General features: G+C 72.0%; 106 protein-coding genes (2 of these 106 cut by a window edge). 42 read left to right on the top strand and 64 right to left on the bottom strand.

The features are described from left to right. Positions 1–175, top strand: partial view of an SIS domain-containing protein gene (locus tag ACLJOU_RS23890; RefSeq protein WP_410570036.1) — the final stretch only. The gene continues 554 nt to the left of window position 1, outside the view; only the last 175 of its 729 coding nucleotides appear in the window; its start codon lies beyond the left edge, outside the window; its stop codon occupies positions 173–175. Positions 176–377: 202 nt separating this feature from the next. On the opposite strand, the gene ACLJOU_RS23885 is transcribed toward ACLJOU_RS23890, so the two are convergent. Together ACLJOU_RS23885 and ACLJOU_RS23880 are read right to left on the bottom strand one after the other, a co-directional pair. Then, a complete protein-coding gene (locus ACLJOU_RS23885) occupies positions 378–2,249 on the bottom strand; it encodes an ABC transporter ATP-binding protein (protein ID WP_410570035.1) in 1,872 nt (623 codons plus the stop codon). A 99-nt stretch (positions 2,250–2,348) separates the two neighbouring features. Further along, positions 2,349–2,780 carry a MarR family winged helix-turn-helix transcriptional regulator gene (locus ACLJOU_RS23880; protein WP_410570033.1) on the bottom strand — a complete coding sequence of 144 codons (432 nt, stop codon included), beginning with the start codon at positions 2,778–2,780 and terminating at the stop codon, positions 2,349–2,351. Positions 2,781–2,851: 71 nt separating this feature from the next. Here ACLJOU_RS23880 and ACLJOU_RS23875 point away from each other — a divergent pair, with 71 nt between their 5' ends. Then, positions 2,852–3,706, top strand: coding sequence for an LLM class flavin-dependent oxidoreductase (locus ACLJOU_RS23875; RefSeq protein WP_410570032.1), 855 nt, complete (start codon positions 2,852–2,854; stop codon positions 3,704–3,706). Between the two features lie 45 nt (positions 3,707–3,751). Beyond that, complete coding sequence (locus ACLJOU_RS23870; protein ID WP_410570030.1) at positions 3,752–5,122, top strand: glycosyltransferase 87 family protein; 1,371 nt, start codon at positions 3,752–3,754, stop codon at positions 5,120–5,122. Here ACLJOU_RS23870 and ACLJOU_RS23865 read toward each other — a convergent pair. From ACLJOU_RS23865 to ACLJOU_RS23845, 5 genes are all read right to left on the bottom strand, one after another. Continuing rightward, the gene (locus ACLJOU_RS23865) at positions 5,109–5,318 is read right to left on the bottom strand and encodes a helix-turn-helix domain-containing protein (protein ID WP_003071237.1); all 210 of its coding nucleotides are present in this window, start codon (positions 5,316–5,318) and stop codon (positions 5,109–5,111) included. The two genes, ACLJOU_RS23870 and ACLJOU_RS23865, sit on opposite strands and share 14 nt — an antisense overlap. A gap of 178 nt (positions 5,319–5,496) precedes the next feature. Then, positions 5,497–7,125, bottom strand: coding sequence for an ABC-F family ATP-binding cassette domain-containing protein (locus tag ACLJOU_RS23860; protein ID WP_410570027.1), 1,629 nt, complete (start codon positions 7,123–7,125; stop codon positions 5,497–5,499). 151 nt (positions 7,126–7,276) lie between these two features. Next, positions 7,277–7,927 (bottom strand): acVLRF1 family peptidyl-tRNA hydrolase, encoded by a 651-nt coding sequence (locus ACLJOU_RS23855; RefSeq protein ID WP_410570025.1) that lies wholly within the window; start codon positions 7,925–7,927, stop codon positions 7,277–7,279. Positions 7,928–8,038: 111 nt separating this feature from the next. Next, positions 8,039–10,954 (bottom strand): S8 family serine peptidase, encoded by a 2,916-nt coding sequence (locus ACLJOU_RS23850; RefSeq protein WP_410570023.1) that lies wholly within the window; start codon positions 10,952–10,954, stop codon positions 8,039–8,041. Between the two features lie 263 nt (positions 10,955–11,217). Continuing rightward, positions 11,218–12,789 (bottom strand): deoxyguanosinetriphosphate triphosphohydrolase family protein, encoded by a 1,572-nt coding sequence (locus tag ACLJOU_RS23845; protein ID WP_410570021.1) that lies wholly within the window; start codon positions 12,787–12,789, stop codon positions 11,218–11,220. A 63-nt stretch (positions 12,790–12,852) separates the two neighbouring features. On the opposite strand from ACLJOU_RS23845, the gene ACLJOU_RS23840 reads away from it, so the two are divergent. Further along, on the top strand, positions 12,853–13,206 hold the full coding sequence (locus ACLJOU_RS23840; protein WP_410570019.1) for a PASTA domain-containing protein: 354 nt from the start codon (positions 12,853–12,855) through the stop codon (positions 13,204–13,206). Positions 13,207–13,413: 207 nt separating this feature from the next. Here the strand turns inward: ACLJOU_RS23840 and ACLJOU_RS23835 are convergent, their stop codons facing one another. Next, on the bottom strand, positions 13,414–14,049 hold the full coding sequence (locus tag ACLJOU_RS23835; protein WP_410570017.1) for an SRPBCC family protein: 636 nt from the start codon (positions 14,047–14,049) through the stop codon (positions 13,414–13,416). Beyond that, complete coding sequence (locus tag ACLJOU_RS23830; RefSeq protein WP_410570015.1) at positions 14,046–14,393, bottom strand: ArsR/SmtB family transcription factor; 348 nt, start codon at positions 14,391–14,393, stop codon at positions 14,046–14,048. The genes ACLJOU_RS23835 and ACLJOU_RS23830 overlap by 4 nt, the downstream gene beginning before the upstream one ends. Before the next feature lie 128 nt (positions 14,394–14,521). Between ACLJOU_RS23830 and ACLJOU_RS23825 the strand changes: the two genes are divergently transcribed. Further along, on the top strand, positions 14,522–16,189 hold the full coding sequence (locus ACLJOU_RS23825) for a GGDEF domain-containing protein (RefSeq protein ID WP_410570013.1): 1,668 nt from the start codon (positions 14,522–14,524) through the stop codon (positions 16,187–16,189). A 35-nt stretch (positions 16,190–16,224) separates the two neighbouring features. Here the strand turns inward: ACLJOU_RS23825 and ACLJOU_RS23820 are convergent, their stop codons facing one another. After that, complete coding sequence (locus ACLJOU_RS23820) at positions 16,225–16,845, bottom strand: TetR/AcrR family transcriptional regulator (RefSeq protein WP_410570012.1); 621 nt, start codon at positions 16,843–16,845, stop codon at positions 16,225–16,227. A 38-nt stretch (positions 16,846–16,883) separates the two neighbouring features. Here ACLJOU_RS23820 and ACLJOU_RS23815 point away from each other — a divergent pair, with 38 nt between their 5' ends. Next, positions 16,884–18,077: a glycosyltransferase gene (locus ACLJOU_RS23815; RefSeq protein WP_410570010.1), complete on the top strand. Its 1,194-nt coding sequence runs from the start codon at positions 16,884–16,886 to the stop codon at positions 18,075–18,077. Here the strand turns inward: ACLJOU_RS23815 and ACLJOU_RS23810 are convergent. From ACLJOU_RS23810 to ACLJOU_RS23795, 4 genes are read right to left on the bottom strand one after another with little or no spacing between them, the layout of a single operon-like run. Then, positions 18,067–19,236: a sulfotransferase family protein gene (locus ACLJOU_RS23810; protein ID WP_410570009.1), complete on the bottom strand. Its 1,170-nt coding sequence runs from the start codon at positions 19,234–19,236 to the stop codon at positions 18,067–18,069. The two genes, ACLJOU_RS23815 and ACLJOU_RS23810, sit on opposite strands and share 11 nt — an antisense overlap. Before the next feature lie 8 nt (positions 19,237–19,244). After that, entirely contained in the window at positions 19,245–20,033 is a 789-nt protein-coding gene (locus tag ACLJOU_RS23805; RefSeq protein WP_410570008.1) for an SDR family oxidoreductase, read from the bottom strand. Next, positions 20,030–21,220, bottom strand: coding sequence for a hypothetical protein (locus tag ACLJOU_RS23800; protein WP_410570006.1), 1,191 nt, complete (start codon positions 21,218–21,220; stop codon positions 20,030–20,032). Before ACLJOU_RS23800 ends, ACLJOU_RS23805 begins: the two co-directional genes overlap by 4 nt. Further along, positions 21,217–21,696 carry a nuclear transport factor 2 family protein gene (locus ACLJOU_RS23795; protein WP_410570005.1) on the bottom strand — a complete coding sequence of 160 codons (480 nt, stop codon included), beginning with the start codon at positions 21,694–21,696 and terminating at the stop codon, positions 21,217–21,219. Before ACLJOU_RS23795 ends, ACLJOU_RS23800 begins: the two co-directional genes overlap by 4 nt. 39 nt (positions 21,697–21,735) lie before the next feature. On the opposite strand from ACLJOU_RS23795, the gene cysD reads away from it, so the two are divergent. Genes cysD through ACLJOU_RS23780 form a run of 3 tightly spaced genes read left to right on the top strand, consistent with a single transcriptional unit; the run spans position 21,736 to position 24,884 of the window. Beyond that, complete coding sequence (gene cysD, locus ACLJOU_RS23790; RefSeq protein ID WP_410570292.1) at positions 21,736–22,668, top strand: sulfate adenylyltransferase subunit CysD; 933 nt, start codon at positions 21,736–21,738, stop codon at positions 22,666–22,668. Then, positions 22,668–24,479, top strand: a complete 1,812-nt coding sequence (gene cysC, locus ACLJOU_RS23785; RefSeq protein WP_410570004.1) for an adenylyl-sulfate kinase — start codon at positions 22,668–22,670, stop codon at positions 24,477–24,479. The genes cysD and cysC overlap by 1 nt, the downstream gene beginning before the upstream one ends. 33 nt (positions 24,480–24,512) lie before the next feature. Then, positions 24,513–24,884, top strand: a complete 372-nt coding sequence (locus ACLJOU_RS23780) for a VOC family protein (protein ID WP_410570002.1) — start codon at positions 24,513–24,515, stop codon at positions 24,882–24,884. Between the two features lie 3 nt (positions 24,885–24,887). Here ACLJOU_RS23780 and ACLJOU_RS23775 read toward each other — a convergent pair whose 3' ends face one another. Genes ACLJOU_RS23775 through ACLJOU_RS23760 form a run of 4 tightly spaced genes read right to left on the bottom strand, consistent with a single transcriptional unit; the run spans position 24,888 to position 28,005 of the window. Beyond that, complete coding sequence (locus ACLJOU_RS23775; protein ID WP_410570000.1) at positions 24,888–25,592, bottom strand: class I SAM-dependent methyltransferase; 705 nt, start codon at positions 25,590–25,592, stop codon at positions 24,888–24,890. 19 nt (positions 25,593–25,611) lie between these two features. After that, positions 25,612–26,265: a response regulator gene (locus ACLJOU_RS23770; protein WP_410569998.1), complete on the bottom strand. Its 654-nt coding sequence runs from the start codon at positions 26,263–26,265 to the stop codon at positions 25,612–25,614. Next, positions 26,262–27,488 (bottom strand): sensor histidine kinase, encoded by a 1,227-nt coding sequence (locus tag ACLJOU_RS23765; protein WP_410569996.1) that lies wholly within the window; start codon positions 27,486–27,488, stop codon positions 26,262–26,264. The genes ACLJOU_RS23770 and ACLJOU_RS23765 overlap by 4 nt, the downstream gene beginning before the upstream one ends. 52 nt (positions 27,489–27,540) lie before the next feature. Next, complete coding sequence (locus ACLJOU_RS23760; RefSeq protein WP_410569994.1) at positions 27,541–28,005, bottom strand: Lrp/AsnC family transcriptional regulator; 465 nt, start codon at positions 28,003–28,005, stop codon at positions 27,541–27,543. 110 nt (positions 28,006–28,115) lie between these two features. Here ACLJOU_RS23760 and ACLJOU_RS23755 point away from each other — a divergent pair, with 110 nt between their 5' ends. Beyond that, positions 28,116–29,048: a DMT family transporter gene (locus ACLJOU_RS23755; RefSeq protein WP_410569993.1), complete on the top strand. Its 933-nt coding sequence runs from the start codon at positions 28,116–28,118 to the stop codon at positions 29,046–29,048. On the opposite strand, the gene ACLJOU_RS23750 is transcribed toward ACLJOU_RS23755, so the two are convergent. Further along, on the bottom strand, positions 29,042–29,581 hold the full coding sequence (locus ACLJOU_RS23750; protein ID WP_410569992.1) for a snapalysin family zinc-dependent metalloprotease: 540 nt from the start codon (positions 29,579–29,581) through the stop codon (positions 29,042–29,044). The genes ACLJOU_RS23755 and ACLJOU_RS23750 overlap by 7 nt on opposite strands. Positions 29,582–29,764: 183 nt before the next feature. Between ACLJOU_RS23750 and ACLJOU_RS23745 the strand changes: the two genes are divergently transcribed. Continuing rightward, positions 29,765–31,711 (top strand): ABC1 kinase family protein, encoded by a 1,947-nt coding sequence (locus ACLJOU_RS23745; RefSeq protein WP_410569990.1) that lies wholly within the window; start codon positions 29,765–29,767, stop codon positions 31,709–31,711. Positions 31,712–31,770: 59 nt separating this feature from the next. Here the strand turns inward: ACLJOU_RS23745 and ACLJOU_RS23740 are convergent, their stop codons facing one another. After that, positions 31,771–32,103, bottom strand: coding sequence for a YnfA family protein (locus tag ACLJOU_RS23740; protein WP_410569988.1), 333 nt, complete (start codon positions 32,101–32,103; stop codon positions 31,771–31,773). Between the two features lie 17 nt (positions 32,104–32,120). Here ACLJOU_RS23740 and ACLJOU_RS23735 point away from each other — a divergent pair, with 17 nt between their 5' ends. After that, on the top strand, positions 32,121–32,918 hold the full coding sequence (locus ACLJOU_RS23735) for a DUF4184 family protein (RefSeq protein WP_410569987.1): 798 nt from the start codon (positions 32,121–32,123) through the stop codon (positions 32,916–32,918). On the opposite strand, the gene ACLJOU_RS23730 is transcribed toward ACLJOU_RS23735, so the two are convergent. Genes ACLJOU_RS23730 through ACLJOU_RS23700 form a run of 7 tightly spaced genes read right to left on the bottom strand, consistent with a single transcriptional unit; the run spans position 32,908 to position 39,333 of the window. Next, entirely contained in the window at positions 32,908–33,303 is a 396-nt protein-coding gene (locus tag ACLJOU_RS23730; RefSeq protein WP_410569985.1) for a metal-sulfur cluster assembly factor, read from the bottom strand. The two genes, ACLJOU_RS23735 and ACLJOU_RS23730, sit on opposite strands and share 11 nt — an antisense overlap. Next, on the bottom strand, positions 33,300–33,749 hold the full coding sequence (gene sufU / locus ACLJOU_RS23725) for a Fe-S cluster assembly sulfur transfer protein SufU (protein ID WP_410569983.1): 450 nt from the start codon (positions 33,747–33,749) through the stop codon (positions 33,300–33,302). The genes ACLJOU_RS23730 and sufU overlap by 4 nt, the downstream gene beginning before the upstream one ends. Next, positions 33,746–35,074, bottom strand: coding sequence for a cysteine desulfurase (locus tag ACLJOU_RS23720; RefSeq protein WP_410569981.1), 1,329 nt, complete (start codon positions 35,072–35,074; stop codon positions 33,746–33,748). The genes sufU and ACLJOU_RS23720 overlap by 4 nt, the downstream gene beginning before the upstream one ends. Before the next feature lie 38 nt (positions 35,075–35,112). Further along, the gene (gene sufC / locus ACLJOU_RS23715; protein WP_378190717.1) at positions 35,113–35,883 is read right to left on the bottom strand and encodes a Fe-S cluster assembly ATPase SufC; all 771 of its coding nucleotides are present in this window, start codon (positions 35,881–35,883) and stop codon (positions 35,113–35,115) included. A gap of 29 nt (positions 35,884–35,912) precedes the next feature. Further along, positions 35,913–37,085: a Fe-S cluster assembly protein SufD gene (gene sufD / locus ACLJOU_RS23710; RefSeq protein WP_410569980.1), complete on the bottom strand. Its 1,173-nt coding sequence runs from the start codon at positions 37,083–37,085 to the stop codon at positions 35,913–35,915. A gap of 2 nt (positions 37,086–37,087) precedes the next feature. Beyond that, positions 37,088–38,536, bottom strand: a complete 1,449-nt coding sequence (sufB, locus tag ACLJOU_RS23705) for a Fe-S cluster assembly protein SufB (RefSeq protein WP_410569978.1) — start codon at positions 38,534–38,536, stop codon at positions 37,088–37,090. Further along, positions 38,533–39,333: a helix-turn-helix transcriptional regulator gene (locus ACLJOU_RS23700; RefSeq protein ID WP_410570290.1), complete on the bottom strand. Its 801-nt coding sequence runs from the start codon at positions 39,331–39,333 to the stop codon at positions 38,533–38,535. The genes sufB and ACLJOU_RS23700 overlap by 4 nt, the downstream gene beginning before the upstream one ends. Before the next feature lie 139 nt (positions 39,334–39,472). Here ACLJOU_RS23700 and mptB point away from each other — a divergent pair, with 139 nt between their 5' ends. Genes mptB through ACLJOU_RS23685 form a run of 3 tightly spaced genes read left to right on the top strand, consistent with a single transcriptional unit; the run spans position 39,473 to position 42,837 of the window. Continuing rightward, positions 39,473–41,125, top strand: a complete 1,653-nt coding sequence (gene mptB / locus ACLJOU_RS23695) for a polyprenol phosphomannose-dependent alpha 1,6 mannosyltransferase MptB (protein WP_410570289.1) — start codon at positions 39,473–39,475, stop codon at positions 41,123–41,125. 6 nt (positions 41,126–41,131) lie between these two features. Then, on the top strand, positions 41,132–42,058 hold the full coding sequence (locus tag ACLJOU_RS23690; RefSeq protein WP_410569977.1) for an ABC transporter ATP-binding protein: 927 nt from the start codon (positions 41,132–41,134) through the stop codon (positions 42,056–42,058). After that, positions 42,055–42,837, top strand: coding sequence for an ABC transporter permease (locus ACLJOU_RS23685; RefSeq protein ID WP_410569975.1), 783 nt, complete (start codon positions 42,055–42,057; stop codon positions 42,835–42,837). Before ACLJOU_RS23690 ends, ACLJOU_RS23685 begins: the two co-directional genes overlap by 4 nt. Here ACLJOU_RS23685 and ACLJOU_RS23680 read toward each other — a convergent pair. After that, positions 42,830–43,744, bottom strand: coding sequence for a hypothetical protein (locus ACLJOU_RS23680; RefSeq protein WP_410569974.1), 915 nt, complete (start codon positions 43,742–43,744; stop codon positions 42,830–42,832). The genes ACLJOU_RS23685 and ACLJOU_RS23680 overlap by 8 nt on opposite strands. Before the next feature lie 113 nt (positions 43,745–43,857). Between ACLJOU_RS23680 and ACLJOU_RS23675 the strand changes: the two genes are divergently transcribed. The 4 genes from ACLJOU_RS23675 (at position 43,858) to ACLJOU_RS23660 (ending at position 46,546) form a co-directional block, all read left to right on the top strand. Next, positions 43,858–44,148, top strand: a complete 291-nt coding sequence (locus ACLJOU_RS23675) for a hypothetical protein (RefSeq protein WP_410569972.1) — start codon at positions 43,858–43,860, stop codon at positions 44,146–44,148. A 113-nt stretch (positions 44,149–44,261) separates the two neighbouring features. Next, the gene (locus ACLJOU_RS23670; protein ID WP_410569971.1) at positions 44,262–45,227 is read left to right on the top strand and encodes a COX15/CtaA family protein; all 966 of its coding nucleotides are present in this window, start codon (positions 44,262–44,264) and stop codon (positions 45,225–45,227) included. A 63-nt stretch (positions 45,228–45,290) separates the two neighbouring features. Continuing rightward, on the top strand, positions 45,291–46,220 hold the full coding sequence (locus ACLJOU_RS23665; protein WP_410569969.1) for an acyl-CoA desaturase: 930 nt from the start codon (positions 45,291–45,293) through the stop codon (positions 46,218–46,220). Positions 46,221–46,345: 125 nt separating this feature from the next. Further along, positions 46,346–46,546 (top strand): hypothetical protein, encoded by a 201-nt coding sequence (locus ACLJOU_RS23660; protein WP_410569968.1) that lies wholly within the window; start codon positions 46,346–46,348, stop codon positions 46,544–46,546. A 411-nt stretch (positions 46,547–46,957) separates the two neighbouring features. Here ACLJOU_RS23660 and ACLJOU_RS23655 read toward each other — a convergent pair whose 3' ends face one another. Both ACLJOU_RS23655 and ACLJOU_RS23650 read right to left on the bottom strand, forming a co-directional pair. Continuing rightward, a complete protein-coding gene (locus ACLJOU_RS23655; protein ID WP_410569966.1) occupies positions 46,958–47,818 on the bottom strand; it encodes a RimK family alpha-L-glutamate ligase in 861 nt (286 codons plus the stop codon). Next, a complete protein-coding gene (locus tag ACLJOU_RS23650; RefSeq protein ID WP_410569964.1) occupies positions 47,815–48,129 on the bottom strand; it encodes a hypothetical protein in 315 nt (104 codons plus the stop codon). Before ACLJOU_RS23650 ends, ACLJOU_RS23655 begins: the two co-directional genes overlap by 4 nt. Before the next feature lie 79 nt (positions 48,130–48,208). Here ACLJOU_RS23650 and ACLJOU_RS23645 point away from each other — a divergent pair, with 79 nt between their 5' ends. Then, positions 48,209–49,177, top strand: coding sequence for a quinone oxidoreductase family protein (locus tag ACLJOU_RS23645; RefSeq protein ID WP_410569963.1), 969 nt, complete (start codon positions 48,209–48,211; stop codon positions 49,175–49,177). Between the two features lie 97 nt (positions 49,178–49,274). Here the strand turns inward: ACLJOU_RS23645 and ACLJOU_RS23640 are convergent, their stop codons facing one another. From ACLJOU_RS23640 to ACLJOU_RS23620, 5 genes are all read right to left on the bottom strand, one after another. After that, positions 49,275–49,835, bottom strand: coding sequence for an FKBP-type peptidyl-prolyl cis-trans isomerase (locus ACLJOU_RS23640; protein WP_410569962.1), 561 nt, complete (start codon positions 49,833–49,835; stop codon positions 49,275–49,277). Between the two features lie 10 nt (positions 49,836–49,845). Further along, complete coding sequence (locus ACLJOU_RS23635) at positions 49,846–52,083, bottom strand: HelD family protein (protein ID WP_410569960.1); 2,238 nt, start codon at positions 52,081–52,083, stop codon at positions 49,846–49,848. A gap of 61 nt (positions 52,084–52,144) precedes the next feature. Continuing rightward, a complete protein-coding gene (locus ACLJOU_RS23630; RefSeq protein ID WP_410569958.1) occupies positions 52,145–52,747 on the bottom strand; it encodes a hypothetical protein in 603 nt (200 codons plus the stop codon). A gap of 8 nt (positions 52,748–52,755) precedes the next feature. Next, positions 52,756–53,166, bottom strand: coding sequence for a hypothetical protein (locus ACLJOU_RS23625; protein ID WP_410569956.1), 411 nt, complete (start codon positions 53,164–53,166; stop codon positions 52,756–52,758). A gap of 77 nt (positions 53,167–53,243) precedes the next feature. After that, positions 53,244–54,224, bottom strand: a complete 981-nt coding sequence (locus tag ACLJOU_RS23620; RefSeq protein WP_410569954.1) for a heme o synthase — start codon at positions 54,222–54,224, stop codon at positions 53,244–53,246. 295 nt (positions 54,225–54,519) lie between these two features. On the opposite strand from ACLJOU_RS23620, the gene tkt reads away from it, so the two are divergent. From tkt to pgl, 6 genes are read left to right on the top strand one after another with little or no spacing between them, the layout of a single operon-like run. After that, a complete protein-coding gene (gene tkt / locus ACLJOU_RS23615) occupies positions 54,520–56,622 on the top strand; it encodes a transketolase (RefSeq protein ID WP_410569953.1) in 2,103 nt (700 codons plus the stop codon). Positions 56,623–56,636: 14 nt separating this feature from the next. Further along, the gene (tal, locus tag ACLJOU_RS23610) at positions 56,637–57,749 is read left to right on the top strand and encodes a transaldolase (RefSeq protein ID WP_410569952.1); all 1,113 of its coding nucleotides are present in this window, start codon (positions 56,637–56,639) and stop codon (positions 57,747–57,749) included. Between the two features lie 8 nt (positions 57,750–57,757). Then, the gene (locus ACLJOU_RS23605; protein ID WP_410569951.1) at positions 57,758–59,374 is read left to right on the top strand and encodes a glucose-6-phosphate isomerase; all 1,617 of its coding nucleotides are present in this window, start codon (positions 57,758–57,760) and stop codon (positions 59,372–59,374) included. Between the two features lie 2 nt (positions 59,375–59,376). Next, entirely contained in the window at positions 59,377–60,900 is a 1,524-nt protein-coding gene (zwf, locus tag ACLJOU_RS23600; RefSeq protein ID WP_410569950.1) for a glucose-6-phosphate dehydrogenase, read from the top strand. Then, entirely contained in the window at positions 60,897–61,904 is a 1,008-nt protein-coding gene (gene opcA / locus ACLJOU_RS23595) for a glucose-6-phosphate dehydrogenase assembly protein OpcA (RefSeq protein ID WP_410569948.1), read from the top strand. Before zwf ends, opcA begins: the two co-directional genes overlap by 4 nt. After that, complete coding sequence (pgl, locus tag ACLJOU_RS23590; protein WP_410569946.1) at positions 61,901–62,680, top strand: 6-phosphogluconolactonase; 780 nt, start codon at positions 61,901–61,903, stop codon at positions 62,678–62,680. Before opcA ends, pgl begins: the two co-directional genes overlap by 4 nt. Positions 62,681–63,167: 487 nt before the next feature. On the opposite strand, the gene ACLJOU_RS23585 is transcribed toward pgl, so the two are convergent. Then, the gene (locus ACLJOU_RS23585) at positions 63,168–63,731 is read right to left on the bottom strand and encodes a TetR/AcrR family transcriptional regulator (RefSeq protein WP_410569945.1); all 564 of its coding nucleotides are present in this window, start codon (positions 63,729–63,731) and stop codon (positions 63,168–63,170) included. Positions 63,732–63,801: 70 nt separating this feature from the next. Between ACLJOU_RS23585 and ACLJOU_RS23580 the strand changes: the two genes are divergently transcribed. Both ACLJOU_RS23580 and ACLJOU_RS23575 read left to right on the top strand, forming a co-directional pair. Next, a complete protein-coding gene (locus ACLJOU_RS23580) occupies positions 63,802–64,893 on the top strand; it encodes an FAD-dependent oxidoreductase (protein WP_410569944.1) in 1,092 nt (363 codons plus the stop codon). Between the two features lie 290 nt (positions 64,894–65,183). Next, on the top strand, positions 65,184–66,383 hold the full coding sequence (locus ACLJOU_RS23575) for a sensor histidine kinase (RefSeq protein WP_410569942.1): 1,200 nt from the start codon (positions 65,184–65,186) through the stop codon (positions 66,381–66,383). 461 nt (positions 66,384–66,844) lie between these two features. On the opposite strand, the gene ACLJOU_RS23570 is transcribed toward ACLJOU_RS23575, so the two are convergent. The 7 genes from ACLJOU_RS23570 to ACLJOU_RS23540 all read right to left on the bottom strand — a co-directional run bounded on the left by ACLJOU_RS23570 (position 66,845) and on the right by ACLJOU_RS23540 (position 72,731). After that, entirely contained in the window at positions 66,845–67,189 is a 345-nt protein-coding gene (locus tag ACLJOU_RS23570) for an RNA polymerase-binding protein RbpA (RefSeq protein WP_043788280.1), read from the bottom strand. A gap of 107 nt (positions 67,190–67,296) precedes the next feature. Beyond that, positions 67,297–67,527 carry a preprotein translocase subunit SecG gene (gene secG, locus ACLJOU_RS23565; protein WP_410569940.1) on the bottom strand — a complete coding sequence of 77 codons (231 nt, stop codon included), beginning with the start codon at positions 67,525–67,527 and terminating at the stop codon, positions 67,297–67,299. A gap of 130 nt (positions 67,528–67,657) precedes the next feature. Continuing rightward, positions 67,658–68,443: a triose-phosphate isomerase gene (tpiA, locus tag ACLJOU_RS23560; RefSeq protein ID WP_410569938.1), complete on the bottom strand. Its 786-nt coding sequence runs from the start codon at positions 68,441–68,443 to the stop codon at positions 67,658–67,660. Further along, the gene (locus ACLJOU_RS23555) at positions 68,443–69,657 is read right to left on the bottom strand and encodes a phosphoglycerate kinase (protein WP_410569936.1); all 1,215 of its coding nucleotides are present in this window, start codon (positions 69,655–69,657) and stop codon (positions 68,443–68,445) included. The genes tpiA and ACLJOU_RS23555 overlap by 1 nt, the downstream gene beginning before the upstream one ends. 5 nt (positions 69,658–69,662) lie before the next feature. Beyond that, positions 69,663–70,667, bottom strand: coding sequence for a type I glyceraldehyde-3-phosphate dehydrogenase (gene gap / locus ACLJOU_RS23550; RefSeq protein WP_410569935.1), 1,005 nt, complete (start codon positions 70,665–70,667; stop codon positions 69,663–69,665). A gap of 395 nt (positions 70,668–71,062) precedes the next feature. Continuing rightward, positions 71,063–72,244, bottom strand: coding sequence for a winged helix DNA-binding domain-containing protein (locus ACLJOU_RS23545; RefSeq protein WP_410569934.1), 1,182 nt, complete (start codon positions 72,242–72,244; stop codon positions 71,063–71,065). Between the two features lie 142 nt (positions 72,245–72,386). After that, complete coding sequence (locus ACLJOU_RS23540) at positions 72,387–72,731, bottom strand: ArsR/SmtB family transcription factor (RefSeq protein WP_410569932.1); 345 nt, start codon at positions 72,729–72,731, stop codon at positions 72,387–72,389. Between the two features lie 35 nt (positions 72,732–72,766). Between ACLJOU_RS23540 and ACLJOU_RS23535 the strand changes: the two genes are divergently transcribed. After that, positions 72,767–73,249, top strand: a complete 483-nt coding sequence (locus tag ACLJOU_RS23535; protein WP_410569930.1) for a YybH family protein — start codon at positions 72,767–72,769, stop codon at positions 73,247–73,249. Here ACLJOU_RS23535 and ACLJOU_RS23530 read toward each other — a convergent pair. Genes ACLJOU_RS23530 through ACLJOU_RS23515 form a run of 4 tightly spaced genes read right to left on the bottom strand, consistent with a single transcriptional unit; the run spans position 73,246 to position 80,829 of the window. Continuing rightward, the gene (locus tag ACLJOU_RS23530) at positions 73,246–74,031 is read right to left on the bottom strand and encodes a TIGR03620 family F420-dependent LLM class oxidoreductase (protein ID WP_410569929.1); all 786 of its coding nucleotides are present in this window, start codon (positions 74,029–74,031) and stop codon (positions 73,246–73,248) included. The two genes, ACLJOU_RS23535 and ACLJOU_RS23530, sit on opposite strands and share 4 nt — an antisense overlap. A gap of 38 nt (positions 74,032–74,069) precedes the next feature. Further along, on the bottom strand, positions 74,070–78,539 hold the full coding sequence (locus tag ACLJOU_RS23525; protein ID WP_410569927.1) for a hypothetical protein: 4,470 nt from the start codon (positions 78,537–78,539) through the stop codon (positions 74,070–74,072). Between the two features lie 11 nt (positions 78,540–78,550). After that, positions 78,551–79,351, bottom strand: coding sequence for a hypothetical protein (locus ACLJOU_RS23520; protein ID WP_410569925.1), 801 nt, complete (start codon positions 79,349–79,351; stop codon positions 78,551–78,553). Further along, entirely contained in the window at positions 79,351–80,829 is a 1,479-nt protein-coding gene (locus ACLJOU_RS23515; RefSeq protein WP_410569923.1) for a hypothetical protein, read from the bottom strand. The genes ACLJOU_RS23520 and ACLJOU_RS23515 overlap by 1 nt, the downstream gene beginning before the upstream one ends. Positions 80,830–80,947: 118 nt before the next feature. Between ACLJOU_RS23515 and ACLJOU_RS23510 the strand changes: the two genes are divergently transcribed. The 3 genes from ACLJOU_RS23510 (at position 80,948) to ACLJOU_RS23500 (ending at position 85,000) form a co-directional block, all read left to right on the top strand. After that, positions 80,948–81,385, top strand: coding sequence for a PPOX class F420-dependent oxidoreductase (locus ACLJOU_RS23510; RefSeq protein ID WP_410569922.1), 438 nt, complete (start codon positions 80,948–80,950; stop codon positions 81,383–81,385). A gap of 38 nt (positions 81,386–81,423) precedes the next feature. Beyond that, a complete protein-coding gene (locus ACLJOU_RS23505; RefSeq protein ID WP_410569921.1) occupies positions 81,424–82,245 on the top strand; it encodes a coproporphyrinogen III oxidase in 822 nt (273 codons plus the stop codon). Positions 82,246–82,444: 199 nt separating this feature from the next. After that, entirely contained in the window at positions 82,445–85,000 is a 2,556-nt protein-coding gene (locus ACLJOU_RS23500; RefSeq protein ID WP_410569919.1) for a PQQ-dependent sugar dehydrogenase, read from the top strand. An 83-nt stretch (positions 85,001–85,083) separates the two neighbouring features. On the opposite strand, the gene ACLJOU_RS23495 is transcribed toward ACLJOU_RS23500, so the two are convergent. Continuing rightward, positions 85,084–85,452: a hypothetical protein gene (locus ACLJOU_RS23495; RefSeq protein ID WP_410569917.1), complete on the bottom strand. Its 369-nt coding sequence runs from the start codon at positions 85,450–85,452 to the stop codon at positions 85,084–85,086. A gap of 154 nt (positions 85,453–85,606) precedes the next feature. Beyond that, positions 85,607–86,215, bottom strand: a complete 609-nt coding sequence (locus ACLJOU_RS23490) for a TetR/AcrR family transcriptional regulator (RefSeq protein ID WP_410569916.1) — start codon at positions 86,213–86,215, stop codon at positions 85,607–85,609. Between the two features lie 70 nt (positions 86,216–86,285). Here ACLJOU_RS23490 and ACLJOU_RS23485 point away from each other — a divergent pair, with 70 nt between their 5' ends. Both ACLJOU_RS23485 and ACLJOU_RS23480 read left to right on the top strand, forming a co-directional pair. Further along, entirely contained in the window at positions 86,286–87,146 is an 861-nt protein-coding gene (locus ACLJOU_RS23485) for a sterol desaturase family protein (protein ID WP_410569914.1), read from the top strand. 120 nt (positions 87,147–87,266) lie between these two features. Then, on the top strand, positions 87,267–88,226 hold the full coding sequence (locus tag ACLJOU_RS23480) for a glucosyl-3-phosphoglycerate synthase (RefSeq protein ID WP_410569912.1): 960 nt from the start codon (positions 87,267–87,269) through the stop codon (positions 88,224–88,226). A gap of 238 nt (positions 88,227–88,464) precedes the next feature. Here ACLJOU_RS23480 and whiA read toward each other — a convergent pair whose 3' ends face one another. The 4 genes from whiA to uvrC are packed head-to-tail and all read right to left on the bottom strand — an operon-like array spanning position 88,465 to position 93,300. Next, positions 88,465–89,457: a DNA-binding protein WhiA gene (gene whiA, locus ACLJOU_RS23475; RefSeq protein ID WP_043788299.1), complete on the bottom strand. Its 993-nt coding sequence runs from the start codon at positions 89,455–89,457 to the stop codon at positions 88,465–88,467. After that, positions 89,457–90,443 (bottom strand): gluconeogenesis factor YvcK family protein, encoded by a 987-nt coding sequence (locus ACLJOU_RS23470; RefSeq protein WP_410570287.1) that lies wholly within the window; start codon positions 90,441–90,443, stop codon positions 89,457–89,459. Before ACLJOU_RS23470 ends, whiA begins: the two co-directional genes overlap by 1 nt. A gap of 1 nt (position 90,444) precedes the next feature. After that, a complete protein-coding gene (gene rapZ / locus ACLJOU_RS23465; RefSeq protein WP_176178290.1) occupies positions 90,445–91,302 on the bottom strand; it encodes an RNase adapter RapZ in 858 nt (285 codons plus the stop codon). A gap of 42 nt (positions 91,303–91,344) precedes the next feature. Beyond that, positions 91,345–93,300: an excinuclease ABC subunit UvrC gene (gene uvrC / locus ACLJOU_RS23460; RefSeq protein ID WP_410569910.1), complete on the bottom strand. Its 1,956-nt coding sequence runs from the start codon at positions 93,298–93,300 to the stop codon at positions 91,345–91,347. Between the two features lie 189 nt (positions 93,301–93,489). Between uvrC and ACLJOU_RS23455 the strand changes: the two genes are divergently transcribed. Next, positions 93,490–94,212 carry a S1 family peptidase gene (locus tag ACLJOU_RS23455; protein WP_410569908.1) on the top strand — a complete coding sequence of 241 codons (723 nt, stop codon included), beginning with the start codon at positions 93,490–93,492 and terminating at the stop codon, positions 94,210–94,212. A gap of 65 nt (positions 94,213–94,277) precedes the next feature. After that, positions 94,278–95,054: an exodeoxyribonuclease III gene (locus tag ACLJOU_RS23450; protein ID WP_410569906.1), complete on the top strand. Its 777-nt coding sequence runs from the start codon at positions 94,278–94,280 to the stop codon at positions 95,052–95,054. A gap of 10 nt (positions 95,055–95,064) precedes the next feature. Here the strand turns inward: ACLJOU_RS23450 and ACLJOU_RS23445 are convergent, their stop codons facing one another. From ACLJOU_RS23445 to rpe, 5 genes are all read right to left on the bottom strand, one after another. After that, entirely contained in the window at positions 95,065–95,505 is a 441-nt protein-coding gene (locus tag ACLJOU_RS23445) for a PH domain-containing protein (RefSeq protein ID WP_410569905.1), read from the bottom strand. Continuing rightward, entirely contained in the window at positions 95,502–96,008 is a 507-nt protein-coding gene (gene ribH, locus ACLJOU_RS23440; RefSeq protein WP_410569903.1) for a 6,7-dimethyl-8-ribityllumazine synthase, read from the bottom strand. Before ribH ends, ACLJOU_RS23445 begins: the two co-directional genes overlap by 4 nt. Further along, entirely contained in the window at positions 96,005–97,333 is a 1,329-nt protein-coding gene (locus tag ACLJOU_RS23435; protein ID WP_410569902.1) for a bifunctional 3,4-dihydroxy-2-butanone-4-phosphate synthase/GTP cyclohydrolase II, read from the bottom strand. The genes ribH and ACLJOU_RS23435 overlap by 4 nt, the downstream gene beginning before the upstream one ends. Then, positions 97,330–97,974: a riboflavin synthase gene (locus tag ACLJOU_RS23430; RefSeq protein WP_410569900.1), complete on the bottom strand. Its 645-nt coding sequence runs from the start codon at positions 97,972–97,974 to the stop codon at positions 97,330–97,332. Before ACLJOU_RS23430 ends, ACLJOU_RS23435 begins: the two co-directional genes overlap by 4 nt. A gap of 87 nt (positions 97,975–98,061) precedes the next feature. Beyond that, complete coding sequence (gene rpe / locus ACLJOU_RS23425) at positions 98,062–98,733, bottom strand: ribulose-phosphate 3-epimerase (protein WP_410570285.1); 672 nt, start codon at positions 98,731–98,733, stop codon at positions 98,062–98,064. A gap of 122 nt (positions 98,734–98,855) precedes the next feature. On the opposite strand from rpe, the gene ACLJOU_RS23420 reads away from it, so the two are divergent. The 4 genes from ACLJOU_RS23420 (at position 98,856) to ACLJOU_RS23405 (ending at position 103,463) form a co-directional block, all read left to right on the top strand. After that, entirely contained in the window at positions 98,856–100,055 is a 1,200-nt protein-coding gene (locus ACLJOU_RS23420; RefSeq protein WP_410569899.1) for a sensor histidine kinase, read from the top strand. Then, a complete protein-coding gene (locus ACLJOU_RS23415) occupies positions 100,052–100,711 on the top strand; it encodes a response regulator (RefSeq protein WP_410569897.1) in 660 nt (219 codons plus the stop codon). Before ACLJOU_RS23420 ends, ACLJOU_RS23415 begins: the two co-directional genes overlap by 4 nt. A 157-nt stretch (positions 100,712–100,868) precedes the next feature. Further along, positions 100,869–102,263: an alkaline phosphatase gene (phoA, locus tag ACLJOU_RS23410; RefSeq protein ID WP_410569895.1), complete on the top strand. Its 1,395-nt coding sequence runs from the start codon at positions 100,869–100,871 to the stop codon at positions 102,261–102,263. Between the two features lie 102 nt (positions 102,264–102,365). After that, positions 102,366–103,463: a serine hydrolase domain-containing protein gene (locus tag ACLJOU_RS23405; RefSeq protein WP_410569894.1), complete on the top strand. Its 1,098-nt coding sequence runs from the start codon at positions 102,366–102,368 to the stop codon at positions 103,461–103,463. Positions 103,464–103,732: 269 nt separating this feature from the next. Here ACLJOU_RS23405 and ACLJOU_RS23400 read toward each other — a convergent pair whose 3' ends face one another. The 4 genes from ACLJOU_RS23400 to ggt all read right to left on the bottom strand — a co-directional run bounded on the left by ACLJOU_RS23400 (position 103,733) and on the right by ggt (position 109,154). Beyond that, positions 103,733–104,230, bottom strand: a complete 498-nt coding sequence (locus tag ACLJOU_RS23400) for a flavoprotein (RefSeq protein WP_410569892.1) — start codon at positions 104,228–104,230, stop codon at positions 103,733–103,735. Beyond that, positions 104,227–105,651, bottom strand: a complete 1,425-nt coding sequence (locus tag ACLJOU_RS23395) for an RsmB/NOP family class I SAM-dependent RNA methyltransferase (RefSeq protein WP_410569891.1) — start codon at positions 105,649–105,651, stop codon at positions 104,227–104,229. The genes ACLJOU_RS23400 and ACLJOU_RS23395 overlap by 4 nt, the downstream gene beginning before the upstream one ends. Then, entirely contained in the window at positions 105,648–106,574 is a 927-nt protein-coding gene (gene fmt / locus ACLJOU_RS23390) for a methionyl-tRNA formyltransferase (protein ID WP_410569889.1), read from the bottom strand. The genes ACLJOU_RS23395 and fmt overlap by 4 nt, the downstream gene beginning before the upstream one ends. 783 nt (positions 106,575–107,357) lie before the next feature. Then, a complete protein-coding gene (gene ggt, locus ACLJOU_RS23385) occupies positions 107,358–109,154 on the bottom strand; it encodes a gamma-glutamyltransferase (protein ID WP_410569888.1) in 1,797 nt (598 codons plus the stop codon). Positions 109,155–109,358: 204 nt separating this feature from the next. Here ggt and ACLJOU_RS23380 point away from each other — a divergent pair, with 204 nt between their 5' ends. Next, positions 109,359–110,159: a lysozyme gene (locus ACLJOU_RS23380; RefSeq protein WP_410569887.1), complete on the top strand. Its 801-nt coding sequence runs from the start codon at positions 109,359–109,361 to the stop codon at positions 110,157–110,159. Here ACLJOU_RS23380 and ACLJOU_RS23375 read toward each other — a convergent pair. Next, entirely contained in the window at positions 110,069–110,479 is a 411-nt protein-coding gene (locus tag ACLJOU_RS23375) for a hypothetical protein (protein ID WP_410569886.1), read from the bottom strand. The two genes, ACLJOU_RS23380 and ACLJOU_RS23375, sit on opposite strands and share 91 nt — an antisense overlap. Positions 110,480–110,858: 379 nt before the next feature. Between ACLJOU_RS23375 and ACLJOU_RS23370 the strand changes: the two genes are divergently transcribed. Then, positions 110,859–112,211 (top strand): hypothetical protein, encoded by a 1,353-nt coding sequence (locus ACLJOU_RS23370; RefSeq protein WP_410569885.1) that lies wholly within the window; start codon positions 110,859–110,861, stop codon positions 112,209–112,211. Between the two features lie 265 nt (positions 112,212–112,476). On the opposite strand, the gene ACLJOU_RS23365 is transcribed toward ACLJOU_RS23370, so the two are convergent. Next, on the bottom strand, positions 112,477–113,945 hold the 3' portion of the coding sequence (locus tag ACLJOU_RS23365) for a primosomal protein N' (RefSeq protein WP_410569884.1). Its footprint extends 622 nt past the window's final position; the window shows 1,469 of its 2,091 coding nt (coding positions 623–2,091); its start codon lies beyond the right edge, outside the window — the gene reads right to left on this strand; it ends in the stop codon at positions 112,477–112,479.

The following is a 113,945-nucleotide window of genomic DNA, read 5'->3' as shown; positions in this document are numbered from 1 at the left end:
GTCCACTGTGGTCAACGCGTTCCTCTGGAACCTCGTGCTGGCCCAGGTCTACGACCGCGGGACCGCCGAAGGTCTCGACGTCCCGCTGTGGCGAAGCTCCAATGTGGAGGGTGGCGACGAGGCCAACGCCGCACTGCTGGCGAAGTACGGGGAAATCGTCCCCCGCCTGCGGTAGTCCGCCGGAAAGCACTGGCGTCCGAGCGGGCGCGCGCGACCTTCGATGAGAACGCAGCCACGGTCAACACGCGTGATCCAGAAGTCAACACGCGTGATTGGAGGGTCGACACGCGTGATTGGGGGGTCGACACGGCGCCGATATCGTGTCGACCCTTCAATCACGTGAGTTGGCTCGGCAATCACGCGTGCTGACCGTTCGATCACGCGATGGCGGGTTCCTCGTCGGCGAACTGGGTGGCGTGGAGGGTCGCGTAGCGGCCACCCGCGGCGAGGAGCTCTTCGTGGGTGCCGCGCTCGACGATCTCGCCGTGTTCCAGGACCAGGATCTGGTCGGCCGCGCGGACCGTCGACAACCGGTGGGCGATGACCAGGGCCGTGCGGCCCGCGAGGGCGTGGGTCAGGGCCTCGCCGACCGCCGCCTCGGACTCCGAGTCGAGGTGGGCGGTTGCCTCGTCGAGGATGACGACCTTGGGCTGGGCCAGCAGGAGACGCGCGATCGTGAGCCGCTGCCGCTCGCCGCCGGAGAGGCGGTAGCCGCGCTCGCCGACCGTCGTGTCGAGGCCGTCGGGCAGCGAATGCACCAGCTCACCCAGCCGGGCCCGCTCCAGGGCTTCCCAGATCTCGTCGTCGGTGACCTCCGGGCGCGCGTACGCCAGGTTGGCGCGGATCGTGTCGTGGAAGAGGTGGCCGTCCTGCGTGACGACGCCGACGGTTTCCCGCAGCGAAGCGAAAGTCAGGTCCCGGACGTCCACATCGGACAGCCGCACCGACCCGGCGTCGACGTCGTAGAGCCGCGGCAGCAGCGACGCGATCGTCGACTTCCCCGCGCCCGACGACCCGACCAGCGCGACCATCTGCCCGGGCTCGGCCCGGAACGAGATGCCGTGCAGCACCTCCTCGCCCCCGCGGTGGTCGAGCGTGGTGACGTCCTCCAGCGACGCGAGCGAGTACCTGTCCGCCGCCGGGTACCCGAAGCGGACGTCGGAGAACTCGACCGAAACCCCGCCCGCGGGAGTCAGCGAACGCGCGGCGGGCTTCTCCTCGATCATCGGCTTGAGGTCCAGGACCTCGAAGACCCGCTCGAACGACACCAGGGCCGTCATGACGTCGACCCGGACGTTGGCCAGCGCGGTCAGCGGCGCGTACAGCCGGGTCAGCAGCAGCGCCAGCGCGACGACCGTGCCCGGCGCGAGCCTGCCGGTCAGCGCCAGGTACCCGCCCAGGCCGTACACGAGCGCCTGCGCCAGCGCCGAAACCAGGGTCAGGCTGGTCATGAACCAGCGGGTCAGCATCGCGGTCCGGACGCCGATGTCCCGCACCCGCCCGGCCCGTACCCCGAAGTCGTCCGCCTCCTGCACCGGACGGCCGAACAGCTTCACCAGCGTCGCGCCCGGCGCCGAGAACCGCTCGGTCATCTGCGTGGTCATGCCGGCGTTGAGGTTCGCGGCCTCCCGCTGCAGCCCGGCCATCCGGCGGCCGAGCCGGCGCGCCGGGATGACGAAGATCGGCAGCAGCACCAGCGCGATCAGCGTGACCTGCCACGACAGCGTGAGCATGACGGCCAGCGAGAGCGCCAGCTGGATGACGTTGGTGACCAGCCCGGACAGCGTCGCGGTGAACGTCCGCTGCGCGCCGATGACGTCGTTGTTGAGCCGCGAGACGAGCGCACCGGTGCGGGTGCGGGTGAAGAACGCGATCGGCATGCGCTGCACGTGTTCGAAGACCGCACGCCGCAGGTCGTAGATGATGCCCTCGCCGATGCGCGCGGACTGCCACCGCTCGATCAGCCCGAACCCGGCGTCGGCGATCGCCAGCGCGCCGATCACGACCGCGAGCCAGACGACGACCTTGACGTCGTGGCCGCCGACGATCGCGTCGACCACCTTGCCCGCCAGCACGGGTGTCGTCACGGCGAGGACGGCCGAGACGACGGTGAGCACGAGGAAGGCCAGCAGGCGCCGCCAGTGCGGCCGCGCGAAGCGGGCGACGCGCTTCAGCGTGCCGCGGGTGAGCGCCTTCGGCGCGTCGCCGGCGCGCATCGCCGAGCTCCACAGCCCCCACATGTTGTCCACGGGAAACCCCCAGGGTGTCGAAACCTCTAGCTTAGCCGAGGTTTTCGCCGGATATGACCTGGACAACGCCCTCGCTGTCCGTTTGCTTCCCGATGCCGTTCACCCGCCGCGAACGACCTGGTGCAGGGCGGCACGCAGCCGCTCGGCGTCCTCGGCGGAGAGCGGTTCCAGCAGGAGCCCCTCGGCCTGCCGCGTGACTTCCTCCCCCGCCTCGCGGACGCGCTCCCCTTCCGGGGTCAGCACCACGAGGCGCTTGCGGCGATCCCCCGGCGCGACCTCCCGCCGGACCAGCCCCTTGGCCTCCAGTTCGTCGACGAGGGCCACCATCGTCGTCCGGTCGATGCCGAGCCGCGCCGCGCCGTCCTGCTGCGACCGCGCCGGCCCGTCACCGAAGAGGACGAGCAGCGCGAGCTGGCGCCCGGTGATACCGAGCGGGGCGTACAGCGGCTCGGCCAGCTCGGCGAGCCGCAGCTGCGCGTGCTTGAGCAGGTAGCCGAGCCGCTGGGTCACGGCGAGGGGCGCGCTGGACATGGATCGACTCTACACCTATGCTGATCGTCAGTCTTACTGATGATTTTTATAACTGATGATCAGGAGTTCCCGTGACCACGATCGGTCTCAAGCCACCGCAGCAGCACCTCGGCGTCACCGAACTGCGCGAGATCTGGGCGATCGCCGACGACGCCGGTTTCGACGGCTGCTGGGTCTTCGACCACCTCGCCCCGATGGGCCCCGACCGCACCGGCGACGTCTTCGACGGCTGGAGCCTGCTGGCCGCGATGGCCGAAGCGACGAAGCGCGTGCGGATCGGCTGCCTGGTCTCGGGCAACACCAACCGGCACCCGGGCACCTTCGCCAAGATCGCCGCGACCGTCGACCACCTCTCCGGCGGCCGCCTCGACGTCGGCCTCGGCGCCGGCGGCGACACGATGACCGACACGATGATGGGCACGCCCACGCCGTCCGCGGCGGAACGCGTCGCCAGACTGGCCGAGACCTGCGAAATCCTCCGTCTGCTGTGGACGGAGCCGGTGACCTCGTACGACGGCCGCCACTACACCCTGACCGGCGCCATCAGCGACCCGAAGCCCGTCCAACGGCCGAAACCCCCGCTGTGGCTGGGCAGCAGCGGGGAAAAGCGCGGCCTGCGGGTCGTCGCCGAGCACGCCGACGTCTGGCTGAACGCGGCCTTGCTCGGCACGGAAATCGCCGAACTGCAACGGCTTTCGCGCGTGCTGGACGCGCATTGCGCCGCCGTGGGCCGTGCTCCGGCGTCGATCCGCCGGGCCGTCCAGTTCCGGCTCCCGTCCGATGCGGACAGCGCCCTGCGCCTCACGCAGGGCTACGTCGACGCCGGGTTCACCGAACTGGTCCTGATGCCCACCGGCCGCGAAGACGTCGTCGCGGCGTCCGAAGCGGCCGCGAAGCTGCTTCCCCGCCTGCGCGACGTCGGCTGAGACGTCGGCTGAACCGGGCAGCAGTCCCCTCGGTAGCCTGGCGACGTGGGAACGGAGGTGGGCCAGGCGCCCGCATGGCGGCGTGCGGCCCGGCTCTTCACGGCGCCGTCACGCACTTCCGAGGCCGCCCCGCTGCGCTGGGACCTGGGGTTCTACCTGGCCTGCCTGGCTTTCGCGCTGCCGACGGCCCTGGTGTCCGAGTTCTACGGCTACCGCGTCTGGGGCAACTTCGCGACGGTGGCGTACGGCTTCGGCGCGGTGCACAGCGGATACCTGCTGCTGTCCGCACGCCGCGGCCGTACGCCGCGTGGCGCAGCCGGTTCACGCTGGTGCGGCATCGCCGCGGTCGCCCTGTTGGGGATGATCCTCCCGTTGGCCCTCCTCGTGATCCGCCGCCTGACCGGGGTGGACTGGCTGATCACGCCGGTCTCGTGGGCCGCGCAGCCCGAGGTCTGGGTGATCGAGCGGTCCGCGGATCTGCTGCTGCACCACGGAACGCCGTACGTCGACGTCACCGCGCTCGGCCGCGCGCCCGTGGTAAACGATTACACACCGTACGGTCCGGTCATGGCGGTGTTCGGCCTGCCGCGGGCGCTGTTCGGCGGCACGCCGCTGACCGACGCGCTCACCGACGCCCGCTGGATGTTCGCGCTGGCCGCCTGCGCGTGCGTGCTGGGCACGCTGAAGCTGCTGAAGTGGCCCCGGGTGCCGGTCGGTGCCGCCCAGCTCGCGCTGGCCTGCCCGCTCACCGCGCTCACCTGGGCCGTGGCCGGCCCGGACCTGGCGATCGTCGGCCTGCTGGTGCTCAGCTGCGCGCTCGCGGCCACCGGGCGCACCGCCTGGTCGGGCCTGGTGCTGGCCCTGGTCGTCAGCGCGAAGCTCATCGTCGCGCCCGCGGCCGCGGTACTGGCGGTGCTCGTGCTGGTGCGCCGCGGCGGTGTTCGCTCCAAAGCAGGCCCCGACTGGGCGGCACTGGGCCGGTTCGCGGCGGCACTGCTGGCGACGACGGCCGCCCTGCACCTGCCGGTGTACCTGGTCGATCCGGCGGCGTTCGTCGAGCACGTCTTCCGGTTCCCGCTCGGGATGGGCGTCGTGCGGTCGCCCGCGGCCAGTCCGCTGCCGGGCCACCTGATCGCCGGGACCGGGCCGGTCGGTCAGGTCGCGGCGTTCGTGCTCGTCGGCGCCGCGGCCGTGGCCATGGTGGTCTGGCTGGTGCGCCGGCCCCCCGCGAACGGCTCCGGCGCGCTGCTGCGCACCGCCGTCGGACTCGGCGCGTTGATCCTGCTCACCCCGGCCACCCGGTACGGCTACCTGGTGTACCCGCTGGTCCTGCTCGGGGCCCACCTGGCGTTCCGCGCGGCCGAAGTTCCCGCTGCGCCCCCCGCGCAGCAGTCCGCGACTTCTACTTCTTCTTGACCCGGGTGGCCCCGCCGCGCCCCCGCAGCTGGACCCCGGACTCCGACAGCACCCGGTGGACGAACCCGTAGGACCGCCCCGTCGACTCCGCGAGCGCCCGGATGCTCGAGCCCTTCTCGTATTTCTTCTTCAGGTCAGCGGCCAGCTTGTCGCGCGTGTTGCCGGTGATCCGCGCGCCTTTCTTGAGATCAGCCACGTCGATCGCCTTCCCGCCGAGAGTGTTCTGGGCCACATATCGGCCCCTGCCGGGGCAATGATCGAACACTGAGCGCCGGAATGCCAGACGACAGCCGGGAAACAGCCGAAATTGCGATCACATTGGGCCATTCCAGTGCTCTGCGGTCAGCGATCTTGCACCCGAATGGACGCACGCCTCACGCGAGCTGGACAAGCTCGAGGTAGTCCGCCGACCAATGGTCCTCGGTGCCGTCGGGCAGCAGGATGACCCGTTCGGGCTCCAGCGCCTCGACCGCGCCCGGATCGTGGGTCACCAGGACGACGGCGCCGGAGAAGCTGCGCAGGGCGTCCAGGACCTGGGCGCGGCTGGCCGGGTCCAGGTTGTTGGTCGGCTCGTCGAGCAGCAACACGTTGGCAGCACTGGAGACCAGGCCCGCCAGGGCGAGCCGGGTCTTCTCGCCGCCGGAAAGCGTGCCGGCGGCCTGGTCGAGTTGTTCGCCGGTGAAGAGGAAGGAGCCGAGCAGGTTCCGCAACTCCTGCGCGCCGGTGTCCGGAGCGAGATGTCGGATGTTTTCCCACACCGACGCTTCATGATCAAGAGTTTCGTGTTCCTGAGCGTAATAGCCCAAGCGCAATCCGTGACCCGGAACGACGGATCCGGTGTCCGGGGTTTCCATTCCGCCGAGCAACCGGAGCAAAGTCGTCTTTCCCGCGCCGTTCAGCCCGAGTACGACAACCTTCGAACCGCGGTCGATGGCGAGATCGACGCCGGTGAAGATTTCCAGTGAGCCGTAGGACTTCGAGAGCCCTTCGGCGGTGAGCGGCGTGCGGCCACAGGGCGCGGGCTCGGGGAACTTGATCCGGGCGACCTTGTCGGCGTGCCGCGTGTCCTCGAGCGAGGACAGCATCTGCTCGGCGCGGCGGGCCATGTTCTTGGCCGCCACCGCCTTCGTCGCCTTCGCCCCGAGCTTGGCGGCCTGCTGCTGCAGCGCCGAGGCCTTCTTCTCGGCGTTGGCGCGTTCGCGGCGGCGGCGCTTCTCGTCGGTGGCGCGCGCGTCGAGGTAGCGCTGCCAGCCCATGTTGTACAGGTCCAGCTCGCCGCGGGTGGCGTCGAGGAACCACACCTTGTTGACCACGTCGGCCAGCAGCTCGACGTCGTGGCTGATCACGACCAGGCCGCCGTCGTGCTGCTTGAGGAACCCGCGCAGCCAGTTGATGGAGTCGGCGTCGAGGTGGTTGGTCGGCTCGTCGAGCAGCAGGATCGTCTCGGACTTGCCGCCGGCGCCCGCCTCGGCCGCGGCGAACAGGATCCGCGCCAGCTCGACGCGGCGGCGCTGCCCGCCGGAGAGGGTCTGCAGCGTCTGCGCGAGGACGCGGTCGGCCAGGCCCAGGTTGGAGCAGATCCGCGCCGCTTCGCTCTCGGCCGCGTACCCGCCGAGGGAGGCGAAGCGCTCTTCGAGCCGGGCGTAGCGGTTGATGGCCTTGTCGCGCGCGGCTTCGTCGACGAGCTCGGCCATCGAGGCCTGCGCCTTCTCCATGTCGCGCATCAGCTTGTCCAGACCGCGCGCGGACAGCACGCGGTCCTTCGCCGTGACGGACAGATCGCCTTCGCGCGGGTCCTGTGGCAGGTAGCCGAGCTCGCCGGTGCGGCGGACCTCACCGGCGTGCGGCTCGCCTTCGCCGGCGAGGACCTTCAGCGAGGTGGTCTTCCCCGCGCCGTTGCGGCCGACGAGACCGATGCGGTCACCGGGTTGGATGCGGAGCGTGACGCCGTTGAGCAGGATGCGCGAGCCGGCGCGCAGCTCGAGGCCGGTGGCCGTGATCAAGGGAAACTCCCGTGGCAGGGGTGTACGGAGGACAGCGCTTGAAGAGGACAGCGTCGGGCGGCCGCTCGGGCCGCGGCGTCACTCCAGCTGGATATCCACGGAGCCCAGTGTACGGGGCGGTGTCGACGGGATTTTCCGGACGTGTGCGGTCTCACCCGTCGCGCCGCGTGACCTGCACCGACAGCGCCCGCACGGCGGCGTCTTCGAGCACGGCGTAGCTCGGCTCGCCGACGTCGAGCACCCGCGGTTCGGCCCGGGCGAACAGCGGCGCCAGCCGGCGGTCCTCGCCCAGCTCGCCGAGGGCGCGCCGGTCACCGCCGAGCACGACGGCGTCCACTTCGGACAGCCGCGGCACGAGCACTTCGAAGACGTCCTTGGCCGCGTCCTGGAGCGCGTGCCGGGCCTGCCCCGCGCGACGCCGGGCGAAGCGCTGCTGCGACCAGCCGCCCGCGGCGGACCGGCCCTGCACGAGGTGCCGGTCGGTGCGCGAGACCTCGATCCGGCCGTCCCGCGCGATGCCGACGCTGTGCCCGCCCCTCCGCACCACCACGAGCGCGACGCGCCGCGGCACCAGCGCGTGGGCGACCAGCCCGGCCACGGACGGTTCTCCGAGTGGCCCGAACGGGACCGCGGCGGTCGCGGAGGTGCCGTCGGCGGTGGTCACGCGGACCTCGTCCCCGGTGCCCGAGGTGGTCGTGATCCCGCCGTGCCGCTCGGCGAACCGCTCGAACCAGCCCGCCAGGCGCTCGGGCGGCACCTCGACCGCGCGCCCACCACCCGCGACTTCCCTCGGCTTCGCCACGACCCCACGCTACGGCCCCGAGCGCCCCAATGTGGCCTTCGGTGCGTCAGACGCACCCAAGGCGGCCTTCGGTGCGTCACACGCACCGAAGGCCGCCTTGGGGCGCTTGAACTACAGCGGGTGCACCGGGCCGTTGTTCGTCACGCCCCGCACGTTCGACGGCGCTCCGGCCGCCGGGGGCTGCACGAACCCGTTGATGTGCAGGGCGACCGAGCGGATGAAGCCGGTGTCGCCGCCGGCCGCGTCCACCACGCCGAACGTCCACGTGCCGTCGGCGGCCGCGCCGGCGAGGTTGCCGGTCAGGGCCTGCGCCGGCCGCCAGGTGCCGGTGAACGGCGCGTTGGCCGAGGTGACCGTGCTGAACGCGGTCGCCGCGTCGTCGGCGAAGACGACCTGGCACAGGTTCTTGCCCGAACCGCCGTTGCGCTGGAACACCGTCGCCTTCGCCCCCGACGGCGCGGTCAGCGTGCCGACGAGGTCACCGACGTACGAGTGGTTCAGGCCCACCGTCGTCGACGCCGGGTCGGTGCTGCACGTGGTGCCGTCCACGGAGAACGTCACCCTGGACGCGCGGCCGACCCCGCTGACCGGGATGGTCACCGACGCCCCGACCGGGCTGTTGTCCGGGATCGCCACCGGCGCGCCGGTGTAGGCGAAGTCCTGCGCGACCGGCGACGGGGTGCCCACCGGCAGCGAGAACGTCGACGTCGTCGGCGAGTGCGAGCCGGCGAAGGTGACGCGGGCGTTCAGCACCACCGGCACGCCGAGCTGCTGGCTCGCCGGGACGGTGATGGTGAAGTCGTTGACGCCGGTCTGTCCCGGGCTGATGGTGCCGTAGGACTTGGCCCGCGGCGCCACCGTGACCCCCGGGGTCGGGCTGGTCAGCACGACACTGGTCGACACCGCGGTGCCGTCGCCGTCGTTGGTCACCGGCAGCGTCACCTTGGCGGTGTCGCCCGGGTCGAGCGCCGAGCCGCCGTCGGCCGGGGTGACCGTCGGCTGCTTGGCCACCGCGAGGGGCTGCGGGCTGGCGCCGGTGTAGGCCAGCACCTTGTCCGCGAGGATGACGCCGGCGCCGGTGAAGTTGTCCCGGCCCGGGGTCTCGATGTCGACCGCGGTGTTGATCAGCGCTTCGCGCACCTCCGCGGGCGGCAGGCCGGGGTTGCCGGACAGCACGAGCGCGGCGATGGCGGCCGCGTGCGGGGCGGCGGCCGAGGTGCCGAAGAACGGGTTGAACCCGGTCACGCTGGTCTGCACGCCGTCGGCCGCGGTGATCTCCGGCTTGTTCCGGACCTCACCACCGGTCGAGGAGACGTTGCCCGGGGTGATCGGCGTGCCGTTCGCCTCGTAGAACACGCGGCGCGGACCGTCGGAGGTGAACCGCTCGGCCTTGGTGGCGCCGCTGAACGAGCCGGGGTACGGACCCGCCGGGTTGGCCGGGCCGCCCGGCTCCAGGGCCCGGCCGAACGCCTTGGCCGCCGGGGCGGCCGCGACGCTGAAGGCGTCCCGCGCGGCCGAGTGGCCGACCGTCACGCCCGGGGTGTTGTACGCCTTGAGCCCGTCCGCGGAGTCGGAGAAGCGGCCGCGCAGCGCGGAAAGCGACAGGTAGCGGTTCTGGCCGGAGAACTTCACGACCGCCAGGCGCAGCCCGGTGCCGCCGAACGTGGGCGTCTGCAGGATCTCGTAGGGGTCCTGCGTGCCGTCCTGGACGTTCTGGCTGAAGCTGACCACGGCACCCGCGGAGTTGAGCAGGTAGAGGTCGTAGTCGTTGGCGGACGCGCCGAGCGGGTCCGACCAGTGCAGCGTCACCGGCACACCGGCCGAGGACGCGTTCGAGATCGGCTCGTAGATCTGGTTGCCCGCCGCGCCGGCGAAGTTGTGCGCGGTGCCGGCGAACTTGCCGACAGACTTGCCGGAGTCGGCGAAGTCGCCCTCCCAGTGCGCGGCGGTGCCGCTGGCGACGTTGCCTTCGTTGCCCGCGGAGGAGAAGTAGAGCGCGCCGTCGGCGGTCACGTCGTTCACGGCCTGGGCGATGATCCAGTCCTGGAACGGCGATTCCTTGAAGTAGATGACGTCGTCGACGATGACGTCGCAGTGCGACTCGAAGCGCAGCTTGCGGATGTTGTCCGCGAAGCTGGCGTCGGAGTTGAACGCCGAGGCGAAGCCGAGCGCGGCGCGGGGCGCGAGGTCGTGGATGATCTCGAGCATCGCGGTGCCCTCGTCGCCGTCGCCCTCCTGGCCGGCGATGACATCGACGTCCGGCGGGAGTTCGCCCTTGGCCTGGGAAGCGGCCAGGGAGTCGACGCCGTCGGACAGGGCGCACGCCTTCACGCCGACGCCGGTGACGCCGAACTGCTGGCGGGCGAGGTCGGCGTTGTGCGCGCGGTCGCCTTCGCTGACCAGTGGTGCGGCCGCGGCGGCGCTGCGCCGCGATTTGGCGCTGAGAACCTTCTGCAGCTCGCCGGCGATGCGGTCGGCCTTCTGCTGCTTGGTTTCGGCCGGGCTCTGCTCCTTGCCCGTCGTCGCCGGGGCGGCCAGTTCACGGGCGGTCATCGCCTGGTCGGCCTGTTCGACGCGCTTGACGTCACCGCGCGCGGCGATCTCGCTCACCTTGCCGACCGGGAGCTCGGCGCGGACGCTGCCGTACCGGTCGGACACCGCGCGGATGCCCGCCCCGGCCTTGGTGAGCCCGGCGAGCAGGTCCGGCGAGACCTTGCTCGCGCGGATGTCGACGACGACGGTGCCGCCGGCGCTCACGCCGGACTGCAGCGCGTTCAGCTGCTTCCCCAGTCCCTTTTCGGCGACCAGCAGCTTGCTGTCTACTTTGGACTCGGTGGCGGTGCGGCCCGCCTTCACCGCCTGCAGGGCGGCGATCTGCTGTTGCGCGGTCTCGCTGAAGCTGTCCGGTGTGGACGCGGTCGCGGCGCCCGCGGCGGGCGGCGACACGAGGCCGAGGGCGGCGAGCAGTGCCGCGGCCCCGGCGGTCAGGACGGTGGTTCTCGATCTGTTGGAACGGGTACGACGCACGGGCGCCCTCCGATTCTCCAGGCGCGTGCCCCGACTCACGCTGACCGATCGCCGGTGATCACCGGCTGGATCCAGCTAAGTCCCGCGAGTTCTTCGTAAACATCAGCCGTTCGAGTGACAAAGGACGGATAATTTCCCGAATGGGCCGGATGACGTAGGCCGTTCAGCGCAGTGGCGAACCGGTCACCGGACACCTACCGGACAACCGCCCGGCCGCAAGGGGGTCCACGGACCGGGAGTCCACAATCGCCCCCGCCGCCCGCTCAGAGCACGAAGGAATCCGACCACGGCTGCGTGGCCCGTCCGGACAACGCGTCCAGCAGCGTCACCGCCTGCTTGTCCGTCAGCGACGCCACGAAGTCCACCACCGCCCGGCCGCGCGCCAGGCCGCGGACCGCGTCCGCCCCCGTCACCGGTTCACCCGTCGCACCGACCAGCAGCTCCGGCGCCGTGCGCGCCAGCCCCGCGTACTCGGCGCGGGCCAGCTCCACCAGGTCGTGCAGCCGGCGCGGCAGGCGGGAAACCTCGTCGCGGTCGAGCAGCCAGGCGTCGAGCGCGTCGACCAGGCTCGTCACCAAGCCGGCCTGGCCGCGCTGGTGCAGCGCGAGGTCCGGGCGCAGCAGCACGAACCGGCGGTGCACGAACTTCAGCACCTGGACCTCGTGCCACTGGGCGGGCCGCAGCGAGACGTGCCCGGTGCGCGTCGACGGCGCCGGCAGCAGGTACACGCCGTCGACCAGGCGGGCCGTCCAGTTCGCGGAGAACGCCGCCGTCGCCTGCTCCGCCTCGATCGAGCCGTCGAACTCGCCCGCCAGCAAGCCGTCGACCAGCTCGGCGCGCACCCGCGCGACCGCGGCGGCGAACGCGTCGTCGTCGACGATCCAGGCGTCCTTGGCGTGCATGCGGCGGCGGAGGCGTTCCAGCGACCGGCCGGGGCGGCGCAGGTCGGCGTTCAGCGTCTCGTCGTCCAGGGACACGAGTTCGAGCGCGTGCTCGAGCCACTCCCCCAGCTCCGCCGCGACCGGCGCGTGCTGCAGGACGCCGATGCGGTGGAAGTCCTGCAGGTCGTGGATGGCGTAGGCGATGTCGTCGGCGGTGTCCATCACGGACGCTTCGACGGTCTGCTGCCAGCCCTCGACGCGGCCGGCGAAGGCCGCGCGGGCCTGCTCGAAGTCGTCGAGTTCGGTGGCGTAGGCGGAGAACTTCGCCGCGCCGGTGCCGGGCAGGTCGCCGGGCTCGCCCGCGCCGCGGGGCGGCACGGCCAGTTCCGACGGGTGCGGAGCGGGGTGGTGCAGCCGCAGCCACGGGTACTTGAGGACGGCGGCGCGCACCGCGGTGGTCAGGTCGAGCCCGATGGCCGACGGCCCGCGCACGTCGGTCGTGGTGATGATCCGAAACGTCTGCGCGTTGCCCTCGAAGCCGTCGGCGAGGCCGAAGCGGTGCCGGGCGATCCGGTCGAGCGTCTGCTCCCCGAGGTGCCCGAACGGCGGGTGCCCGAGGTCGTGGGCGAGCGCGGCGGCCTCGGCGACGTCCGGGTCGCAGCCGCCGAGCTTGTCGGCGAGGCCGGCGTCGGGCCCGCTGGTGATCCGCTCGGCGATGGCGCGCGCGACCTGCGCGACCTTCAGGCTGTGGGTGAGCCGGTTGTGCAGCAGCCCGGCCCCGCCGGCGCTGACGACCTGCGTGACGCCGCCGAGCCGCGCGAAGAACGGCGACGCGGCGATCCGGTCGCGGTCGATCCGGAACGGGCTGGTCGCCAGGTCGGTGAACCCGCCGACGTTCGCCACGGGATCGCGCCGCGCGGCCCGCGGGTCGGTGTGTTCGCTGCCCTGATCCATGCGCCCGACCTTATCCGCCAGGTTCACCTGAACGGCGGGCAGGCGCGGGGGTACCCCGCAGGCATGTCCCGACGAATGGTGACCGCGGTCGCGGTCCTCGCCTTCGCCCCGGTCGCGTGCGGCGCCCCGGCCGGCAGCCCCGGCACGGCGACCCCCACGAGGACCTCGGCTTCGACCACGACCGCGGCGAAGCTCATCAAGGTCCCGGACGTCTCCGGCATGAACCACCAGGACGCCCAAAACACGATGCAGCGAGCCGGCCTCTACAACCTGCGCGAGGTCGACGGCACCGGCCAGGGCCGCGCGCTGGTGATCGACCGCAACTGGGTCCAGACCGGCCAGAACCCCGCCGCGGGCACCGAAGTCGCCCCCGACACGGTGATCACCCTGACCGCCGTCAAGTACACCGACCGCTGACCCGTGTCGTCCCTTCAATCACACGTGTCGTCCCCCCAATCACACGTGATGGCCCTCCAATCACACGTGATGCCCATTCCGTCACGGATGACGCCCGGCGGCGCCGGCGGCTGTCCGTGCGGCGAGGGGGCACACCCGTGATCGGAGGGGTATCTCGCGTGATTGAAGGGGCATCACTCGTGATTGGGGGGACGACACTGCCGTGGGTCAGGACTCCGGCGGGGTCGTGTACGCCTTCAGGGTGCGGTCGGCCGCTGCGCGGGCCGCGGCCGGGTCCGCACCCGCCGCGACGTCGGCCTCGTACCACGCCTCGCCCGACGCCGTCATGAACCGGATGCCGTCGGGCGACATCATCCAGGACATCGCCGCCTCCGGGTCGACCGCCGTGCCCGGCGCGCGCAGGTGCAGGACCAGGCCGACCAGCGCGCCGTCCCAGCCGATGCCCACCGCGCCCGGGCCGAACTCCTCCCAGCGGTCGTCGATGTGGGCCACGTGCTCCAGCTCGAACCGGGTGCCCTCCCCCTCGGGCGTCAGCCGCACCTCGATCCAGCTGACGTTGCCGCCGAACTCCCAGGTGGCCGCGAAGCTCTTCGGCGGGTCGCAGCGCTCGACCGTGCCGCCCGCGTTGCCCTCCAGGTGGTACTTCCCGCCCACCTCGAGCTCGCCGCTGACCGGCAGGAACCAGCGCGGGATGCGCTCGGGGTTCGTGCAGGCGTCCCACAGGTCGGCGAGGTCGGTGTCGTAGACCTGGCTGATCGTGAGGACGCGGGCCTCCTTCCCCTCGAGCACCCGGTCGCCGAGCGTCCGGCGGACGGCGCTGATCTGGTGGCTGACGTCGATCACGAACCTTCTCCTTGGTTGAGGCGGCGCTCGCGCTTGCCGCGGGCGATTTCGGTGGCCAGCGCGTCCAGCGGCGGCGTCCAGTACCGGCGGAACCGGTCGAGCCAGCCGTCGACGTCACGCAGCGGGGCGTGCCCGACCGCGTACAGCCGCCGGGTCCCGTCCTGACGGACGACGGCGAAGCCGTTCTCCCGCAACACCTTCAGGTGCTGGGAGACGGCCGGCTGCGAGATGCCGAACTCGGCCCGGATCACCTCGGTCACCGCGCCGGCGGCCCGTTCGCCGTCGGCCAGCAGCTCGAGGATCCGGCGGCGGACCGGGTCACCGAGGACGTCGAACGCGTGCACCCGGCCAAGCTACAAGTCGTCACTTATATAAGTCAACGCTGAAACAGGTACGCCGATGGTGGTAACCCTCGGTGAACATCAGACGACATCGGTTCCGCTTCGCCGCGGGAGCCGCGACGATCGGGGCCGTGAAGTCGCCACGCGCGGTCCGCTTCGCCTTCCAGCCGCTGTACAGCCTCCACACCGGCGGCGTGGTGGCGCACGAAGCGCTGGCCAGGCCCGGCCGCGGAACCGTCCCCGAGCTGCTCGCCGAGGCGCGCCGCGAAGGCAGGCTGGCCGAGGCCGACCTCGGGCTCGCGATCGCCGCCGTCCGGCAGGACGCCGAGCACCCGACGTCGCTGCCCCTGCACCTGAACCTCTCGGCCCGCACCCTGGCCGCGCCGCAGGCGATGTACGACGACCTGCTCGAAGAGCTCGGCGACGCCGGCCGCCGCACCCGCGACGTCGTCCTGGAGATCGGCCCGCCGTTCGCGCCGCTGCCCGCGGGCCGCGCGCTCGCCGGGATGCGGGAGCTCACCGAGCTCGGCTTCCGGCTCGCGCTCGACGGCCTGGGCCGCGGCGACCTGCCGCTGGGCCTGCTCGTCGAGGCGCCGATCGACATGGTCAAGCTCGACCGGACGGTCCTGCGCGGGCTGCCGGACGACCCGGCGTCGGCCGCCGTGGTCGAGGCGCTGCTGCACTACACGAACCGCACCGGCACCCGGCTCGTCGCGACCGGCGTGGAGACCGACGCCCAGCTCGACGCCGTCCGCGGCCTCGGCGTCCGGATCGCGCAAGGGCACCTCCTCGCGCCGCCGACCGCGGCCGGGCCCGCGCCGGCGCTGCTGACGCGCGGGCGGCCCGCGGCCGCGGCACCGGCCCCGTGCGTCGGCGACTTCCTCCGCCCGGCGACGACGCTGCCGGAAGCGGCGACCTGCGACGAAGTCCGCGCGGTGCTCGCGGCGGCCGACGCACCGAGCGGCGTGGTCGGCGTCGACGAGCTGAACCGGCCGCGCTGGTCGGTCGACCGGACGCGGTTCCTGGTCGCGGTCACCGGTCCGTACGGGCACGCGCTGCACGCGAAGCGCCCGGCGGCGCGGCTGGCCGACACCCCGCACACGATCGAGGCCCGCGCGGGCGCGATGGAGTTCCTCGAGCTGGTGACCGACGCCGACTGGGGCCGCACCGGCGACGACGTGGTGGTGGTCGACGAACTCGGCCGCTGCCTCGGCGTGGTGCTGGTGACCGAGGTGGTCCGCGGCGTCGCCGAGGCGAAGGTCGAGGCGGCCGCGGCGCTGAACCCGCTGACGCGGCTGCCGGGCAGCGACACGGTCGCCCGTGACGTGGGCCGCCGTATCACGATCGGCGAGCCGTTCGTGGCGGCCTGGCTGGACATCGACGCCTTCAAGGCGGTCAACGACACGGCCGGCTTCGCGGCGGGCGACAACCTGATCCGCGAGCTGGGCGCGGCCCTGACCGACCTCGCCGGCGGCCTGCGCCGGATGCGGGTGAGCCACGTGGGCGGTGACGACTTCCTGGTGGTGTGCGACGTCGACGAGATTGCGACGGTGGCGGCGGCGCTGCTGGACCGCCACTGGTCGGCCGACGGCCTGCCGGTGACGGTGTCGCTGGCGACGCTGGTCTGCGCGAGCGGCGCGATCGGCTCGTACCAGGAGGTTTCGCGGTTGCTGGCGCCGCTGAAGAAGCGCGCGAAGGCGGTCCCGGGGTCGAGCTGGGTGCTGAGCCGCCCGGGTTCGGAGCGGGTGGAAGTGCTGCGCGGCATCGGAACCCGCGGCTTACAGGCCGCCGCGGGCTAGCAGCGCCCCCAAGGCGCTTGGGGCGCGTGGTGCGTTCAGGGCCAGTCGAGCGTCAGCTGCGCCTGGATCGCCGCGGCCGCCCAGGTCACGTACTCCTCGTGCGGCCAGCCGCACACCGTCGTCAGGTGTTCGTACGCCTCGTGGGACGTGATCAACCCGATCGCGTCCGCCAAGCGGCCCACGGAATGTCCCGACGCCAAGCCCGCCGCCGAGAGGCGCTCCGCGATCTCCGCCCGGCGGGCCACCGCCAGTTCCGCGCGGACCGCCGCCACTTCCGCGTCCGCCGCGGCCGCCGTCGTGAACGCCCGCCAGATCGGCAGTGACCCGCGCACCCCCGCCGCCACCCGGGCCACCACCGACGGCAGGTCCGCCGGGCCGGCCGGGCCCGCCAGCGCGGTCAGGTCCACCGCGTCCGGGTCGCCCGCGAAGCCGTCGCGGAACGCCGCCAGCAGCAGCTGCGGCTTGCGGCCCGTCTGCGTCACCGTCTCCAGGCTCACCCCGGCCTCCGCGGCGATCTGCCGCATGCTCGTGCCCGCGTAACCCCGCGTGGCGAACAACTTCCCCGCCGTCGCCACCACGTGCGCCCGCGTCCGGCGCGCGCGGGCTTCGCGCACCGGCGACTCGTACCGGCGCCGCGCTCCTTCGGGTATCGTCATCAATTGGATGGTACAGCGTATCGCTCAAAGGGGGAGTCATGACCCGCGTCCTCGTCTGCGTCCACCCCGCTCGTGGCCACACCGGCCCCACGAAACCGATCGTCGAAGCCCTGGTCACCGCCGGGCACGAGGTCACCGTCGTCACCGGTGCCCGGTACCGGGAGACGTTCGAAAAGCTGGGCGCCACCGTCGACGTCCTGCCCCCGGAAGCCGACTTCGACGAGACCGACCTCGACGGCTCGGTCCCCGGCCGCGCCGGGCTGAGCGGGCTGAAGCTCGCCCGGTTCGAACTGACGCACTTCGTCCGCGCGATGCCCGCCCAGCTCAGCGTGGTCGACCGGCACGAGGCCGACGTCGTCCTGTGCGACCCGCTCTTCATGGCAGGGCTGGCCCTCGTCCTCCGCGAGCACCGGCCCCGAGTTCTGACCCTGGGGTTCCTGCCGTTCCTGCCACCCGTTCCGACCGGCCCGCCCGGGCACCCCGTGCGCGCCGCGCTCCTCGAGACGCTGGCGCCGTGGCTGCTCGCACCCGCCCAGCGAGAGGCCGGCAAGCTGCTGGGCGGCGACCCCGGGATGCCGTTCACGGACTGGCCGCTGCGCAGCGACGGCGTGCTGCAGATGACCTGCCGGGGCTTCGAGTACCCCCGCGCCGGCGTCCCCCTGCACTTCATCGGGCCCACCACGCGGAGCCGCGCCGACGAACACCCGCTGCCCCCGTGGTGGGCCGACCTGGACGGCGGCCGGCCGGTGGTGCACGTGACCCAGGGGACGGTGGCGAACGACGACCTCGGCCGGCTCGTCGAACCCGCCATCGACGCACTGGCCGGCGAAGACGTCCTGGTGGTCGCGACGACGTGCGGGACCCCGGTGCGGCCCGGCCCCCTGCCGGGCAACGTGCGGGTCGCCGACTTCCTGCCGTACGACGAGCTGCTTCCCCGCTGCGCCGCGATGGTCAGCAACGGCGGGTACGGCGGGGTCAACCACGCCCTCCGCTACGGCGTGCCGCTGGTGGTCGTCGGGGCCAGCGAGGACAAGCGCGAGGTCGCCGCCCGGGTGGCCTGGTCCGGGGCCGGGATCGGGCACGCGCGCGCCTCGGCGTCGCCGCGGACGCTGCGGCGAGCCGTCCGCAAGGTGCTGGCGGATCCCCGCTACCGCCACCGCGCCCGGGAACTGGCCGCCGAAATGGCGGCCGGCCCGGCGATGGACGAAGTCGTCGAGCTGATCACCGGCTGAGCGGCTCGTGCGCGGCCAGGTAGCTCGCGAACCGCTCGTCGACCTCCTCGGCCGTCAGGCCGAAGTCCGCCAGGCTGTACCGGTGCACCGGTTTCCGGTCCCCCGTCCGGCTCGTCTCGTGCACCGCCGCCATCGCCGCCCGTGCCTCCGGCGTGAAGTCCAGTCCGAAGTGGTCGTACACAGTGGACACCGTGCCGATCGGGTCCGCCACGAAGTCCTCGTACCGCACGTCGCAGAACTGCGCCGGGTCGTGCCGCGCGCGGGCCCAGCCGAACTCGTCCGCCCCACGCGCCCACAGGTCGAGCTGCCCGCGCCCGATGACTTCGCCGCGGAACTTGGCCGACCAGCCGTCCGCGGCCTGCTCGGCGAGGCTGCACATCGACGCCATGATCGTGCGCGGCGCCCGGTGCGTCTGGATCACCAGCGCGTCCGGGTAGTTCGCCATCAGCGCGTCCAGGGCGAACAGGTGGCTGGGGTTCTTGAGCACCCAGCGCTTGCCCGCGTCCGGCAGCCCGATCAGCTGCAGGTTCCGCTTGTGCCGCGCGTAGGCGTCCGTCCAGTCCTGTTTGGCCAGCCAGCGCGAGTACCGCGGCAGGTGCGCCAGGCACTCGAAGGACACCGAGCGCATCGACTGGCGCAGCAGCTGCCAGCACTCCTCGACCTGGTCGGCCGACATGTGGTGGACGCCCATGAACTCCGGGTGCTCGACGTGGTGACGTTCGTAGCCGGCCTGGATTCCCCGGAAGATCGGGTTCTCCGCCCACGTTTCCCGCGGCGGCCGCGGCTGCGGGACTTCGGCGAGCCACACCTCGAGGCCCTGGTGCGCCGGGTCCTCGGCGAGCAGCCGGTGCAGGGCCGTCGTGCCGGTGCGGGGCAGCCCGGTGACGAAGATCGGCCGCTCGACGCGGACGTCCGCGTACCCCGGATTCTGCTTCCACGACGCCTCGCTCAGCAGCCGCGCGACCAAGGCGCCGCGCAGGAACGCCCGGTGCACCTTGTTGCCGTACGGCGTCAGTTCCGCGTCCGCCTCGTACGACTCCAGCAGCACGCGCAGGCCCTCGAGGTATTCGTCCGAGCCGAAGTCGGCGAGCCCGGTGAGCTTCGCCGCCGAGGCGTGCAGGTCCTCGACGGTGCCCACGTCTTCCCGGCCGGGGAGCATCGAACCTCCTAGTGGTGGTACTCGCCGCCGTTGACGTCGAGGCACTGCCCGGTGATCGCGCGGGCCATCGGCGAGGCGAGGAACACCACGGCGTCGGCGATCTCGTCGGGTTCCGGCAGTTTGCGGAGGTCCGTTGTGGACGCCGTTTCGGCGTAGACCCCTTCGGGGGTGATGCCGCGTTCCTTGGCCAGGTAGGCGAAGTACCACTGGAGGTTCGGGCCCCAGATGTACCCGGGCGCGACGGTGTTGACGCGCACGCCGTCCGGCCCGAGCTCGCTGGCGAGGCTCCGGGCCAGTGACAGCAGCGCCGACTTGGCCATCTTGTAGGCGCCGAACGTCCGCCGCGAGTGCCGCAGCACGGCCGAGTTGACCATCACCAGCGAGCCCTTGCTCTCCTTGAGCGCGGGCAGGAACAGCCGGGTCAGCCGGAGCACGGAGATCGCCGCCGTCTCGAACCCCGCGCGGACCGCGTCGAGGTCCACAGTGGCCAGGTCGGTCAGGGGCGGGACGGCGAAGGCGTTGTGCACCACCGTGTCCACCCGGCCGAACGCCTCGACCGCCGCGCGCACCAGGTTCGCCGCGGAGTCGGCGTCGTCGATGTCGGTGCGGACCGCGACCGCCCGGCGCCCGAGGTCGGTCACCTCCTTCGCCACCTCGGTCAGCCGCGACTCGGTGCGCGCGGCGAGCACGACGTCCGCGCCCGCCTCGGCGCTGCGCACGGCGATCGACCGCCCGAGCCCCGGGCCGATGCCCGAGACCACGACCACCTTGTCCTGCAGCAAACCGGCCACGCTCACCCCAGCATCCGGGCGGCGACGGCGTCCTGCCGGGCCGCGATCCTCGCCGCCCACTGCTCCGGCGTCACGCGCGCGTCGGAGTGGTAGGGCAGCCGATCGGGCAGTTCGTCGGTCTTGACCACCTCGACGACCGGGCCGTCGTCCGGGCCGAGGTCGCGGGCGAGCCGCTGCCAGCGGATCTGGACGTACCCGCGGTCGTGGCCGGTGAGTTCCAGCCAGTTCGCCAGCCCGGGGTCGCGCTCGGCGATGACGAACCGGAGCTTGCCGTCCGGGTCGACGCGGGCCTGGTCGGCGGTGAGGCTCGTCTGGTGGTTGATGTAGTCGAGCGAGACGTACCAGAGGCTGCCGAGCTGGATGCCCTGGTAGGGCGCGTCCGCGCAGCGCGGCACGGTGACGATCATCGCCTCTTCGCCGCTCAGCTCGTAGTGCCCGGCCGAGGAGAACTGCGTGGTGAGCCCGCCGGGTGTCGAGCGCGGCTCGGTCAGCGTGTTCACCGGCAGGTCGTCGTAGAACCACTTCGGGAAGGCCAGGAACGTCTTCAGCCGGCTCAGCAGGATCTTGCCGGTGACGCCGTAGCGCTTGGCCAGCGCGGTCCGGTCCGGCACCGGCGGCGCCTGGCCCGCCGTGTCGACGCACCGGATGCGGATCTCGCCCCGGCGTTCGGTCGCCCAGTCGCTGTATACCTCGCGGACGACGAGCATCGACGAACCTTCGCCGAGGACGAAGTAGTTCGGGCCCGGGTTCTCGCGAGCCGGGCCGAAGCGCAGCTCGAACCGGCCGTCCGGGCCGATCTCGATCGCGCGGTCGTCGAACGCCGCAAGGCTGTCGGGCACCTCGACCGGCGAATAGTCGCCGTTGAGGACCTGGAAGCTCAGGTCGGCGGTGGTCCCGCGGACGCCGGTCACCAGGTACTCGCGGTCGGCGCGGATGTTCGCGTTGAAGTACAGCGTGTCCGGGTTGTCCAGCCCCATCTTCGTGTAGGGCCCGGTGGAGGCGGTGAAGTACGGGAAGTCGCGCTGGTAGGCCCAGGCCATCTGCAGCGACGCCCGGATGCTGCCGGCGAGGTAGTCGTAGCCCTCGAGCAGACCCTGCTCGGTCTGCGCCGGCGGGGCCGCGGCGATCAGCTTCTCGGCCTCGGCGATGGCGTCGGCGAACGGCCGGGTCAACGAGAACTCGTTCTCGATCATGCCGGAACGGCCCAGCGGTTCGCGAGCAGCCGGAAGCCCGGGAGCGCGTCCCAGGACAGCATCGACTCGTAGGTCCGGACGTACCCGATGTGGGACATCCGCCAGGCCCCGTCGGCGTCGCGGCGGTAGGTGTCCTCGTAGAACGCGGCGCCTTCGATGATCACCTTGTGCTCGGGCACGATGACCTTGTCGGTGAACGACCACCGCCCGGTCGCGGTGTCGCCGTCGACCTCGATCTCGGGCTGACCTGCGTGGTGCACCGTGATGATGCCGTTGCCGAGGCTCTCGGTCAGGAAGCCGACGATGGCGTCACGGCCCTCGAACTGCTTCCCGTCGCCGCCCACGGCGTGCGTCCCGTAGTCGGCCGTGGCGTCGGCGGTGAACGTGTCGGCCACCTCGTCCCACAGCTTCAGGTCCACCCCGCGCAGGTAGCGGTACTTCAGCCGCTTGATCTCTTCGAGTACGACCAGGTCCATCTCCCCAGGGTCCCGCACCGCTTGACCGATGACAAGAACATGTTCTACTTTTTTCCGGTGTCCGTGACCTCGTACGAGCTATCGCACCTGGCCGCGCTCGGAGCGGAGGCCGTGCACGTCTTCCGCGAGGTCGCCGCGACCTTCGAGCGCCCGGTCCTGCTCTTCTCCGGCGGCAAGGACTCCGTGGTGATGCTGCACGCCGCCGCGAAGGCGTTCTGGCCCGCGCCGCTGCCGTTCCCCGTGCTGCACGTCGACACCGGCCACAACTTCGACGAGGTGCTGCGGTTTCGCGACGAGACCGCCGCCGCGCTCGGCCTGCGCCTGCTCGTCGCGCGCGTGCAGGACGACATCGACGCCGGCCGCGTCGTCGAGGAGACCGGGCCGCGGGCGAGCCGCAACCGGCTGCAGACGGTGACGCTGCTGCGGGCGATCCGCGAGGGCGGGTTCGACGCCGTGTTCGGCGGCGCCCGCCGGGACGAGGAGAAGGCCCGCGCGAAGGAGCGCGTGTTCAGCTTCCGCGACGAGCACGGCCAGTGGGACCCGCGGGCGCAGCGCCCGGAGCTGTGGAACCTCTACAACGGACGGCACCGGCGCGGCGAGCACATCCGCGTCTTCCCGCTGTCGAACTGGACGGAACTGGACATCTGGCAGTACATCCGCGACGAGCGGATCGCGCTGCCGCCGCTGTACTACGCGCACAGGCGGCCGGTGGTCCAGCGCGACGGCATGCTGCTGGCCGCGACCCGCTTCCTGTCCCTTGTGGACGGCGAGACGCCGTACGAGGCGACCGTGCGGTTCCGGACCGTCGGCGACGCCACCTGCACCGGCTGCGTCGAGTCGTCGGCGGCGACACCGTCCGAAGTTGTCGCCGAGGTGGCCGCCACCCGCGTCACCGAACGCGGCGCGACCCGCGCCGACGACCGGATTTCCGAGGCGGGGATGGAAGACCGCAAGCGGGAGGGATACTTCTGATGCAGCTGCTGCGGGTCGCCACGGCGGGGAGCGTGGACGACGGGAAGTCCACGTTGATCGGCCGGCTGCTGTTCGACTCGAAGGCGATCTTCACCGACCAGCTCGCCGCGGTCGAACGCGCCAGCCGCGACCGCGGCGAGGACTACCCGGACCTCGCGCTGCTCACCGACGGGCTGCGGGCCGAACGCGAGCAGGGCATCACGATCGACGTCGCCCACCGGTACTTTTCCACGCCGAAGCGCAAGTTCATCATCGCGGACACCCCGGGGCACCTGCAGTACACGCGGAACATGGTGACCGGCGCGTCGACGGCCGACCTCGCGCTGGTCCTGGTCGACGCGCGCAAGGGCGTGCTGGAGCAGTCGCGGCGGCACGCGTTCCTCGCGTCGCTGCTCGGGATCGGGCACCTCGTGGTGTGCGTGAACAAGATGGACCTCGTCGGGTGGTCGCAGGAGCGGTTCGACGAGATCCGCGAGGACTTCCGCCGGTTCGCGATGAAACTCGACGTGGCCGACCTGACGTTCGTGCCGGTCTCGGCGCTGCACGGCGACAACGTCGTCCACCGCAGCGCGAGCATGCCGTGGTACGAGGGCACTTCGCTGCTGCACCAGCTCGAGGAGGTGCACGTCGCCTCCGACCGCAACCTGATCGACGCGCGGTTCCCGGTCCAGTACGTCATCCGCCGGTCCGACTTCCGCGGCTACGCGGGCACCATCGCGGGCGGGGTGTTCAAGCCGGGCGACGAGGTCGTGGCGCTGCCGTCGGGCTTCACGTCGAAGGTGCGCGCGGTCTGGGGTCCGGGCGGGCAGCCTCTCGAAGAGGCGTTCACCGGCCAGGCGGTGGCCGTGGAACTGGCCGACGACCTCGACCTCGGCCGCGGCGCCATGCTGTGCCGCCCCGGCAACCGCGCGGAGTCGGCCCGCGAGGTCGACGCCCTGGTCTGCTGGTTCTCCGAACGCGCGGTGCTGACACCCGGCGCGACCTACGCGGTGCGGCACACGACCACCGAGACGCGGGGCACGGTGGAGCGGCTGGAGTACCGCCTGGACGTGACGACCCTGCACCGCGACGAGACGGCGGAAGTGCTGTCCTTGAACGACATCGGCCGGATCCGGCTGCGGACCCGCACCGCGCTGCTGTTCGACCCCTACCGCCGCAACCGCGCCACCGGTGGCTTCCTCCTGGTCGACGAGCACACCGGGGACACCGTCGCGGCGGGCATGATCACCGGCGCGGTCGCCTCCCCGGTGGTCTGGCACACCGCGGCGGTCCGGCGCGAGGACCGCCCGACCCGCGGCGCGACGGTGTGGCTGACCGGGCTTTCGGCGTCGGGCAAGTCGTCGGTGGCGGTGGAACTGGAACGCCGGCTGGTCGCGGCGGGCCGCCCGGCGTACCTGCTCGACGGCGACAACCTGCGCCACGGGCTCAACGCGGGCCTGGGGTTCAGCCCCGAAGACCGGGCGGAGAACGTCCGCCGGGTGGCCGAGGTGGCGCGCCTGTTCGCGGACGCGGGCGTGGTGGCGATCGCGTCGCTGATCAGCCCGTACTCGGCAGACCGGGCCCGGGCGCGGGCGGTGCACGCCGGGCTGCCGTTCGTGGAGGTGTTCGTCGACACGCCCCTGGCGGTGTGCGAGGCCCGCGACCCGAAGGGCATGTACGCGAAGGCGCGGGCCGGGGAGATCACCGGCTTCACCGGCATCGACGCACCGTACGAGCGCCCGTCGGCCCCCGACCTGGTGCTGCGTCCGGCCGACGGCGATCCGGCGGCGATGGCGGCGGCGATCCAGGCGCTGCTGGACGAACTCGGCTGAAAAGCCCTTGCCCGCGCACTTAGGGTGGGCCCCATGACGTCGGTCAGGCAGGTCCAGGTCACCTTCGACTGCGCGGACCCGGAGCGTGTCGCCCGGTTCTGGTGCGAGGTACTCGGCTACGTGCTCGAGGACTCCGGGGTCGCCTGCAGTGACCCCACGGGCGTGGGCCCGCGGCTGTACTTCCAGCGCGTGCCCGAAGGGAAGGTCGTCAAGAACCGGGTGCACCTCGACGTCCGGGTCGGCACGGGCCTCGTCGGTGAAGAGCGGCTGGCCGCGCTCGAAGCCGAGTGCGCCCGGCTGCTGCCGCTCGGCGCGGTCCGCGGACAGCTCCTGCTCGCCGACGAGGAGAACGAATCGTGCCTCAACATGCAGGACGTCGAGGGCAACGAGTTCTGCCTCGACTGAGGTCTACCCGGCTTCCAGGACGAAGAACAGGAAGCTCGGGAAGGTGTCGAGGATTTCGAAGTCGCCGGGGAACAGCTCGCGCGCGGCCGGTACCGGGTGCGGTTCGCTGATGACGGCGATCCGGAAGCCCGCGGCGGTGAAGGCGTCGGTCATCGCGTGCAGCGGCTTGTTCCAGAACGTCATCTGCGCCTTGACGCCCCGGAGTTCGAACTCGTCGGTCCAGGTGTACTGCTCGAAGTAGTCGGGCCGGGGCCCTTCGTGGCGGTGCGTGAGGTTGACCATCATCGGGTGGTTGACCGACGCGATCAGGCGGCCGCCGGGCTTCAGCACGCGCCGCACCTCGGCCAGCGGCGGGTCCCAGTCCCGCAGGTAGTGCAGCACCAGGGACGCCACGACGTCGTCGAACTCGTCGTCGGCGAACGGCAGCGGGTCGGCCAGGTCGGCGACGCGCAGGTCCGCGCCGTCGCCGAGCCGCCGCCGGGCGTGCGCCAGCATCTCGGGGCTCTGGTCGATCCCGGTGACGACGGCGCCCTTGTCCCGCAGCGCCGCGAACAGCGGGCCGGAGCCGCAGCCCGCGTCGAGGATCCGCCGTCCGGCCACGTCACCGGCGAGCGCGAGGGTCGCCGGGCGCTCGTAGTAGGCGTTCATCAGGCTGGTGTCGTTCTCGGCCGTGTACGCCTCGGCGAAGTCGTCGTATGCGGCAGTCATGGGGCCCATGGTGCCCGAATCAGCGCGACGGCGTCACGAACCCCGAGTCGTAGGCGCGGATCACCGCCTGGGTCCGGTCCCGGGCCCCCAGCTTCGCCAGCACGTTGCCCACGTGGGTCTTGACCGTCTGGACACCCACGTACAGCTCGCCCGCGATCTCCACATTGGACAATCCGCCGGCCATCAGCCGCAGCACTTCGCGTTCGCGCTCGGTCAGGCCGGCCGAGGCCAGTGCGTCGCCCGCCGGTGCGGGGGCGTGCTGGGCGGCCAGGCGGCGGATCGCCGCCGGGAACAGCAGGGACTCGCCGGCCACGACGGTGCGGATGGCCGCGACGATCTCTTCCGGCCGGGCGCGCTTGAGCAGGAACCCGCTGGCTCCGGCGACGAGCGCGTCGTAGACGTAGTCGTCGTTTTCGAAGGTGGTCACCACGATCACCTTCGGCGGATCCTCCACAGTGGACATGAGGTGCGTGGTGGCCCGGATCCCGTCCACGGCGGGCATCCGCACGTCCATCAGCACGACGTCCGGACGCAGCCGCGCCACCAGCCCCGGCACCTCGGCGCCATCGGCCGCCTCGCCGGCCACGGCCAGGCCGTCCTCGCTGTCGACGATCGCCCGCAACCCGGCCCGGATCAGCGGCTCGTCGTCCACCAGCAGCACCCGCACGCTCATCGCCCGCTCCCCCACGGCACCCGCACCACGACCTCCCACCGCTCACCGACCGGCCCGGCCGAGAACTCCCCGCCCAGCACCGCCACCCGTTCGGCCATCCCGCGCACGCCGCGCCCGCCCCCGGACCGGCGGGAGCCGCTCCCCAGCGGGTTCGTCACGTGGGCCACCAGCTCGTGCGCGGCGACGCCGACCACGAGCGTCACCGGCACCCTACCGGCGTGGCGCACCGCGTTCGTCAGGCATTCCTGCAGGATCCGGTACACCTCGCGCGACACCACCGGCGGCACGGCAGCCAGGTCGCCGTCGAGGTCGGCGGTGATCTCGGTACCGGCCAGCCGCGTCGTTCCGAGCAGGGCGGGCAGCCCGGCCAGCGTCGGCTGCGGTGCCCGGCCGGCCGCCTCCTCCCGCAGCAGGCCGAGCACGTGGTCGAGGTCGTCGAGCGCGGTGCGCGCCGACTCCTCGATGGCGCCCAGCGCCCGCTCGGTGAAGTCCGGGTCGGTGCGCAGCGTCCGCCGGGCGGCGCCCGCCTGGACCGTCACGACGCTCAGGGCGTGCCCGACGGAGTCGTGCAGCTCCCTGGCCAGCCGGTTGCGCTCGGCGAGCTGCTCGGTCCGCCGCTCGAGCCGGGCGATCCGGTCGGCGGCGGTCGTGCCGAGCAGCGCGACCGCGGCCCGGCGCAGCAGGCCGCCGATCGCGCTCACGGCGTAGCCGAGCAGCACCACGCCGAGCCCGAAGACCACGGGCAGCCACACCGAGCCCCAGCCCTTCGGCACGGTGACGGCGTCGCCTCCGTCGGTCTCGAATAGCTGCCCGGTGAAGACGGCGCTGATCGACAACCCGATCGCGACGGGCGCGGCGAGGCTGAAGAAGCTGACGACGAACCCGGCGCCGACGTGCAGCACGAACATCACCGCGGCGCGCAGCCGGCCCGGGCGGGTGCGGGGCTTCGCGGGCGCGTCCGGCACCGGGTCGTCGAGCAGCTCGCGGACCGCGGCCGCCTCCAGCGCGTGCACCGCGGGCAGGAACGCCGTCGCGGCCACGACGGCCAGGGTGAGCAGCCCGCCGACGACCGCGGCCCGCTCCACCGTGGTGACGAAGGGCAGCAGCGACGGCACGGCGACGGCCGAGAACAGCAGGTACGGCACGCTGATGGCGCCGCCGAGGACCAGGTAGACCCAGCGGCGGTAGGTCGCCTTGCTCGTCAGGGGCCGGAGGATGCGCACCAGCCGATCTTCGCAGCCCGGAGCCCAGGCGCGCCTCCCTCTCGCGGTGGACTCAGCCGTCGCTCTCGGCCGGGATGACCACGGTGCGCCGGAAGTGGTTGAAGATGACCGACGTCCGCACGTCGACGATCTCCCGGCGCTGGGTCAGCCGGTCGAGGACGAACCCGCTCAGCTGGTCGTTGTCGGCGACGGCGATGTGCAGCAGGAAGTCGTCGCTGCCGGACATGACGAAGACCGACAGCACCTCGGGCAGGCCGGTGACGAAGGCCCGGAAGGATTCGATGACGGCCCGGTCGGGTGGCCGCAGCCGCACGGCGACCATCGCCTGCACGGGCCGGCCGATCTTCTTCAGGTCGACGTCGACGGTGTGCCCGCGCACGATCCCGCGCCGGGTCAGGTCCCGCACCCGCTCGAGGCACGTCGACTGCGCGATGTGCAGGCGGCGGGCGAGTTCCTTGTTGGTCTGCTTGGCGTCTTCCTGGAGGAGGGTCAGCAGGGCCGTGTCAAGTTCGTCCATCGGGGCCTGCTTTCGGTTTTAGACTCGAGTTATTCGGCGTTTACTAAGATTTACCGAATCTAGCACGCCATTTTCCGGAGCGGCTCCGGTTGTTGTCTACGTTGGCGCCCATGATCACCGATTCCTCCCGCTCAAGACTTTCCGTGGCCGCCGTCCTGGGCGCGGCCCTGATCTGGAGCAGTTCGTTCGCGGTCACCAAGGTGGCGCTGGCGGAGATCCCGCCGATGACGCTGGGCGCGCTGCGGTTCGTGCTGGCGGCGGCGATCCTGGGGGTGGTGGTGCACGTGGGTCCGGATCGCCGTCGCCTGCCGGCCCCGCGGGAGCGGCTGTTCATCGGCTGGGCGGGCCTGCTCGGGATCACGGCGTACTTCGCGCTGGAGAACGTGGGCGTCGACCTGGCATCGGCTTCGGACGCGACGCTGATCGTCGCCGCGTACCCCATCCTGACGCTGGTTCTGTCGGGCCGCGCGGCGTTTTCCCCGGTCCGGCTGACGGGGATGCTGGTGGCGGGCGCGGGGGTGTGGCTGGTGGTCCGGGACGCCGGTGCCCACTCACTGTGGGGCGACGTGTTCCTGATCGCGGGCGGCGTGGCCTGGGGGGCGTACAACATCCTGGCCCGGCGCGACGGCTCCGGCGCGTCGCCGATCGTGGTGACGTACTACCAGACGCTCGCCGGAGCGGGCGGGTTCGTGCTGCTGTCACTGTCCGAAGTGGACCGGTGGCGGCTGCCGAGCGGGGGAACCGCAGTGCGAATCGCCTTCTTGGCGGGGCTGTGTTCGGTGGCGGCGTTCCTGCTCTACAACCACGGCCTCCGGCGGCTGGAGGCGAGCGTCGCGGTGAACCTGCTGAACATCGTCCCGGTGGCGGGGCTGGGGTGGGCGGTCGTGCTGGCCGGTGAGAAGCTCACGCTGGTGCAGTTGCTCGGCGGCGTGGTCGTCATCGCCGGGGTGACGCTGAGCCTGCGCCGAGCCTCGGCCGGGAACGCCGTTAGCCGGCAACGGGGTGACCTCCGAACCGGAGGCCACCCCGGAACCGATCAGTAAGCAGCCGCGCGGCTCTCGGCCCCGGCCACCAACCCGTTCACCCACAACGACTGCACCTTCGCCGCCTCGGCCGAAGACGGCTTCGCGTTCTTGCACGCCGTTCCCGGGCCGTGGCCCGACATCAGTTCCGTGCACGGTCCGCTGTAGTGGTCCGGCAGCCCGAGGTTGTGCCCCAGCTCGTGGGCCGCGATGCGGGTCGGGTCGTAGCCCTCCGCCACCTGGCTCGTGTCCAGGTAGATCTGGCCCCGGCCGTGGCCGTTCGTGTTCGTGTACGAGCCGCCGCTGTGGATCTCGTGGAACACGATCGTGGCGCTGGAGTCGCGCTTGACCAGCTTCACGTCCGTGACGGCCGCGTTCCAGTTGGCCGCGCCCTGGTCGATCTGGGCCAGGTAGTCCGGTGCGCCCGACGAGCTGTAGTACAGCGTCGTGACCGCGGCCGCCGAGGCGGCGGGGGCGGTGGCCAGCCCCAGGCCCAGCGGGGCCGCGACGGCCGTGGCCAACGCCACGACCCGGCCGATCACGCGTCCGTTCATCGTGTCTCCTTCGTCCGAATCAGGGAGCACTTCACCGTGGTTCGCGCGATCAGGTTAGAAGGCCACCACCACCGCGGCCACGGCCGAAAGTCGTTCCCCCGCGGGAGGGAGACACCTCCCGCCGCCGCGTGAGCCGCCGGCCGCGGGCGGCGTGATCTGCTCGGTCCCGGCGAAAGGGAACCGATGGACATCTTGCTGGGCCTGCTGACCCTCCCCCTGTACGTGCTGGTGCTGTGGCCGCTCGTCGCCGCCTCCCGGCGCGTGCTCGGCGTCCGGATCGGCGCCGTGCGCGCCCTGTGCGCCGCCGCGTTCGGGTGGCTCGTCGCCGGCGGCATCGGGCAGGCCTTCCCCGTTTCCCTGCTGCACAACGGCGGCGCGGCGCTCGGCCTGCTGATCCCGTTGGCGGGCAGCGCCTTCCTCGCGACGCTGATCTTCCTGTTCGGCGCGGAGATGGCGCTGCCGCACGGCATCGGGTTCGGCCGGCTGCGGGGCCGGCTCGCCCGCACCCGCCGGTACGCGCAGATCAGCCGGATCGCGGTCAAGCACGGCCTCGGCCGCTACCTGACCGGCCGCCGCGAACCCGGCCTCGCGCCGGGACGTCACGCCAAGCTCGCCCGGTCCCTGCGCCGTGCGCTGGAGGAGGGCGGGGTGACGTTCGTGAAGCTCGGCCAGCTGCTCTCCACCCGCGCGGACCTGCTGCCCCCGGTGTTCGTCGACGAGCTCGGCCGGCTCCAGGACCAGGTCGCGCCCGCCCGCGCGGACGCCGTGTGGGCCCTGTTGGCCGAAGAACTCGGCGGCTCGCCCGACGACGTCTTCGCCGAGTTCGACCCCGAGCCCCTGGCCGCCGCGTCGGTCGCGCAGGTGTACCGCGCGAAGCTGCGCAGCGGCGAGGACGTCGTGGTCAAGGTCCAGCGGCCGGGCGTGCGGGAACAGGCCGAGCGCGACACGGCCATCCTCCGGCGCGTCGCCGCGGCGCTGGAGGACCGTGCGGACTGGGCGCGCTCACTCGGCGTCGCCGAGCTGGCCGACGGGTTCGCCGGCGCGCTGGCCGAAGAACTCGACTTCACCATCGAAGCCCGCAACATCGCCGCCGTCGCCGCCGCGGGCTCCCCGGACGTCGCGCTCCCGAAAGTCCACAAAGAACTCTCCACCGAGCGTGTGCTGGTGATGTCCCGCCTGGACGGCAAGCCGCTGGCCACGGCGAAGGACGCCCTGCCGCCGGGAGAGCGCAAGCGGCTGGCGCGCTCGCTCCTGCGGTGCCTGCTCGACCAGGTGATGCTCGGCGGCGTCTTCCACGCCGACCCGCACCCGGGCAACCTCATGCTGCTGCGCGACGGCCGCCTGGGCCTGCTCGACTTCGGCTCGGTCGGCCGGCTCGACGCCGGGCTGCGCGGCGGCCTGCAGAACCTGCTGCTCGCCCTGGACCGCGGCGACCCGGCCGGCCTGCGCGACGGGCTCCTCGAGGTCGTCGACCGCACCGGCGAGATCGACGAACAGCGCCTGGAACGCGCGCTCGGCGCCCTGGTCGCCCGCCACTTCGGTCCCGGGCGGACCCCGGACCTCGACCTGTTCACCGGCCTGTTCCGCGTGGTCGCGGACTTCCGGCTCAGCGTGCCACCGCCGGTGGCCGCGGTGTTCCGCGCGCTGGCCACCGTCGAGGGCACCCTGGCGGCGCTCGACCCCGGCTTCGACATCGTCGCCGAGTCCCGCGCCTTCGCCGTCGAACAGGTCGGCGCCGGCCTCCGGCCGGGCCCGCTGGGCCGCACGGCACTCGGCGAGCTGACGGCGCTGCTGCCGGTGCTGCGCCGCATCCCCCGCCGCCTCGACCGCATCGGCGCGGCGATCGAGGAGGGCAGGCTGTCGGTGAACGTCCGCCTGTTCTCCGACGAGCGCGACCGCGAAGTCGTCACCGGCCTGGTCCACGAGGTCCTGCTGGCCTGCACGGGCGCGGCGACCGGCCTGATGGCGGTGCTGCTGCTGACCGGCTCGGGCGGCCCGCGCATCACCGCCGACCTGACGCTGCACCAGGTGTTCGGCTACAACCTGCTGGTGATCAGCGCCCTGGTGGGGCTGCGGCTGCTCTTCGTCGTCTTCCGGCGGTCCGGACGAGCGTCCCGATCAGCCCGGTGAGGCCGCGCGCCGGCGGGAGCACGGGTCCGGTCCGGACGGGCGTTCCGATGAGCGCCGGGTCACCCCGTCCGGGGCGCGTACATGATCACCGCGACCCCCGCCAGGCACAGCAGCGCACCGAGGACGTCGTACCGGTCGGGCCGGTAACCGTCCGCGACCACCCCCCAGCCCAGCGACCCCGCGACGAACACGCCGCCGTACGCGGCGAGGATGCGGCCGAAGTGGGCGTCCGGCTGGAGCGTCGCCACGAAGCCGTACACGCCCAGGGCCACCACTCCGCCGCCGATCCACAGCAGGCCGCGGTGTTCGCGGATGCCCTGCCAGATCAGCCAGGCGCCGCCGATCTCGCACACCGCCGCGGCCAGGAACAGGAGGATCGACCGCAGGAGCACCCCGGGATACTAACTCCGTGCCGTTCACGTTGAGTCATCCCGCCGCCGTGCTGCCGCTGGCGAGGCGGCCGCTGGTGCCCTCGGCGCTCGTCGCGGGGTCGATCGCACCGGACGTCTTCTGGTTCGTCCCGCGGCTGCTGCCCGACGTCGGCCTGAGCAGGACCCACGAGTTCGCGTCGGCCCTCTGGCTCGACCCGCTCATCGCCCTGGTCCTGCTGGCCGGGTTCCACGTGCTGCTGAAGCGGCCGCTGCTGGCGCTGGCGCCCCGGCCGCTGGCCGAACGGCTCCCCCGCCACTTCGGCTGGAGGCGGCCCGGGTGGATCGCGCTGTCGCTCGTCCTCGGCGCGCTCACGCACGTCGGCTGGGACGCCTTCACGCACGAAAGCGGCGGGTTCGCCTTCCTGCGGATCCCGCTCGTCACCGGCGTCGACGTCGGACGGCTGATCCAGCTGGTCAGCACGATCGCCGGCGCCGCCGTGCTCGCCTGGTGGCTCGTCCGCTGGTACCGCCGGGCGCCCACCGAGCCCGCCCCGCCGCCCAGCCGGCACCGCGGGCTCGTGACGGCGTTCCTGGCGGTCGGCGCGCTCACCGGCGCCGCGGTGCAGGTGCTGCCCTTCCTCGCCGGGCACGACCCGATGACCCCCGCGGGCGTCTTCGGCAACGCGACCTACCTGGTCGTCACCGGCGCCGGCAGCGGGTTCCTGGGCGCGCTCGTCCTCCATGCCCTGGCTTGGCACGCGCGGTATAGGTCGTTATACGCGAAACGGGCCACCCCGGAGGGTGACCCGTTCGACGCGGAAGAACTCAGACGGTGAAGCCGAGGGCGCGCAGCTGCTCGCGGCCGTCCTCGGTGATCTTCTCCGGGCCCCACGGCGGCATCCAGACCCAGTTGATCCGGAAGTCCTTGACCAGGCCGCCGGAGGTCAGCGCGGCGTTGGTCTGGTCCTCGATGACGTCGGTCAGCGGGCAGGCCGCGGACGTCAGCGTCATGTCGAGGGTCGCCGTGTTGTCCGGCTCGACGCGGATGTCGTAGACCAGGCCGAGGTCGACGACGTTGATCCCGAGCTCCGGGTCGACGACGTCGCGCATGGCCTCTTCGACGTCCTCGATCTTGGCGAGGTCGAGGTCCTGCTTCGCGGTGCTCTCGGCGTCGAGGTCGGCGGCGGTGCGCCCCTCACGAGTGGCGGTTTCTTCGGTCATGCCTGTCCATCTCCACTGCTCGTCCGGGCGACGGCGTCCTTGAAAGCCATCCAGCCGAGGAGGGCGCACTTCACGCGGGCGGGGTACTTGGCGACGCCCGCGAAGGCGACCCCATCCTCCAGCACGTCCTCGTCCGGCTCGACCTTTCCCTTGCCCTGCATCAGTTCCACGAAGGCGTCCATGGTGGTGAACGCCTCCTCAAGCGTGTGGCCGACGACGAGATCCGTCAAGACCGACGTCGAGGCCTGGCTGATCGAGCAGCCCTGGCCCTCGTAGGAGACGTCGGCGACCTTGCCGTCGTCGACCTTGACCCGCAGCGTCACCTCGTCGCCGCAGGTCGGGTTGACCTGGAACGACTCGGCGTCGAACGGGTCACGCAGACCGCGCCCGTGCGGGTTCTTGTAGTGGTCCAGGATGATCTCCTGGTACATGCTCTCCAGGTTCACTGCGCCACCCCGAAGAACTTCTGCGCCTCGCGGACCCCGGCCACCAGGGCGTCCACTTCGGACAGCTCGTTGTACAGGTAGAACGACGCGCGCACGGTCGCCTGCGCGTTGCAGGCCCGGTGCAGCGGCCACGCGCAGTGGTGGCCGACGCGCACGGCGATGCCCAGGCTGTCGAGCACCTGGCCGGCGTCGTGCGGGTGCACGCCGTCGATCACGAACGACACGGTCGCGCCGCGGTCTTCGAGGTCCGTCGGCCCGATGATCCGGACGCCGGGAATGGCGCCGATGCCCTCGAGGGCGGCCGCGGCGAGTTCCTTCTCGTGCGCCGCGACGCGGTCCATGCCGATCGCCGAGAGGTAGTCGACGGCCGCGCCGAGGCCGATGGCCTGCGACGTCATCGGGACACCCGCTTCGAACCGCTGCGGCGGCGGCGCGAAGGTGGAGCCCTCCATCCGGACCATCTCGATCATCGAGCCGCCGGTCAGGAAGGGCGGCATCGCTTCGAGCAGCTCGGAGCGGCCGTAGAGGACGCCGATGCCGGACGGGCCGAGCATCTTGTGTCCGGAGAACACCGCGAAGTCGACGCCGAGGGCGTGGAAGTCCACCGGGAAGTGCGGCACCGACTGGCAGGCGTCGAGCACGGTGAGCGCGCCGACGGCCTTGGCCTTCCCGACCAGCAGCGGGACCGGGTTGACCGTGCCGAGCACGTTGGACTGGTGCGCGAACGCGACCACCTTCGTGCGCGGCGTGATCAGCTCGTCCACATCGGACAGGTCGAGGCGGCCGTCTTCGGTCACCTTGAACCACTTCAGCGTCGCGCCGGTGCGCTGGCACAGCTGCTGCCACGGCACGAGGTTCGCGTGGTGTTCCATCTCGGTGACGACGACCTCGTCACCCGGGCCGACCACGAACCGCGCCGCCTCGGGACCGGCCGTGGCGGCGTTGCTCATCGAGTACGCGACGAGGTTGATGCCCTCGGTGGCGTTCTTGGTGAACACCAGCTCTTCGGGGTCGGCGCCGACGAACTCGGCGATCTTCGCCCGGGCGGACTCGTAAGCGTCCGTCGCCTCTTCGGACAGCTGGTGCGCGCCGCGGTGCACGGCGGCGTTCGACGTGAACACGTACTCGCGCTCGGCCTCGAACACCGCGGTCGGGCGTTGCGAAGTCGCCCCGGAGTCCAGGTACACCAAGGGTTTCCCGTCACGAACGGTGCGCGACAGGATGGGGAAGTCGGCCCTCAGGGCCGCCACGTCCAGTGGCAGACCCGCCGAAGCGCGCTTCTCAGCTGAGGCGGCATCAGCACTGCTGGCCGAGGTGGTGGTCATCGGGCCGACTCCTCTCAATCTCGGTGTAGGGGACCGGATCAGACCGCGGCGGGCTCGGTCTTGCCGGTGTACTTGACGTACCCGTTCTCTTCGAGCTCGTCCGCCAGTTCCTTGCCGCCCGACTCGACGATCTTGCCGCCGGCGAAGACGTGCACGAAGTCCGGCGTGATGTGCCGCAGGATCCGGGTGTAGTGCGTGATCAGCATGACGCCGACCTCGCTCGAAGCCTTGTACTGGTTGACGCCCTCGGAGACGATCCGCAGCGCGTCGACGTCGAGGCCGGAGTCGGTCTCGTCGAGGATGGCGAACTTCGGCTTGAGCAGCGCCAGCTGCAGGATCTCGTGGCGCTTCTTCTCGCCGCCGGAGAAGCCCTCGTTGACCGAGCGCTCGGCGAACTCCTGCGAGATCTCGAGCTTGCCCATCTCCTCCTTGACCTCCTTGACCCAGTGGCGCAGCTTGGGGGCCTCGCCACGGACCGCGGTGGCCGCGGTGCGGAGGAAGTTGGACATCGACACGCCCGGCACCTCGACCGGGTACTGCATGGCCAGGAACAGGCCGGCCCGCGCGCGCTCGTCCACGCTCATCTCGAGCACGTTCTCGCCGTCGAGCAGCACCTCGCCGGAGGTCACCTGGTACTTGGGGTGACCGGCGATGGCGTAGGACAGGGTGGACTTGCCGGAGCCGTTGGGGCCCATGATCGCGTGCGTTTCACCCGACTTGATCGTCAGGTTGACGCCCTTGAGGATCTCCTTGGCGCCTTCCTCGGTGGTCACCGAGGCGTGCAGGTCCTTGATTTCCAGCGTTGCCATTCTTCGTTTTCCTAAGTCAGAGAGGGCGGTCAGGCGCCAACGGCTTCGAGTTCGGCTTCGATCGCCGCTTCGAGGCGCTCGCGCACCTCGGGGACGTCGATCTTGACCAGGATCTCGTGGAAGAACCCGCGCACGACCAGCCGGCGGGCGGCTTCTTCGGCGATCCCGCGCGACTGCAGGTAGAACAACTGCTCGTCGTCGAACCTTCCCGTCGCGCTCGCGTGGCCGGCGCCTTCGATCTCGCCGGTCTCGATCTCGAGGTTCGGCACCGAGTCCGCGCGCGCGCCCGGCGTGAGCACGAGGTTGCGGTTGAGCTCGTAGGTGTCGGTGGCCTCGGCGGCCGCGCGGATCAGGACGTCGCCGATCCAGACCGTGTGCGCGGCTTCACCCTGCAGGGCGCCCTTGTACATCACGCGCGAGCGGCAGTTCGGGACCGCGTGGTCGACGAACAGCCGGTGCTCCTGGTGCTGGCCGGCGTCGGCGAAGTAGACGCCGAGCATCTCGACGTCGCCGCCCTTGTCCGCGAACGTCGCCGTCGGCGAGATGCGGACGAGGTCGCCGCCCAGGGTGATCACGGTGTGCCGCAGCGCGGCGTCGCGGCCCAGCTTCAGGTGCTGCTCGGAGACGTGCACGGCGTCGTCGGCCCAGTCCTGGACGCTGACCACGGTGACCTTGGCGCCGTCGCCGATGACGAACTCGACGTTGTCGGCGTAGGTGCCGGAGCCGACGTGGTCGAGCACGATGACGGCCTCGGCGAACGCCTCGGCGCGGACCTGCAGGTGACCGTAGGCGACCTGGCCCTCCCCCGGACCCTGGATCCGCAGCACGGACGGCTTCGACGCCTTCGTCTCCTTGGGCACCGTCACGACGGTGGCCTTGGTGAACGCCGAGTATGCCTGCGCGGCGATCCGGTCGCTCGGGACGCCGGCCTGGCCCAGCCGCGGGTCGTCGCGGCCGACGGTCACGATGCCCAGCTCGGGGGCGGCGTCGACGTCGAGGGTGATCTCGCCGGTGGCGGGCGCGCTGCCGTCGTGGAGGCCGCGAAGGCGCTTCATCGGCGTGAAGCGCCAGTTCTCCTCACGGCCACCGGGGACCTCGAAGGCCTCGACGTCGTAAGAAGTGAACCGCTCCGCGCGGGAGGCCGCCGGGATGACGGCCCCCTCGCGAAGGGCTTCGGAAACGTTGTTCTCGGTAACCGACATGACTAGCCGACGGACCCTTCCATCTGGAGCTCGATCAGGCGGTTCAGCTCGAGCGCGTACTCCATCGGCAGCTCACGGGCGATCGGCTCGACGAAGCCGCGCACGATCATCGCCATCGCCTCGGCCTCGTCGAGGCCGCGCGACATCAGGTAGAACAGCTGGTCCTCGCTGACCTTGGACACCGTGGCCTCGTGGCCCATGGACACCTCGTCGTTGCGGATGTCCACGTACGGGTACGTGTCCGAGCGCGAGATGGTGTCCACCAGCAGCGCGTCGCAGACCACGCTGGAGCGCGAGTGGTGCGCCCGCTTCGCGACCTTGACCAGGCCGCGGTAGGACGTCCGGCCGCCGCCGCGCGCCACCGACTTCGACACGATGGTCGAGGACGTGTACGGCGCGAGGTGCTCCATCTTGGCGCCCGCGTCCTGGTGCTGGCCCTCGCCCGCGAACGCGACCGACAGGACCTCGCCCTTGGCGTGCTCGCCCATGAGGAACACCGACGGGTACTTCATCGTCACCTTGGAACCGATGTTGCCGTCGATCCATTCCATGGTCGCGCCCTCTTCGCACTTGGCGCGCTTGGTGACCAGGTTGTAGACGTTGTTCGACCAGTTCTGGATGGTCGTGTAGCGGCAGCGGGCGCCCTTCTTGACGATGATCTCCACGACCGCCGAGTGCAGCGAGTCGGACTGGTAGATCGGCGCCGTGCAGCCCTCGACGTAGTGCACGTACGCACCTTCGTCGACGATGATCAGGGTGCGCTCGAACTGGCCCATGTTCTCGGTGTTGATCCGGAAGTAGGCCTGCAGCGGGATCTCGACGTGCACGCCCTTCGGCACGTAGATGAACGAGCCGCCGGACCACACCGCCGTGTTCAGCGCGGAGAACTTGTTGTCCCCGGCCGGGATGACCGAGCCGAAGTACTCCCGGAACAGCTCCGGGTGCTCCTTGAGCGCGGAGTCGGTGTCCAGGAACAGGACGCCCTGCTCCTCCAGGTCCTCGCGGATCTGGTGGTAGACGACCTCGGACTCGTACTGCGCGGCGACCCCGGCGACGAGGCGCTGCTTCTCCGCCTCGGGGATGCCCAGCTTGTCGTACGTGTTCTTGATGTCCTCGGGCAGTTCCTCCCAGGAGGTGGCCTGCTTCTCCGTGGACCGCACGAAGTACTTGATGTTCTCGAAGTCGATCCCGGAGAGGTCGGCCCCCCAGTTGGGCATGGGCTTCTTCTCGAAGAGCTTGAGCGCCTTGAGTCGCGCTTCGCGCATCCACTCCGGCTCGGACTTCTTCGAGGAGATGTCGGTGACGACGTCCTCGTTCAGCCCGCGACGGGCGCTGGCGCCCGCCTCGTCGGAGTCGGCCCAGCCGAACGCGTACTTGCCAAGGGACTCGATGGTCTCTTCCTGGCTCAGTGGCGCGGTGGTGGGAGTGCGCTGCTCGGCAGCGGCAGTCATGCGGGTTTCCCTCCATTCGGGATCCGTGCTGTGCGCCCCTCGGGGGACGCCGTTCTCGCCGGCTCGGGATGGGCCGGCTGACCCGCCGTGACGGGTACGTGGGTGGTGCACGCGGAGTCCCCGCGTGCGATGGTCGCCAGCCGCTGGACGTGGGTGCCCAGCAGCTTCGCGAACGCCTCCGTCTCGGCCTCGCACAGCTGCGGGAACTCCGCGGCGACGTGGGCGACCGGACAGTGGTGCTGGCAGAGCTGCGCTCCGACATTGCGGCTGGTGCCAGGGACGTTCCGACCGGCTGCCGGAGCGCCGACCTGACGGGTCGACGCAGCGTAGCCTTCCCTGCTCAGCGCGGTCGCGAGGGCCTCCGCGCGCGTCGCGGGATCACCCGGTGCGGTGATCGCGGAGCGGTGCGGGCCGACCAGCTTCTCGATGCGCCGCTCGGCGAAGGCGCGGACGGCGTCCTCCCCGGCGTGCTCGGCCAGGAAGCGGATCGCGGAGACCGCCAGGTCGTCGTAGGCGTGCCCGAACCGGGCGCGGCCGGGCTCGGTCAGCAGGAAGAGCTTCGCGGGACGGCCCCGGCCCCGGGGGCCGCGGCGCGGCGCGTCCCGGGTCTCGGCTTCGCCGTCCGCGACCAGCGCGTCCAGGTGCCGGCGGACGGCGGTGGGGCTGATCCCGAGCTGCTCGGCGACCACGACGGCGGTCATGGGACCCTGTTCCAGCAGCAGCCGGGCGACCTCGTGCCGGGTCTTGCCCTCGGCGCTGACCTGCGACGGGACGTGCGGGTGCGCGGCGCGGGGCATGTCGCCGCCAGCCTGGTCACCCGCCTCCGTCTTTTTCACAACACAAGTGTGTCTTATTTCCCCCCGGGCGGCAAAGGCGGGGTGTCCGGCAGTGACCCGACTCACTCGCCCGGTGGGCCGATACCCTGCACGCGTGGCAGTGGGTGAACAGGAGCAGCAAGTCGCACGGCTCGCCACCGGGAGTACCCACCCGGTGACGCTGTCCCCCGTCCGCCCCCGCGCACCGCTCCCCCTGGAGGCCGACGAGCAGCGCGGGCTGAACGTCGTCCGCCGCTTCGGCACCGTCGGTTCCCTGTTCCTCGCGCTCGGCTCCCTGGGCGCCGGCGCCGCGCCGGTGATCAACCCGGTGCAGGAGATCCCGGTGCTGCGGCTGTTCACCCGCATCCCGACGGTGTCGCTCGCGATCGCCATCTCCGGCATGGGCATCCTGGTGCTGAGCTGGCTGATGCTCGGCCGGTTCGCCCAGCCCAGCCGCACGCGCCTGGCGTCGCAGGGCCAGCTGGCGCGCACGATCGCGCTGTGGGTGCTGCCGCTGCTGGTCATCCCGCCGCTGTTCTCCCGCGACGTCTACAGCTACCTCGCCCAGAGCGAGATCGTGCACCGCGGGATGGACCCGTACGTCCTCGGCCCGGCGCAGGCCCTCGGCGTCGCCGACCCGTTCACCGCGGGCGTGTCGAACATGTGGCGCGAGACGCCGGCGCCGTACGGGCCGGTGGTGCTGCGCCTCGGCGGCTGGCTGGCGCCGCTGGCCGGCAACAGCATCGCCGTCGGCGTCCTGCTGCAGCGGCTGCTCGCGCTGGCCGGCGTCGTCCTGATCGTCTGGGCGTTGCCCCGGCTGGCCCGCCGCTTCGGCGTCCAGCCCGCGACCGCGCTGTGGCTCGGCGCGCTCAACCCGCTGCTGATCTTCCACTTCGTCGCCGGCGCCCACAACGACGCGCTCGCCGTCGGCCTGATGCTCGCCGGCCTCGAGGTCGGCATCCGGCGGCTGCCGATCCGGGTGAAGGGCGACACCCCGCCGCCGCTGGCGCGCGGCGAACTGCTCTACATCGGGCTCGGCGTCGCGATCATCACCCTCGGCGTCGCGGTCAAGCTGCCCGCGGTGTTCGCGCTGCCGTTCTTCGCCGTGATGGTCGCGCGGCGCTGGCACGGCAGGCTCAAGGACCTGTTCCTGGCCGGCGCGCCGATGGCCGTGTGGTTCGGGGTGGTCCTGGTCGCCGTCTGCTTCGGCACCGGCCTCGGCTTCGGCTGGTTCGGGGCGACGTTCAACACCCCCGGCCTGGTCCGCTCCTGGATCTCCCCCACCGCCGAGCTGGCCAACCTCTCCGGCGTCCTCGGCATCGCGCTCGGGCTCGGCAACCACACCGACGCGCTGGTGCCGATCCTCGGCGTGCTCGGCTACGCGGTCGCGCTGGCCATCACGTTCAAGTTCCTCTGGGACAGCTTCAAGTGGCGCTACCGGCCCATCATCGGCCTCGGCGTCGCCCTCGGCGCGGTGATGATCCTGCAGATCAACCTGCAGCCGTGGTACGTGCTGTGGGCGGTGATCCCGTTGGCCGCCGCGGCCGGGACGTCCCGGTTCCGCGTCGCCGCGACGGTGATCAGCGCGGCCCTGCCGTTCCTGCTCCCCCCGACCGGCAGCACCTTCGACGGCCGCCCGTACGTCCTGCCGTTCGCCTACGTCGCGGCGATCGTCGTCTGCGGCAGCGGGATGCTGATCGTGCGGCGGCTCGCGCCCGTGTTGCTCGCCAAGCCGTCCCCGCGGCTGCCCGAGCCGGTCGACGCCGTATCGTGATCCGATGTGAGTGTCCCTGCCGTCGAGATCAGCGGGCTGGTCAGAAGCTACGGCTCCACCCGCGCGGTCGACGGCCTCGACCTGCGGATGGAGCGCGGCAGCCTGCTCGCCCTGCTCGGCCCGAACGGGGCCGGCAAGACCACCACCGTCGAGGTCTGCGAAGGCTTCCTGCGCGCTGACGCGGGCACGGTGCGGGTGCTCGGCCTCGACCCGGTCCGCGAGTCGGCGCAGCTGCGCCCGCGCGTCGGGATCATGCCCCAGGGCGGCGGCGCGTACCCCGGCGTCCGCGCCGACGAGATGCTGCGCCTGGTGGCCTCGTGCGCGGCTTCCCCCCTGGACCAGGGGTGGCTGCTCGAAGTCCTCGGCCTGGCCTCGGTGCGCCGGACGCCGTTCAAGCGCCTCTCCGGCGGCCAGCAGCAGCGGCTTTCCCTGGCGTGCGCCCTGGTCGGCCGGCCCGAGCTGGTGTTCCTCGACGAGCCGACGGCGGGCATGGACCCGCAGGCCCGCCGCCTGGTGTGGGACCTGCTGGCGGCGTTGCGCCGCGACGGCGTCTCGGTGCTGCTGACCACGCACCTGATGGAGGAGGCCGAGGCGCTGGCCGACACGGTGGTGATCGTGGACCACGGCAAGGTGGTCGTGTCGGGCGCGCCCCAGTCACTGACGACGGACGAAAGCGGCGCGGCCGGGCTCCGGTTCAAGGCCCGCACCCGCCTCGACACGGCCCTGCTGGCGGCGGCGCTCCCGGAGGGCTACGCAGTGCGCGAGTCGGCGCCGGGCACGTACACGGTGGTTGGATCGGTGGACCCGCAGGTGGTGTCGACGGTCACGGCGTGGTGCGCGCAGCAGGGCGTGCTGCCGGAGGAACTGCAGGTCGGCAAGCGGACCCTGGAAGAGGTCTTCCTGGAGCTGACCGGACGGGAGCTGCGGGCATGACTTTCGCTCCGGGGACTTTCACACCGGCGCCCGGCCGCGGCTCGCTGGGCCGGATGCTGCGCACGCACGCACGCGTCGAGGTCAGCCTGACCCTGCGCCACGGCGAGCAGGTGCTGCTGACGCTGCTCATCCCGCTGGCGCTGCTGATCGGGCTGTCCCTTTTGGACATCCTGCCGGCGTCCTCGCTGGGCGCCGTGCCCCGGGTGGACTGGATCACGCCCCGGATCCTGGCGCTGGCGGTGATGTCGTCGGCGTTCACCGGCCAGGCGATCGCCCTGGGCTTCGACCGCCGTTACGGAGTGCTGAAGCGCCTCTCGGCCACGGCGTTGCCGCGGTGGCTGCTGGTGGCCGGCCGCCTCGCGGCGGCCCTGGTGGTGGTGGTCCTGCAGTCGGTGATCATCGGCGTGGTGGCGGCGTTCCTCGGGTGGTCGCCGTCCCTGTCCGGTCTTCTGTCGGCGGTCCTGCTGCTCGTGCTGGGGACGTTGGCGTTCGGCGCGCTCGGCGTCCTGCTGGGTGGCGCCTTGCGGGCGGAAGCGGTGCTGGCGTTGGCGAACATCGTGTGGTTCGCGTTGCTGCTGGCCGGCGGAATCCTGCTGGCACCGTCGTCCCTGCCGTCGGGACTGGCGCGGGTGGTGGAACTGCTGCCGTCGGGAGCCTTGGCGGAAGGCATGCGTGCCGCGTTGGTGGACGGGACGTTCGCTCCCGGGCCGATGGTGGTGTTGGCGGTCTGGGCGGTGGTCGCGGGCGCGGTGGCTTCGCGGACGACCAAGCTCACCTGACGACCACTCCCGGCAAGCTCTCCTGGTCCCACTTCCACGCCAGCCCGACCCTCGCCCCCGGCGGCAGGCTCCGGGCGGACAAGTCGACGTACCTCGAAGACGAAACCGTCCGTATCCGGCGTGAGCCCGCGGGTGGCTCCTCCTGCATGTCGATCTCGGACGATCCCACGTACTCCCAGCACTTCCGGGGCACGCTGTCACTCGAGAACTGCGCCCTGACTAGCACTTCCCGAGCTCCTTGGCAGGTGATCGTGGTTTCGGTGTAGCTGGTGAAGCGAGCGGGGTGTTCGTAGCGGCTCCGGGTGGCGAAGAACCCGTACTCCCCTTCGTCGAGCGGAACGGCCAGCAGCACGTCGACGAGCAACGCGTCGCCTTCTTCGGAGATCTTGACCGGCTTGACCTTGCCGATCGTGCAGTTGAGGTACGGCTCCACGGTGACCCGGCCGCTCCCGGCGTGGGAGATCCCCTGGAGCGCCGCCGCCCTGACGCGGAAGCGGTCCACTCCGTCGCTCGTGGCCCTGATCCACCGCTCGGCCGTCCGCACCTCTCGCGTCCCCTTCGCGCTGACGAACGAGGTGACGACCAGGCGGTCCAGGTAGACCGGGTCCCAAAGATCGTTGTGCGCTTCTCCGCGCGGGAGCGGGGTTTTCTGCGTCGCCATCCACAGCGCCCGCAACTCGGCCTCGTCGCCGTCGAGGAAGCGGCCGACCCGCTCGACGAGGTCCCACGCCGGCACCCGGGAGCCCCGGAGCATTTCGTTGACCGTCGTGTGGCTCACCCCGCCCACCACCCCGGCGATCTTCCGGGTACTCGGTTTTCCCGCCTTGAGGTGCAGCTTCCGGAGCGTCGCCGCCAGCAGCTCTTCGGGCGTCACGTGCGCCACCTCCTCCGAGGGCGTCAGGCCCATCGTAAGGAGCTGTAAAAGCACTGTAAACCGCTGTAACAGCGGAACTTTTACATGATCTTACGTTCGCTGCCATCGTGGTTCTTCTGCTTCGCTGGTGGACAAGGAAGTATCCGATGCCCAAGTCGAACCGATCTTCGTCGCGAACCGACCGAGCGCGGACTTTGGTCACCTTCGGCGGCGCGGCCGTCGTGTCCCTGGGTTCGGCAGCCTGCGTTTGCGCGTGGCTGAACGGAGAATCGCTCACCGTCGCGGTCCTGACCTTCGGCGCGGCGATGGCGGCTCTGCTGAACGCGCTCGTCGCGGTGGCGACGTTCCTGGCCGGGCACCCGCGGGACGACGTCGTCCCGGATCGGCCGCGCGGGCGCGGGAAAGGCGCGGAACGCGGGCCGAAGAAACGCCGCTGAACGGACGACACCGATTTCCGCCGTCAGGACCTAGGTCCCTTGCGGCGGTCCTCGCATTCTGGGCGCCGGGACCTGCCGAAAGCGCGTTTCCCGCGCGCTCTACCATCGATGCCGTGCCGTTCACCAGCCTCGTCGCCCGTCTGCCGTTTCCCTCCGCCGCCGTGCAGCGGGCCGTCGGGGTCGCCGCCGTCGTCGCGCAGGCGCTGATCGGCGTCACCGGGTCCATCGTGCGCGTCACCGGGTCCGGGCTCGGCTGCCCGACCTGGCCGCAGTGCGTCGCCGGCAGCCTCGTGCCGAAGCACGACTCCGGGATCGACGCCCTCAACCAGTGGATCGAGTTCGGCAACCGGCTGCTCACCGGCGTCGTCATCGTCGTCGCCGCCATCACGGTCGTCACCGCGTGGCGCGTGCAGATCGACCACCCGGGCCGCAAGCGCCTGGTCAAGCTGGCCTGGACGATGCCCGGCGGCGTCGTGCTGCAGGCCGTCGTCGGCGGGCTGACCGTGCTCGCGAAGCTCGAGTGGTGGACCGTCGCAATCCACTTCCTCGCGACGACGCCGCTCGTCTGGCTCGCCGTCCTCCTGCTGCGCGCGTTCCGCGAAGGCGACGAGCCCCCGCGGCTGCTGGTCCCCGCCGCCGGCCGCACGATCCTCATCCTGCTCGCGGCCGTGATGTGGCTCGTGCTGGCGGCGGGCACGACGGTGACCGGCGCCGGCCCGCACAGCGGCGACATCAACACCCACCGCCTCGACGCCCCGGTCGAGTCGCTCGCCCAGATCCACGGCGGCCTGCTGGTGCTCTACCTGTTGCTGCTCGCCGTGTTCGGCCTCCAGCTGCTGCGCGTCGGCGCCCCGAAGAGCCTCTGGCGGCGCTACACGGCGGTCTGGGTGGTCGCGGTCGCGCAGGGCGGGCTCGGTTCACTGCAGTACGCGCTGGGTGTGCCGGAGGCGATGGTGTCCTTCCACGTCCTGGGCGCGATGGCGGTCATCATCGCGACGGCGACCCTGTGGACGGGCAGCCGCGACCGCGGCCCGGTGACATCGCTGACCGCGGCGCCGCGCGAACTCACCGCAGCCTGAAGTCAACGCCGGCTTCACTCGGCGTCGGCGTGGGTGTCCGATTCGTGAGCTACTGTTCGCGCCATGACGTCGCGCACCGCGCCCAAGCCGCTCGTCTTCCACCGCCGGGGCACCGGCGAGATGATCGTGCTCAAAACCTTCCTGCTCGTGCCGTTCGCGGCGCTCCTGGCCGCGATCCCGCTGGTCTGGGGCTGGGGCATGTCCTGGGTCGACCTGGTCCTCGCGGCCGCGTTCTACGTGTTCGCGACGCTCGGGGTGACGGTCGGCTTCCACCGGTACTTCACCCACGGCGCGTTCAAGGCGTCGCGGCCGCTGCGGGTGGGGCTGGCCATCGCGGGCAGCATGGCGGTCCAGGGATCGGTGATCTTCTGGGTGGCCAGCCACCGCCGCCACCACGCCTTCGCCGACCGTGAAGGCGACCCGCACTCGCCGTGGCTGTTCGGCACGTCCCCGTCGGCGCTCCTGCGTGGTTTCTGGCACGCGCACATGGGCTGGATGTTCGGCCGCGAGGTGACCAACGCGGACCGGTTCGCCCCGGACCTGGTGGCGGACGCGGACGTCCTCTGGGTGAACCGGTACTTCTGGCTGTGGATCACGCTGAGCCTGGCCCTCCCGGCGGTGCTGGGTGGCCTGCTGACGTGGTCGTGGTGGGGCGCGGTCACGGCGTTCTTCTGGGCCGGCCTGGTGCGGATCGCGTTCCTGCACCACGTGTCGTGGTCGGTGAACTCGGTGTGCCACCTGATCGGCGAGCGGCCGTTCGCCAGCCGCGATCGCGCGGCCAACTTCTGGCCGCTGGCGCTGCTGTCGATGGGCGAGTCGTGGCACAACTCCCACCACGCCGATCCGACCTGCGCGCGCCACGGGGTGCTGCGGGGCCAGGTCGATGTGTCGGCCCGGGTGATCTGGGCGTTCGAGCGGCTGGGATGGGCGACGAACGTGCGATGGCCGCGAGCTGACCGGCTGGCCGCCAAGCGGGCCGAGGCCAACGCCTGACAACAGGTCCGGACGATGCCCGGACCCGCATCGTCGGCGCGGAAGGGAAGCGGGGGTTCTCTTTCGTGTCAAGGAGTCCTCTTTACCGTGAGGCCACCATCCAGACGAAGGGACTCACGGTGAAAATGGACAAGAAGAGCTGCAAGCTCGCGCTGAGCGTGGCCGCAGCCGCGCTGGCCGTGGTGGCCGGAGCGATTGCCGGTGGCGAAGGTGGCGGGAACACGGGCAACGCCGTCAACGGCAACACCGACGGCAACACCGGCACCTACGCGCTGCCGGCCGGCGGCGGCGGCAACACCGGCAACAGCGTGGACATCGGGTACTGACCTCAGGTCGGTCGCGAGCATTCACCTGAAGGCGACCCGGTAACCCTTCCGCGGATGACTCCGTCGAGGATGGCGTGGCGAGCGAAAGCCATCCTCGACGGGCATCAACTGCCGGTCACCGTCCTATCCGCGACAACAGATCACTACCGCAAGGTGTACTAGTACGCCATCATGGGGGTAGGACGGTGGCAAAGCCGCGTGCGCCAGCTGCCGACCATCACGCACGGTAGTAGATCTTGCGGAAGCAGTACCTGGGTGTGGGCACCGACAGAGGAGGCAGCGCTTGGAGCACCACGAAGTTCACGTCGGCGGCAGTGGGGCAGGCGGCGGCAACACCGGTAACTGACCCGATCGAGCGCCGGCTCGTCCGGAGAAGGAAGCCACACTGGCGCAGTGTGGCTTCACCTTCGTCTACGCCAGCTGCTGCCGCACCGCGGAAGCGAACCGCATCGGGGCGGCCTCGTCCGCCTGGCGGAAGCCCAGTGAGGGCTCCGTCAGCTCCAGCTCCAGCAGCAACGGCCGCCCGTCCGCTCCGCGCACCACGTCCACCCGCGCGTACAGCAGCTCGGCCCGCAGGATCCCCAGCAGCGCCGAAGCCGCGTCCAGGACGTCCTCGGCCAGCGCCACCACGTCCGCCGGCGGGGAAGCCGGGGTCAGCTTCTCCTCCAGGTACAGTCCCGCCGCGTCCATTGTGGACCCCAGCATCGCGCCTTTGGCGAACGCGTGGGAGTAGAGCCCGCCCAGGTACACCAAAGCGAGCTCGCCGGCGCTGTCCACACTGGACTGGTACGGCTGGACCAACGCCGTGTGTCCTTCGGCGTGCAACGCGGCCACGTGCGCCGAAGCGTCAGCGCCGGAAGCGAACCGCGCCGCTCCGCGAGACCCCGCGCCCACCGATGGCTTCACCACGAAGTCCGACGACGGGAAGGAAGCCGGCGAACCCGGCTCGACCAGCGCCGTCGGGACCACCGCCAACCCCGCGTCCAGCAGCTCCACCAGGTACGACTTGTCCGTGTTCCACCGCACCACGCCGGCGGGGTTGAACAGCGACGGCACCGACTCGCACCACGACAGGAACTCCGCGCGCCGCGCGGGGTAGTCCCAGGTCGCGCGCAGGATCACCGCGTCGGCCGCCGCGAAGTCGTAGTCCGAATCCCAGGGCGCCCACGACACCGAAAAGCCCAGCGCGGACAGGGCCGGCACCACGGCGTCGTCGTCGCCGTCACCCGAGGGGAGTTCCGCGCAGCTGACCAGGACCGCGGTGCGGCTCACCGGCCCGCCATCTTGCGGCGGTGCTCCGGGCCGATCTTCGTCTGGTTGACCGTCTCCGCGTCCCACGTCGCCGGCGCGAGGTCCTCGACCGCCTCGATCAGCGCTTCGCCCGTGGCCACCGAGGGCACCACCACGTCGCCGAGGGCGCCGTCGGCGCCGACGAGCACCACGCGGGCGCCCGCCCGGCCGATGTTCTCCACCACCGCACGGGACGGCTTGCCGTGCGCCCGCACGAACTTGCGCGCCGCACCCAGCTGCGCACTCGACGGCGGCACGACGGTCTCTTCGGATTCAGCCACGTCCCGAACCATAACGAAGAACCGGCCGGAACGCGGAACAGCGTGGCCTCGGCCATAGTTGCACCCGGAGAACCCGACCCGAGGAGGACCCATGCCCACCGCAGTGCAGGTGACGAAGACCGGCGGCCCGGAAGTGCTCGAACCGGCCGAAGTGGACGTCCGCGCGCCGCAGGCCGGCGAGCTCCTGGTCGACGTCGCCGCGGCCGGGGTCAACTACATCGACACCTACCAGCGCCAGGGCATCTACCCGATGGACCTGCCGTTCGTCCTCGGCCTCGAAGGCGCCGGCACCGTCGTGGAGGCGGGCGCCGACACCGGCTTCGCCCCGGGCGACCGCGTCGCGTGGCAGGGGTCGATCGGCAGCTACGCGGTCCGTAAGCTCGTCCCGGCGTCGGTCGCGGTGAAGGTCCCCGAAGGCGTTTCCCTGGAGACCGCCGCCGCGACGATGCTGCAGGGCATCACCGCGCACTACCTGGTCGCGTCCACCTTCGAGGTCAAGCCGGGCCACGACGTGCTAGTGCACGCGGCCGCGGGTGGCGTCGGCCTGCTCCTGGTCCAGCTGGCGAAAGCGCGCGGCGCCCGCGTCATCGGCACGGTGTCGACCGAGGAGAAGGCGAAGCTCGCCCGCGAAGCCGGCGCCGACGAGGTGATCCGCTACGACCGTGAGGACTTCGCCGAGGTCACCCGGGAGCTGACGAACGGCGAAGGCGTCGACGTCGTCTACGACGGCGTCGGCAAGGACACCGTCGACGGCAGCCTGGCCAGCCTGAAGGTCCGCGGCCTGCTCGCCTTGTTCGGCGCCTCCAGCGGCCCGGTGCCGCCGCTGGACCCGCAGCGCCTCAACTCCGGCGGCTCCCTGTACCTGACGCGCCCGACGTCCGGCCACTACGTCCGCACGCGCGAAGAGCTGGACTGGCGCGCGAAGGAGCTCTTCGACGCCATCACGGCGGGTCAGCTGAACATCCGCATCGGCGGCAAGTACCCCCTGGCCGACGCCCGCAAGGCCCACGAGGACCTGCAGGCGCGCCGCACCACCGGAAAGCTCCTGCTCATCCCCTGACCCGAGCGCCCCAAGGCGGCCTTGGGTGCGTCACACGCACCCAAGGCGGCCTTCGGTGCGTCTCACGCACCGAAGGCCACATTGGGGCGCTGGGGACTCAGGCCGCGCCGACGGCCACGGCGTCGGTGACGAACACCAGCGTCTCGTTCGGCTTCATGCCGTTGCCGCCCTGGCCGTAGGCCAGGTCCGGCGGGATGATCAGCAGGCGGCGGCCGCCCTGCTTGATGCCCGTCAGGCCCTGGTCCCAGCCGGGGATGACCTCGCCCGCGCCGAGGTTGAGGTCGAACGTCTTGCCGCGGTCGAAGGAGCTGTCCAGCTTCTGCTTGTCCGACCACGTGACCAGCAGGTAGTTCATCTTCAGCTTCTGCCCGGCCTTGGCCGGGGCACCGGTGCCTTCGGACAGGTCCTTCGTGACCAGCTTCTTCGGCGGGTCGCAGTCGTCCGGGACGGTGATCGTCGGCACTTCCCCGAACTTGCCCGTCGTCTTGACGTCGTCCGCGGTGCACTCGCGGCCCTTGCTCTGGGGCGCCGGCGCGGCGCTCGACGACGGGACCGGCGGGCCCGCCGGGGCGGCCGTTTCGGTCTTGGCCTGCTGGCCGCACGCGGCCAGCGACAGCGCCGCCGCGGCGACGACCACGATCTTCCCGATGTTCTGCATGCCGGGCACCCTAGCCAAGCACGGAGAGTGCCGGGACTTCGTCACCGGTCGTGACCACGCCGAGCCGGCGCGTGGCCCGGGTCAGGGCCACGTACAGGTCGTTGAGCCCGCGCGGCGACCCCGCGACGACCTCGTCCGGCGCGACCAGCACCACCGAGTCGAACTCCAGGCCCTTCGACCGCTCCACCGTCAGCACGCTCAGGCGTTCGTCATACGAGCCGAGCAACGCCGAGATCGCCTCGAGACGACCGGAAGGCACCAGGACCGCCACCGTGCCACCGTCCGCTTCGGACAGTTCGCGCGCCACCAGCCCGGGCAGCTCCGCCGCCAGGGACGCCGGCCGCACCGACCACGGCGCCACCCCGGTCTCCCGCACCGACGACGGCGCCGACAGCTCCGGAGAGACCTCCGCGAGCACCCGCGCCGCGACGGCCATGATCTCGGCGGGCGTGCGGTAGTTCACGGTCAGCTGCTCCAGCCGCCAGCGGTCCTCGACGTACGGCGAAAGCACCTCGCCCCACGACCGCGCCCCGCCCGCCGCGCCGGTCTGGGCGATGTCGCCGACCAGCGTCATCGACCGGTTCGGCGTGCGCCGCATCAGCAGCCGCCAGTCCATCGCCGACAGCTCCTGGGCCTCGTCGACGATCACGTGGCCGAACGTCCAGGTCCGGTCCTGCGCGGCCCGCTGGGCCGCGGTCAGCTCGCTGCGCGCCTGCTGGCGCTCGGCGAACAGCTCGGCGTCGAGGACGTCGGACACGCGCAGCAGTTCCTCGTCGATGATCTCTTCGTCCTGTTCGAGGATGTCGAGCACGCCCTCGGCGTACGCGCGTTGCTCGCGCTCCCGGCGTTTGCGCTCCACGCGGGCCTCGGTGTCGTCGACGCCGATCAGCTCGGCGAGCTCGTCGAGCAGCGGCACGTCGGCAGGAGTCCAGCGGGCGTCGCGGGCGCTCTCCAGCAGAGCGCGGTCCGCCTCCGGCAGCAGCTTCCCGGCCGCGCTGTCGAGCCGTTCGCGGTCGGCGAACAGGTCGTCGAGCACGCCTTCCGGGCTCAGCACCGGCCACAGCTCGTTCAGCGCCGCCGCGACGTTCTCGTCCGCGGCCAGCTCGGCGCGGATGTCGGCCAGGTCCTGTCCGTCGAGGAGGTCCTCCCCCAGCTTGCGGGCGGCCTGGCGGGTCAGCGCGTCGAGGACGTCGGAGACGAACAGGCGCCGCGCCGGGTTGTGCGGGCGCCGCGACCGGCGGGCGCGGGTGCGCGCGTCGGTGCACGTTTTGCGGTCGAGCTTGAGGACGTCGTGCTCGTACTCGATCTCCAGCACCGGCTCGGGCACGCGCTGGCGGTCGCGGACGGCGTTGGCGAGCACGTCGGCCATCACCAGCCTGCCCTTGACCTCGGTGGCGTCGCGGGACTCGGCGCCGTCGGCGTCCAGGCCCGGGTAGAGCTGCCCGATGGTGGCGAGCAGCACGCCGGTCTCGCCGAGCGACGGCAGCACCTGGCCGATGTAGCGCAGGAAGGTGCTGTTCGGCCCGACGACGAGCACGCCGCGCGTGGTGAGCTGCTGGCGGTGCGTGTAGAGCAGGTAGGCCGCGCGGTGCAGCGCGACGGCGGTCTTGCCGGTGCCCGGGCCGCCCTGGACGACCATGACGCCGCCGAGCGGCGCGCGGATGATGCGGTCCTGCTCGGCCTGGATGGTCGCGACGATGTCGCTCATCTCGCCGGTGCGCCGCTGCTCCAGCGCGGCCAGCAGCGCGGCTTCGCCGGCCAGCCCGAGGTCCTGGCCCTGGTCGGCGGCGGTGAGGTCGAGGATCTCGTCGTCGAAGCCGGTGACCTTGCGGCTCAGCGACCGCAGGTGCCGGCGCCGCCGCACTCCTTCGGGTGACGCGGCGGTGGCCAGGTAGAACGGCCGCGCGACCGGCGCGCGCCAGTCCACCAGCAGCGGCTGGTAGTCGTCGTCTTCGTCGAACAGCCCGAGCCGGCCGATGTAGGTGGTTTCCTCGGCGCTCTCGGGGACGAAGTCGAGCCGGCCGAAGGCCAGGCCCTGCTCGACGGAGCCGAGCTGGGCGAGCCGGTCGGTGTAGAGGGTGGTGGCGACGTCCCGCTCGGTGCGGGCCTGCGGGGTGCCGCCGGTCTGCCGCAGGGTTTCGTCGAGGCGGCGCTGGGCTTCGAGGCGCTCGGCGTCGAGCTTCGAGTAGAGGGTGGTGACGTACGCCTGCTCGCGGGCGAGCTCGGCGGAAAAGTCGTCCGAAGACAAGGATCCTGCTTTCGCCTCAAGGAAAAAGAGCCAACGAAGTGTAACGGCGGCCGCCGCGCGATCATTCCGTCCCGAGGGCGCAGTACGGGGAGACCTCGCTGCCGGACGCCAGGGTGACGGGCAGCACCTTCTCCCCCGGCGCGCACGACACGCTGGCCGGCGGGAGCTGTTCCCCACCGGTGATTCGCCCGTCCGGGGCACGGAACAGCACGGCGGCACCGCGGCTGGTCAGCGCGCGGCAGTTCCCGGAGCGGTACCGGACTCCGCCGGGAACGACGTCGGCGGTCACGGGCGTGAAGCCGCCGAGGGACTCCGAGGGCAGCCAGGTGACCGGGCCGACGGCAGGCCGGTCGAGGACGACGCCGACCCGCTGTCCCGGGGTGAGCACCGGCACCTCCACCGTCCGGGCGCCGGAGGTGACGACGATCCGGTAGGCGGCCAGGGTGCTGGTGTTCTCCAGCACGGCGGTACCCGGGCCCTGCTCGGCGACGCGGACGGCACCGCCGTCGGGGGCCGGGCCGGGGACGGCGGTGATCTTGGCCGGGATGGCGCAGCCGGTCCCGAGGAGCCGGTTCTGGTCGAGGTCGAGCCGGCCGTGGCCGAGGAGCGCGAGCAGTCCGAACACGGCGATCGCGACCACGGCGACGCCGATCTTTTTGAGCACCGCGATTCTCACGGGATCCCGGCGCTCCGGCTGACGACGCGGTGGAGGTCGCCGGGCCGGGCGGCGGACGAACCGGCGGCCACGTGCACCATGATGCGCGCGCTGGGCTGCCAGTAGGTGCGCAGCTCGTCCGGGTAGGGCACCTCCGCCAGCGGCATGGCCCGCCGGGCGAGCAGCGCGCCGGCCTCGTCGAACGTCACCGGGCCGGGGAAGTCGCCGTAGCGGTCGCGGAGCACGCGGTTGACCAGCCTGGGTCCGGGATACCGGCGCCGGTGCGCCTGCACCGGAAAGTGCTCCCCCGCCCACGGCTCCCGCGCGCGGCCGCGGTGCCGGAAGAACTCGACCAGGCCGTGGTCGCGCCACAGCGTCCGTGAGCCGGGGGTGTTCTCCGCGTAGTCGTCGCCGCGCAGCTCGACCACCCGCTCGGGTGACCAGGTGTGGCCGGCGCCGAGGACGGTGCCGGACTCGATGACGTCGGCGAAGAACTCCGCCGGGTTCAGAACGGCAGGCCGAGGGTGGGCAGCCCGATCGCCGAGTCGACGGCGAGGGCCACGAACACGATCATCAGGTACGTGTTCGACCGGTGGAACAGCGCCATCGGCTTGGTCTCCTCGCCTCGTCGCACGGCCGCCTGCAGGCTGTGCGCGTAGAAGAGGAACCAGCCGCCCGCGAGGATCGCGAACGTGCCGTACAGCCACGACGTCACCGGGAGCAGCAGCAGCGTCCACGCCACCATCACCCACGAGTAGATGACGATCTGGCGGGCGACGTGCTGGGCCGTGGCGACCACCGGGAGCATCGGGACGCCCGCGCGCTCGTAGTCGTCGCGGTACTTCATGCCCAGGGCCCACGTGTGGGGCGGGGTCCAGAAGAAGATCACGCCGAACATCACGAACGCCGGCCACTGGACCGTGCCGGTGACGGCCGCCCAGCCGATGACCACCGGCATGCAGCCGGCCGCGCCGCCCCAGACCACGTTCTGCGACGTGCGCCGCTTCAGGCCCAGCGTGTAAACGAAGATGTAGAAGAGGATCGTCGCGATCGCCAGGATCGCCGAGAGCAGGTTCACCGTGAGGTAGAGCACGGCGGCCGAGGCGACCCCCATCACCAGGCCGAAGACCAGCGCGCCGCGGCGGGGCACCGAGTCCTTGACCAGCGGGCGGCGCTTCGTGCGGTTCATCACCTTGTCGATGTCCGCGTCGATCACGCAGTTGAGCGCGTTCGCGCTGCCCGCGGCCATCGTCCCGCCGACCAGCGTGGCCAGGACCAGCCACGGCGAGGGGATCTGCCGGCCGGCGAGGAACATCGCCGGGATGGTGGTCACCAGCAGGAGCTCGATCACCCGCGGCTTGGCCAGCGCGGCGTAGGCCCCGACGACCCGGCGGAAGCTTCGCCGGTCACCGTGCGGTCGCTCACCGGTCGGGTGCACGGCGCTGGTGTCGTCACTGCGTCCGTGCGCAGCGTTCACCAACGACATTTCTCTCCCTGCGTCAGGTTCGGGCGGGCAAGTCCGGGTAGGCAGTGGTGGTGCCGCGCAAACCTGCCGGACTGAACCCTCGAACGATGTTAGACGTGGTGAATCGCGTGGGTGATCGCGGGTCCTCGACCGGCCCAAGCACTAGGCTGGCCGCGACGGGCCGCGATTGCCCCTGCACATGGCCGCGAGCAGGAATATCGTCCCTTCGGGATCGATTGAGATAAGTAGCCGCGTGTACGGGTAACCGGAACGAGGAAGACCAGCCGCAACCATCATGACCGGGAGTTGGAGTTCAGTGTCCGAAACCGCCACTACCAGCGAGAACAACCCACTCCTCCGGCGCAACACGCCCGCCGACTGGACCGACACCGACACCCGCGCCGTGGACACCGTCCGGGTGCTGGCCGCCGACGCCGTGGAGAACTGCGGCAGCGGTCACCCCGGCACCGCGATGAGCCTGGCGCCGCTGGCCTACACGCTGTTCCAGCGCACCATGCGCCACGACCCCAACGACCAGCACTGGCCGGGCCGCGACCGGTTCATCCTGTCGGCCGGGCACTCCAGCCTGACCCTCTACATCCAGCTGTTCCTCGCCGGCTACGGCCTCGAGCTCGAGGACCTCAAGCAGCTGCGCAAGTGGGGCTCCAAGACCCCCGGTCACCCGGAGTACCGCCACACCGACGGCGTCGAGACGACCACCGGCCCGCTCGGGCAGGGCCTGGCGAACGGCGTGGGCATGGCGATGGCCGCCCGTCGCGAGCGCGGCCTGCTGGACCCGGACGCCGCGCCCGGCGAGAGCATCTTCGACCACCACATCTTCGTGATCGCCTCCGACGGCGACATCGAAGAGGGTGTCACCTCCGAGGCCTCGTCCATCGCGGGCCGCCAGGAGCTGGGGAACCTGATCGTCTTCTACGACGACAACAAGATCTCGATCGAGGACGACACGAACATCGCGCTGTCCGAAGACACCGTCGCGCGCTACGAGGCCTACGGGTGGCACACCCAGGTCGTCGAAGGCGGCGAGGACGTCGTCGCGATCGAGGAGGCCATCAAGAACGCCAAGGCCGAGACCCAGCGGCCGTCGTTCATCGCCCTGCGGACCGTGATCGGCTACCCGGCGCCGAAGAAGATGGGCACCGGCAAGGCGCACGGCGCCGCGCTGGGCGGCGAAGAGGTCGCCGCGGTGAAGAAGATCCTCGGCTTCGACCCGGACCAGTCGTTCGTCGTCGAGGACGACGTGCTCAAGCACACCCGCCAGGCGGCCGAGCGCGGCCGGGCCGCGCACGCCGAGTGGCAGGAGAAGTACGAAGCCTGGGCCCAGGCCAACCCGGAGCGCAAGAAGCTCGGCGACCGGATGGCCACCCGCACCCTGCCCGAGGGCTTCGCCGACAACCTGCCGAAGTGGGAGCCGGACGCCAAGGGCGTCGCGACCCGCAAGGCCTCCGGTGAGGTGCTCAACGCCCTCGCCGAGCCGCTGCCGGAGCTGTGGGGCGGCTCGGCCGACCTGGCCGAGAGCAACAACACGACGATGAAGGGCGCCGACTCGTTCGGTCCCGAGAAGGCCGCCACCGACATGTGGCAGGCCAACCCGTACGGCCGGACGCTGCACTTCGGCGTCCGCGAGCACGCCATGGGCTCGATCCTCAACGGGATCGCGCTGCACGGCGGCACCCGCCCGTACGGCGCGACGTTCCTCATCTTCTCCGACTACATGCGCCCGCCGGTCCGGCTGGCCGCGCTGATGAAGGCGCCGGTCACCTACGTCTGGACGCACGACTCCATCGGCCTCGGCGAGGACGGCCCGACGCACCAGCCGATCGAGCAGCTCTCCGCGCTGCGCGCGATCCCGGGCCTCAACGTCGTCCGCCCGGCGGACGCCAACGAGACCGCGTACGCCTGGAAGGCCGTGCTGGAGGACACCGACCACCCGTCCGGGCTGGCGCTGACCCGCCAGAACGTGCCGGTGCTCGAGGGCACCAGCGCCGAGGGCGTCGCGAAGGGCGGGTACGTGCTCGCCGAGAGCGACGGCACCCCGGACGTGGTTCTCATCGCCACCGGTTCCGAGGTCCAGCTGGCGGTCGAGGCGAAGAAGACCCTGGACGCCGACGGCGTCAAGGCGCGTGTCGTGTCCATGCCGTGCGTCGAGTGGTTCGACGCGCAGGACGCGGCCTACCGCGAATCCGTCATCCCGGCCGCCGTGAAGGCCCGCGTGTCCGTCGAGGCGGGCATCGCCCAGTCGTGGCACCGCTTCACGGGTGACGCCGGGGTGAACGTTTCGATCGAGCACTTCGGTGCGTCGGCCGACGCGGCCACACTGTTCCGTGAGTTCGGGTTCACCGCGGAAGCCGTCGTCGAGGCCGCCCGTCGCTCGATCCAGAACACCAAGAATTCCTGAAGGGGATGACAGTTATGAGCAACGACAAGCTCGCGGCGCTGTCCGAAGCCGGCGTATCGATCTGGCTCGACGACCTTTCGCGTGAACGCCTGAACACCGGCAACCTGGCCGCCCTGATCCGCGACAAGCACGTCGTGGGCGTGACGACCAACCCGACGATCTTCGCCAACGCGATGTCGAAGGGCGACGCCTACGACGAGCGGACGCGGGAGCTGGCCGCCCAGGGTGCCGACGTCGAGGCGACCATCCGCGACCTGACCACGACCGACGTGCGCAACGCCGCGGACCTGTTCCGCGACGTCTACACCGCCACGAACGGCGTCGACGGCCGGGTCTCCATCGAGGTCGACCCGCGCCTGGCCAAGGACACCGACAAGACGGTGGCCGAGGCGAAGGACCTGTGGAAGACCGTCGACCGGCCGAACGTGCTGATCAAGATCCCGGCCACCGAAGAGGGCCTGCCGGCCATCACCAAGACCCTGGCCGAGGGCATCAGCGTCAACGTCACGCTGATCTTCTCCGTCGAGCGGTACAAGAAGGTCATCGAGGCCTTCTTCGCCGGCCTGGAGCAGGCGAAGGCCAACGGCCACGACCTGCGCGGCATCCACTCGGTGGCGTCGTTCTTCGTGTCCCGCGTGGACACCGAGATCGACAAGCGCCTGGAAGCCATCGGCACCGACGAGGCCCTGGCCCTGCGCGGCAAGGCGGCCGTCGCCAACGCCCGGCTCGCCTACGCGGCCTTCGAGGAGCTCTTCGCCACGGACCGCTGGAAGGCCCTCGCGGCCGACGGCGCGAACGCGCAGCGCCCCCTGTGGGCTTCGACCGGGGTGAAGAACCCGGACTACTCCCCCACGCTCTACGTCGACGACCTCGTGGTGAAGAACACCGTCAACACGATGCCGGAGAAGACCCTCGACGCCGTCGCCGAGCACGCCGACCTCCAGGGCGACCGGGTCAGCGGCCACGGCAAGGACGCGCAGAAGGTCTTCGACCAGCTCGAGGCCGTCGGCATCGACATCCGCGACGTGTTCCTCACGCTGGAGAACGAGGGCGTCGAGAAGTTCGAGAAGTCGTGGACCGAGCTCCTCGACACCGTGAACGGCCAGCTCGAGCAGGCGAAGGGCTGACGCACGACATGACGACAGGCGAAAAGACCGGCGTCGAGATCGTGGACGCCGAACTGGCGGAGCGGGCCACGCCGCTGGCCGAGCGGCTGGTCGCCGACCAGGCCGCCTCGAAGCTGGCGGCGCAGGACGCGACGCTCTGGGGGCCGGACGCCGAATCCGAGGCGTCGATCCGGCTGTCGTGGACGACGCTGCACAAGTCGTCCCGGCCGCTGATCGGCGAGATCGAGGCGCTGCGGACCGAACTGCGGTCCGAAGGCGTCGACCGGGTGGTGCTGGCCGGCATGGGCGGTTCGTCGCTGGCGCCGGAGGTGATCACCGCGACCGACGGCGTCGCGCTGACCGTCCTCGACACCACCGACCCGGGCCAGGTGGCCGACGCGCTGGCCGGTGACCTCGAGCGCACCGTGATCGTGGTGTCCTCGAAGTCGGGCGGCACCGTCGAGACCGACAGCCACCGGCGGATCTTCGCGAAGGCCTTCACCGACGCGGGGATCGACGCGGCGCGGCGGATCGTGGTCGTCACCGACCCCGGCTCGCCGTTCCAGGAACTGTCCGAAAAGGAGGGATACCGCAAGGTCTTCCTCGCCGACCCGCACGTCGGCGGCCGCTACTCGGCGCTGACCGCGTTCGGGCTCGTCCCGGCCGGCCTGGCCGGCGCGGACGTCGCCCGGCTGCTCGACCAGGCCGCTTCGGTGGCCGAGGAGCTCGCCTCGGACTCGGCGGACAACCCGGCGGTCAAGCTGGCCGCCGCGTGGGCCGCCGCGCACGAGGCCGGCGCCGAGAAGGTCGTGCTGGCCGACACCGGTTCCGGCATCAAGGGCTTCCCGGACTGGGCGGAACAGCTGATCGCGGAGTCCACCGGCAAGCAGGGCACCGGCCTCCTGCCGGTCGCGGTCGAGAGCCCGGAGGCGCCCGGCTTCGCCGACGCGAAGGCCGACGCGACCCCGACGGCGATCGGCAGCCCGCAGGGGGCGGCGAAGATCTCCGTCACCGGCTCGCTCGGCGCGCAGTTCCTGCTCTGGGAGTTCGCCACGGCGCTGGCCGGCCGGCTGATCGGGATCAACCCGTTCGACCAGCCGGACGTCGAGGCGGCGAAGAAGGCGGCCCGCGCGCTGCTGGACGACCCGGAGAAGCTGAAGGGCGGCGAGACGGCGTCCAATGTGGACGGTCCGGTCGAGATCTTCGGTTCCGACGGGGTGGCCACCGAGGGCAGCCTGACCGACGTGCTCCGGGCGTTCTTCGCCTCGGCGCCGGACGCGGGTTACATCGCGGTGCAGGCCTACCTCGACCGGCTCGACGACGCCTCGACGTCGTTGCTGCGCGGGGAGATCGCCAAGCGCACCGGGAAGCAGACGACGTTCGGCTGGGGCCCGCGGTTCCTGCACTCCACCGGCCAGTACCACAAGGGCGGCCACCAGAACGGCGTCTTCCTGCAGCTGACCGGCGCCGTCGAGCAGGACCTCGACGTGCCGGACCGGCCGTACACGCTGGGGCAGCTGCAGCACGCGCAGGCCCTGGGCGACGGGCAGGTGCTCGCCGAGCACGGCCGCCCGGTGCTGCGCCTGCACCTGGCCGACCGGGCCGCGGGCCTCGCGGCCGTCGTCCGCGCGGTACAGGAGGGCTGAGCATGACCTGGACCAATCCGCTGCGCGATCCGCGGGACAAGCGGCTCCCGCGCATCGCCGGGCCCTCCAGCCTGGTGATCTTCGGCGTCACCGGTGACCTGGCCCGCAAGAAGCTGATGCCCGCCATCTACGACCTGGCCAACCGCGGGCTGCTGCCCGCGGGCTTCTCGCTCGTCGGGTTCGCCCGCCGCGACTGGGAGCACCAGGACTTCGGCGAGCTCGTGCACGACTCGGTCAAGGAGCACGCGCGGACGCCGTTCAAGGAGTCGGTGTGGAACCGGCTCGCCGAGGGCATCCGGTTCGTGCAGGGCACCTTCGACGACGACGATGCGTTCGACCGGCTCGCGAAGACGGTCCGCGACCTCGACGAGGAACGCGGCACCGGCGGCAACACCGCGTTCTACCTGTCGATCCCGCCCGGCGCGTTCCCGGTGGTGACCAAGCAGCTGGCCCGCTCCGGGCTCGCGAACGCCGACGAGAACACCTGGCGGCGCGTCGTCATCGAGAAGCCCTTCGGGCACGACCTGAAGAGCGCCGAAGAGCTGAACGCGATCGTCAACGACGTCTTCCCCGAGGAGTCGGTGTTCCGCATCGACCACTACCTCGGCAAGGAGACGGTGCAGAACATCTTGGCGCTGCGCTTCGCGAACCAGCTGTTCGAGCCGATCTGGAACGCCAACTACGTCGACCACGTGCAGATCACCATGGCCGAGGACATCGGCCTCGGCGGCCGCGCGGGGTACTACGACGGCATCGGCGCGGCCCGCGACGTCATCCAGAACCACCTGCTGCAGCTGCTGGCCTTCACCGCGATGGAGGAGCCGCTGTCGTTCGAGCCGCGGGCCCTGCGCGCGGAGAAGATCAAGGTCCTCTCCGGCGTCACGCCGGTCGGGCCGCTGAGCAAGACCACCGCCCGCGGGCAGTACGCCGGTGGCTGGCAGGGCGGCACGAAGGTGCCCGGCCTGCTGCAGGAAGAGGGCTTCGCGAAGGACTCGAAGACCGAGACCTACGCGGCGGTGACGTTGGAGGTGCAGAACCGCCGCTGGGCCGGGGTGCCGTTCTACCTGCGCACCGGCAAGCGGCTCGGCCGCCGCGTCACCGAGATCGCCGTCGTGTTCAAGCGGGCGCCGCACCTGCCGTTCGACTCGACGTCGACCGAGGAGCTGGGGCAGAACGCCCTGGTCATCCGGGTACAGCCGGACGAAGGCATCACGCTGCGCTTCGGCTCGAAGGTGCCGGGGACCACGATGGAGGTCCGCGACGTCACGATGGACTTCGGGTACGGGCACGCGTTCACCGAGTCCTCCCCCGAGGCCTACGAACGCCTGATCCTGGACGTCCTGCTCGGCGAGCCGTCGCTGTTCCCGGTGAACGAAGAGGTCGAGCTCTCCTGGAAGATCCTCGACCCGATCCTCGACCACTGGGCGAAGGAAGGCTCGCCGGAGCAGTACGCGCCCGGCACGTGGGGCCCGGCGTCCGCCGACGAAATGCTGGAGCGCACCGGCCGGAAATGGAGGCGCCCGTGATCATCGACCTGCCGTCCACCACGACTTCGGCACTGAACAAGAAGCTGGTGGAGATCCGCGAACAGGGCGGCCAAGTCGCGCTGGGGCGGGTGCTGACGCTGGTCATCGTGGCCGATGACGACAGCCACCTCGAAGCGGCGATCGAAGCGGCCAACGGCGCCAGCCGCGAACACCCGTCGCGGGTGATCGTGGTGGCCAAGGGCGCCCGCACGGCGGCGCCGCGCATCGACGGCCAGATCCGCGTCGGCGGCGACGCCGGCGCGAGCGAGGTCATCGTGCTGCGGCTCTACGGACCGCTGGCCGCGCAGGGCCAGAGCGCCGTGGTGCCGCTGCTGCTGCCGGACGCGCCGATCGTGTGCTGGTGGCCGGGCCCCGGCCCGAAGGACCCGGACAAGGACCCGCTCGGCGAGCTGGCCCAGCGCCGGATCACCGACTCGGCCGCGGAGAAGAACCCCGTCAAGGCGCTGACCACGCGGGCGAAGGCGTACACCGAAGGCGACACCGACCTGGCCTGGACGCGCCTGACGCACTGGCGCGCCCAGCTCGTGTCGGCGCTGGACCTGCCGCCGTACGAGAAGATCACCGGCGCGACGGTGACCGGCGAGGCCGATTCGCCGTCGACCGAGCTGCTGGCCGCCTGGCTGGCCGAGTACCTGAAGGTGCCGGTCAAGCGGGTCAAGAGCTCGGGGGCGGCCGGGATCATCTCGGTGACGCTGGACCGCCGCTCGGGGCCGGTGGAGCTGCACCGGCCGGACGGCCGCGTGGGCACGCTGACCCAGCCGGGCCAGCCGACCCGCCGGATCGCGCTGCAGCGGCGCAGCACCCAGGACTGCCTGGTCGAGGAGCTCCGCCGGCTCGACCCGGACGAGGTCTACGAAGCGGCCCTGCGGGGCCTGGGCAAGATCACGTCGGGCACGAACGGCAAGACGGGCGCGCCGCCCAAGGCCGACGTGACGTCGCCGGCCGCGGCGGCCGGCTCGGCTGCTTCGGGTACGGCGAAATGAGCAAGACGGAAGTCGTCGTCTACGCGAACCAGGACCTCCTGGCGGCCGCGGCGGCGGCCCGCCTGGTCACCCGGCTGGTGGACGTCCAGGCGGCCAAGGGGTCGGCGTCCCTGGTACTGACCGGTGGCGGGACCGGGATCGCGGTCCTGTCGGAGCTGCGGGAGTCCTCGGCCCGGGACGCGATCGACTGGTCCCGGCTGGACATCTACTGGGGCGACGAGCGGTTCGTCCCGGCGGATTCGGACGAGCGGAACGAGAAGCAGGCGCGCGAGGCGCTCCTGGACCACGTCCCGCTGGATCCGAAGCGGGTCCACGTGATGGCCCCGTCCGACGGCGAGTTCGGTACCGACGTCGACGCGGCGGCCGCGGCCTACGCCGACGTGCTGGCGTCACAGGCCGGGCCGGAGGACCACGGGGACGTCCCGTCGTTCGACATCATGCTGCTGGGCCTCGGCGGCGAGGGCCACACGGCATCGGTGTTCCCGGAGTCCCCGGCGGTGCACGAAACCGAACGGTCGGTGGTGGCGGTGCGCAACTGCCCGAAGCCCCCGCCGACGCGGATTTCGCTGACCCTGCCGGCGATCCGCCGCGCGCGCGACGTGTGGCTGATGACGGCCGGCGAGGCCAAGGCCGACGCGGTGGCGCTGGCGCTGGCGGGAGCCGGGGAAGTCCAGCTCCCGGTGGCGGGGGCGCGGGGCCACCGCCGGACGTTGTGGCTGCTGGACCGGGCCGCGGCGGGGAAGCTGACGAAGGTGTACCAGCCGCCCACGGCTTGAGTGTTGTCCGGTGAAGGCCCCTTGCTCCGGCAGGGGGCCTTCGCTTTTGGCGCGTTCTCGCGCGGGCCGGGTCGCCCGTGTGGCGGGGTCTGCCGCCGAGCGGGTCCGGCGTGCCTTCTGGGTGGCCGGTCGCTTGAGCAAGTCCGGCGTTCCGCCCGCGCGGCCGGTCGCGCCTGAGCAAATCCGGCGCGCCGCCCACGTGGCCGGTCGCGCCTGAGCAAATCCGGCATGCCGCCCACGTGGCCGGTCGCTTGAGGAAGTCCGGCGCGCCACCCGCGCGGCCGGTCGCGCCTGAGCGAGTCCGGCATGCCGCCCGCGCCGCCGAGCGCGCTTGAGCAAATCCGGCGTGCCGCCCACGCGCCCGGTCGGTTGAGGAAGTCCGGCATGCCGCCCGCGTGGCCGGTCGCGCCTGAGCAAGTCCGGCGTTCCTTCCGCGTGGCCGGTCGCTTGAGCTAGTCCGGCGTTCCGCCCGCGCTACCGGCGCGCCCTACTCCGTCCGCCAGCCGCGCTCCAGCCGGGCGAAGATCTCCTCCGCCGCTCGCCTGCGGTTCGGGTGGGCGAGGATCAGCTCCCTCGACGCCAGCGCGAACCGGGCCAAGGCCGCGCACGCCACGTCGTCCGGAGGCGCGCCCGACTCCTCGGCGATCGCGCGGGCCAGTGCCGTCTCGTGGCGCATCCACATGCGCCTCGCGTAGTCACGCAGGGCCGGGGTGCTCTCGATCAGGCGGATGAACTCCTCGCTCGGGCCGCCGTCCGCGCTGCCGCGCAGCAGGTGCTCCCGCAGCGCGTCCACGATCGTGTGCGCCGGCGGTCGGCCGTGCACCGCCAGGACCAGCGCCGCCTCGATGTCCTCGTCCTGGTCGAACACCAGGGCTTCCTTGCTCGGGAAGTACTTGAACAACGTCGTCACCGAGACGTCGGCGGCGTCCGCGATCTCCTTGACCCCCACCTGGTCGTAGCCACGTTCCAGGAACAGCGCGAGTGCCGCGTCGGCCAGTGCCCGGCGGGTCTGCGCCTTCTTGCGTTCGCGGCGCCCGATCACTTCCGTCATGCGGCGAAGTCTAACTCACTACAAAAGTTTAGTCGTTGCACTTTCTGAGTGACTCTGCTTTCGTAGTGACATGACTTTTCCCCGTATCGCGATCGCCGGCGCCGGCCTGAGCGGCCTCGCCTGCGCCCGCGTCCTGCAGCTCCACGGCCTCGAGGTCACCGTCTTCGAGCAGGAATCCGCCGCCGGCGCGCGTCCGCAGGGCGGCACGCTCGACCTGCACGGCGACACCGGCCAGGTCGCCCTCCGCACCGCCCGGCTGGACGAGCAGTTCCGCGCGCTGGCCCGTCCCGAGGGCCAGCAGATGCGCGGCGTCGACCCGCACACCGCCGAGGTGGTCATGGACGACACGCCCGACGGCGACTTCCGCCCCGAGATCGACCGCGGGCAGCTCCGCGGGATCCTGCTCGACTCCCTCTCCCCCGGCACCGTCCACTGGGGCCGCCCCCTCGCCGACGTCACCCGGGCCGGGCGGCTGACGTTCGCCGACGGCGTCTCCGAAGACTTCGACCTGGTCGTCGGCGCCGACGGTGCGTGGTCCCGCGTCCGGCGCGCGCTCACCGGCGTCCGGCCGGAGTACAGCGGCGTCACGTTCGTCGAGTTCGGCCTCGACGACGCCGACCGCCGTCACCCCGCCCTGGCCGCGCTGACCGGCCAGGGGACGATGATGACGAAGATCGGCGGCCGGGCGCTCGTCGCCCAGCGGACCAGCAGCGGCCACATCCGCTGCTACGCCACCTTCTACGCCCCCGAAGGGTGGGCCACCGGCCTCGACTTCGCCGATTCCACCGCCGTGCGGGACCACCTGCTCGAGCGGTACGCGGGCTGGCACCCGGACCTGCTCGCCTACCTGCGGGAGCACGACGGCGGGTTCACGCACCGGCCGCTGCACGTCCTGCCGGTCCCCCACGCCTGGACGAGCACGCCCCGGCTCACGCTGCTCGGCGACGCCGCCCACCTGATGCCTCCGCTCGGCGTCGGGGCCAACCTCGCCCTGCTGGACGGCACGGAGCTGGCCACCGCACTGGCCACCGCGCCGAGCGCCGAGGAAGCCGTCCGCGTGTACGAGGCCGGGATGCTGCCGCGGTCGATCGAGACGGCGAAGGCCTGCGCCTCGGGCCTGCACGACCTGCTGAGCGACGACCTCCGCTCCATGGCGGCCTGAGAACTACCGCCGGGCGACCCCACGTGGGTAACATGATTCCCACGATGTGGTCGTCTTGGTGTACACCGGGAAGCGAAATTCCCACTCTGTGTAGCAACGATCGCCCACTATCGCCCAAATGGCCCAGCCGGTTACGGAATCCGGACGCGGGAACACCAACTGCGGGTGAAACTAACCGTCTCCGTACGCCACCTCGTTAGCATCCGCACATTTGTCGGCGGCGGCGCGTCCCGATCGGGCCCTGAGCGCCTCTCACCAACAAGTCCACAAGACGAATGGGGTCGCCAGCGATGAGTACAGAGGGACTCTCGATTCCAGGCATCTCGATCGCGAGCTCGGGGGCGTCGGCCGCCGACCGGGTGCGAAAGCGAGGGCTGAGCGTGTTCGGCTCGGTGCCGCGCCCCGCCGTCGTCACGTTCTCCATCGAGGCGGCCGCGGTCATCCTGGCCGTGCTCGACGTCTGGCTGGTGATCCCGGAGAAGGCCCAGCCCTACTCGATCTGGCTGTCCGGCGCGGCGTGCCTGGCGGTGGTGTTCCGGCGGAAGTTCCCGTTCCTCGCCGTGCTCGTCGCGGTTCCCGGCTTCCTGGCCGGCTGGGCCCAGCTGGCGTCGATGATCACCCTCGGCATGCTCGCCACCCGCCGTCAGCTGCACTGGCAGACCCTGGTCGGCGCGGCGCTGGTGTGGATGTGCCGGTTCGTGCAGTGGCCGCTGGAGGACTTCGCCGAGCTCAGCTGGCGCGAGCACATCCTGGACGGCATCTACGGCGTCCTGGTCGCCGGCATGCCGATCGCGATCGGCCTGCTCATCGGCGCGCGCACGGAGATTTCGAACAAGCTCGCCGAGCTGGCCACGAGCCGCGACCGCGAGCGCCGGTTCCACGCCGACGCCGTCCGCGCCGAGGAACGCGCCCGGCTGGCCCGCGAGATGCACGACGTCGTCTCGCACCAGATCACGCTGATCGCCATGCAGGCGGGTGCGCTGCAGGCCCAGACCACCGACGACCGCGCGCAGGAGACGGCGCAGGTCATCCGCATGCTGTCCAAGCGGACGCTGGAGGAGCTGCGGTCGCTGCTGAGCGTGCTGCGCGCGGGCCCGGACGACGACGGCCCGCGTCCGGGCATCAACGACCTCGACCGGCTGATCCGGACGTCGGAGGTGCCGGTGCACCTGTCGGTGGAGCACCTGCCGGAGGCGCTGCCCAACCAGGTCTCGGCGGCGGCGTACCGGACGGTGCAGGAGTGCTTGACGAACGTCCACAAGCACGCCCCGGGCGCCACGGCGACGATCCGCATCCAGGGTGAGCACGGCGCACTCAAGATCGAGGTCCGCAACGAGCGGGCGAGCCGCCCGGCGGAGGGGCTGCCCTCGGGCGGCCACGGCCTGACGGGCCTGGCCGAGCGGGCGCGTCTGCTGGGCGGAAGTTTCGAGACATCGGGAACGGAGGACGGCGGCTTCCGCGTCCGGGCGCGCTACCCGCTGGACCGCTGAGGACGCCTCCGGCCCCCGGTATCCAGTCTAGGGGCGCACACCGACGATTTCGGTTCGTCTGAGGCCGCGAACGGCGGATTTCGAACGGAAACGACCGGAATTCGCCGTTCGCGATGCCGTCGGCCCGAGAATTGTCGGTATCCGCCGGTAGCGTGGAAATCGGGGGCTGCTCAGCCAGGTGCGCGCAACCCGCCGGGGTCATCGCGCGTGGCGGGAAGGGAATCACGTGTGATCAGGCAGGCATCACGCGTGTCCCGAGAGGCATCATGCGTGATCGGGCGGGCATCACCCCGGTGCCTCTCCCCTCACGCGAGATGCCCCGCTGATCACGGGTGATGCCCCGCAGACACGCGTGAGACCCGCCGATCGCGCGGGATGCGCGCGCGGGCGGGCGGGGTTTGGCCGTGCGGAAGCCACCTCGAGGGGGTCCGCATCCCTCGGGGTGGCTTTCGGTGGAACCGCTAGAGGATTTCCCGGCGCTTGCGCAGGCGGTCGAGCGCCTCCGCCAGGATGGCCTCGCCGTCGGCGTCGCTGCGCCGCTCCTTCACGTAGGCCAGGTGCGTCTTGTACGGCTCGGTCCGCGGCGCGGCCGGCGGGTTCTTCTCGTCCTGCCCGCCGGGGAGCCCGCAGCGGGGGCAGTCCCACTCGTCGGGGATTTCCGCGTCGAGCGCGAACGACGGCCGAGCCTCGTGCCCGTTGGCACACCAGTAGGAAATACGGCGTCGCGGCGCCGACTCACCCCGTTCCGATTCGCCCGTAGGACCGGCACCCACCCGGGTGCCTCGAATCGCGTTACCGCCAACCATGAATCCTCACACCTAGGAATCGGCGGCGCGCCCCCCAATAGGCACGCCGAATCGCTGCGCCCCGCCGCCTCAACCCGGTCGCGGCCGACGACGGAACGCCGGACGCCTCACAACTTGAGCAGCAGACCCAGGCCCACGATGCTGATCAGCCAGACCGCGCCCAGCCCCAGGGTGATCCGGTCGAGGTTCTTCTCGGCCACGCTCGACCCGGCCAGGCTCGACTGCATCCCGCCGCCGAACAGCGACGACAGGCCACCGCCCCGGCCGCGGTGCAGCAGCACGGCGACCACCAGCAGGACGCTGGAGACGATCAACAGGATTTGCAGGAACAGCTTCATGTCATCCTCTGGGCTCTAGGAGAATGCAGGGGTACGGCATGGTCGTTTCCGACGACCACCACCGTACCCCTGGACTCGTCCACTGCTGTGTGACGGACCGGATACACAGGCTACCCGGTCGTGGCCTCGATCAGGGCAGCGGCCCGCCCGCAGCGAGTGCGCAGAGTTTCGTGAACTCCTCGCCGTCGAGGCTCGCTCCGCCGACCAGGGCACCGTCGATGTTCTCGCAGGCCACCAGCTCGCTGATGTTGCCCGACTTCACCGATCCCCCGTAGAGCACCCGGACGGACGAAGCGACCTCGTCGCCGTACTTCTCCTGGAGGGTGGCGCGGATGGCCTTGCAGACCTCTTCGGCGTCCGCGGACGACGCCACCTTGCCGGTGCCGATCGCCCAGACCGGCTCGTACGCGACCACCACGTCCTTGATCTGCTCGGCCTTGAGGCCCTTCAGACCCTCGATCAGCTGCGTCGTGGTGTGGTGGATGTGCTCGCCGGCCTCGCGGACCTCGAGCTTCTCCCCGATGCAGAGGATCGGCGTGATGCCGTGCTTGAGCGCGGCCTTGACCTTCTTGTTGACCAGTTCGTCCGACTCGGCGTGGTATTCGCGCCGCTCCGAGTGCCCGACCGTGACGAACTTGCAGCCCAGCTTGGCCAGCATCGGACCCGAGATGTCGCCGGTGTAGGCGCCCGAATCCTGCGGTGCGAGGTCCTGCGCGCCGTAGGTGAGCGACAGCTTGTCGCCGTCGACCAGGGTCTGCACGCTGCGGATGTCGGTGAACGGCGGCAGCACCGCCACGTCGACCTTCGCGTAGTACTTCTCCGGCAGCGCGAAGGCGATCTTCTGCACCAGCGCGATCGCCTCGAGGTGGTTCTGGTTCATCTTCCAGTTGCCGGCGATGAACGGCTTGCGTGCCACTAGTTCGACCCCTCCAGTGCCACCACGCCCGGCAGTTCCTTGCCCTCGAGGTACTCCAGCGAGGCCCCGCCGCCGGTGGAGATGTGCGAGAACCCGTCCTCGGGCAGGCCCAGCTGCCGCACCGCGGCCGCCGAGTCACCGCCGCCGACCACGGTGAACGCGTCGCTCTTCACGAGCGCCTCGGCCACCGCGCGGGTGCCGCCGGAGAACGCCTCGAACTCGAACACGCCCATCGGGCCGTTCCAGAACACCGTCGCCGCGTCCGCCAGCTTGCTCGCGAACAGCTCACGCGTCTTCGGGCCGATGTCCAGGCCTTCGCGGTCGGCCGGGATGGCCGTGGCCTCGACGACCTCGTGTTCGGCGTCGGCCGCGAACCCGGTCGCGGCGAGGACGTCGACCGGCAGGACCAGTTCGACGCCGCGCTTCTCGGCCTCGGCGAGGAAGCCCTTCACCTGGTCGAGCTGGTCGGCCTGCAGCAGCGAGTTGCCGACCTCGTGGCCCTGGGCCTTGAGGAAGGTGTACGCCATCCCGCCGCCGATCAGCAGCCGGTCGACCTTGGTCAGCAGGTTCGCGATGACGCCGAGCTTGTCGGACACCTTCGCGCCGCCGAGCACGACCACGTAGGGCCGCTTGACGTCGTCGGTCAGCTTCTTCAGCACGTCCAGCTCGGCCAGCACCAGGCCGCCCGCGTACGCCGGGAGCACCGAGGCGACCTCGTAGACCGAGGCCTGCTTGCGGTGCACGACGCCGAAGCCGTCGGAGACGAACGCGCCGCCCGGGACGAGCGCGCCCAGCTCGGCGGCCAGCTCGGAGCGGTCCACGGCGTCCTTGCTGGTCTCGCGCGCGTCGAAGCGCACGTTCTCCAGCAGCACGACGCCGCCGTCGGCGAGGCCGCCGGTCAGCGCCTTCGCGGACTCGCCGACCAGGTCACCGGCCAGCGCGACCTCGGCGCCGAGCAGCTCCGAGAGCCGCTTCGCGACGGGCGCGAGGGTGTACTTCGGGTCCGGCTCGCCCTTCGGGCGGCCGAGGTGCGCGGTGACGACGACCTTCGCGCCCGCGTCGGCGAGCTTCTTGATCGTCGGCAGCGCCGCGCGGACCCGGCCGTCGTCGGTGATCCGTTCCCCGTCGAGCGGGACGTTCAGGTCGCTGCGCACCAGCACGTAGCGGCCCTGAACGCCCTCGCCCAGCAGGTCGTCGAGGTTCTTGACGCTCATCGGGGTCAGGACAGCTTCGAACCGACGAGCTTGACCAGGTCGGCGAGGCGGTTGGAGTAGCCCCACTCGTTGTCGTACCAGCCGACGACCTTGACCTGGTTGCCGATGACCTTGGTCAGCGGCGCGTCGTAGATGCAGGACGCCGGGTCGGTGACGATGTCGGCCGAGACGATCGGGTCTTCGTTGTAGCGCAGGATGCCGGCCAGCGGGCCCTCGGCGGCGGCCTTGTAGGCGGCGTTGATCTCCTCGACGGTGGCGCTCTTGGCCAGCGTCACGGTGAGGTCGGTGGCCGAGCCGGTCGGGACCGGGACGCGCAGCGCGTAGCCGTCCAGCTTGCCCTGCAGCTCCGGCAGGACGAGGCCGATGGCCTTGGCGGCACCGGTCGAGGTCGGGACGACGCTCAGGGCGGCGGCGCGGGCGCGGCGCAGGTCCTTGTGCGGGGCGTCCTGCAGGTTCTGGTCCTGGGTGTACGCGTGGACCGTGGTCATCAGGCCCTGCTCGATGCCGAAGGCGTCGTTGAGGACCTTGGCCAGCGGGCCGAGGCAGTTGGTGGTGCAGGACGCGTTGGAGATGATGACCTGCGAGCCGTCGTACTTGTCGTCGTTGACGCCGAGGACGACGGTCAGGTCCTCGCCCTTGGCGGGCGCGGAGATGATGACCTTCTTGGCACCGCCGGCGATGTGCGCCTTGGCGGCGTCGGCGTTGGTGAAGAAGCCGGTCGACTCGAGGACGACGTCGACGCCCAGGTCGCCCCAGGGCAGGTTGGCCGGGTCGCGCTCGGCGAGGGCCTTGATGGTCTTGCCGTCGACGACGATGCCCTCGTCGCTGACGCTGACCTCACCCGGGAACCGGCCCAGGATGGAGTCGTACTTCAGCAGGTGGGCCATCGTGGCGACGTCGCCGAGGTCGTTGAACGCGACGACCTCGATGTCGTGGCCGCTGGCCTGCACGGCGCGGAAGAAGTTGCGGCCGATGCGGCCGAAGCCGTTGACACCTACGCGAACGGTCACTGCTGCCACTCCTCTGAGGATCGGCCGGGACCCCCGGCCGTGACTTGCGGGCTCGCGGCCACCCTAGCGTGCGGGCATGCGCGTCCCTGACTGCCCTGACGAGACTTCCACCACTTGGCGAACGGGTCAAGAATCGATTAAGAAGCGACGCCGCTCCGGAGGGTTCCCACCGGGTGGACCACGGCGGACCGATGGCGGCCGCAGGTTCGGCCGCCGGGACCGGTCCCGGCTGATCAACGTGGGTGCCTCACGTCCGCCGGAGCGATCGGCCGCGGGCGACCAATCGGCGCTTGAACGATTCAGCATCGACCTCGTCCCCCGCGGGCGCGGGAGCGGTCCGCGACACGGCGAGTGAGGTCGGTGACTCGACCGATCCAGCGACTTGCGGCGCAGTCTCATCCGGCCAGCTCCCGTTCCAGCGGGGTGCGGAACCGCGGCGTCGCCCGGACCTCGCCGAACCACCGGGCGCACTTCTCCGCCTCGGCCGCCACCATCGCGCCGGTCTCCGCGCCCACGTCCTCCAGCAGCCTGAACACCACCTCGCCCGAGACGCGCTGCGCCCAGCCGCCGACCACCCGGCCGGACGCCCACACCGTCGGGCCGACGTTGCCGCTGCGGTCGAACAGGGCCGCCCGGTGCGGGCCGAGGAACCAGTCACGCTCCTGCCAGCCCATCGGGGTCGGGTCCAGTGCGGGGAGGAACGCCACCCACGGCCCGGGTTCGGGCACCGGCTCGAGGTCGTCCGGCAGGACGACCCCGGGCCCGGCGTCCAGGTCGACCTCGACCGGGCCCAACGCGGCGAGGGCCTGCTTCACCTGGCCCGCCGTCCAGCCCGTCCACCACCGCAGGTCGGACACCGGCGCCGGGCCGTACGCGCGCAGCCACCGGCGGGCCAGCCCGACCCGGGCTTCCGCCGGCTCATACGCCCGCAGCCCGCCCGGGACCCACTCGTCGAGCGGGTGCCAGACGTACTGGCTGCTGAGCCAGCTGCCCCGCGGACGGCCCCGCGCGATCCGGCCGCCCGCCGCGAGCAGGAACAGCACCCGGCTCGTCACGTTGCCGATCGCCTCGTACGGCTTGCCCGCCGCCATCAGCAGCTGCTGGCGCAGGCGTGGCTCGTCCTCGCTCAGCTGCTGCGCGGTCGCCGAACCGCGGGCCCGCAACGCCGCCTCGACCGACGCCTCGACCTCCGCCAACCAGGCAGCCGGCTCGGGCACGTTCTCCGGGTGCCCCTGCTGCCCGAGGTGCTGCTCCAGCAGCTTCCGCTGTTTGACGACGATGTCCGCGGCGCAGCCCGCCTGCACGAGCGCCGCCGTGTCCAGGTCCGTCACGAACACCGTGCGGCGCATGCCCAGCAGGCGCAGCAGCGAACGCTCGTCGTAGAGCGCGCGCTCGACGGCGGGGACCGCCGGAGCGGCGAGCCGGGCGGACGCCGACAGGTGGACCGTCGCCGGGTCGGTGGCGTGCAGGGCGACGACCCCGGCCACGGCGTCGGCCACCGAGGCCGCGGGCGCGGCCAGGTGGTGGCGGACGGCGAGGCGGGCCCGGCGCTGGTCGGTGCTGATCTTCGGAGGCACCCCGTTTTCCTACCACCCGGCACCGACAAAACCGCCGGTCGTCCGCTGTGAGCAGGCGATCGGCCCGCATACGACGGCGCGTGGGCGCTGATCGGCGGCACCGGCGGCCTCGTCCTGCCCGGCCTCGGCCCGACCGTGGCCCTTACGGCCCGGGGTGACTGAGCACCAGGTCGAGCAGTCCGGGGAAGGCCGCGTCGAATTCGGGGCGCCGCAGGCGGTTCAGCCGCCGCGGGCCTTCGTCGCGCTGCTCGATCAGGCCCGCCGCGCGCAGCACGGCGAAGTGGTGGCTGCGGGTCGCCTTGGCCACCGGCAGGTCGAACGTGCCGCAGGCCTTCGTCCACTCCGGGACGGCCGCCAGTTCCCGCAGGATGCTGCGGCGCACCGGGTCCGCGACCGCGGCCAGGGCGTCCTGCAGCGAGACCGTCGCGGGCCGGGTGTGCGTGAGCCCGCGCGCCCGCGCAGTGTTCGATGATTGTCGTACACTCATCAGGTCGACCTCCGTCGAACACTCTAGGAGCAACCGTGCCGCGACACCTCGACACGACGTTCGGCCCCGACGCGCGCAACCGGCTCGGCGAAGCCACCGAGCCCGGTCGCGAAGGCGCGCTGGCCGCGCTCGAGTCGTTCTACTACGCCTTCAACCAGCGCGATCTCGACGTGTTCCGCCGGGTGTGGACGAGCGATCCGCTGGCGCAGCTGAACAACCCGCTCGGCGGCATCCTCCGCGGCGGCGAGGCGATCACCGAGCTGTACGAGCGGGTCTTCCACGGTCCCGCGCGCGTCACCGTCACCCTGGGCGACATCGTCGAGTACTCCGGCGACGGCCACGCGGTGTTCGCCGGCCGCGAGACCGGCGAGTACCACGTGACCGAGACCGTGCCGCTCAGCATCCGCACGACGCGCTTCTTCGCCTACGAGGAGGGGCGCTGGGTGCAGGTCCACCACCACGGCAGCATCGACGACCCCGGCGAGCTCGCCGCGTACCAGCGGGCGATCCGGGGTTAGGCGAGCGCCTCCACCAGCCGCGGCCACCACTCGCGCGGCAGCCCGTCGAGCCGGACGACCACCTGGTCCGCACCGGCCGCGCGGTACTCCCGCAGCCTCTCGGCGACCGCGTCGAAGCCGCCCCACACCGCGACGCCGTCGACGAGCCGGTCCGAGAGGTCCGCGAGGTCGCCGTCGGTGAAGCCCATCCGGCGCAGGTTCGCCGCGTAGCCCGGCAGCCCGGTGAGGAACCGCAGGCCGCCGCCGCGGATGGCGTCCCGCGCCGCCGTGGCGTCGGTCTCCGCGACGACGTTCAGCAGCACCGCGAGCTGCTTGCCGGCGCCCAGGATTTCCCGGGCCGAGGCGATGTAGTCCGGCGTCACGAGGTACGGGTACGCGCCCGCGGCCCGGTCGCGCGCCAGCTCCAGCATCCGCGGCCCGAGCGCCGACAGGATCCGCGCGGACGGCGGGACGACGTCTTCGATCTCGTCGAGGTAGTCGCCGAGCGTGGCCAGCGGCCGCGGGCCGTGCGCGCCGCCGAGGCCGACGACGAACCGGCCGGCCGGCAGCTCGGTGTAGGCCGAAGCCACGGAAGCCGACGGCACCCGGTCGACCGACAGGATGCCGCTCGCCACCTGGATCCGCGAAGTCCCGCGGACGAGCTCGGTGATCCGCGGCAGGTTGTTGCCCTGGCCCCCGGCCAGCCAGAGCGTGTCGTAACCGAGCTCCTCGAGCTCGACGGCCACGGCCGTGTCGGTGTCCAGTGCGGAGTGGGTGGCCCCCAGCGGCCCCAGTTTCGTCATGCGCCCGGCAACTCCGGGCGACGCCGCGTTGTTCCGCCTCAGGCCGGTTGTTCGTCCTCAGCGGAATCCGAAGGATCTTCGGCCGCCCGCGTGAACATCCGGGTCGCCGAAAGCCGCGCGACGCCGTCGGGCTCGCCCAGGTCCTCCAGGGAGTTGCGGATCGTCGAGTCCACCGACAGGTACTTCCGGCCCGCCCGCAGGTCGGCGTCGTTGCGCAGCCGCACGATCAGCGGGAACTCCGACAGCGCGCCCGCGTCGAACAGGCCCGTCGTGTAGATCAGCTGCACGCCCAGTGCCTCGGCCACCGCCCGCTGCAGTTCCAGCAGGTACCCGGCCGACGCGCGGCCGATCGGGTTGTCGAGGAACAGCACGCCCGAGTGCCGGTTGCGGACCTTGCCGCGGTTGTTGGCGCGCAACGCGGCCAGGGTGCAGTACAGGATGATCGCCGCGGTGAGCTGCTGGCCGCCCGAAAACACGTCGCGGATCTCCGAGACGCGCTGGCGTTCGGTGCGCAGCACCGAGTCCGGCTTGAGCATGTCGACGCGGAAGCCCTTGGGTGCCGCCGCCCGGACTCCGCGCAGCACCAGGGAAAGCCCGTCACGCTTGACGTCCCGGCCGTCCGCCGTCCTGCCCACGGCGGCTTCGTCGACGACCTCGCCGAGCTTCTCGGTGAGTGCGTTGTCCTCCAGCTCGGTGAAGCGGATGCGGAGGAACTCCTGCCCGGACCAGTCGCCGAGGCCGTCCGGCAGCCGCGAGACGCGCTGCGCGGACCGCAGGGTCCGCAGCGCGCCGTCGACCATGCCCTGCAGGCGGGTGATGATGCCGCCGCGGTGCCGGTCGATCTGCGCGAGGTCGTCGGTCAGCGAGCGCAGGCGCGGCCGCAGCGCTTCGGCCCACTCGGCGGCGTGCGCCGGGAGCTGGTCGCGCTTGACCGAGATGACCTGCTGGCGCACCGGCGTGCTGAGCTTCTCGAACCGCTTCTCCGTCGCGTACTGCGCGAGCTGGTCCGCGGCCGCGCGCACCCGGCGGTCACCGGCGTCGGCGGCTTCCTGCGCCTGGTTGAAGGTCGCGTTCAGCCGGGCGTGCTGGGCGCGCGCGGTGTCGACGTCACCGTCGTAGGCGGCCGCTGCGTCTTTCCCGGTGTCGGTCACCAGGTGGGCCAGCGACTCCGCGAGCAGCGCGAAGCCCGAGGCGGAACTGCGCGCCGACTCCAGGGTGGCTTCCGCCGCCGCCCGGCGTTCCTGCAGCTCTTCCCACTTCCGCGCCGCTGCGGACGCCTCCAGCCCGGCCGCGTCGATCAGCTCCAGGCCGTGCTCGATGTCCCGCGGCTTCTCGCCGGTGACGCCGTTCTGCAGCGGCAGCGCGTCCAGCTCCGCCCGCCGCGTCGAGACGAGCCCGATCGCTTCGGTGCGCTCGTCTTCGAGGCCGTCGACGACCCGGCGGGCGCGGGCCAGTGCGGCCGCGCGGGCCGACGCGTCGGAGCCGTCGGGCGTCTCCAGCAGCTCGGCCGCCCGGGCGCGGACGGCCTCGTCGAGGGACTCGACGGCCGAGCCCGCGGCCGCTTCGGCGGACTCGGCCTGCTCCAGCTCGCTGCGCAGGTCGCTGCCGACCTCCACCTTCGCGTACGCCTCGGACGCCGACGCGTACGTCCGCCGCAGGGCGTCCACCGGCTCGGACGGCACCGGCCCCGCCGCGGCCTCGGCCGCGCCGGGCACCTCGGCCAGTTCGGCCCGCGCGGTCGTCGCCGTCCGGCGGTGCCCGTCGGCGGTCCGCTGCTCCTCCCCCGCCTGCTCGCGCAGCCGCGCGGCCTTGCCCGCCGCGTCGGCCGCCTGCAGGTCGGCGCGCTCGGCGATCTCGGTCGCGCGCTCGGCTTCTTCGGTCCACTCCGCGATCCGCGCGCTGCGCACGCCCAGCTCACCGAGCTTCCGGGCCTTCTCCTCGGCTTCGGCGGCGGCCGCCCGCAGCTCGGGGACGCGTTCGCGCAGCGACCCGGCTTTCTCGCCCAACCGCGCGAACTCCGCCTCGGCCTGCTCCAGCGCCGTGCGGGCGGTCTCGCGTGCGGTCCGGGCCGCCTGCGCCTGCTCGGCCAGGGTCGCGACGGCCCCGGGCGGGTAGTCCTCGCGCCACGTCGTGAGCTTCCACGTCAGCGCGCCGTCCGCGGACAGCTTGGCGGACAACGCTTCCAGACGTCGCTGCCGCTCGGTGTGCCGCCACGCGACGGCTTCCCGCTCGGCGTCGGCGGCCTCTTCGTCGTACATCGCGGGGTTCGGCGGCACGAGGAATTCGACGCCGGGCGCGGACGGCACCTCGGCCTGCAGCGCCTCCGTCGTCCCGACGGCGATGATCGCACTGGGCAGCAGCCGCCGCTCGGTCAGCACCTCGCGGGCGCGGTCGGCGTGGGCGGCCTCGTTGAGCAGCACGCCGGACACCAGCTGCGGCAGGGTTTCCAGGACCTCCGCCCGCCGGGAAGCGTCCAGTTTGGACAGGTACCGCCACCCGGACCACGCGGTGATCCCGGCTTCTTCCAGGGCGTCCAGCGCCGCCTGGACGTCCTCCGGCGGCGGCAGCAGCCCGCCGGACCCCAGCGCGGCGAGGGCCCGCTCGTCGGCGGACTCCTCCATCCGCAGCGCCGTCTGCTCCTTCTCGACGGCCGCGCTCGCCTCGCGCAGCCGCTCCAGCAGCACCGGGAGGTCGCTTTCCAGGTTGACGTCGTCGGCGCCGAGCAGCTCGACCAGGCGGCTTTCGGCGGCGAGGGCGTCGGTCCGGCGGTGGGCGCGGCCGAGGTCCTCGGTGGCGCGTTCGAGGCGGTCCTGGGTGGTGCCGGCGAGCTGGTGAGCCTCGTTCACGGCCCGTTGCGCCGCCTGCAGGTCCGCGCCGACGCGGTCGAGTTCCTGCTCGCGCCGGGTCAGTTCCGAAACGGCCTGCTCGGCGGCCGTCCGCGCGGTCCGCGCGGCTTCGGCGACATCGGCGCCGGACGGCAGCAGCCCCGCCCGGACGGCGGCTTGGACCTCTTCGCGCAGCTCGGTGATCCGCGTGGCCAGCCCGCGCGCCTCCGCCCGGCGGGCGGCCGCGAGGTTCGCGGCTTCGTCGCGCTCGGTCTGCGCCTTCTCGGCTTCGGCCCGCAACGCGCCCGCGTGGGCTTCGGCCTTGTCGGCCTGCCGCTGGGCGTCCTGCGCCAGCGCGTGCAACCCGCGGGCGAGCGCCGAAGCGGCGTCGTTGCGCGCCTTCAGCGCCGGACGCGCCTTCTCCTCCCGGCTGCCGACGAGTTCGCGCAGGTCCTTCGCCTTGCGGGCGGCGTTCAAGGAGTTGAGCACGGTCACCGTCTCGCGCCAGGCTTCCGCTTCGGTCTTGGCCGACGCGAGTTCGGTGTCGACGCGCTTGCGAGCCTCCTGGGCTTCGTCGAGCCGCAGCACCGCGACCAGGCGGCGCAGCTCCGTGACGGCCGCGGCGAGCCGCCGGTGGTCGCCCTCGGCGAGCTTCTCCGCCGACTTCACCTCCGTGACGTGCTCCTCGAGCCCGGACAGCCGCGCGTTCTCGAGTTCGTTGCGGGCGACGACCCGCCCGGCCAGCTCCGCCATGTCGGCTTTCGCCGATTCGGCGATCTTGCGCGACTCGGCGGCGACGCCTTCCTCGGCGGCCAGCGGCCCCAGCAGTTCCAGGGCGCCGGCCACGAAGTCGCGTTCGGCCAGCAGGTCCCCGCGCTGGGCCAGGTTGTGCGCGTAGGTCGCGACGACCTCGGCGAGGTCCTTCGGCTCTTCCTCGGAGATGACCGCGCGCAGCAGGAACTCGACGAAGGCGTCGTCGGTGCCGAACGCGAACGCGTCCGCCGCCTCGCCTTCGCCCGCGTTCATCGCGCGCTGGTAGCGGAACAGCTCCGTGTCGAGGCCGAAGCCGTCGAGGCGGCCGGTCCACTCGTGGTGGCGGCGGGTCCAGGACAGTTCCAGCTCGGGTTCGGCGAGCTGGGCCGCGGTGAGCTTGTCGTGGAAGCCGGACATGGTGAGCAGCCGGCCGTCCTGGGTCATCGGCAGCGTGTCCAGGCCCAGCGCGGCGGTCGGGCGGAAGCAGTACCAGGAGTCGACGAGGTTTTCCGAGTCGGCGGACACGACGTGCCCGCGCCACTCCGAGACCTTGCCGGTGATGATCCGGTGGCCGCTTTCGACGTGCAGCCACTCCAGCACGACGTGCGAGACGTCCTTGGCGGCGACGAACTTCTCGAGCACCTTGGTGCTGGTGGTGCCGACGACCTGGCGGCGGCCGGGCAGCATCACCGAGAAGATGAGCTTGATGAGGACGGACTTGCCGCCGCCGTTCTCGAGGAACAGCACGCTCGCCGGCGACGGGCGGCGCAGCTCGGCCGGCCCGGTCGCGTGGATGCCCGCGCTGAACAGCGCGTCCTGCTGGGGTGCGGTGATCTTGGCGCCGACGCCGCTGAAGTCGAGCACGACGTCCTGGTAGCGGGCACCCGCCGGGCCCACCGAGTGCAGGCGGACCCGCGAAAGCTCGTACATCGATTCCCCTCTTAAAGCGTGTCCGAGGCCGCCGCGCGCAGCGTGCCCCCGGCGTTCGCGACGGCGACGACGTCCAGCGCGAGCAGGTCGTCGAACGCGGCGTCCGCGGCGAGCTCGCGGACCTGGATCTGGTAGCGCGGGGTGGTCCGGTAGGTGCCGCCCTGCTCGTCGCTGACCGGGACCAGGAAACCCTGGTCGGCGAGGAACCGCAGGGCGCGGCTGACCATGCCGCGGGTGGTGTCGGCGGCCAGCCGGCCGTCCTTGGTGGCGGCCGCGGCGGGACGCCGGGTGTAGGCGCGCCACGCCTGTTCGAGCTCCGGCGCGTCCGCCAAGGGGTCGTTGTTGGCCTCGGCGGCCGCGGCGCGTTCGTCCAGCATCCGGGCGGCTTCGCGGACCATCGCGTCGACCTGCTCGACGCTCACGCGGCCGATGTAGGTGTCGTTGGCGAGGTCGTCGGGCCGCGGGTAGCCGAGCGCGGCGGCGGCGAGGTGGATCAGGCCGTGCAGCACCTTCTCCGTCTCGCGGCGTTCGCGGATCTTGGCCTGGCGGGCGTAGGAGTCCATCTTGATCTCGAAGACGGACTCGTCGGTGGCCGCGAGCACCGCGCCGGCCTGCTGGTTGACCTCGAGGACCATCAGCCCGAGCCCGGCGGCGACGGCGTGGGTGAGGGCCTTGAACGCGTTGTCCTCGCCGTAGCGGCGGACGAGGTCGCCGTAGACGACGTCACGCGCGGGCAGCTGCTTCGGCCGCATGCCGAAGGCGACCAGCCGGGCCGCGGCCTCGGCGTCCACGCTGCTGTGGGACAGCGCCATTACGCGACTTCCTCTTCTTCTTCGTCGGCCCGCTCGACGGCGGCGGTGGACAGGAGCAGGTCGGCGCCGCCGAATTCCGGGTCGTCCAGGAGCGTGCCGTCGTCGACGGCGAGCAGCACCGAGCGGTCGCCCTGGCGGCGGGCGGCGCCGATCCCGGGACTGTAGGCGTGGACCGCGCGCAGCGCGACCAGGGCGGCGAGCCCGGGCTGGCGGCTGCGGCGGGCCTCTTCGAGCAGCCCGGACAGCCGCCGTGGCACCTCGGGCAGGTCGAGGAGCTCGTCGGCCGCCCGCCAGACGTCGTCGCCGAACTTGTCGGTGACCTCGGCGGGCATGAGCTCCGGCTCGGGGATCTCGCCGACGAGCTGGTCGCGTTCCGGGGCCGGGCGCAGGAGCAGCGAGACGAGGCTGGACAGGGAGGGCACCACGGGCGCGGCGATGCCCGCGACGGCGTGGAAGAAGTGCTCGGCCGGGGCGACGGCGTCGGCCAGGGGCAGTCCGAGGGTGGGCACGAGGAGCTGGCCGAACAGGTCGATCGTGGCGCGTTGCGGCGGGCCGGAGAACTGCTGGCGGTCCTGCTCGGCGCGGAAGACCGCGCCCGCGTCGGCGAGCCGGGACTGCAGGCGGGTGTGGCGCCGGATGCAGTCGCCGACGATGTCGACGAGCTCGGCGGCGCGGCGCTTGCGGTCGAGGTCCTCGGTTTCGTCGCGGGCGGTGGTGATGTTCTTGAGGATGGCGTTCTCGGCGCGGAAGCGGGCTTCGATGTGGCTCAGCGCGCTGTCCAGCAGCTCCGGGACCTCGCGCTCCCAGTCGACCGAGCGGACGTCCCGGCGGGTCGCGTCGAGCTTCGCGCGCAGCGTCTCGCCGTACTGGACGGTCCGGTAGCGGGCCTGTTCGGCGGCGAGCTTGGCGTCGGCCAGGCGGCCGCGGTTGATCAGGTTCTCCAGCTTGACCTCGGCCGCGATCTGCGCGGATTCGACGTCGGTGTCGAGCGCGCCGACCAGGACGTTGATGGCCTCGTCGGTGGCGCGCAGGTAGACCTCGCCGTCCGGCGCGGCGAGCTCGACGAGCAGCTTGAAGTCGAACTGACGGCGCTGGTAGCCGCCGGGGCCGATCGAGCCGTAGACGCGCCGGAAGCCGCGGTCGGTGGTGCCGACGTTGATCAGGTTGTCCAGGACCCACTTGGCCACCCGGAGGTGCTCCTCGGGCATCCGCGAGGGCGCCTGCCGGGCGATGAACGGCAGCAGCCGGTCGATGACCTCGTCGTGGCCGGCGCCGGTGTCGAAGTCCATCGCGATGGTGACCTGGTCGATCGTGTGCAGCGCGATCTCGGCCATCTGGTAGACCGTGGCGTCGGCCCAGTCGAGCTTGGCCTTGCGCGCGTCGAGGTCGTGCAGCGGCGCGGTGCAGGCCAGCGCCTTGAGGCGGCGGGTCAGCCCCTCGTCGGCCAGGCCCGTCGTCCCGGTGTCGTCGTCTCGCACAGCAGGCCAGGCTAGTCGGCCACCCTCTGCGCACGCGCGGGTGACTCCGTCCATGCCCCCACCACCACCCTCGAAGGTGGCGCTGACGCGCCGCAGTGTTTGCATTAACGTCGCTCACATGCGTGAGATGAGCCGTGACGAATGGTGGCAGTTCGCCTCCGAAGGCACCCGGACCGGCATGTTGGGCCTGGTCAGGAAGGACGGCTCGCCCATCGTGACGCCGATCTGGTTCCTGCTGAACGAGGGCCCGGACGGCGACGAGCTGATCTTCACCACCGGCACCGAGACGCTCAAGGGCAAGGCCATCGCCCGCGACGGCCGCATCTCCCTGGCCGTCGACGACCAGCGCCCGCCGTATTCGTACGTCCAGTTCACCGCCGAGGCGCGGCTGACCCACGACTACGACGACATGCTCGCGTGGGCGACCCGCCTGGGTGGGCGGTACATGGGTGCCGACCAGGCCGAGGCGTACGGCAAGCGCAACGCCGTCCCCGAGGAATCCCTCGTCCGGGCGAAGATCACCAAGGTGATCGCCCGCGCCGACATCGCCGGCTGAGCCCGGTTCGCTGGTAATCTGCCCCCGGGGGTGGGGGCATGCCTTCAGGGGACAGACACGACGCCGTCGAGGCGATCTTCCGCGCGGGCCAGCGGGAGCTGGTCGCCGAACTGGAACGCCTCGACGGCGGGCGCTTCGGCCGGTCCGGGCGCACGAGGCTGCTCGAGAACGGTGACGTCTTCGAACGGGCCGTGGTCAGCGTGAGCTGCTCGGACGAGTTCTTCGCGGCCGGGCTGTCGGTCGTGCTGCACCCGCGCAACCCGTACGTGCCGGCGTTCCAGGCGCAGTTCCACTACCGCGAAGCCGCGGACGCGTGGTGGTTCGGCGGCAGCGTCGACCTCCTCCCCTGCTACGGCTTCGCGTCGGACGCCACGCACTTCCACCGGGTGCTGAAGAACCACTGCGCCACGCTCGACCCGGCGTTCCACGCCCAGGCGAAGCGGGCCTGCGACGACCGCTTCCGCCTCCCGCACCGCGACGAAGCCCGCGGCATCGGCGGCATCCACTTCGACCACCTGCACCTGCCCGGCCCGGACGGCTGGCGGCGCTCGGCCGCGTTCACGGCAGCGGGCATCGCCACCGTCGCGCCGGCGTACTTCCCGATCGTGCGGCGGCGCAAGAACGTGCCGTACGGCGACCGCGAGCGGCAGTGGCAGCTGTACCGCCGCGGCCGGTACGTCGAGTACACACTCGTCCACGAGGCGACGCAGGCCGACGCGGAAGCGATCCTGCTGGCGCTGCCGCCGTCGGCGCGGTGGCAGCCGGAGTGCCCGCCCGAGCCGGGGAGCGCGGAGGCGGAGCTGGCGTCCTTCCTGGTGCCGCGCGACTGGGCGGCCGAAACCGTCGGTGCCCGCCGGTAGCGTCGAAACCGGGGCGCCCCGCTGAGCGGGAAACCCTTGGCACGGCGGGTAACCCCTCGTGCCGAGTATTGACAGAGCCCGCTCCAGGGTGTGTGATCTGTCCATAGATAGGAAACTTTCCTAACTATTGTCGCCGGTGGTCCGCCGACCCCTTCCGCCCCGGTCACCCCCTGTCCCCCGACAACACAGGAGGCTCCCAGTGGCACCCCGTCCACCGTGGCGTGCGGTACTGGCCGGTACCGCCGTCGCGGCGCTCGGCTCCACCGTCGTCAGCCCGGTAAGCGCTTTCGCGGCCGACACCGGCTACGAGTCCGAGAACGCCACCATTTCCCAGGGCACGGTCGAGTCGAACCACGCCGGCTACAGCGGCACCGGTTTCGTCAACTTCGACAACGTCGCCGGCAGCTACGTCGAATACTCCGTGAACGCGGCCCAGGCGGGCACGCACACCCTGACCTTCCGCTACGCCAACGGAACCACCGACAACCGGCCGGTGAAGCTGACCGTCGACGGCGGCGACAAGGGCACCGTCGACTTCCCCGGCACCGGCGCGTGGACGACCTGGAAGACCGTCACCGCGACCGTCCAGCTCACCGCCGGGGTCAACAAGGTCCGCACCACCGCGACCACCGCCAACGGCGGCCCGAACGCCGACAAGCTCACCGACACCTTCACCGCGCCCACCGACGGCGAGCCGCCGTCGCCGCCGTCGAACCTCAAGGCGAGCGACATCCTGCCCACCGCGGCCACCTTCTCCTGGACCGCCGCGACGGACAACGTCGGCGTCGTCCGCTACGAGATCAACCGCGGCGGCAACATCCTCAAGACGGTCGACGGCACCACCACCAGCGCGACGGTCGACAACCTGACCCCGAACACGGCCTACGACATCTCGGTCGGGGCCTACGACGCCGCCGGCAACCCGTCGCAGCAGAGCAACGTGGTCACCTTCACCACGCCGCCGAGCGACGACACCACCCCGCCCACCGTGCCGGGCAACCTGCGCACCACCGGCGTCACCGCGAACAGCGTCTCCCTCGCGTGGAACGCCTCCACGGACAACGGCGGCACGATCGCGGGTTACGACGTCTACCAGGGCACCACGAAGGTGGCGACGACGACGTCACCGAGCACGACGGTCACCGACCTGACCCCGAACACGTCCTACACGTTCACGGTCAAGGCCCGCGACCCCGACGGCAACAGCTCGGCGGCCAGCAACGCCGTCACGGTGAAGACCGGCGCTCCGGGCGGCGCCGGGGGCATCCCGGAGTACGACAAGGACATCGCGAAGGTCGACCTCGGCTGGGCGGTCGGCTTCCTCCCGAACGGCAACGCGCTGGTGACCGAGCGGGACCGCTTCGAGGTGCTGCTGGTGACGCCGTCCGGGCAGAAGACCACGCTGGGCAAGGTGCCCGGCGCGGTCACGACCAACGGCGAAGGCGGCCTGCTCGGCCTGGCGATCTCGCCGAACTGGGCGGCCGACCACGCGATCTACCTCTACCACACGGCATCCGCGGACAACCGGATCGTGAAGATGACCTACGACGGCACCACGCTGTCGTCGACGTCGACGCCGGTGCTGACCGGGATCGCGAAGAACCGCTACCACAACGGCGGCCGCATCAGGTTCGGCCCGGACGGCAAGCTGTACGCCACCGTCGGCGACGCGAAGAACAGCGACAACGCGCAGAACAAGAGCTCGCTCAACGGGAAGATCCTGCGGCTGAACCCCGACGGTTCGGCACCGTCGGACAACCCGTTCTACGCCACCGGCGGCAACGCCCGGTATGTCTGGAGCTACGGCCACCGCAACCCGCAGGGCCTGGCCTGGGACTCCCGCGGGCAGCTGTGGGCGGCGGAGTTCGGCGAAAGCAGCCAGGACGAGCTCAACCTCATCCAGAAGGGCGGCAACTTCGGCTGGCCCAGCTGCGAGGGCACGCAGGGCAGCTGCAGCGGCTTCATCGCCCCGAAGAAGACCTGGCCGACATCACAGGCGGGACCGAGCGGGGTGGAGATCGTCAACGACTGGATCTACATCGCCGGCGTCACCGGCCAGCAGCTGTTCGCCACGCAGATCAACGCCGCCGGCACCGGTGTCGGCACGGTGTCGACGCTGTTCTCCGGCCGCTGGGGCCGGCTGCGCTCGGTCACCAGGACCCCGGACGGCGGGCTGTGGCTGACCTCGACGAACAACGACAAGAACGGCGGCACGCCGTCGGTGCTGGACAACGTGATCGTGCGGCTGAAGTTCCCGGGCGGCAGCGGGTTCAAGCTGACCAGCTCGGCCTTCGCCGACAACGCGACCATCCCGGACAAGTACACCTGCGCCGGCGACGGCACGGCGGGCCAGGACCCGTCGCCGCCGCTGGCGTGGGGTGCCGCCGACGGCGCGAAGGGCTACGCGGTCGTGTTCGCCGACGTCGCCGGCGGCGGGAACAAGCTGCACTGGGCGATCTGGGACGTCCCGGCGGCCACCCGGTCCCTGCCGGAAGGGCTCGGGGCGGGCTACACCGTGCCGGACCGGGGCGGGGCGAAGCAGAAAGCCATGGGCAGCGGGGCGAACGCGCAGAAGTTCTTCGGTCCCTGCCCGGGCGGCTCGAGCCACCCGTACACGTTCACGCTCTACGCCCTGAACACCGCCACGGTCCCCGGCCTGACGTCGGCTTCGACGATGGCGCAGATCGAAACGGCGATCAAGGGCGCGTCGACGGCGAACGCGGTGCTGCGCGGCCAGTCCGGCGCGGCCGCCTGAAAGCCGCGGCAGGGGTGACCGGAGCGGCGCCGGTCACCCCTGCCGCACCCGCACCCCCGCACCTCGGCTCAGCCGGCCCGCGCTCAGCTCGGTTCGGCGATCCGGCGCAGGTGGGCGTCGACGTCGAAGCCGTGTTCCTCCAGCCGGCGGCGGGCCAGCAGGAGCTCGTCGGGGGTGAACAGCTCGGCGTACTCCTCGCGGAGCATGGTCGCCTCGGAGCTGCGGCCGAGCTGGTTCTTCTCCCAGAGCACGGTGAACCCGCCCGCGGTGCCCGCGCCGCGCAGCAGCAGCCGGGCCGCTTCGACGCCGCCGTGCTCGCGCACCATGCGTTCGAACTGCGCGGGCCGGTAGCCGTAATCCTTGGCCAGGACCCGGCACCCGTCGAGCAGGTCCTCGGTGAACCGCGCGGCGAGCCGGGGATCGGCCGGGACGGATGCGGCTGGTTCGGGCATGGGGCAACCTCTCGACGCGACGGCTTCCCAGATTAATCGCGGACCGGGCCGGTTTCGCTACGCCATTCGAGCAACGAATCTGCGAAGAGCACTCTCCGTGTCACCCACCACGAGTGGAGCGAGCCGTTCGACGGCGACCTGACCGGGCGCGGGCTCACCAGCCGAACAGGCCGCCCATGATCCGGGCGCAGCGGGCCGTCATCGCGCCGGCGTCTTCGTCCGGGCGGTCGATCCACCAGCTGATCAGCGAGTCGACCACGCCGGTCCACACCTGCGCGACGGCCTCGATGTCGGCGGCGTCGGTCAGGCCGCGCGAGGTCAGCAGCTGCGTGGCGCCGAGCACGGCGAACGCGTCGAGCCGGCGGCGGTAGTCCGCGGCCGCCGCGGCGATGTCACCGGTCGAGGGCACCGTCGCGTCGCGCAGGAGGCGCCACGCGTACCGGTCGTGGTCGAACGTCGTGAAGATCGCCGAGAGCACCTTCAGCGGCATCTGGTCGGGCTCGCCGCCGCCCGCCATGGTCGTCGCGACGCCGTCGGTCAGCCGCCCGCCCGCGCGGTGCAGGCAGACCAGGTAGAGCCCGTCCTTCGAGCCGAAGTACTGGTACAGCAACGGTTTGGTGACCCCGACCCGGCGCGCGATCTCGACCATGGAGGCGCCCGCGTACCCGGCGCGGCCGAACTCCTCGGTGCCGGCCACGACGAGCTGGGCCTCGCGCTCCTCGCGGGGCATCCCCTTGGTCCCGACCGCCCTTGACTCCGTCACGCGCCAGAGCCTACCGTGCGTAAAGTGACCTCAGGGTAAGTTACCGTGCGGTCAGCTCCGAGGAGGCGACGTGGCCGAGTTCCTGGCGCACCTGCGCGACCCCGTGTTGTTCGCGGTTCCGGTGTTCCTGCTGTTCGTGACGATCGAAATCGTGGCCGTGCACGTCCTCGGCCACGACGACAACGTGCTGGGCTACAGCGTCGCCGACACGCGCACGAGCATGCTGATGGGCACGGTCGCCGTCGGCGTCAACGCGCTGTTCCGCCTGGTGATGCTGGTCGTGTTCGCGGCGCTGTCCGAGCTGGCGCCGGTGCGGTTCGACCCGCGCGACTGGTGGACGTGGGTGCTCATGCTGCTCGGCCAGGAACTGGTGTTCTACGCCTACCACCGAGCCAGCCACCGCGTGCGGCTGCTGTGGGCCGGGCACCAGGTGCACCACTCCAGCGAGCACTACAACTTCTCGACGGCGCTGCGCCAGAAGTGGACCCCGTACTTCCAGCTGCCGTTCTGGTCGGTGCTGGCGCTGTGCGGGATCCCGCCGTGGATGATCCTGACCGGGTTGTCGATCGACCTGGTCTACCAGTTCTTCGTGCACACGGAGAAGGTCGGCAAGCTGCCGCGCTGGTTCGAGTACGTGTTCAACACCCCGTCCCACCACCGCGTCCACCACGGCAGCGACGCGGAGTACCTGGACGCGAACTACGGCGGCATCCTGATCGTCTGGGACAGGGTATTCGGCAGTTTCGTCCCGGAGGGCAAGCGGCCGACGTACGGGCTGACGAAGAACATCGAGACCTACAACCTGCTGCGCGTGGGGTTCCACGAGTACGGCTCGATCCTGCGCGACCTGCGCGGCGCCCGGACGTGGCGGGAGCGCGCGGGGTACGTGTTCGGGCCACCCGGCTGGCAGCCCGAAAGCGTGCCCGCGTGACATCGCAGCCGCACGGGGTTAACGCGGCCCGCCATCTCGTAACACCCCGGTAGCACCCCGGCGCCGCCGCCGAAACGCGGGACCTCGAACCTCGGAAGCGAACGAGGGAAGGGAAAGCGCATGCTGCAGGTTTCGCCGGAAATCGGCACCTGGCTCACCCGGCGCAGCAGCAGGGTGAGCGACTGGACGGTCGGCGAGCTCGTCGCGGCCAAACGCGGCACCACGGTGTCCGTGGTCATCCCGGCCCGGAACGAGGAAGCCACCGTCGGCGCGATCGTCACGGCGATCCGGGAGGAGCTGCACGGCGTGCTCGTCGACGAGATCCTCGTCGTCGACAGCCGTTCCACCGACGCCACCGCCGAGGTGGCCGCGGCCGCGGGGGCGGCCGTCGTCGCGCAGGACGCCGTCTTCCCGGGGCTCGACGGGCTGGCCGGCAAGGGGGAAGCGCTCTGGAAGGGCGTCGCGGCGACGAGCGGCGACCTCGTCGTCTTCGTCGACGGCGACCTGTACGACTTCACCACGGACTACGTCACCGGGCTGCTCGGCCCGCTGCTCACCGACCCGTCGGTGGCCTACGTCAAGGGCTTCTACCACCGCCCCCTCGGCACCGAGGCGGACGGCGGCGGCCGTGTCACCGAACTGGTCGCCCGTCCGCTGCTCAACATGTTCTGGCCGGAGCTGGCCGGGTTCGTCCAGCCGCTGGCCGGCGAATACGCCGGCCGGCGTGAGGTGCTGGAGAGCATCCCGTTCGTCGCCAACTACGGCGTCGAGGTGGGGCACCTCATCGACCTGCTGGAACTGCGCGGCCTCGACGCACTGGCCCAGGTCGACCTGGGCCACCGCACGCACCGCCACCAGAGCACGCAGGCACTGGGCCGCATGGCCGGCCAGATCATGCAGACGCTGTTCGACCGCCTGGAACGCCACGGCCGCCTGGTGACGGCGGCCCCACCGGCGACGCTGCTGGCCCAGTTCCGGCGGGGGACGTCGCCCGGGGTCGAGCGGGAGATCGTGCTGACCGACCTCACGTCCCCGCAGCGCCCGCCCTTGAACAGCCTGGCCTTGCGGGACATCGCGTAGCTCACGGGCCGAGCGCCGGCCGGGCGACGTCGGCAGCCGCGGCCGGGCGGGGTTCTCCGGCAAGCCGGTCTCGCGATCCGCCGGGCGGCGAGCTGCGCTTCGTCGCCCGGTCCGCGGACCCGGTGGTCGGCCTGCCCGGCGAACCACCGGCGACGGCACCCGCTGCCGTTCACTCCCGGGTGGATCGACCACCCGGGCCCGATCCCGCGATCGCCGCAAGCGTGGCTGCGGGACCTCGTCAGGCGTCTTCCTCTTCCAGCATCTCCGGGGTGACCGCCGACTCGGTGTCCGGGATGTTCAGATCCTTCGCCCGCTTGTCCGCCATCGCCAGCAGGCGGCGGATGCGGCCCGCCACCGCGTCCTTCGTCATCTGCGGGTCCGACAGCTGGCCCAGCTCCTCCAGGGACGCCTGGCGGTTGGACAGCCGCAGGCGGCCCGCCGCCAGGAGGTGGTCCGGGGCCGTGTCGCCGAGGATCTCCAGGGCTCGCTCCACCCTCGCCGCCGCCGCCACCGCCGCGCGGGCGGACCGGCGCAGGTTCGCGTCGTCGAAGTTGGCCAGGCGGTTCGCCGTCGCGCGGACCTCGCGGCGCATGCGGCGCTCTTCCCACTGCAGGACGCTCGCGTGCGCGCCCAGGCGGGTCAGCAGCGCGCCGATCGCGTCGCCGTCGCGGACCACCACCCGGTCGGCGCCGCGGACCTCGCGGGACTTCGCCTGGATGCCCATCCGGCGTGCCGCGCCCACCAGGGCCAGGGCCGCCTCCGGCCCGGGGCACGTCACCTCGAGCGACGACGAGCGGCCCGGTTCGGTCAGCGATCCGTGCGCGAGGAACGCGCCCCGCCACGCCGCTTCCGCGTCGGCCACGCCGCCGGACACCACGGCCGCCGGCAGCCCGCGCACCGGGCGGCCGCGCTGGTCGATCAAGCCCGTCTGGCGGGCCAGGCCCTCGCCGTCCTTCACCACGCGCACGACGTACCGGGTGCCCTTGCGCAGCCCGCCGCTGGCGGTGATGACGTGGACGTCGGAATGGTGGCCGTACAGCTCGTGGATCTCCTTGCGCAGCCGTCGCGCGACCGAACCCGTGTCCAGCTCCGCCTCCACGACCACCCGGCCGGCCACGATGTGCAGCCCGCCGGCGAAGCGAAGCAGCGACGCGACCTCCGCCCGGCGCGGCCCGATCTTCGTGATCTCCAGCCGGCTCAGCTCGTCCTTCACCGCGGCGGTCATCGCCATTACTGCCCCTCCCTGCCTTTCGCTCCTCCCCCGTGCTCCCCGCCGAGACCGAGAGCCTCCCGCATGCACAACGCGAGCGCATCAGGATCATGCCGTCCCGGCACTTCGGGGTCGGCCACCGCCCCCAGGTGCGCCCGGCCGCCGAGCCGCTCCGCCGCGCGGCGGAGATTCGCCGGGTCGGGCACGGAATCGCGGTCCGCGATCACCGCGTCGACCCGCAGATCCGGCGCGTGCTCGAAGAGTACGTCGAGATGACGCTCCGGGGAGAATCCCGCGGTTTCCCCCGGCTGGGGGACAAGGTTCAGCACGAGGGCCTTCGTCGCGGCCGTCCGCACCAGCGCGTCGCGCAGCCCGGGCACGAGCAGGTGGGGCAGCACACTGGTGAACCACGAGCCCGGCCCGAGGAACACGACGTCGGCGTTCAGCACCGCTTCCACGGCCTCTTCGCACGCCAGTGGCGGCCGCCCGGCCCGGCCCGGCGAGCGCAGGCTGACGCGGCGCACCTGCCCCGGGGTGGTGGCCACCGCGACCTGGCCGCGGATCGTGCGCAGCGCCGTCGGGTCCTCGCTGTCCAGGCCGCTGACCTGACCCTCGATCTCCAGCGGCTCGGGCGACATCGGCAGCACGCGGCCCGAGACGCCCATCAGCCGGCACGCCTCGTCGAGCGCCGCGACCGGGTCGCCGAGCACCTCGAAGAGCCCGGCCAGCAGCAGGTTCCCCACCGCGTGCCCGGCCAGCGCGCCGTCGCCGCCGAAGCGGTGCTGGAAGACCTCGGCCCACAGCGTGCCGCCGTCCTCCGCGGCGAAGGCGGCGAACGCCTGCCGCAGGTCACCGGGCGGCAGCAGGCCGAGTTCGCGCCGCAGCCGTCCGGACGATCCGCCGTCGTCGGCCACGGTCACGATCGCGGTGACGTCGGGGGTCACCCGCCGCACCGCGGACAGCGTGGCGTGCAGTCCGTGGCCGCCCCCGAGGGCGACCGCGCGCACGTTATTCACGACCAAGGTCGCGGTGCACCACCTTCACGGCCATACCGTCCTCATTGGACAGACGCTGGGCGAGCTCCTCGGACAGCGCCACGCTGCGGTGCTTGCCGCCGGTGCAGCCGACGGCCAGCGTCAGGTACCGCTTGCCCTCGCGCTTGTAGCCGGCGCCGATCAGCCGCAGCAGCTGGTGGTAGCGGTCGAGGAACTCCTCGGCGCCCTCCTGCGAAAGGACGTAGTTGCGGACCTCGCCGTCGAGGCCCGTGTGCTCGCGCAGTTCCGGGATCCAGAACGGGTTGGGCAGGAACCGCACGTCCATCACCAGGTCGGCGTCCATCGGCAGGCCGTACTTGTAGCCGAAGGACAGCACGGTGACCCGGGTCTGCGTGCTCGCCTCGGAGCCGAAGGCGTCCTCGATCTTGGCCCGCAGGTCGTGCACCGACAGCGACGACGTGTCGAGCACCAGGTCGGCCTCTTCGCGCAGCGGCTCCAGCAGGGTCCGCTCCGCGGTGATGCCGTCGGCCAGCCGGCCGTCACCCTGCATCGGGTGGCCCCGGCGGACGGCCTCGAACCGCCGCACCAGCACCGCGTCGGTCGCCTCCAGGAACAGCACCCGCGGCTTGTAGCCCCGGGCGTCGAGGTCCTTGATCACCGAGGCCAGGTCGTCGGTGAACGCGCGCGAGCGCACGTCCATGACGACGGCCACCTTCGTGATCGCGCCGCGCGCCTGCGCGCCCAGCTCGACCATGGTGGCGATCAGCTCCGGGGGCAGGTTGTCGACGACGAACCAGCCCAGGTCCTCCAGGCACTTGGCCGCCGTGCTGCGGCCCGCCCCGGACAACCCGGACACGACCGCGACCTCCATGCCGGAGCCGCGGATCTCCTCTTGCGCACTCACTGTGTTTCCCTACTCCCCTGCTCCTGTGCCGTTGCTCGCGCCGGACTCCCCGGCCAGCGCGGCGACCACGGCTTCCGCGGTGCGCCTGCCGAAGCCGGGCACCGCCTCGATCTCTTCGACCCTGGCCTGCTTGAGCTTCTTCACCGAGCCGAAGTGCTTGATCAGCGCGGTGCGGCGAGCCTGCCCCAGGCCGGGCACACTGTCCAATTCGGACGTGATCAGCCGCTTGGAGCGCTTCTCGCGGTGGTAGGCGATGGCGAACCGGTGGGCCTCGTCCCGCAGCCGCTGCAGCAGGTACAGCCCCTCCGACGTGCGGGGCAGGATCACCGGATCGGGGTCCGCGGGCAGCCAGACCTCCTCCAGCCGCTTGGCCAGCCCGACCACGGAGATGTCGGTGATGCCGAGTTCGGCCAGCACGTCCGCGGCCGCCGTGGCCTGCGGGCCCGCGCCGTCGACGACCAGCAGGTTCGGCGGGTAGGCGAACTTCTTCGGCCGCCCGGTCTCCGGGTCGAGACCCGGCGTGCTCGACTCTTCCGCGGTTTCCTTGAGGTAGCGGTAGAACCGCCGCCGGACGACTTCGGCGATCGAAGCGACGTCACCCTCGGTGGCCGCCTCCCGCAGCGCGAACCGCCGGTACTCGGACTTGCGCGCGAGCCCGTCCTCGAACACGACGAGCGACGCGACGACGTCGCTGCCCTGGATGTGGCTGATGTCGATGCACTCGATGCGCAGCGGCGCGGTGTCCAGGCTGAGGAACTCCTGCAGCTCGGTCAGCGCCGCCGAGCGGGCCGTGAGGTCGCCGGCGCGGCGCAGCTTGTGCTGCGTGAACGCCTCCCCCGCGTTGCGCTGCACGGTCTCGGCCAGCGCCTTCTTGTCGCCGCGCTGGGGCACTCGCAGCTGGACGCGCGAGCCGCGCAGCCCGGACAGCCACTCCGCGACCGCCTCCGCGTCGGCGGGCAGCTCCGGCACCAGCACCTCGCGCGGGACGACCGGGCCGGCGTCCACGTCGTCGCGGGCGTCGAGGTCGGCCTCGTCGCCGTAGAACTGGGTGAGGAAGTGGTCGACCAGCGCCGGGACGTCCATCTCCTCGGCCTTGTCGATGACCCAGCCGCGCTGGCCGCGGACCCGGCCGCCGCGCACGTGGAAGACCTGGACGGCGGCTTCGAGGTCGTCGTGGGCGAACGCGACGACGTCGGCGTCCGTGCCGTCGCCGAGCACCACGGCCTGCTTCTCCATGGCGCGGCGCAGCGCGCCGAGGTCGTCGCGCAGCCGGGCGGCGCGCTCGAACTCCAGCTCCTCGGACGCCGCGGCCATCTCGGCTTCGAGGCGCTTGATCATGACGTCGGTCTTGCCCGCGAGGAAGTCGCAGAAGTCCTCGACGATGTCGCGGTGCTCGTCGGCCGAGACCCGGCCCACGCAGGGCGCCGAGCACTTGTCGATGTAGCCGAGCAGGCAGGGCCGGCCGATCTGGCCGTGCCGCCGGAACACCCCGGCCGAGCAGGTGCGCGCCGGGAAGACGCGCAGGAGCAGGTCGAGCGTCTCGCGGATGGCCCACGCGTGCGCGTACGGGCCGAAGTAGCGGACGCCCTTCTTGCGCGGGCCGCGGTAGACGTGCAGCCGCGGGAACTCCTCGTTCAGCGTCACCGCGAGCACGGGGTAGCTCTTGTCGTCGCGGTAGCGGACGTTGAACCGCGGGTCGAACTCCTTGATCCAGTTGTACTCGAGCTGGAGCGCTTCGACCTCGGTGGTGACGACGGTCCATTCGACGCTCGCGGCCGTCGTCACCATCTGGCGGGTGCGCGGGTGCAGGCCGGAGAGGTCGGCGAAGTAGGAGTTCAGCCTGCTGCGGAGGCTCTTGGCCTTGCCGACGTAGATGACCCGCTTGGTCGCGTCACGGAATTTGTACACGCCAGGGGCATCCGGGATGCTCCCCGGCGAGGGACGGTAGGTGGTCGGGTCAGCCACTCCCCCAGCCTATTTGCCACCACCGACAGTTCTCGCGCACCCCCGTCCGGCGGTGCTTCCGGGCGCCCCGTGCCCGATCCGCCGGAAGTCGGGTCTTCGCCCGGTTCCGACCTTCGTCGGTGTCCGCGCCGGTGACCCGGTGGTTACTTTCCGACGGCGATCCGGTCCCCCACCGAAAGGATCACCGTCGTGAGCCTCCTCCGCTCCCTCGGCGCCGTCTCCGCGGCCGCCGTCGCCCTCACCCTCGCGGGCGGCGCGGTCGCCTCCGCGAACGTCCAGCCGAACATCGTCGGCGGCACGACCGCGCCGTCCGTCTCCTGGGGTGCCCAGGTGTACGTCAACACGCCCGGGCGCGACTACCAGGGCTTCAACTGCTCGGGCACGGTCGTCGCCAGTCGCTGGGTGCTGACCGCGGTGCACTGCCTCGACTCCGACGGCTCGGGCATGTACGTCCGGGTCGGCAGCAACACGCTGCTCTCGGGCACGAAGATCGCCGTCGACAACGAGTACCAGTCCCCGAACGGCGACATCGCGCTGCTGCACCTGGCGTCGGCGACGAGCGCGGCGCCGATCCCGCTGGGCAGCTCCGACCCGGCCACCGGCAGCACCAACCAGATCTACGGCTGGGGCCGCACCACCCCGACCGGCCCGCCGGCGACGTCGCTGAAGACGGCGAACGTCCAGGTGACCGGCCGGTCCACGGACGCCTACGGCGGCCGGGCGATCCAGAGCGTCGGCGTCAACGGCTCGGCGTGGAAGGGCGACTCGGGCGGGCCGGAGGTGGCCAACGGCGTGCAGGTCGGCGTCGCGTCGACGGTCCAGAACCAGAGCGGGTCGAACACGCGCGGCACGAACAACTACGCCAGCGTGGCGGCCAGCCGGTCCTGGATCCGGACGACCGCGGGCGTGTGAGTTCGGCGGGGCGGCGCCGCGGCGCCGCCCCGGTTCTGTCGGTGGCGTGTGGGATGCTCGCGGGCATGCGGATCGCCACCTGGAACGTGAACTCCATCGTCCCCCGCCTGCCCCGCGTGCTGGAGTTCCTGGAGGGGACGGCGCCGGACGTGCTGTGCCTGCAGGAGCTGAAGACCACGACGGAGAAGTTCCCGCTGGCCGAGGTCGAGGCGCTGGGGTACGAGGTGGCGGCGTACGGGCTCGGGCGCTGGAACGGCGTCGGGATCGTCTCGCGGGTGGGCCTGGCCGACGTCGTCCGCGGCCTGCCGGGCGAGCCTTCGTTCGAAGGTGCGGCGGAAGCGCGCGCGGTGGGCGCCACCTGCGGGGGCGTGCGGGTGTGGTCGGTGTACGTGCCCAACGGGCGTGAGCCGGACAACCCGCACTACGCGTACAAGCTCGAGTGGCTGGCGTCGCTGCACTCGCTGGTGGCTTCGGAGGTGTCGTCCGGGCCGTTCGCGGTACTGGGCGACTTCAACGTGGCCCCGACGGACGCGGACGTCTGGGACATCGCGCTGTTCGCGGAGTCGACGCACGTGACGAAGCCGGAGCGCGACGCCCTGGCCCGGCTGCGGGACCTGGGGTTGTCGGACGTGTTCCCGCGGCCGCTGAAGTACGACCACCCGTTCACGTACTGGGACTACCGGGCCGGGAACTTCCCGAACAACAAGGGCATGCGGATCGACCTGGTGTACGGGAACGAGGCCTTCACCTCCGCCGTCACGGATTCCTATGTGGACCGGAACATGCGGAAGGGGAAGGGGCCGTCGGACCACGCCCCGATCGTGGTCGACCTGGACCTCTGAGGCCCGGCGCTCAGGAGGTGGCGGCGCGGTGCAGTTTCCGCAGCGCCCGCACCGCCTCCACCGCCCGGTCCCGGTCCACGGACTGCACGGCCATCACCGCGTGGTACTCGTCGTCCGGCAGCTCCAGCCGGGCCCACGAAGCGCCGTCCGGGAAGCTCACCGACAGCACCTCGCTCCACGCGAACCGCCGGGTGATCAGCACGTTCCGGACCTCGATGCCCTCGGCGTCCGCGCGCACCCGGGCGATCGCGAACAGCATCACCCCGCACGCCAGCAGGATGCCGATGCCCACCATCGCCGCCTGGTCGGAACGCTGGAAGCGCACGCCCGTGTCGCCGTTGCGCAGCAGCACCGCGACCACCACGAACACCGCCAGCAGGGCCACCGCCAGCACGCTGCACATGATCATCGCCCGGCGCGGGCGGATCACCAGGAGAGTCTGCACGCTCATTGGAAACCTCGTTCGGTCCACGGCTGGCGCAGGCTCCGCAGCACGTGCGCGGAGTCCAGGGCCGCCACCGTCGCCTCGTAGCCCTTGTCTTCCTTCGCGCCCGGACGGCCCGAGCGGTCGACCGCCTGCTCGTGCGTGTCGCACGTCAGGACGCCGTTGCCGACCGGGGTGCTCTCGTCCAGCGCGACCCGGGTCAGGCCCGCCGTCACCGCGTCGCACACGTACTCGAAGTGCGGGGTGCCGCCGCGGATGACCACGCCCAGCGCGACCACCGCGTCGTGGTTGCGGGCCAGCGCCTGCGCCACCACCGGCAGCTCGACCGCGCCCGCGACGTGGACGACCGTCGGCTCCTCTTCGAGCTCGGCCTCGCGCGCCGCGACCAGCGCCCGCTCCAGCAGGACGTCGGTGATGTCCGCGTTCCAGCGGGTGGCGACGATGCCGAGCTTCAGCGACTTGCAGTCGGAGAGATCCAGCTTGGCCTCGGGTCGGCCTTCGCCGCTCACAGTGCTCCCCCATCCGCGTGCTCGGCGGCCGCGCCGACCTGGTCGTAGTGCTCCAGCTGGGCCAGGTCGTGCCCCATCCGGTCCCGCTTGGTGCGCAGGTAGCGCAGGTTTTCCGGGTTCGGCGAGATCGGCAGCGGCACGCGCCCGGTGACGCGCAGGCCGTAGCCCTCGAGGCCGATCCGCTTGGCCGGGTTGTTCGACAGCAGCCGCATGGTGCGGACGCCGAGGTCGCAGAGGATCTGCGCGCCGGTGCCGTAGTCGCGGGCGTCGGCCGGGACGCCGAGCGCGAGGTTCGCGTCGACGGTGTCCGCGCCGTCGTCCTGCAGCTGGTAGGCCTGCAGCTTGTGCAGGAGGCCGATGCCGCGGCCTTCGTGGCCGCGGATGTAGAGCACGACGCCGCGGCCTTCGGCGGCCACCGCTTCCAGCGCCGCCTCCAGCTGCGGGCCGCAGTCGCAGCGCAGCGAGCCGAAGACGTCACCGGTGAGGCACTCGGAGTGGACGCGGACCAGGATGTCCTGCCCGTCGCCGATTTCGCCGTAGACGAACGCCACGTGCTCGATGCCGTCCAGCAGCGAGTCGTAGCCGACCGCGCGGAACGTGCCCGCGGCCAGGGGGATCCGCGCCTCGGCGACCCGCTCGACCTGCTTCTCGGTGCGGCGGCGGTAGGCGATCAGGTCGGCGATGGTGATGATCGCCAGGCCGTGGTCGGCGGCGAAGACCTCGAGCTCGTCGCGGCGGGCCATGTCGCCTTCGTCCTTCTGCGACACGATCTCGCAGAGCACGCCGGCGGGGGCGAGCCCGGCCATCCGGGCCAGGTCGACCGACGCCTCGGTGTGGCCGGGGCGGCGCAGCACGCCGCCCTCCTTGGCCCGCAGGGGCACGACGTGCCCGGGACGGCGGAAGTCCTTCGCCGTGGACGCGGGGTCGGCCAGCAACCGGATGGTGTGCGCGCGGTCGGCCGCGGAGATGCCGGTGCTGATGCCCTCGGCGGCGTCGACCGTGACGCTGTACGCGGTGCCGCGCGCGTCCTGGTTCGTGTGGTACATCGGGGGCAGGTCGAGCCGGTCGGCCTCGGACTCGGTCAGCGCCACGCAGACGTACCCCGAGGTGTAGCGGACCATGAACGCCAGCAGCTCCGGCGTCGCCTTCTCGGCGGCGAAGATGAGGTCGCCCTCGTTCTCGCGGTCCTCGTCGTCGACCACGACGACCGGGCGGCCGGCGGCGATGTCGGCGATCGCGCGCTCGATGGCGTCCGCGTCGAACACCGCCCCGGCGCCGCACGGGGTCCAGCCCGCTTCGGGCGTGGGTGCACTCGACTCACTCATGACCGCTCCTCCGTGCCAGTGTTCCGAGTGTCACTGTCCCGATTCTGCATCTGGTCGCGGATGTGGGCCTCGGCCAGCTTTTCCACGTACTTCGCGACCACGTCGACCTCGAGGTTGACCAGGTCGCCCGCCTCGCGGCGGCCCAGCGTCGTCGCCTCGAGGGTGGTGGGGATCAGGGCGACCGAGAACTGCTCGTCGCCGATCGCCGCGACCGTCAGCGAGACGCCGTCGACCGCGATCGAGCCCTTTTCGACCACGTACCGGGACAGGTGCTTCGGCAGCGCGAACGTCGTGACGCCGTTCTCGTCGCGGCCGAGGAACACGCCGGTCCCGTCGACGTGGCCCTGCATGATGTGGCCGCCGAGCCGGCCGCCGGCCGGGGTGGCGCGCTCGAGGTTGACGCGGTCGCCGACCGCGACCTTGGCCAGGCTCGACCGCTGCAGCGTCTCGTTGACGACGTCGACGGTGAATTCGCCGCCCGCCACCTCCACGACGGTCAGGCAGACCCCGCTGACCGCGATCGAGTCGCCGTGCCCGGCGTCACTGGTGACCAGCGGCCCGCGAACCCGCAGCCGGGCCGCGTTGGTCAGCTGCTCGACCGCGGTGACTTCGCCGATCTCCTCGACTATGCCGGTGAACACGTGCACTGCCTCCTCGTGAGCCGTGAGCCGGTCCTTCCATCCAACACCCGCCGGGGCCCGGTGGCTTCTCCGGTGCCGCCGCGAGTGTCAGCCGGCCCGGCCACGGGCCGCCTGCTCGCGCAGCGCGGCGACCGCCTTGCCCGGGTCGGCGGCGCCGTAGACGGCGGATCCGGCCACGAAGCAGTCGACACCGGCCTCGGCGGCCTGCTCGATCGTGTCGGCGTTGATGCCGCCGTCGATCTCGACGAGCAGCTTGAGGTGCCCGGTGTCGACCAGCCGCCGCGCGACGCGGACCTTCTCGAGGACGTCGGCGATGAACGACTGCCCGCCGAAGCCCGGCTCGACCGACATGACCAGCAGCGTGTCGTAGTGCTTGAGCGCTTCCAGCCACGGCTCGAGCGCGGTGCCCGGCTTGATCGACAGGCCCGCCTTCGCGCCCGCGGCCCGCAGGTTCTTCGCCAGCGCGACCGGATCCTTCGCGGCCTCGGCGTGCACGGTGACGTTGTGGGCGCCGGCCTCGGCGTACCCGACCGCCCAGCGGTCCGGGTCGTCGATCATCAGGTGGCAGTCGATCGGCAGGTCGGTGCTGTCGATCAGTGCCTTGGCGACGGGCAGGCCGAGGGTCAGGTTGGGCACGAAGTGCGCGTCCATGACGTCGACGTGGACCCAGTCGGCGCGGGCCTCCCCGGTGCCGGCCACGGCGGCGATCTCCTCGCCGAGCCGGGCGAAGTCCGCCGCGAGGATGCTGGGTGCGATCAAAGGTCGGTCTGCCACGTCCCGAGTGTAGGAGGACGGCGCTAACGGTCGCTAACCGGTTGTGACCAGGATCTGGCTCCCGAGAGGGAGGTCACGGGCCACGGTCGCGCCCTAACCTCGGCCGCATGTCCGGATTCCTGACGTCCCTGGCACGGCTCGGCAGCTACCGCAGCGTGCCCTACGCCGTCGCGTGCGCGGTCCTCACCGTGCCGGTGTCCCCGTTCGCCCTCGCCGCGGCGGTGTCCGTCGAGGCCGACTCCCGTGTGCGGGCCCTGCTCGCCCTGCTGGCCCTCGCGGTGCTGATGGGGCTGCTGGGCCTGCTGGGACCGGTCCGGCGGATCGGCACCGGCTTGGCGAACACCCTGCTCGGCACGGCGATCCCGGCCCCGGACGGGCGCCCCGGCGCCGGTGCGCGGCTGCGCTCGGGCCTGTGGCTCGCGCTGCACACGGCGGCCTCCGGGATCCTGCTCACCGTGCTCGCCTTCCTCGGCCTCGGCCTGCTCGTGCCCGCCGTGTGGCTGACCGGCGGCCAGGACTCGATCAGCCTCTTCTGGGACGACGTCCCGCTCGGGGCGTGGACGGTCCCGTTCGCGGTCGTGCTGCTCTTCGCGGCGCTGGTGCTGTCCGCGGGCGCCACCCACGGCTTCCGCGCCGGCGCGGAGGCGCTGCTGGGCCCGTCCGGCACCGAACGCGCCGCGCTGGCCGAACGCCGCTCGGCCGTGCTCGCCCAGCGCAACCGGCTGGCCCGCGAGCTGCACGACTCGATCGGGCACACGCTCACGACGTCGACGATCCAGGCCGCCGCCGCGGCCGAGCTGGTGGAGGCGGACCCGGCCCAGGTCCGGCGCGCACTCGGCACGATCGAAGAAGCCTCCCGAAGCGCGCTCGAGGACCTCGACCACGTCCTGGGGCTGCTTCGCGAAGAGCCGGCCGCGAAGGCGCCGACCCGCACGCTGGCCGAAGTTGACGTGCTCGCCGTCCGCGCCCGCGAAGCCGGGCTCGACGTCCGGCTGACCGTCACCGGGCCGGTCGCCGCGCTGCCCGCGACGGTGTCGCGCGAGGGCTACCGGATCGTCCAGGAGGGCCTGACCAACGCCTTGCGCCACGCCGGCCCCGGCGCCGTCGACGTGCGCGTCGAGGCCGGGCCGGACCGCCTCGGCATCGCGGTCGTCAACGCGCTGCCCGGCGACGGGCCGCGGACCGGGCGGCGCGGGCTGGCCGGGCTCGCCGAGCGCGTCGAAGCGCTGCGCGGTGAGCTCGACGCCGGCCCGGACGGGCAGCAGTGGCGGCTGCGCGCGACCATCCCGCTGCGGGCGGCCACGTGACGCCCACGGTGCTGCTCGCCGACGACGAACCGCTGGTCCGCACCGGGCTGCGGGCCCTGCTGGAGCAGCAGGGCCTGGCGGTGGTCGGCGAGGCGGCCGACGGCGGCGAAGTCCTCGAGGCCGTGCGGCGGACCTGCCCGGACGTCGTGCTGATGGACGTCCGGATGCCCCGCGTGAACGGCATCGAAGCCACCCGGCAGGTGCTCGCGGCGCTGGCCGAACCGCCGAAGATCCTCGTCGTCACGACGTTCGACAACGACGACTACGTCCACGAAGCGCTGCTGGCCGGGGCCAGCGGGTTCCTGCTGAAGCGGGCGCGCAAGGAGGAGATCGCGCACGCGGTGCGGACGGTCGCGGCCGGCGAGTCCCTGCTGTTCCCGGAGGCGATCCGGCGGCTGGTGAGCGGCCGTCCGGCGGGCGGGAAGCACGCGCGGGCGGCGAAGACGCTGACCCGCCGCGAAGCCGAGGTGCTGCGGCTGATCGCCACCGGACTGTCCAATCAGGACATCGCGGCGGCGCTGGTGATCAGCCTGGAGACGGTGAAGACGCACGTGGGCAACATCTTCGCCAAGCTCGGGGCCGGGAACCGCAGCCAAGCAGTGGTCATAGCGTACGAATCGGGCATCGTCCGGCCGGGGCACCTCGGCGGTCAATAACCGACGTGCTCCCGGTCACCCGCGGGGAGTCATGAGTTCGGCCAGCGGACACCCGGGCGTCACCTTCAGTCTCTTCGCACCACACATGCGGGAGGACTAATGGGCCGTGTCCGAAATCCGGGCACTTACCTCCCGAAGTCCCCCAATGAGGAGAAACATGGCTTCGCTGTTCGCCGGCCGCCGCCGGTGGCTGGTCGTGGGCGCGCTCGGCGCCGCGCTGGTCGCCGCCGCCCCGGTCGCCCTGGCCACCAACGGCTCCGACGACGCCGACGCGCGTTCGGCCGCCGGCACCGGTGACCGCACCGCCGACGTCCGGGCCGCGATCCAGGGCGGCCACGCCCGCAACGTCATCCTGTTCATCGGCGACGGCATGGGCCAGTCGGAGATCACCGCCGCCCGCAACTACGAGCGCGGCGCGGCCGGCCGGCTCGCGATGGACGAGCTGCCGCTGACCGGCGATTACACGACCTACGCCGTGGAGCAGAACAACCCGGCCAAGCCGAACTACGTGACCGACTCGGCCGCGTCCGGCACCGGCTGGGCCACCGGCACCAAGACCTACAACGGCGCCATCTCCGTCGACGCGTACGGCAACGACGTGCCGACCATTCTCGAGATCGCCAAGCGCAACGGCCTGCGCACCGGCGACGTCACCACCGCCGAGGTCCAGGACGCGACCCCGGCCGTGCTCGGCTCGCACGTCGTCAACCGCGACTGCAAGGGCCCGGTCGAGACGACCGCCAAGTGCGCGAAGAACGCCAAGGAGAACGGCGGCCTCGGCTCGATCGCCGAGCAGCTGGTGCAGACCCGCCCCGACGTCCTGCTGGGCGGCGGCGCGAAGTACTTCAACCAGCAGGTCACCGCGGGCAAGTACCAGGGCAAGACCGTGCTGGACCAGGCCAAGGCGGCCGGCTACACCGTCGTGAACACCGCGGCCGACCTGGCGGCGGCGAAGAAGGGCAAGCCGGTCCTCGGCCTGTTCGCCGACGGCAACATGCCGGTGAACTGGAGCGGCCCGGCGGCCGTGCACGGCGGCACCGCGCCCACCCGCTGCGCCCCGAACCCGAAGCTGCCCGCGACCCAGCCGAAGCTGGCCGACCAGACCCGCAAGGCGCTGGAGCTGCTCGACGACCGCCGCAGCGACAAGGGCTTCTTCCTGCAGGTCGAGGGCGCGAGCATCGACAAGCAGGACCACGCGGCCGACCCGTGCGGCCAGATCGGCGAGACGGTCGACTTCGACGCGGCGATCGCGGCGGGCACGGCGTTCGCCCGCAGCCACCCCGACACGCTGGTGCTGGTGACCGCGGACCACGGCCACAGCAGCCAGATCGTCGAGCCCACCGCCACGCCGGGCCTGACCGCGACCCTGATCACCAACGAGGGCGCGAACATGACGCTGGCGTACGGCACCGCGGAAGCGGGCGGCTCGCAGTCGCACACGGGTACGCAGGTGCGCATCGCGGGTCTCGGCCCGCAGGCGGCGAACATCGTCGGCCTGACCAACCAGACCGACCTGTTCGGCACCTTGAAGCGAGCCCTCAAGCTGCGCTGAGTGGTGGGGTGCACCCCCGGGTTTTTCCGGTGGTCTCCCCGATACCCCCTGGTGTCCGGTTTCCCTAGCGTGGGGAAGACCGAGACACCAGGGGGTTTTCTCATGCGGAAGTCATTGCGGGCCGGCACGGCCGGCACACTCGTGGCGCTGCTCGCCGTCACCACGGCGGCGCCGGCGCTCGCCGCGGCCACGAGCCCGGTCCAGGCGAGCCTGGACGTGCTGACGGCCCAGGACGGCGTACCGGGGGCGGCGGCGGTCGTCCAGGACGGCCGGCGGACACAGGTCACCCGCAGCGGCAAGGGCGATGTCGCCACCGGAAAAGCGTTCCCGCGCAACGGTTCCTTCCGCGTGGGCAGCGTGACAAAGTCGTTCGTGGCGACGGTCGTGCTGCAGCTCGTGGCGGAGGGCCGGGTGCGGCTGGACGCGCCGGTTTCGCGGTACCTGCCGGGCCTGCTGCCCGACGCGCGCATCACGGTCCGGCAGCTGCTGCAGCACACGAGCGGAATTCCGGACTACCTGCAGGACTTCGACCTGGGCAACCCGGAGGCACTGCGCCACCGCGGCGCCGAGCCGGCGGAACTGGTGGCGCGGGCGCTGAAGTACCCGGCGCTGTTCCCGCCGGGCACGGGCTGGTCGTACTCGAACACGAACTACATCGTGGCGGGGATGCTCGTGGAACGCGTGACCGGCCATCCGCTGGACACGGAGATCACCCGCCGCATCACCCGCCCACTGGGCCTGTACGACACGTACCTCCCCGGCCGAGGTGACGAGAGGCTCCCGGCTCCGCACGCGGTCGGCTACTTGCCGCTCGACGGAAAACTGGTCGACTTCAGCGACTTCGACGCAACGATCGCCTGGGCGGCGGGCGGCCTGGTCTCGACCCCGGCGGACCTGGACCGGTTCTACGGAGCGTTGCTGGGCGGCCGGCTGCTGGGACCGGCGGAGCTGGCGGAGATGCGCCGCACGGTCCCGGCGGACCTCGGCATCCCCGGCGCGCGGTACGGCTTGGGCCTGGGCAGCATCCCGCTGTCGTGCGGAGTGGTGTGGGGGCACGAAGGGGGCATCATGGGCTTCACGAACTTCGCGGGGGTGGGCCCGGAAGACCGGCGGGCGACGGTGGTGCTGAACGAGAACCCGACCCCGGCCGACACCGGACAGCACCTGCTGGCGGCTGTGGATGCTGCGGTTTGTTCCTAGGTTTGCGGGCCGGAATTGTCGGTGGTCGCCGGTAGAGTGGAAGACGGGGGGCGCCCCCGCGGGCGGGTGAACTTTTCGGCGAAGCGGCGGCCCCGGTTCACCCGCGGCGGCGATCCACCGCAACGGCGGCTCACCACGGACCTATTCACCGCGGCGGGGGCTCACCACGGACCCATTCACCGCGGCGGCGAACTTCGCCCGACCACAGCGGCCCCAGCGGCCCCGAGCCGTGCGGCAAGCGGGCCCGGGCAAAGCCCTACCCGGCGCCCTCAAGGCAGCAGGTCCAGCGCCTCGGTCCACGGCCGCCGGACGTCCAGCCGGTGCAGCGTCACCCCGGCGCCCGCGAGGGTGTCGAGGTGGCGCTGCCACGCCGGGTGGTGCACCCGCGTGTCCTGGATCTGGTACGCCACCACCAGCGTGATCCCCGGCGCGCCCAGCACGTCGCCGAGCAGCGTCAATGCCTGGTTGTCCGCGATGCCCAGCGCCAGTTTCGCCACCGAATTCGCCGAGGCCGGCGCGAACAGGAACACCGCCGGGTCCGGGTGCGGCCGCGGCTCGCCCGGCAGCCGGGACACGCTGCGGACCGGCAGGTCGGTGCAGGCCGCCACCTCGTCGAGCCCACCGGTGGACTCCAGCCAGCGGTGCGCCGTCGGCGTCAGCGTGATCGCCGGGCGCCAGCCGCGGTCGGCCGCCGGGCGGGCCAGCTCGGCGGCGAAGCGGACGTCCAGCCCGCCGCACGAGCTGGCGACCAGCCCGAGGTCGGTCACGGTTTGCGCAGCACGGCGCAGAACATCGCGTCCGTGCCGTGGCGGTGCGGCCACAGCTGGACGTACGGCCCGTCCCCGAGCTCCGGCACACCGGGGAAGAACTCGCGCGCGTCCAGCACCTCGGCCTTCAGCCGCCGCGACGTCTCCGCGAAGACGCCTTCGGTCTCGGCCAGGTGCGGCGAGCAGACGACGTAGGTCAGCGCGCCGCCGGGCCGCAGCAGCTCGTAGGCCGCGGTGATCAGCTCGCCCTGCAGCTTCGTCAGGTCCGCGACGTCGGACGGCTGGCGCCGCCACCGCGCCTCGGGCCGCCGCCGCAGCGCGCCGAGGCCGCTGCACGGCGCGTCGACGAGGATCCGGTCGTAGCCCGGTTCCAGGCCGCTCTCACGTCCGTCGGCGACGCGCACCTTCACCGGCAACCCGCTCGTCGCCTTCTCGACGAGCTTCGCGCGATGCGGCGCCTTCTCGACGGCGTCGACGGTCGCCCCGCCGAGCGCGGCCAGCGCGCCGAGCAGCGCGGCCTTGCCGCCGGGGCCGGCGCACAGGTCGAGCCAGCGCTCGTCGGAACCGTCGAGCGGCACCTTCGTGGCGGCGATCGCGCAGAGCTGGCTGCCCTCGTCCTGGACCGCGGCCAGCCGCTCGCGGACCGGTTCGACGTCGGCCGGGTCGCCGGCGCCGGCGGGCAGGCGGACGCCGTAGGGCGAGTACGGCGCCGGGTCGCCGCCGGTGATCGCGGCGAGCTCGTCGGCGCTGATCTCGCCGGGCCGGGCGACGAGGTGGACCTCGGGGCGCGCGTCGTCGGCTTCGAGGGCGGCCTTGAGGCCGGCGCCCTTGTCACCGAGCGCTTCGGCGAACGACCGGGCGATCCAGCGGGGGTGCGCGGTGCGCAGCGCGTAGGCGCCGATCGGGTCCTTCGCTTCGTCCGGCGCCAGCTCGTCGAGCCACGAGGCTTCGTCCTTTTCGGACACTTTGCGCAGGATGGCGTTCGCGAAACCCGTGGCCCACGAACCGGCTTCGGCGCGGACAAGGTCCACAGTGGACGTCACCGCGGCGTGCTCGGGGATGCGCGTGCGCAGCAGCTGGTAGACGCCGAGGCGCAGCGCGTCGAGCACCGCGGGGTCGGTCTGCTTGAGCGGGCGCTCGGCGCAGGACTCGATGATCGCGTCGAGCAGGCCCTGCGCCCGCGACGCGCCGTACGTGAGTTCGGTGGCCAGCGCCGCGTCGCGGCCGGTGATCCGGCGCTCGCGCAGCAGGTCCGGCAGGACGAGGTTGGCGTAGGCGTCCTTCGTCCGGACGGCCGCGAGGACGTCGAACGCGGCCTGCCGGGCCGGGTCCACCTCCGGCGGGCGGCGCGGGCCTTCCTTGCGCGGTGCCGGACGGCCCCGCTGCGGCCGTGACGGACGTCGTTCCCTGTGGTCGTTCACCGGAGGCGCTCTCCCTGGTCGATCCTTGTTCCGCGCGCCCAGTCGGTGGCCGCCATCCGTTTCTTGCCGGGTGCCTGGACTTCGCCGAGCTGCAGTGGCTTCGTCGCCGTGCCGACCAGCACCCGTTTGCGCTCGACGACGATCTCGCCCGGCGGCGGGCCGGGTTCGTCGAGCACCTTGACCGGGCCGAGCTTGAACCGCTCGCCGCGGAACTCCGCCCAGGCGCCCGGGTCCGGGGTGACCGAGCGGATCTGCCGGTCGACCGCCGGCGCGGGGTCGGCGAAGGACACCCGCGCGTCCTCGACGGTGACCTTCGGCGCGTAGCTGACGCCTTCGGCGGGCTGTTCCCGCGCGACGAGGCTGCCGTCGGCGAGACCGTCCATCGTGGACAGCAGCAGCTTGGCCCCGGACTCCGCGAGCCGCCCGAGCAGCGCGCCGGCGGTGTCGGTGGCGCCGATGGTCTCGGTGACGACGCCGTAGACCGGGCCGGCGTCGAGTTCCTTGACGATCCGGAAGGTCGAGGCGCCGGTGATCTCGTCGCCGGCGCGGATCGCGGCCTGCACGGGCGCGGCGCCGCGCCACGCGGGCAGCAGCGAGAAGTGCAGGTTCACCCAGCCGAGCCGCGGGATGTCGAGGGCGGCCTGCGGCAGCAGTGCCCCGTAGGCGACGACCGGGCAGGCATCCGGCGCGAGCTCGGCGAGGCGCGCGAGAAAGGCCGGATCCCCGGCGCGCGCGGGGGTGAGGACCTCGATGCCGTGTTCGTCGGCAAGGGCACCGACGGGCGACCGCACGACGCGGCGGCCGCGCCCGGCCTGCGCATCGGGCCGCGTGACGACGGCGACGACCTCGTGCCGCCCGGATTCGAGCAGGGCACGCAGGGCGGGGACCGCCGGGTCGGGCGTGCCGGCGAAGACGAGCTTCATCGGCCCACCCCCGGCGAAAGCGGGGATTCAGGTGGCTGGGACATCGCAGCCGAGTCTAGAAGGCCCCGGTTCGCCGGGCGCGCCAGTGCCCCGATCTGCCGATCTTGGGGGCGGGCGGGTTGTCCACAGCGGGGTCGTGATGTGGACAACCCCGCGCCGCGAGCCCGCTTTCCCGGCTTTTCGTCGGGCCGCTCCGATAGGCTGGACAAGGGCACGCCCCCCAGGGAGGGCGGGGGTGTTTTTGAGGTGGCCCCCGGCCCATGGCGGGCACAGCCCCCGGACGCCTGGCGGGCGGATTGCGGCGAAGACAGCGGCCCGTGAACCCCGGCGCGCTGGGGTCGCGGCGAAGCCAGCGGCCCCCTGACGCACGGAATCCGGCAGAGCCGCAGCCGCCGACGGGCGGTGCCCCGGCAGAGTCGTATCGTTCCTTTTCAGGTCCCTCAGCGACCCGGCCGCCACGCGAAAGCATGACCGGCGCCCACCCAGACCTCCCCGCCCACCCCGATACGAAGCCGGAAACACGGACGGTGGTGCCGGGTCAAGGCACGCTTTCCCGCCTTGACCCGGCACCACCGTCCGTAGTCACAATCAGGCTTCGGGGTGGCGGCCCTGAAGACACCGCACGTAAACGACACAACTGCGCCCGGAAGAGGCCGCCCCCGGTCGGCGGCCGCCCCGCCTGAGCAGCGCGGTCAAGCCAGGCGATGCCGTGAGGAGCCGTCATGGACGACTCCCGTCACGACCTCCGCCGCACCTCCTCGACCGGAGTGCTCGACACCGGCCCTACCAGCGAACCGGCCACACCACCTGCGCCGCCCCACTCCCCCGCCGCACCGGTTCCGCCGCCGCCAGCCAGCGGCCGTCCCGCAGCCGCTCCACGCCGGTGGCCGCGCCGATCTCCGCCGGGGCCGTCGAGAAGCCCTGTCCGCGGGCCTTCAGCTCCGCCGTCTCCGGCTGGTCCAGGAACGCCTGCTCCACCTGCGCCTGCGCCGAGTTCCGCTGCGATGCCCGCGGGGCCGCGATCGCGTCCTCCAGGGACAGGCCCCGGTCCAGCCGGCCCAGGATCACCTGGAGCACCGTCGTGATGATCGATGCCCCGCCCGGGGAGCCCGTCGCGAAGAACGGGCGGCCGTGGTCCAGCACGATCGTCGGGGCCATCGAGGACCGCGGGCGCTTGCCCGGGCCCGGGAGGTTCGGGTCCGGCACGCCCGGCGTCACCGGCGTGAAGGAGAAGTCCGTCAGCTCGTTGTTGAGCAGGAACCCGCGGCCCGGCACCACGATGCCGCTGCCGCCCTCCTGCTCGATCGTCAGCGTGTACGCCACGACGTTGCCCCACTTGTCCGCCACCGTCAGGTGCGTCGTGTTCTCACCCTCGTACGGCGTCGGCGCCGCCGTTGCACCCGCCGCGCACGGGGTCGGGTGGCGGGGGTCAGCCGGGGCGACCGGGCTGGTCGCCGCCTTGTCCTTCGAGATCAGGCACGCCCGCGAGTTCGCGAAGCGCTGGCTCAGCAGCTCGCGCGCCGGGACGTCGACGAACGCCGGGTCGCCGATCCAGCGGTTGCGGTCGGCGAACGCGAAGCGGGTCGACTCCAGGAAGTACTGCAGGTAGTCGGCCTTGCTCGCGTGCTTCAGGTCGAAGTTCTCGAGGATGTTCAGCGCCTCGCCGACCGTCAGCCCGCCCGACGACGGCGCCGGCATGCCGTAGACGTCCAGGCCTTCGTAGCGCGCGTGGGTCGGGTCGCGCTCGATCGCGCGGTAGGCGGCGATGTCGGCCGTCGTCAGCTTGCCGGGCCGGACGTTCAGCGTCGAGGCCGGGTCGACCGGCGGCCGCTGCACCGTCTTGGCGATGTCCGCGCCGATCGGGCCGCGGTACAGCGCCTCGACGCCGGACCGCTCCAGCTGCGCGTACGTGGCGGCGAGGTCGGGGTTCCGGAAGACCGTCCCCGGGGCCGGCGGCGCGCCGCCCGGCAGGTACAGCGACCGCGTCGAAGGGAACGCCGAGAACCGCGCGGCGTTGTTCGCGACCTGCGTCTGGAACGTCTGGTCGACGACGAAGCCGTTGCGCGCGAGGTGCTCGGCCGGCTTCAGCGACTTCGCCAGCGAGCGCGTCCCCCACTTGCGCAGCGCTTCGGCCCAGGTCGCGGGCGTGCCGGGCACGCCGACGCTCAGGCCGCTGGTGACGGCGTCGGCGAACGCGAGCGGCTTGCCGTTCTCGACGAAGAGGTTCTCGTCGGCGGTCTTCGGCGCGGTCTCGCGGCCGTCGAGGGTGTGCACGCGGTGGGTCTTGGCGTCGTAGTAGACGAAGAACCCGCCGCCGCCGATCCCGGCGGAGAACGGGTCGGTGACGCCGAGCGCGGCGGCCACCGCGACGGCCGCGTCGACGGCGTTCCCGCCGTCGCGCAGCACCTGCGTGCCGATCGCGGTGGCGTCGGCGTCGATGCTGGCGACGGCACCGCCGAAGCCGACGGCGACCGGTGACTTGGGGGTGGGTGTCGCGGCGACGGCCGGCGCGGTCACCCCGGCGGTGAGCGCGGCGGCGACGGCCAGGACAAGCGTGGTGCGGCTCCTGTGCGCGGACATGCGGGCGAGTCTGCCCCCTGACTCGCCCCGCTACAAGACGCCAACGGGGCCGATACGCCCCGATTGTCAGCTTTTCACGTGGTTCCAGGGTTCGGGAAATTAAATCACATGGAGCAGTGACGTTCCGGTATGCGCTGTAACACAATCGTGCGGCGCGGCCTGCACACCGCGCACCGCGAGGGCAACCGGAAGGAACAACCGAAGATGACTGCACCAAGACGGACGTGGCGCCGCCTGCTCGGCGCCGCGCTCACGGTCTCGACCGCCCTGCTGGTCGTGACCGCCGGCACCGCCGGCGCCGCACCGGAGCCGGACAACCACGAGATGGGCGCCGCGATCCGCGCCCACGACGGGGTGGCGCCGGCCGGGCTCTTGCCCGCGTCGGTGGACGCGAGCGTCCCCGGCATCGACGTGAGCTCCTACCAGGGCAACGTCAACTGGGCGTCGTACTGGAGCGCGGGCAAGAGGTTCGCCTACGTCAAGGCGACCGAGGGCACCGGCTACCAGAACGCGTACTTCAGCCAGCAGTACACCGGCTCCTACAACGTCGGCATGATCCGCGGCGCGTACCACTACGGCCGCCCGGACCTTTCGGGCGGCGCGGCGCAGGCGGACTACTTCGTCGCCCACGGCGGCGGCTGGTCGAAGGACGGCAAGACGCTGCCGGGCACGCTCGACATCGAGTGGGGCCCGAACAACGCCTGCTACGGCAAGACCGCGGCGCAGATGGTCGCCTGGATCAAGGCGTTCAGCGACGAGTACCACGCGAAGACGACCCGCTGGCCGGTGATCTACACGGCCACGAGCTGGTGGAGCCAGTGCACCGGCAACACGGGCGACTTCAGCTCGACGAACCCGCTGTGGGTGGCGCGCTACGCGTCGTCGGTGGGGACGCTGCCGTACAACTGGGGCTTCTACACGTTCTGGCAGTACAGCTCCTCGCCGATCGACCAGGACACCTTCAGTGCGGACATCACGCGCTTGAAGGTGCTCGCGACCGGCTGATGCCAGGGGCGGGAGCACGCCTCGCGTGCTCCCGCCCCCCGGTATTCCTTCAGCGCGCCGGAAACGGCGGTGTAGACACGGTCGAGATCCACCGTCCACTTCGGGCCTGTATCTTGAACGCGCGCCACCAGGCACTCCTTGGTCGGCCTTGCCGGCACGTCAGAATCGGGCGATGCCACCGGCTCGGCGCGGAAGACAGACCTCGCTCGGCGACGACGGCCGCGCCTCACGAACACGATCTGCTCGGCCCGCGAATCCTCCGTCAGGCGCTGGCCAGCACCGACAGCGATCTGCGCATCCTCACCGTCAACGTCCTGCACGCGTCGCCGTTTCGCGGGCTTCTCGCCGACACCCTCGCGTCGACGCTGACCGGCGGCCGTGGCGCTGGCCCACCTCCCCGGGCGGACGAATTTGCGTCTCTGGCACCACCTGCTCACAGCGCAGCCGACCGGCGCCGGCACGCAGCGGGCCGCCCTTTACGCGGTGGGCATGAAGGGCGACCGCGACGGGCTGAGGCTGCTGCGGGCCCACGCTCCCCTCGTCCGCGCCCGCGCGAACTGGTGGCTGCGGCTTCCGGCCGAAGCCTCGGCGAGTGCAGCCCTCTGACGACTGGGCCGTCGAATCCGACTTATGCGGGTTCCGTGGGTGACGCGGTCGGCGGAACACTCGACCGCGTCGCCAACGACGTGGAGGGAAACTGTGCGCCTTTCCGCCCTGCTCCCCCTGCTCACCGCCGTTCCGCTGGTCGCGTTCCCGGCCACCGCCACGGCCGCGCCCGGCTGTTTCGACCCGGCCGCCGCACTGACCGTCGAGGAACACCGCCTGACCGCGGCCCTGCCGGCGGGCGGTCCCGCCGTCGGCCCCGAGCTCGTCCGGCTGGCGGGATTCGACCCGCTCGTCGCCGAGGTGAAACACGATCTGTGCGGGGCACGCACCCCGCGTCGCGCCGCGCGTGTCGTCAGGCAGGCCGGCGAGCGGCTGTGGCGGACGGCCGTCGACCGTGCCCAGGGCCGCCGCCCCGATCTCGGCACGCTCGACCGGTTCGACGACCGGCCGCTGTACTGGGCGCGGCTGCAGCTCAGCAGCGCAATCCGGCAGTGGCGGCCGCCGTTCGCGCTGCCGGACCGGGCCGCCCTGCTCAAGGCGTTCGACCGCGGTTCGCGCGGCCTCGACGACGTCCGCTTCCCGCCAGGCCACCCGCGGCGCGTGATGGTGAGCGGCTTCGACCCGTTCCAGCTCGACGGCTCCGGCGTCCGGATCTCGAACCCGGCCGGGGCGTCCGCCCTGCAGCTGGACGGGCGGGTGCTGGACACGCCGTCGGGCCCCGCGGTGGTGCAGGCGGTGAACTTCCCGGTGGTGTGGGGCTATTTCGACGAGGGCATCGTCGAGGCGGCGTACGGCGAGGCGTTGCGCGACCGCGGCCGGCGGCCGGACGTGATCATGACGATCAGCCAGGGGCGGCCCGGCCGGTTCGACATCGAGCGCTGGGCCGGCGCTTGGCGCGGCGGCTTCCCGGACAACAACAATGCGTCGGTCACCGGCGGCGTCCCGCCCGCGGCGGGCTGGCCGCAGCCGGACGTCCAGTTCATCGAGACGACGCTGCCGTACACGCGGATGCTTTCGGTGACGGGTGCCTATCCGGTGAACTTCAACCAGGCGTTCTGCGTGTGGCCGGATTCCGCGCAGCCGGGGGTGGGGACGCCGGTGTGCCGGTCGGACGCCCCGGCGCCGGGCGAGATCGCCGCCTCGGGAGGCGGCGGCAACTACCTGTCCAACGAGTCGATGTACCGCAGCAACCGGCTGCGCCTCGGCCTGGGCTTGAATTCCCTGCCGGGCGGGCACTTGCACACGCCGGTGCTGGGCCAGCCGACGGCCCCGGAAGCGTTGACGGACACCGATTTCGAGACCCGGCGGCAGGCGATCGCGGCCGAGGTGGTCTCGCTGGTCACGGCCGCCGCCGCGGGTGACCGGGCTCCGGCCGCGCCGCCGCGTGCCGCGGATTCCCCGCGCGCCGCAATGGATTCCCTGCCGGGCACGATCCTGCCGGGCTGACGTGTCGTCCTTCCAGTCACGCGTGTCGTCCCTCCAATCACGCGTGTCGCCCCTCCAATCACGCGTGTCGACCCTCCAATCACGAATGATGCCCCTCTGATCACACGAGATGCCTCCCCGATCACGGGAATGCGGACTCCCGCTCAGGAGAACTCCGTGCCGCAAGGGGAATCGCCCGTGCTCGAACGGGTATCTCGCGTGATTGAAGGCGCATCACTCGTGATTGGAGAGGCATCACTCGTGATTGGGGGGTCGACACGGGTTTCTAGATGAGGTCCAAGGGGTCGACCTGGATGCGGATCGGCTCGGTCGCCTTTTTGGCGTCGCGGCGGGCCGCGGCTGCGTGGATGGCCGCGGCCAGGGCCTTGCCTTCGCTGCGGGAGACGCGGACCAGCGCGCGTTCCCGTTCCGCGTTGCCCTCTTCGTCGACCTCGCCGATCGGGACCGGGCCCAGGACCTCGCCGGACTCGGGGAGCGGCAGGTCCGCCAGCAGACCGGCCACCGCGTCCGGGCTGCCCTCCACGCTCGCCATGCGCATCGCCGGCGGGAAGCCCAGCTCACGGCGCTCCGCCAGCTCCTGGCCCGCGTGCCAGGCCGGGTCCCAGCGGACCAGCGCCTGGACCACCGCCAGGCCCGCCTCCGCGCCGACGATCACCCGCCCGCCCGACGCAGCAGGGCGCACCAGCGCCGCCGCGGCCATCCAGCGGCGCAATGTCTCCTCGCCCGCGCGCAGGTCCTGGCGGCCCAGCAGCGCCCAGCCGTCGAGCAACAGCGCGGCGCCGTAGCCGCCTTCGGCCACCGGTTCCGCGCCCGGGGTGCACACGACCAGGGCCGGCTTGCCCGGCACCGACTCGAGGACCTCCGCCGCCCCGGACGTGCGGACCGGAACGCCGGGGAACGCGCGGCCGAGCTCCTCCGCCGTCCGCTTCGCGCCCACGATCACCGCGCGCAGCCGGACCGAGCCGCACGCCGTGCAGCGGAACGCCGTTTCGGGGACGCCGCACCAGCGGCACGCCGGGGGTTTCGGCTGCCCGTCGAGCGAGCCGCCGGGCAGGGCCAGCGGCCCCGCGCACCGGCGGCAGTGGGCGGGCGTGCGGCAGTGGCCGCAGGCCAGGCCGGGCACGTACCCGCGCCGCGGCACCTGGACCAGCGTCGGGAGGTCCGCCGCGAACGCCTGGCGCGCCGCCTCGAACGCCACCGCGGGCAGGCGCGCGACCCGGGCGGCCTCGTCGCGGGCGACGTCGAAGTCCTCGCCGACCGGCGTGACGCGGGGAGCGGCCGAGCGCAGCGTGGCGCGGTCCGCCAGGACCGGGACCGCCCAGCCGGACTCGACGAGGAGCTGGGCTTCGGCCGTCCGCGCGAACCCGCCGACCAGCAGCGACGCCTTCGCCGCGTGCGCGCGGTCCATCAGGACGTCCCGGACGTGCGGGTACGGCGCGTGCTGGTCGAGGTGCAGGTCGTCGCCGTCGTCCCAGACGGCGAACAGGCCGGGGTCGTGGACCGGCGCGAACATCGCCGCCCGCGTCCCGACGACCACCCGCACCGCGCCGCGCAGCACGGCGAGCCAGCGCCGGTACCGCTCGGCGGGGCCGAGGCCGGCGATCAGCGCCACGACGGCGTCCTCGCCGACGACGGCCGCGCAGGCCGCGTGCACCCGGGTCAGGTCTCGGTGGTCCGGCACCACGAGCACCGCGCCGCGCCCCTGGGCCGCGACGGTCCCGGCGGCTTCGGCGA

This window comes from Amycolatopsis sp. cmx-4-61 (assembly GCF_046548775.1).
Taxonomy (GTDB): Bacteria; Actinomycetota; Actinomycetes; order Mycobacteriales; family Pseudonocardiaceae; genus Amycolatopsis.
This window is presented reverse-complemented; position numbering and strand designations above follow the sequence as displayed.

Coding starts and splice junctions, on each gene's coding strand:
- ACLJOU_RS23505 (WP_410569921.1), top strand. CDS start 81,424: ATGCCTTCAGGGGACAGACACGACGCCGTCGAGGCGATCTTCCGCGCG.
- ACLJOU_RS23840 (WP_410570019.1), top strand. CDS start 12,853: ATGTCCCGACGAATGGTGACCGCGGTCGCGGTCCTCGCCTTCGCCCCG.
- ACLJOU_RS23760 (WP_410569994.1), bottom strand. CDS start 28,005: ATGGACGAACTTGACACGGCCCTGCTGACCCTCCTCCAGGAAGACGCC.
- ACLJOU_RS23770 (WP_410569998.1), bottom strand. CDS start 26,265: ATGAGCGTGCGGGTGCTGCTGGTGGACGACGAGCCGCTGATCCGGGCC.
- tal (WP_410569952.1), top strand. CDS start 56,637: ATGAGCAACGACAAGCTCGCGGCGCTGTCCGAAGCCGGCGTATCGATC.
- ACLJOU_RS23815 (WP_410570010.1), top strand. CDS start 16,884: ATGACCCGCGTCCTCGTCTGCGTCCACCCCGCTCGTGGCCACACCGGC.
- ACLJOU_RS23580 (WP_410569944.1), top strand. CDS start 63,802: ATGACTTTTCCCCGTATCGCGATCGCCGGCGCCGGCCTGAGCGGCCTC.
- ACLJOU_RS23675 (WP_410569972.1), top strand. CDS start 43,858: ATGCCCAAGTCGAACCGATCTTCGTCGCGAACCGACCGAGCGCGGACT.
- ACLJOU_RS23775 (WP_410570000.1), bottom strand. CDS start 25,592: ATGACTGCCGCATACGACGACTTCGCCGAGGCGTACACGGCCGAGAAC.
- ACLJOU_RS23640 (WP_410569962.1), bottom strand. CDS start 49,835: ATGCAGAACATCGGGAAGATCGTGGTCGTCGCCGCGGCGGCGCTGTCG.
- ACLJOU_RS23720 (WP_410569981.1), bottom strand. CDS start 35,074: ATGACCACCACCTCGGCCAGCAGTGCTGATGCCGCCTCAGCTGAGAAG.
- ACLJOU_RS23800 (WP_410570006.1), bottom strand. CDS start 21,220: ATGATCGAGAACGAGTTCTCGTTGACCCGGCCGTTCGCCGACGCCATC.
- ACLJOU_RS23660 (WP_410569968.1), top strand. CDS start 46,346: ATGGACAAGAAGAGCTGCAAGCTCGCGCTGAGCGTGGCCGCAGCCGCG.
- sufC (WP_378190717.1), bottom strand. CDS start 35,883: ATGGCAACGCTGGAAATCAAGGACCTGCACGCCTCGGTGACCACCGAG.
- ACLJOU_RS23700 (WP_410570290.1), bottom strand. CDS start 39,333: ATGCCCCGCGCCGCGCACCCGCACGTCCCGTCGCAGGTCAGCGCCGAG.
- ACLJOU_RS23480 (WP_410569912.1), top strand. CDS start 87,267: ATGCTGCAGGTTTCGCCGGAAATCGGCACCTGGCTCACCCGGCGCAGC.
- ACLJOU_RS23620 (WP_410569954.1), bottom strand. CDS start 54,224: ATGTCGTTGGTGAACGCTGCGCACGGACGCAGTGACGACACCAGCGCC.
- ACLJOU_RS23810 (WP_410570009.1), bottom strand. CDS start 19,236: ATGCTCCCCGGCCGGGAAGACGTGGGCACCGTCGAGGACCTGCACGCC.
- ACLJOU_RS23380 (WP_410569887.1), top strand. CDS start 109,359: ATGACTGCACCAAGACGGACGTGGCGCCGCCTGCTCGGCGCCGCGCTC.
- ACLJOU_RS23445 (WP_410569905.1), bottom strand. CDS start 95,505: ATGAGCGTGCAGACTCTCCTGGTGATCCGCCCGCGCCGGGCGATGATC.
- whiA (WP_043788299.1), bottom strand. CDS start 89,457: ATGGCGATGACCGCCGCGGTGAAGGACGAGCTGAGCCGGCTGGAGATC.
- ACLJOU_RS23510 (WP_410569922.1), top strand. CDS start 80,948: ATGCGTGAGATGAGCCGTGACGAATGGTGGCAGTTCGCCTCCGAAGGC.
- ACLJOU_RS23845 (WP_410570021.1), bottom strand. CDS start 12,789: ATGGATCAGGGCAGCGAACACACCGACCCGCGGGCCGCGCGGCGCGAT.
- ACLJOU_RS23820 (WP_410570012.1), bottom strand. CDS start 16,845: ATGACGATACCCGAAGGAGCGCGGCGCCGGTACGAGTCGCCGGTGCGC.
- ACLJOU_RS23685 (WP_410569975.1), top strand. CDS start 42,055: ATGACTTTCGCTCCGGGGACTTTCACACCGGCGCCCGGCCGCGGCTCG.
- rapZ (WP_176178290.1), bottom strand. CDS start 91,302: ATGGAGGTCGCGGTCGTGTCCGGGTTGTCCGGGGCGGGCCGCAGCACG.
- ACLJOU_RS23520 (WP_410569925.1), bottom strand. CDS start 79,351: ATGGCGCTGTCCCACAGCAGCGTGGACGCCGAGGCCGCGGCCCGGCTG.
- zwf (WP_410569950.1), top strand. CDS start 59,377: ATGACCTGGACCAATCCGCTGCGCGATCCGCGGGACAAGCGGCTCCCG.
- cysD (WP_410570292.1), top strand. CDS start 21,736: ATGTTCTACTTTTTTCCGGTGTCCGTGACCTCGTACGAGCTATCGCAC.
- ACLJOU_RS23755 (WP_410569993.1), top strand. CDS start 28,116: ATGATCACCGATTCCTCCCGCTCAAGACTTTCCGTGGCCGCCGTCCTG.
- ACLJOU_RS23555 (WP_410569936.1), bottom strand. CDS start 69,657: ATGAGCGTCAAGAACCTCGACGACCTGCTGGGCGAGGGCGTTCAGGGC.
- cysC (WP_410570004.1), top strand. CDS start 22,668: ATGCAGCTGCTGCGGGTCGCCACGGCGGGGAGCGTGGACGACGGGAAG.
- ACLJOU_RS23605 (WP_410569951.1), top strand. CDS start 57,758: ATGACGACAGGCGAAAAGACCGGCGTCGAGATCGTGGACGCCGAACTG.
- ACLJOU_RS23665 (WP_410569969.1), top strand. CDS start 45,291: ATGACGTCGCGCACCGCGCCCAAGCCGCTCGTCTTCCACCGCCGGGGC.
- ACLJOU_RS23530 (WP_410569929.1), bottom strand. CDS start 74,031: ATGACGAAACTGGGGCCGCTGGGGGCCACCCACTCCGCACTGGACACC.
- ACLJOU_RS23650 (WP_410569964.1), bottom strand. CDS start 48,129: ATGGTTCGGGACGTGGCTGAATCCGAAGAGACCGTCGTGCCGCCGTCG.
- ACLJOU_RS23435 (WP_410569902.1), bottom strand. CDS start 97,333: ATGAGTGAGTCGAGTGCACCCACGCCCGAAGCGGGCTGGACCCCGTGC.
- ACLJOU_RS23880 (WP_410570033.1), bottom strand. CDS start 2,780: ATGTCCAGCGCGCCCCTCGCCGTGACCCAGCGGCTCGGCTACCTGCTC.
- sufB (WP_410569978.1), bottom strand. CDS start 38,536: ATGACTGCCGCTGCCGAGCAGCGCACTCCCACCACCGCGCCACTGAGC.
- fmt (WP_410569889.1), bottom strand. CDS start 106,574: ATGAAGCTCGTCTTCGCCGGCACGCCCGACCCGGCGGTCCCCGCCCTG.
- sufD (WP_410569980.1), bottom strand. CDS start 37,085: ATGTCGGTTACCGAGAACAACGTTTCCGAAGCCCTTCGCGAGGGGGCC.
- ACLJOU_RS23525 (WP_410569927.1), bottom strand. CDS start 78,539: ATGTACGAGCTTTCGCGGGTCCGCCTGCACTCGGTGGGCCCGGCGGGT.
- ACLJOU_RS23750 (WP_410569992.1), bottom strand. CDS start 29,581: ATGAACGGACGCGTGATCGGCCGGGTCGTGGCGTTGGCCACGGCCGTC.
- pgl (WP_410569946.1), top strand. CDS start 61,901: ATGAGCAAGACGGAAGTCGTCGTCTACGCGAACCAGGACCTCCTGGCG.
- ACLJOU_RS23795 (WP_410570005.1), bottom strand. CDS start 21,696: ATGGACCTGGTCGTACTCGAAGAGATCAAGCGGCTGAAGTACCGCTAC.
- ACLJOU_RS23405 (WP_410569894.1), top strand. CDS start 102,366: ATGCGGAAGTCATTGCGGGCCGGCACGGCCGGCACACTCGTGGCGCTG.
- ACLJOU_RS23745 (WP_410569990.1), top strand. CDS start 29,765: ATGGACATCTTGCTGGGCCTGCTGACCCTCCCCCTGTACGTGCTGGTG.
- ACLJOU_RS23420 (WP_410569899.1), top strand. CDS start 98,856: ATGTCCGGATTCCTGACGTCCCTGGCACGGCTCGGCAGCTACCGCAGC.
- ACLJOU_RS23780 (WP_410570002.1), top strand. CDS start 24,513: ATGACGTCGGTCAGGCAGGTCCAGGTCACCTTCGACTGCGCGGACCCG.
- secG (WP_410569940.1), bottom strand. CDS start 67,527: ATGAAGCTGTTCCTGCAAATCCTGTTGATCGTCTCCAGCGTCCTGCTG.
- ACLJOU_RS23645 (WP_410569963.1), top strand. CDS start 48,209: ATGCCCACCGCAGTGCAGGTGACGAAGACCGGCGGCCCGGAAGTGCTC.
- ACLJOU_RS23585 (WP_410569945.1), bottom strand. CDS start 63,731: ATGACGGAAGTGATCGGGCGCCGCGAACGCAAGAAGGCGCAGACCCGC.
- ggt (WP_410569888.1), bottom strand. CDS start 109,154: ATGTCCGCGCACAGGAGCCGCACCACGCTTGTCCTGGCCGTCGCCGCC.
- ACLJOU_RS23570 (WP_043788280.1), bottom strand. CDS start 67,189: ATGGTTGGCGGTAACGCGATTCGAGGCACCCGGGTGGGTGCCGGTCCT.
- ACLJOU_RS23540 (WP_410569932.1), bottom strand. CDS start 72,731: ATGAGTGTACGACAATCATCGAACACTGCGCGGGCGCGCGGGCTCACG.
- ACLJOU_RS23730 (WP_410569985.1), bottom strand. CDS start 33,303: ATGACCGAAGAAACCGCCACTCGTGAGGGGCGCACCGCCGCCGACCTC.
- ACLJOU_RS23450 (WP_410569906.1), top strand. CDS start 94,278: ATGCGGATCGCCACCTGGAACGTGAACTCCATCGTCCCCCGCCTGCCC.
- phoA (WP_410569895.1), top strand. CDS start 100,869: ATGGCTTCGCTGTTCGCCGGCCGCCGCCGGTGGCTGGTCGTGGGCGCG.
- ACLJOU_RS23575 (WP_410569942.1), top strand. CDS start 65,184: ATGAGTACAGAGGGACTCTCGATTCCAGGCATCTCGATCGCGAGCTCG.
- ACLJOU_RS23495 (WP_410569917.1), bottom strand. CDS start 85,452: ATGCCCGAACCAGCCGCATCCGTCCCGGCCGATCCCCGGCTCGCCGCG.
- ACLJOU_RS23680 (WP_410569974.1), bottom strand. CDS start 43,744: ATGGGCCTGACGCCCTCGGAGGAGGTGGCGCACGTGACGCCCGAAGAG.